Origin of the sequence: Streptomyces scabiei 87.22 (genome assembly GCF_000091305.1) — a bacterium.
GTDB classification, from domain to species: domain Bacteria; phylum Actinomycetota; class Actinomycetes; order Streptomycetales; family Streptomycetaceae; genus Streptomyces; species Streptomyces scabiei.
In genome coordinates this window covers 10017066-10131274 of sequence record NC_013929.1, presented here as the reverse complement: position 1 = coordinate 10131274, position 114209 = coordinate 10017066, and the positions used below count along the sequence as shown (strand labels likewise).

Genomic DNA, 114209 nt, shown 5'->3' with positions numbered 1-114209 from the left:
ATCTCAGCGCGGGCAGTGGTCCGGTCGGGCCAGCGGCGGGTGCCGATCTCCGCTTTCAGCAGCGCGAAGAAGCTCTCGGCGGCGGCATTGTCGTAGCACGAGCCGGTTCGGCCCATGCTCTGCCGCAGGCCCAACCTGCTTATTTCCCGGCGGAGTTCGTCAGAGGTGTACTCGGCTCCGCGGTCCGAGTGCACGATGCAGCCGGTCTGTAGCCGACCACGTCCGGCGGCCATCGTCAGTGCGTCGACCACCAGAGAGGCGCGGTGGTGGTCGGCCATCGAGTAGCCGACGATCTCGCGGGTGGCCAGGTCCAGCCAGGTCGCGAGATAGAGCCAGCCCTCGTCGGTGGGGATGTAGGTGATGTCACCGACCAGTTTCCGCCCCGGGTCGGCGGCCGTGAAGTCACGGCCGATCAGGTCGTGAGCGGGCACCGCCTTCCTCGCTGGACGGGTCAGCGACCGGCGCTTGCGCCGGGTGACCCCGGTGATGTCGCACTCACGCATGATCCGCTCCACTCGCTTGCGGTTGACCCGCCGGTCCATCCTGCGCAACTCGGCATGGATACGCGGCACTCCGTAGGTGCACCGGGAGGCTATGTGCAACACGGTGATCTCGTGGGCCAGGGCGTCGTCGGCGGCCCGGCGGGCGGCGCGGGCCGGCTCGCCGGCCAGCCAGGCGTAGAAGGAGGACCGGGCCACCTTCAGCAGCCGGCACAGCAGAGCAACGTTGTGGGTGGTCTTCTCCGCCTCGATGAACGCGTACACCTCGCTCATCGATCGCTCTCCTTCGCGAAGAAGACCGCCGCTTTTCGCAGCACCTCGATCGTCTCGGCCTGCTCACGGTTCTGCCTCCGCAGCCGACGCAGCTCTTCCCGCTCCGCGCTCGTCAGCTCACCCGGCGACCCCTGCCCGCGGTCGATCGTGTCCTGCTTGACCCAGTTCCGCAGCCCCTCGGAGCTGACCCCGATCTCCCGAGCCACCTCGGTGACGGTCTTGCCGGAGGACCGGACCAGCGCGACCGCGTCGCGCTTGAACTCCTCCGAGTACCGCCTGCTGCGGTTGCTCTTACTTCCCACCTGGCACTACTTCCTCTGGAACCTCATGTCCCAGTCTCCAGGTGTCCAACATCAAGGGGAAGCTTCACTCGGGGAGCTGCCCTGGGATGGCGCGCGGTGGTACGGGGTGGTGCGGGGCGCTGGTGGCGTTTCGTTTCGGGCGCTGTGTGTGATTGAGGAGTACAGTTCGCGCCGCTGCCGTCTTGGGGGCCTGGGGTGGTGAGGCTGAAGCGGGTCGGGGTGTCTCGTCCGTTTCGGTGGGCGATGACCGTCGTATCAGCGGTCGTGTGCATCATGCACCACCGACCGCGGCAGCGAATACACGAGTGATGAATTCCGCACCGAGATACGCAGGTTGCGCATGCGACAGTCGATGGGACGTGCCGACTCTTGTTACGGTAACGCTGCTGCGGAAAGCTGGTTCGCTGTCCTCAAAGCGGAGATCGGAACCACCGTCCGGGAGACCCTCGAGGCCGCCCGGCCGACGTCTTCCGCTACATCGAGATCGAGTGCAACCGCAGCCGACTCCGCAGACACCCCGAGTATGGGTACGTCACCCCACTCGAAACGAGAACCTTGCTCAGGCAAGGGCCCGGGTGGGGAACGTCAAGGCGCTGGCCGCGGAGGTGGCGGGCGCAACACCGGGCTCGCCGCGTTTCAGCTCTGCGCGGCGGCGGGGGTGACTCTCGGGGACCTGGTGGCGGCGAAGGCCCGCGACGAGGCGCTGGCCGTGTTGCGGGGGGCGCCGGTCGCGATCGATGTCATCTGCATCGACCGGGCGGGCACGATCGTTGCCGCAGCACGATCCGCCACCGACTTCGCCGGCGTGGTGTCGTAGCTCCCGGTCGCCGCCCCGACCAGGGGCCGGTCGGACCTGGTGGGGCAACGGGGAGCCGGGCACGTACCGCAGCAGTGCGGTACATGCCCGGAGGTCGGTTACGGTACGAGAACTATGGAGTTGATCGGCGTCATGTTGTACGGGGCGTATTCACCGGTCGCACGGGATACGGTCGAACAGTTGCCACCGTTGTACTCGTAGCAGACCTTGAAGCCCGCGCCACCGGTCTGGCTGTTGACGATCACGCGATCGCCGGTGACGTTCGACAGATTGTGGGCGCGATAGCTGTAGAAGATGTTCCTGCTCAGGATGCTGCCGTTCGTCTCACGGATGCAGACTGCTCCGGACGGGCAGGGAGTTGCCGCACTGGCGCTGGGCGCCATGACGAGCCCGCCTCCTACAGCCAGGGCCAGTGCTGCGATGGTCGTCGCGATCTTGCGCATGTCTACTTCCCCCTAGTCGTGGCACCCGCTACAGGGCGCGCCACAAGAGTCCCCAGGATGCACCTGTGCCGCCAACGAAACATTCGGCCATTCTCATCCTTCGTATCAATTCACGTGATACGCGGGCCCGGCCACCATGCCGCGACTCCGCACGGCCCGTAGCCGTCCACGAGTCACGGTGGTCCACTGAACGTCGTGTCCCTTACGGACGAGCAGCGGGGAACCCTGACAGAGGCTGCGTACATGGATCAGCAAACGTGCCGGTCCCGTTCCGGCGAGTACAGGTGGCTGTCCCGGAACTCCCGCGCACCAAGCATTCGGCCGACCATGATCACAGCCGTGCGCAGCGCACCCGCCTCCCTTCACCCGCTCGGCGATCTCACCCAGCCTGCCCCGGATGATCAGTTCCTCGGGCCGGGACGCGTACGCGACGACCGCCGCGGGGCAGGCCGCGCCGCAGTGCGGGAGGAACTCCTCGACGACACGGCTCACGTACCGCGCGGCGAGGTGCAGCACGATCAGCGCACCACTGCGGCCGAGCGTGGCGAGATCCTCGCCCTCCGGCATGGCCATGGCCTGCTGCGCGACCGCCGTGAGGATGACGGTCTGCCCGACCGTCGGCACAGTCAGCGAGTCGACGCAGGTCCGCAGTCAGCCGGTAGTGGCCCGAGGGGAGGTGGTACGCGGCCGATCCAGCGGCGTGGCCGAGGAAGCGTACGCCGTCCACCCGTGCCAGCCGGATGTGTCCCTCGCGCACTGTGTCCGCCGAAACCGTCGGCAGACACAGTGAAGGAGGAGGCCCTGATCAAACAGTTCCCGTTGGCCATAGCGGGTCCCGGAGACGTGGCTCGCGAGCGCGAGGTGAGCTCACGCCTTGAACACCGAGCCGTTCTCCACCACATAGTGCGAACGTTCTTCGCCTGAGCTCAGGAACCGCCAGTCTTCCCACTCTGGGCGCCCTGCCGGGAACACCTCCAAGAACATGCCGGAGGAGAGCATCAGCTGAAGGTCGAACTCGTCGCCGATGCGCACGTGGTCGACGACGGGAGCATCTGCCGCGATGAGCTGCGTGACGGTTTCGACGCGGTCGTCGAACCGGCTCGTCCCGATGTCGCCCCCAGCCTCGAATCCAGCTCCGGCCCGCGCGCCCGGAACATAGAGATCACCCTCCTGGACCATCGCAGAGACGCCGTTGAGCAGCCGCCATCGGCACTGCAAGTGCAGCGACATCTCCGGGCGGACGGTGTGCTCGCCATGGTGGTCCACCCATGACACGTCGTCACCGAACGTGAGCCAGACAAGCGTCGCGGCCCGGCCGATGGCCGTGAACGGCTGTCCCTCCAGCTCGCGCAACGCGGCGCGAGTGGCCTCAAGACCGGTCACAGTGAGTCTCACCCCTCCCCCAGCGCCGACGAACCCGAGTGCCGGCCGAAGGGCGGCATCGGAATCACAGGATACGGAGGCAAGGTCGGGGACCTGGGGAATTACGTGACCACGGCACAGGGGGAACTTCGTGACCGTCCACACCGCCCGCCCACCCGGCGGTGACGGGCGGGCCGGCGGTGACGGGCACGTCGTCAGAAGCGTGGAGCACGGTACCCCGTCGCCGTCAGGATGAACTGGGCGTAGGAGTCGGCGTTCATCAGGGCGCGCTGTCCCATGGCGTACCAGTTCGGCTGGCGGTTGGAGCCGTCGTTCGCGCCGCTGTACGTGGAGGGGTCCCGAAGGGCGCGCTTGCCGAGCATGTCCCCCTCGCGCGCCGCCGCCGACTCGGGCACGAGGGTGGCCAGTTCGGCGTTGCGGTCCTCCTCCTCCATCTCCATGTCGCGCGCGCTGTACTGGTAGTCGAGCGTGCCCGCGAACCGGTGGGTCGCCTCGTGGATGATGTACCAGGCGTTCTGGCCCTCGTCGGTGAGGTTGATCGGTCCGCTCCGGCCCGCGTCCATGGTCGGAAGGTCTTCGCTCTTCTGCTGGTTGGGGTTGAACACGCGGTTGTACAGGTCGGTCGCGCTGGGGGCGACCCAGCCCGCGACCCCGGGCGGGGCTCCGCCGTCGCCCACCAGGGCGATCTCCGCGCCCTCGGCGTTCAGGCCGGCCTGGATGCGCCGTACGACCTCGATGATCCGCGGCAGGAAGGTGGCGATCTGCGCGGGCGTCGCGGCCCGGAACGCGGGGAAGCCCGACTGGAGGCCGGTCAGCAGTTGGCCCCCGGGGGCGTTTCCGGCTCCGGCCAGCAGGGCGAGCACCGTCGAGATGGCCTGCTTTGCCTCGACCAGGGCCTTGCGGGTCTGTGTCTCGCGCTGCGGGTACTTGTGGTCCGGGATGGAACCGTTCTTCGAGAACTTCGCGTTCGCGCTGCTGTGCACCTGCCGGGTCGCGTCGTCGTAGATGTCGCCGTGCCGCGGTGTGCTCCGGCCATGGATGCCCAGCTGGGTGGCGGTGCGGATCTCGTCCCGGTTGCCCTGGTTGCGCCAGCGGGTCTCCTGGCCGGCACGGGGGTCGTTGAAGCTGGCGGCCTGGTCGTACTCCCAGACCACGCGCTGTACCGCCGTACCGCCGTGGAGTTCGGTGTGCGGCCCCTCGGCCGTACTGGCGGCCGGAGCCCGCTGGGCGACGGCCGACGGCGCGGTAGCCGCTCCCGCCGCGAAGGCGGCGCCGTCGGCGGCGGCCGCGCGCTCCGAGTCCTGCCCGGGGTCGGTCACCGTGACGCCGGCGCCGTTGTCGTTGCCGGTCTCGCGGATACCCCGGAGGTTCTTGTCGAGGTGGCTGGTCTCGTGGGCGAGGGTCTCGGTGTCACCGACGGCCGAGGCGCCGAGGAAGATGTGGCTGCCGATCGTGACGGCCTGCGCGCCTAGCGCAGCGGTGGCGCGCTGGGCGGTCGCATTGTCGTGGACGCGGCCCGCGGAGAGAGCGTCGTTGCCGTAGAAGGCCTTCGCTTTGGTGAGGAACGCGCCCGGCAGCGGGCTGCTCGGCGTCGCCATCGCGGCGTCGATGAGGCTGCGATGGTCCGTCAGGACCGTCTCCCCCGCGGCCTCCTGCGCCTGCTGGTGCTGGTGCTCCGAGGTCTCCCGGCGCTGGACGGCCGGGTCCGCGTGCTCGCATCCCGGACCGTGCTGGTGCCGCTCCTGCTCGACCATGCGGGCCACCGCGGCGTTCCCCGCGGTCCGCTGGAGGTCCAGCATGCGCTGAACCATCGGGTTCGGCCCGCTCACGCGGTGCGAGGCAGTGTCTCGCTCGTCCGACGACCGGTTCCTCTTTCCCCGCGCGTGCATGACCTTCCCTCCGACACCCCGTACGACTGACCATTCACCTCTACCGGAGAGCAAGCGCCGCCCACAGGGCCAGGAGGGCAGTACTCGGGGCAGAGGTGAGGGGGGCGTGCGGAACCGCCGGAGATGGCGGGGCGGCGTCTCGGCCGGAGGTGTACGCCCTGGATCACTGGGATGGCACTTCCCCTACAGGTGATGTACGGCAAGTACCAGCTGGTTTCCACATGAAGTTCGGTGTGCAGCTTGGCCGGGATAACACCGTTGACCATCCAGGGCCGTCGCAGAGGGGTGGAAGCCACCTCGCGCAGAACTCATGGTGCGAGGCGTCGATGGCGATGACCCAGCCGTGCGGCCGGCGCCCGAGGCGCTCGTAGCTGCGGCATGGTCAGTGCGAGTCGCTGCCGGGGTGGCGCGGGCCGCAGTCGGCGGCGTCCGTCCACAGCGGCAGGACCGCCGAAGTAGCCGTCTCCTGAGTGGAGGAAGGGGGGCGGCGGTCACTGCTGCAGCTCCTCTTACCCGTCAGCCTCTGACTCTCCGAGGCGACACTTCAGCACAACCGCGTCCTGTTCCTGTGCGTCCTACTCCTGAGCGCCGGTAGCCGGCTACCCCAGGGGATCGGGACGTGAGTCATGCGGAAGTACGCGATCGTCCAGTACATCACGCGGTTCTTCTGGCCCCCGCGTGGTGCAAGACGGCAGCCGCCCCGTTCGTCCGGCAATTGGTGGGGCTCTGGCTGTTCGCGCTTGCCTTCGCGGCCGCGCTCACCGCGATCGGCTGGGACGCGGAGTTCGGCATGGCACTGCTGCTCATCTTCTACGGCGACATCATCGACGGGGTGCGGTACCGCTGGACGGCCATACTGGCCGCGCTGACAGTCCTGTCGGGTGCCAGTCGGCTCACAGAAGCCGTCCTGCCCGGCTCCTTCGACGATGCCTGGGCGCAGAGCGTCGGCTCCGCTGTCGGTGTCACGCTCGGGTTGGCAGTGAGCGCCGCGATCACACGGCTTCCGGAACGCCGACCACATCGGCCCGCCGGGAAACACGACTCCGGGGTCAGCGGTCAAGACTCTCCATTGAGGGAGAGGGGCCGCCGACCTCGGTGACAACAAGCCCGTCTTTGTGACACCTCGCAGTCTGAACCGTTCCGGGTTCCGTAGAGAGCTCAAATATTGGGTGTGACCTGGGGTTTCGTGGTGCTGAGGTAGTGGTTTGCTTCGTACTCGACGGGCGGGATGTGCCCTATCTCACCGTGCAGTCGACTGTGGTTGTACCAGTCGACCCACTCGGCGGTGGCGAGCTCGACCTGGGAGAGCGTTCGCCACGGCCGCTGAGGCTTGATCAACTCGGTTTTGTAGAGCCCGATCGTCGATTCCATCAGGGCGTTGTCCAGGGCGTCCCCGACCGAGCCGATGCTCGCCGCGATGCCGGCGGCATCCAGATGGTCGGCCAGCTTGAACGACGTGTACTGCGACCCGGCGTCCGAGTGATGTATCAACTCGCCTCGAATGTGGGGGCGTTGGTCGCGGTCGCGTTGCCACAAGGCCATCTCCAGCGCGTCCAGGACGAGCCGGGTCTCCTTCGTGGTGGCGGCCGACCAGCCGACGATGCGGCGCGAGAAGGTGTCCACGACGTGGGCGACATAGACGACGCCGGTCCAGGTCGCCACGTGGGTGAAGTCTGCGACCCAGCAGCGGTTCGGTGCGTCGGCGACGAAGTCGCGGTCGACCAGGTCCGGTGCCCTGGGTGCGATGGGGTCGGGGATCGTGGTGATCACCTTCTTGCCGCGGACGGCGCCGGTGATGCCGAGTTCGCGCATGAGGCGTTCGACGGTGCAGCGGGCCACGAAATGGCCTTGTCGGTTCAGGTGGCGCCAGATCTTTCTGGCACCGTAGACACGGTAGTTGGTGTCGTACGCCTCCTCGATCAGGGGCTTCAGTTCGGTGTCGCGGACGGTGCGGGCCGCGGGGGCGTCCTGGCGTTTGCGGTGTGCGTAGTAGGTGGAGGGGGCGATCTTGCAGTCGTGGTCGGTGAGGACCCGGCAGATCGGCTCGACGCCGCCGAAGCGGCCCTTGTGCTCGTCGATGAACGCTACGAGCGTGTGTGTGGCCGGTCGAGCTCGGCCGCGAAGAAAGACGCTGCTGCCTTGAGGATGTCGTTCGCCCTCTTCAGCTCAGCGTTCTCCTTCTTCAGCCGCTTCAGTTCCGCCGACTCATCCGTCGTCGTGCCCGGCCGGGTGCCGGCGTCGATCTGGTCCTGCCGCACCCACTTACGCAGCGTCTCGGTCGTGCCGATGCCGAGTTTCGACGCGACGGCCTTCATCGCGGACCACTCGGTGTCGTACTCCGGCCGCACCTCGGCGACCATGCGGACAGCTCGTTTGCGCAGCTCAAGCGGGTACTGGGAAGGGCGTGCCATGACTCGATCCTCTCAAATGATCGAGTCCCTACCGAACCCGGAACGGTTCAGTCGGAGAGGACCGCCAGCGGGTACAGGCCCGGAGCTTGGCCATGTTGAGTATCTGGCCGTGCATGTTGACTTGGGCCTTGAGGAGGCCTCGCGCCTGCGGATGCCATGGACGAAGGAGTGCATGGGCGCGCACGGGCTGGTTTTGGCAGGGGGCGTCACCTGGGGTGTACCCGTGAGGCGGGTGTCGACGCCGATGACGCCCGGGTGATCATTGCGCTGTACGTACAGGCGCAGCAGGCTGTGGCCCAGGAGCAGGAACCCGATCACCCGTGAAGCCGCAGTCGACCTCCGCCGCCCCTGGGAGAAGCCTGCCGAGCCCTCCCGGCTCACCTCGGCCCGCGTCCGCCGAGGATTCAGACACATCCGCCCTCACCTGCACCGCCCGGCCCGTGCGCCCAAACCGTCAACACCCTTCCCAAGACGCACACTTGGCTCCAGGAACCGGCGGCCCGCCACCCGCTATGACGTAGGCAAAACGACCAGGTGGCCCGAGAACATCGCTGAACGTAATCAGCTCAAAGCTCTCAAGCCAACCTGCGCGAGGCCGAGCTGACGTCGCAGTACTTGACACCTGCCGAAGCCGCGTCACTCCGCAGCGAATACGTCGGATGCGTCATGTGACTACGCCGAAGCCCAGGCTTGTGGCTTCGTGCGCGGCTTGCCGAATGGCTCTGATGGTGTATTCGGAACGTCTGCGCCGCAACCAGGCGAGGGCGGATGCGGAGGGGATGAGGTCGACCACGTCGACGTATCTGATGCCCGGGCGTGGAAAGTATTCACGGGCGGCCGCCGGGAGAAAGCACATCGCTTCTCCGGCGGCCACTGTGTGCAGCAGCGATTCCATGTCGGTGACTACCGGCCCATAGTGAACGCGGCTGCCGTCGGGGCGGGGGTCGACCGCCCAGAAGTCCCACCACATCCGCGGAACTTGCCGAGGCATGTCGACCACCGGGACGCCGGCGAGCTGAGCCAGGGTGAGTCGGGGCAGGATCGCCAAGGGATGGTCGGCGGAGAGGCAGGCCACGCGCGGCTCGGTGGCCAGGTGGTGCAGTTCGATGTCGTCCGTCACTGGAGGGCGGAGGAAGACCACGTCGGCCTCTTGCTGTGCCAGCGCGGCCATGTGATCACCGAAGCCGAGGTTGACCAGTTGCACGGTTGTCCCGGGGTGACGGTCTTGCAGCCGGCTGAGTACGGCGCGGGTGTGCGCCATAGCTGCCTCGGCTCCCATGGTTCCCACGACGAGCCGTCCGGAGACCTGCCGCATCTGTGCGTCGGCGACGCGCCGCAGCCGGTCCACAGCCTCAACCGCCGCTCGTGCTTCGGGGAGCAGTGCCTGCCCTGCCTCGGTCAGAGTGATCGTCCGGCTCGTGCGCTCCACCACGCGCACACCCAAGCGTTTCTCCAGCTCTCTGATCTGCTGACTCAGTGCGTTGTGGCTAACCGGATTTCGTTCGAGGTGTGCGGCGCGGGTGATCATCTGGACGGAGGTTCGGGTGCGGTCGCGGGCATGAGAGAACGGGCCCCTTGGTAGTGACGCGGTTACGACACCAGCACGACCAAGGAAGCCCGTTGCCCGATCAGTTGAGCAGCATCTCTGTGCCTGCGTCCACCGCGGTCACCCCTGGGTGTGACTGCTACGTGCACCGGTTCGGTTCGCTCGCTCCGGGACGGCGGGCAGCCTGCTATCCCAGTGACATGACGGATGCGGAGTGGGCCGAGGTCCGCGCCGCGATGCCGGTGCCGGCCTGGCTCCTGAAGCGGGGCGGGCGCCCCGAGGCGTACTGCCACCGGACAATGCTCGACGCGGTGCGCTACCTGGTCGACAACGGCGTGAAGTGGACGGCTCTGCCGGTCGATTTTCCGTACTGGCGGGCGGTCTACGACTTCTTCCGCCGCTGGCGGGCCTACGACTATGCGCGTGAGCTGTACGAACGCCTGCGACGTTCGGCGAGGGAACGCTCAGGCCGCAACGCCGAGCCCAGTGCCGGGATCATCGACAGTCAGTCGGTGGACGCCTCCGAGACCGTCGGCGAGGACAGTCGCGGATACGACGGCGGCAAGTCACGTGACGGCCGCAAGCGTCACATCCTGACCGACACCGAGGGTCTGCTCCTGGAAGTGACCGTGACCACGGCCGATGTGCACGACTCCAAGGCCGCCCCCGCACTGCTGGAGACGTTCATGCAGCAGCCGGGACGGCTGCTGCAACTGGTGTGGGTCGACAGTGCCTACCAGGGTCCGGCGCTGGCGAGGGCGTTCGCCCGTCACGGAGTCCGGACCGAGGTCGTGCGCCGCTGCGACGGGCAACGCGGATTTGTCGTACTGGCCCGCAGGTGGGTCGTGGAGCGGACGCTGAGCTGGCTGGCCCGCTCACGCCGCCTCAACCGCGACCACGAACGCCGCCCCGACCACCACGCCCAGATGGTGTGGTGGGCCGCCGTGATCAGACTGTCCCGGCGCCTGGCCGCAGACGCTCCGCGCTGGCCGGAGAAGCGTCCCGGCCGACTGCCCCGGGCGCGGGCATGAACCGTCCGTCGTTCGCCCGCACCAGCCAGCCCCGCTTCTCCAGCACGTAGGCACGGTGCCGGATCTTCTCCACCTCGTTCTTGATCTCCGCTTCCCGGCCCACCGCCCGCGTCAGTTCCACCCCGTTCACCGGCCCCGAAGCGGCCACCATCGCGGCGAACACCTCCCGATACAGGCCGCTGAGCACCTCCTCGCCCATGCCCGACCGCCACACCGGCGGCCGCTCACCATGCCCCACGCCGGAGCCGCTCGACCCCAGGGCAGCAGCCATCTCGCCACCAGACGGCACCAGAACCGGCGTATTCACCGGGCTCTCCCCAGCCAGCACCGACACAAGTTCCTCACGCCCCACCCGGGCCCGCTCGACCCGCTCCCGCGCGGCATCCACCTCCGCCTGAGCCTGCTCCAGGACCTCCGTCCAGGACTCCAGATCCTGCCTCGCCCGCGCCTCACGCTGTTCCATCAACCTCAGCACCGACGGCATCGCACCCTCCTCGATCCACAACAAGCCGTCCGCTGCCTGCCCCTACCCCGCCGCGATCATGCCCCGCACACGACGAAGCCCCTGCTCACCGAACAGGGACTCCCTTTGCCACAACGCACTCAGTGCCGGCTGCGTGATGAATAGGCGCGCGGCAGCACGTCCGAAATGGAGTTCCTCGCTCAGCGTGAGATAGAGCCGAAGCTGATGAATGCTCGGCTCCTTCGATATGGACGCCCCCACGGAGAAGACCTTTCCGCTACCCAACCTGCTGCCATAATGCACACGTTATCAATCACCAGACATCATGTTCCCCTGGTTCGCTGACATCCCTGTGTCGGACATGTGATGGTCAACGGGCCGTCACTTGATCAGTCTGACGGCCACACCCTGGAAACAGCGCTCTGTCATCAAGTCGGCGGCGGTTGCCGAAGCAACACCGGTTCCCCGTGATCAGAGGAGGAGGCAGTGCGCAAGGCCGTACTCGGCTTGTTTGTGGCAGTGGCGGCTGTGCTCGCGGTAGCACCGCTCGCCGGCGCCAACCAGACCCAGACCGTCGCCTGCTGCGGTAGGCCACCTGGCCAGCCGTAAAGGGCCTTCGCCAGCGGAAGAGAGGACCGAGGACATGAGAAGGCCTGTCACCACTGTGATCAGTCTGCTCGGCATAGCCGCCGTCACGGCGGTGTCGTCGCCGTACGCGTCCGCCGCCCAGGCCACGGACGTCAGCGTCCTGGGCATCGGGCGCGCCACGTCGGTGCGTATCACGAGCGACATGAAGCCCATCCCGGGAACCGACGCTCCCAACACCGGGCTCGCCCGTCCCGGCGACAACATCGCCGCCATATGCTTCATTCCAGACAACAATCGCGTGCAGTGGGTGCTCACCCTCAACCGGAACGGGCGCGCCGGCCAGCAGTACGCCAACACCACGGGATTCATCCGCAAGGACAACCTGACCCTCGACAGCGGGACGTTGATGGTCAACTGCGACTTCGTCGCGGAGACGTACCTGACCCATACCGCGGCCGGCATCGTGCAGGCCGACATGAAGCCGATCCCGGGAACCGACGCCCCCAACACCGGACTCGCCCGGGCGGGCGATACGCTGCGCGTCTACTGCACTCTCACGGACAGCAACAACCAGCCCTGGCGACTCCTGATCAACACCAACGGGCATGCCGGCGGGCAGTACGCGAACACGGTCGGTTTCCTGCCGCTCAGCGCCTTGGAGGCACAGTCCTACAGTCCGCACTGCGGCGCCACCTGACCACTCACCTCCGTGCCTCCGGGGCGCCGGGGCCGGCGCCGATGGTCGGCGGAGCGGTTGACCACGTCCACGAACGGCTGGCGATCCTCGCCAGCCGAAGACACGGGCTGTGGGGTCGCAACCGGACCACCGTTCACCTACGGGTGGTTCACCCAGCTCCGGCCCTACCCCTCACCGGACCCCCACGCAGCTGTGGGTGATGGCGCTGCTCACGGGTCTGGCCAGCCAATGGGTTTTCCATGACTTTCGTAGCCGGTGATCGCTGGGTTTGGCGGAGCGTCAGCTGAGCAGGATGCGCCGGCGGAGGAGCGGGAAGCCGGCCCGGCTGGGCGAGTTGACCGGGCCGTCCGAGCACAGCACCGCGTCGGTGAGCTCGAAGAGCGCATCCGCCCTGCTGTAGAGGCAGTCGTAGAACTGGACACGAAAGTGGGACAGCACGCCCAATGCGGCGTCAGCGGACTGTTCAGCGGCGAGACTCTTCACCAGCGGCCGTTCCTTCACGCGACGTTGCTCGACACCTCGAAGCGTGAAGAACGGCGGCCCTGCTGTCCTGGAAACGAACCAAGATCAGCGGGTCAGGTGAACGGCCGAGGTTAAACACCAAGCTGCGAAGCTGTGCCTGAGCCCTGCATGACAATTTGGGGATGGCCCTTTGGTGCAGGTCGGCGGCTGCGTCCTGGTCCTGCGCGGCGAAGAATTGCGCAAGCACCGTGACATGCCGTTCGACACGATCTCCGAGCGCCTCGGCTGTCTCCCGCAACCGAGCCTGATCTAGTGAATTACCTGCGAAATTAGCTAGGTTGCCGTCACCTGACTTGACGTTTACAAGGGAGCGGCAGCCATGAGTCGACAGCAGAAGACCTTCCGGGCTATCGAGGTCGGCGACGGAAGCGACGGGAGATGGGCCGGCCATACACAGGCACTGTGGCCGCTCGCGGAGGGATGGATGACCGAGGAGAGCCGGACCTTGGAGGGAGCGGGCCGTGCTCGGAAACTGTTCGAGGCGCACATGCCGGAGCTGGTTCCCGTCCTCGACCGCCTCGCCGGTCAGCTCGACCGGCCCGAAGGGGAAACCTTCCTCACCCTTGCGGCGCTGCGACCGTTCTTCTCGGGCTGTACCCAGATCGGCGGCAGTGGCACCCTGCTGCGCAACTACGACTTCAGCCCCGACGAGTGTGAGGGCACCATTGTCTCCTCCCGCTTTCTCCGGCCGGTGATCGGAATGCAGGATGCCGCCTGGGGCTTGCTGGACGGGATGAACGACGCCGGGCTCGCTGTGTCACTCACCTTCGGTGGGCGATTCGTCCATGGCCCCGGCTTCGCCATTCTTATCGTCCTGCGCTACCTGTTGGAGACGTGTAACACCGTTGACGAGGCTGTCGGCAGGCTGCGGTCCATACCGATCGCGATCCCGCAGAATGTCACCCTTGTCGACTCCGAGCAGGCAGTGACGGTGTTCGTGGGACCGGACATGTCAATGACTGGGGCAGCGGATGCCTGCGCTGCCAACCACCAGCACTTGCCCGTGCCTGACGAGCAGGAGCAGTTCTCCCGGACCCAAGAGCGGCTGAGGGCTGTTCGTGCAGCGGGTACGGACGTGGCGGCGATGCTGAAGCCGCCGCTGTACCAATCCGCGTACGACGAGGGATTGGGAACGGTCTACACCGCCCGTTACCGGCCGTCCGAGGGCCGTGTGACCTACTACTGGCCGGACGAGTCCTGGGAACAGTCCTTCGACGGTTTCGCTCCGGGATCCCGGACCGTGACCATCGGCCGAGCAGGCTGAGAGGTGGGCCGCCCGCCTCCCCCGTCACCGCGATCGACGACCCCGCGCTGCCCGAGGTCCTGGGCCGAACTGGCGGCAGCGCGGGCGGTCTAGATGCACGCCGACACCGTCAACCGCGAACTGTCCATCGCACGCAAGGCGATCGGCTGGTGGCAGCGACAGGGCTGGATCGTCGGCGCCCCGACGATCAGCATCGAGCGATGAACAGACCACCGCGCCATCAGCGTCGCAGGAGGCTGACTACTCTCCAGCTCTGGCGAGGGGGCAAGATCATCTCCATGACCGCTGAACGAAGATTCGCCGACGCCGAAACCCTGGCCCCGGTGATGCGGGAGGTCTTCGGCACAGACCGCCGCATCACCGCCGTCGACCGCCTGCTCAACGGCACGAAGAAGGGCGTCTACCGCATTACGTTGGACGACACCACGAGCACGATCGTCTATGTATGGAACGCCGACGAGGACTACTGGGACGGGCTGCTTCCCGGCGGTCACGACGACCCGTCGAACCCGTTCGCTCACGCCTCCGGCATCGAGTTCTTCCAGGGAGCAACTCGTCGTCTGGAAGCGGTCGGAGCTCGTTCACCGGGGCTGTTGCTCGCCGACCGCAGCCGGACTCTGTACCCGGCCGACATCGCCGTCGCGGAGGACGTCCGAGGCGGAACACTGGAGACGCTGCTGGAACATGATCCGGACGCCGGCCGACGAACGCTCGCACAGCTCTCAGACATGCTGCAGCGCATGCACGCCTACCGTGCGCCGGCGTTCGGGCGGGTGGCGTGGATCGATGGTGGAGGCGCCCCGCCGGACATGACCTGCGAGCAGGCCTACCTGGAGCGCTCGCTGATGCACATTGCCACTGCCGTGCCCCGTGACGTTCGCGCGGCCGAAGGCGAGGCGATGCTGAAGGAGAAGCTCCGCACCCTGCATGCCGCACTCGAACCGCGCGCAGAGCTGGGCGTGGTCCACGGCGAGCTCTGCGCGGAACACACCCTCGTCGGGCCGGACGGGGAGCCCGTGCTCATCGACATCGAGGGCCTGATGTACACCGACATCGAAGTGGACCACTGCTGGATGCGGATGCGTTTCGGCCCGCACTACGAGGCATTGCGCAACCCGGACCTCGATCCGCGGCGCGTCAGGTACTACCAGTACGTCATGCACCTGGACCTGGTCGGCGGCCCGCTTCGCATCGCCGAGGGCGACTTCCCGAACCGAAAGTGGATGCTCGACGTCGCAGACTTCCATCTGCAAAAGGCACTCACCTACGAGACGTGACCCCGCCGTAGGTCTTCGGCCTAGGACCCTGCCGTGTGGTCCGAAGGTCCTGTTCCGGCACCGCTGGGGCTTCTGTGGGTGATGTGCAGTGGGCAGGGAGCCTGCGGCTCGCGCTGGAGGTGGGTGCGGAGCTGATGAGGCGTGTCCTCGCCGAGAATTCCGGGCGGGCGTTCGTCGTCGAGTGGTGCTGGGCGCGAGAGCGGGGCGTGTCAGCGGCAGAGACTGTCCAGGTCGTCGGAGAAGGTCGGGAACTCGGCCTGTGCCTCGGTGATGATGTCCCGGGCGGGTCGGCGTGCCGTGGTGGCGTGGCGCTCGGCGAGTTCGGTCAGTGCCGGGTTCGGTCGCGCTTCGCGCTGCTCGTACTCGACGACCTCCATCGGGCCGAGGCCGTCGGCCAGCAGCCACAGGAAGTCGGACAGGTTTACGGCCACGACGCCACGCTCGCCCTCCGAGCCCATGAACACCACGGGCTGTTCGGCGAGAGGCCGGCCCGGGCGCACACGCCACAGGGCGACGAGGCCGCCGGTGCCGTCCTGTCCGAAGACCCGGTAGGCGTCGCCGTCCAGTTCGTGGTTGCCGGTCCAGTTGCGGATCCAGTCGGTGGTCTCCTCGGCGGAGTCGAAGGCGTCGTAGGGCTCGAAGTCCACGCCCTCGCCGTTGTCATAGTCAAACTCCACCTGGGCGACGGCGGCCAGGGCGGGCAGGAAACGGCGGTCGTCGCCGGTCGTCTCGATCATGTCCGCAGGCTAGCCGCCGTCACTGACAACGGCCCTGGCCGACGGCTGTGTCCGAGGTGAGCACGGTGTCCTTGGCGAACCGCTTGCGGCCCGAAGCCGGCCAGGTGTCAGCTCCGTGCGGAGCGTGCGGTATGTGTGGGCCGCCCGGCTGCCGCGTGCCAGACCAGGGCCGCACAGATGAAGCCCGTCGCCGCGGAGGTCAGGGACCTGGTGAGGGTGTCGTCCCGGGCGCCGGAGACAAGGGCGATGGCCATGGCCAGTGTCAGGGTGATGGCGGGCAGCGCACGGGGGCTGCGTGTGGCGTCCGGTGGCAGCAGCCAGGTGGCGAGGCCGTACCAGGCGCAGGCCAGCAGTGTGGCTCCCAGCACCTCGCTGGGCCGGTGGCCGCCCATGGTCGCGCTGGCGGCGGCGATGCAGGCCAGCCACAGCACACCGGTCGTGGCGACGTAGGGGCGGATGCGGGGGGAAACCACGAGGGCGGCGGCGAGAGTCAGCGCGGCCGGGATGACGGTGTGCCCGCTGGGGAAACCCTGGTCGAGGAGGTTCTCGGGGGCACCCACCAGGTCCGGGCGGGGCAGGGTCGATTTGAGGAGCTCCTTGCCTCCGGTCGCGAGAATGACGACGCCGAGCGCCGCGCATCCCTGCCGCCAGCACCGTCGCAGCAGGGTGAGGACCACGATGACGGCCAGGCCCACCATCAGGGTGGGCTTGGCGCTGAGTTCCATCGGCGGCAGGGGCGTCGAGCCGTAGTCCGCTCCCGAGAGGGGGTAGATCCATGCTTGTTCGCTGCCCTGTTCACCGAGACGGAACAGGGCGTTCTCGGCTCGTTGCCCCCACGGGGTGCAGATGGCCAGCAGGTAGAGCGTCACGAACCCCAGGGTGTACAGCAGAGCCGGTATCCACGGCCGTTCCCTACCCGACCGGCTGGGAGTGTCGGGGGCGTCGGGGGTCTGCCTCGGGGCCCTGGGGCTGTGCGCGGGCAGGGTCGGATATTCGTGCTGGGTCATCGTGGTGTTTCTTCCGTCGAGGGAGAGGTGGGGTCGCGCACGTCTTGCGGCACGACGTGGGCCCGCCGGACTCGGCCGGCCCGATCGGGGGTCCGCTCCTATTCGGCGAGTGCCTGCCGCTGTTGGCGGTGGGCGGTGATCGCCAGGGCGGGCAGGGGCGCGATCAGGAGGATGAGGACGACCAGGTCCGGAAAGGACTGCATGAACGCGTCCGGACGGTCGACGATCGCCTGCGTGCGGACGACCGCGACCGCCGCGACGGGGATCAGCCAGCGGTGGTCACCGGTGGCGGCCGTCGCCGCCCACGCGCCGAGCAGCGCGGCGGCTTCGAGGACGAACAGACCGCGCTGGAACGTAGGGCTGACGGAGATGATGTGCAGGCCCCCGGCCACGGCCATGGCGAGCACGACAGGGACCAGCCAGCGGTAGGAGCGGCGTCGCAGACGGCGGGGACGGCAGAGCGCCAGCACGGCGCACGCCGCGCACAGCACCCCCGACAGCACCAGGTCACGGGCCGTCAGCGGGGCACCCAGACCGTAGTAGCTCAAGCCCGCCTTGCCCTCGTCCCCGAAGACGGTGCGGCCGTTGAACGTGGCGCCGGCCCAGATCATGGCTGCGGCGGCCGGCAGCGCGATCCACGCTCTGCCGCGCAGCAGAGCGATCAGGCAGCCCAGCGGGAGCAGCCCGTAGGGCAGCAGCCGTGTCCGCGTGGGGCCTGCGGCCCACGGGTACCAGCCGGAGAAGTGGAAGGCGATGGCGTGCTGTCCGGGGTCGATGCGCAGGGCCCAGTGCCACACGTCCTGCAGGTACGGGACCAGCGCCAGCGCGGCGAGGGCCAGGGCGGCCAGGTGGATGCCGTCCAGCCACCAGGGGCGGGCGGTGTCGTCGACGACGGCACGGGCACGGGCCTGTACTCCGGCTCGGGCGAGGGCGGCAATCTCCCGTGGCGGGGGCCAGGAACGGCCGGGGTAGGCCTCGGCGAGGCAGGCCAGTACCTCTTCTCCCTGCCGGGAGCGGTAGGAGTCAGGATAGACCGCGAGCAGGAGACGGTTCATGCCGGGGCTGCTCCGGCATCCCGCGAGCGTTTGATGACGACGGCCGCCGCCTGCTGCATCCGCAGCGCCTCCCTGCCGAGCGCCTCGCTGCCGTCCTCGGTGAGCCGGTAGTAGCGCCGCGCCCGCCCGTCCACGACTTCCTCATGGCCGGCGGCCACCCACCCGGCCCGCTCCATCCGCTCCAGCGCGCCGTAGAGGGTGCCGACAGCGATCCGCAACCGCCCCTCGGTGGCCCGCTCTGCCGCCTTGATGATGCCGTAACCGTGCAACGGGCCGTCCATGAGTGCGGCGAGGATGAAGTACTGCGGTTCCGTCAGAGGCGGATTCTGTCTGGTCATACACCCAGCATATATCGAGCTACGAAATATATCTGCCGGTGTTGGGTGATCGGTGGCTGCGCCTCCACGCCCGGAGAAGGCAACGAGCGGCCCGCACGGTGTCAGCGGGCCCCGCCCCGTCCCGGCGGCACGGGCGGCGTGGCAGCGGCCTCCTCCTCGGCACCCCGCGGCGGTGACGGATCCTCACCGCGGCCCGGTCCGGGCCGAGTGGAACGTCATTCCTGCCGGGTGGCGCCGGAACCGTCTCACCTCCGTCGCATCTTCCCGGTCCCGGGACCCGGCTCTGTCCGCCGGACCGGCCGGGGAATCGCGGCCTGGCCAGGGGAAAGCCCTACGGGGCCACATCAAGCCCCAGAAGAGCGGACCAGATTGCCGTCACTTCTGCACCGATCAGGCCGGCCGGCAAACAGGGCTCGGGGGGATCAGCCGGGTGCAGCGCGAAAGAGCACCCCAGAGCACCCCTCCACACCACCGTCACGGTGTCGGGGGCAACGACGTGGCAGCCAGGGCCCGTAGCGCTGCGACCGGCTTGCGCAATCCGTAGGCGACCGCCGTCGACGTTCCGTCGCCATGGCTCCAGGTCAGCAGTGCGCGTCCGTCGGCCACGCCGCCCTGTACCGTGGTCGGTTCGCCGGGGAGCGGCAGACGGCCGACGATCTTGACGGTGAGACCGGCGACCTCGGTCCAGAAGTAGTCGGCCTGCGCGGATCCCGGCAGCGGAAGACCGAGTACCGAAGCCGCCGCGGTCCTGGCCTGGGCGACGGCGTTGGACCAGAAGGGCGCACGCCGGTCGGGGCGTGTGCCGTCGCCGCGGAGGTAGGTGACGTCACCGGCGGCGAACACGCCGGGCGCGGTGGTGGCACAGGCATCGTCGATGCCGACGCCGAGGCGGCCGGCGAGGCCCGTCCCTTCCAGCCAGCCGACGCACGGTACTTCACCGGCGCAGGTGACCACCAGGTCAGCGGTGAGCCGGGTGCCGTCCGGGAGTGCCACGCCGCTCACGGGGTCGCCGGTCAGGGTGGCGAAGCCGGTCGCCTGGACGAAGCGGATGCCGTGTGCTGCGGCGCGTGCGGTGATCTCGGCGGACAGGTAGTCACCGAGGATGCGCTGAAGCGGGCGGTCGGTGTCCACGACGGTCACCGGGATGCCGCGGGCGGCGCAGGCGCTGGCCACCTCCATGCCGAGGAAGCCGGCGCCGATCACGATCGCCGACTCGGCGTCCGCCAGCCGGGCGCGGAGCAGGCGGGCGTCCTTCAGAGTGCGCAGGACGAGTTCGCCGCGCTGTCCGGGGGCGGCGAGTCGGCGGGCGTCCGCACCGGTGGCGATGATCAGCGCGTCGTAGGCGATCCGGCGGCCGTCGGCGGTTGTGACGGTGCGCCGGCGGGTGTCGGCGGCGACGGCGGGCGAGCGGATGACGTCGGCGTCGAGGCCGTCGAGGGTCAGGCCCAGGGTCTGGTCCGCGGACGGGTCTTTCAGGACGGCCTTGGACAGGGGCGGGCGGGAGTACGCGCCCTGCTCCTCGGCACCGATGAGGGTGAGCGGTCCGGTGTGGCCGAGGGTGCGCAGGTGGCGGGCGGCGGTGGTGCCGGCGAGGGACTCGCCGACGATGAGCACCGAGCGCGGAGCGGTCACGGCAGGACTCGCAGGGCGGCGACCGGGCAGGCGTTGACGGCCGCGCGGGCGGCGGGCCGGTGCTCGTCGGGGACCTCGGTGCCCTCGAAGCGGTAGGTCAGTTCGGCGTCGTCGTCCAGACCGAAGACGTCGGGGGCCTGGTCGGCGCACAGGCCGTGGCCTTCGCAGCGCGGGTGGTCGACGGAGATCTTCATGATGCTGTCCTCAGCTGTCCTCGAACGGGCGAGCGGCGGGTTCAGGCGGGGATGAGTTCGAGCGGCAGGCGCCCGAGGCGGTGGATGACGTTGTTCAGGGCCCACTCGGGCGGCCCGGTCACCTCGATGCGGTCGACGCGTTCGATCAGGGCGCGCAGGATCGCGGAGGTCTCCATGCGCGCCAGGCCCTGCCCGGCGCAGCCGTGGGTGCCCTGCCCGAAGCCGAGCTGGCGGGCGGCGTCACGGCGGATGTCGAAGGTGTCCGGGTCGTCCCACTCCAGCGGGTCGCGGTTGGCGGAGCCGTAGAGGACCAGCACCCGGGAGCCCTTACGGAGAGGGATGCCGGCGACTTCCGTGTCACGGGCGGCGGTCCGGGAGAAGGCCCGGATCGGGGATTCGTAGCGGACGACCTCGTTGACCGCTTTCGGGGCGAGGTCCGGGTCCGCCTTCAGCAGGCGCCACTGCTCGGGGTGAACGGCGAACAGATACAAGGCACTTGAGATGGCGCTGATGGTGGTGTCCAGGGAGGGCGCCAGGTAGTCGATCATCATCGTGGCGCACTCCGCGGGCATGATCCGGCCCTCGTCGGCGGCGAGCAGCAGGTCGTGGCCCATGCTGCCGTCCAGTACGGACCGGTCGCGCACGACGGCGCGCGCGTAGCGCAGCATGCCGAGGGACGCGGGAAGCGTGCGCGCCGCCTGGCAGTTGAGCGGGCCCAGGGCGTCGAAGGTGGCGCCGGCCCAGCGCAGCAGGTGTTCACGGCCCTGGCGGGGCCAGCCGACCAGGTCGGGGACGACGGACATCGGCAGCGCCGTGGCGATCTCCACGGCATCGACCGTCCGGCGGGCCACGGCGTCCTCGACGACGGCGGCAGCCTGCTGGTCGACGGTGTCCTTCATGGTGCGCAGCGCCCGGGGAGTAAGGCGGTGCCCGAGCAGAGAGCGGCGGCGAGCGTGGTCCTCGCCGTCGCTGAACAGCGTGGTGCCCTGACCCACACGGTTGGCGACCGGGTTGAGGGCGACGCCATGGGAGGAGATGAAGGTGTCGTCGTCCAGCAGTACTTGCTTGCACTCGGCGTAGCGCGGCAGCGCGTGGACGTTGTGCTTGCTCAGGTGGACCACGGGGCCGAGTGCGCGCAGCGCGGCGTAGTGCGGATAGGTGTCGCGGATGGCCGAGGCCGCATACAGATCGGGGTGGTAGACGGGGATCTCTGTACGCATGGGCATGAGGAGCCCTCCTGAAGGAGCTGTGAGGGAGCGGAGACAGGGCGGTGCGCGTGGGAGCGGCGGCAGGACGGTGGGCGTGGAAGCAGAGGCAGGACGGTGGACGTGGGGGCGGGCGGGCGGGTCCATGGGCGGCCGGCGGGAGCGCAGCGTGGGTGGTGCTCGCTGCCCGCTCCTCATCCGCTGCGCGCATACGGGCCGCGTCAGCGCACCAGCACCGCGACGACGGTGACTCGTGAGCCCTCGGGCCTCGCCCGCCCCCGCTCGATACCGCCTGCACACTCCGGGATGTCAGCCGGCGGCGACGGCAGCCCCGGCGTATGCCATCGCCGTCAGGGCCAGTACGGCCGCGGGAAGAGCTCGCGCGGGCGGGTCACCGTGGCGCAGGTGGACCACGGCGGCAGCCGTCATGAGCAGAGCCAGCCCGGCAGCGGCGGCCACGCCGAGCGGGGCCGAGGCCAGGCCGAGCAGCAGACCGGCGGCTCCGGCGATCTCCAGGGCACCGATCACCCGGTAGAGGGTCAGTGACAGGCCCAGGTGCGCAGCTGCCTGACGCATGAACGGAACGGCGGCGATCTTCGCCGTTCCGAAGGAGAAGAAGATCAGTGACAGTGCGACGGCGAGGGTGAGGTGTGCGGTGGTCATGCCGATCGGTCCCGGTGCTCGGCGCCCAGGCGGGCGTAGTGGTCGATGAGGTGGGGGGCGTCCACGGCGGCCAGGTCGACGACCTGCTCGACCGGGGCACCCTGGAGGATGCGCTTGACGGGGACCTCGAGCTTCTTGCCGGTGCGGGTGTGCGGGATCCCGGGCACTTCGAGGATCTCGTCGGGGACGTGCCGGGGTGAGGCGCCACTGCGGATGGCTTCCCTGATGCGGTCGCGCAGAGTGTCGTTCAGTTCGGTTCCGGCGGCCGGCACCACGAACAGCGGCATCCAGTAGCCGCCGTCGGGTTCCTCCGCGCCGATGACGAGGGCCTCGGCGATCTCCGGAAGGCGTTCGACGACGTCGTGGATGTCGGCGCTGCCGAGCCGGACGCCGTTGCGGTTGAGCGTGCTGTCGGAGCGGCCGTGGACGATGACCGAGCCGTGTGCGGTGACCGTGATCCAGTCGCCGTGCCGCCACACGCCGGGATAGTAGGAGAAGTAGGCGTCGCGGTAGCGGGTGCCGTCGGGGTCGTTCCAGAAGGACAGCGGCATCGACGGCATCGGGCGGGTGACCACCAGTTCGCCGACCTGGCCCACCACCGGAAAGCCCTCGCTGTCGTACGCGGCCAGCGCCACTCCCAGGTGCGGCGCGGACAACTCCCCAGCCCACACGGAGGTGTTGGGCGCGCTGCCCGCGAAGCCGGAGACGATGTCCGTGCCGCCGCTGACGGAGGCCAGCAGCACGCGGGCGCCGACGTGCTTGCGGACCCAGGGGTAGGCGGAAGCCGGCAGGGCGGAGCCGGTGCAGCCGACCACGCGGATCGACGACAGGTCGTGCACCGAGGGGTCGATGCCGAACTTGGCCATGCCCAGCAGGTACTGGGGGCTGGTGCCGAAGACGGTCACCCGGTGGCGGGCGGCCAGCTTCCACAGGATGTCGGGCTGGGCCAGGGGCGCCGGGCTGCCGTCGTAGGTGCAGGTCGTGGCGCCGGTCAGGAGGGTGGAAACGACCAGGTTCCACATCATCCAATGGGTGGTGGTGTACCACAGGAGCCGTTCGCCGGGGCCGAGGTCGCAGTGCAGGCCGAGGGTCTTGAGGTGCTCCAGCAGGACACCGCCGTGGCCGTGGACGATGCCCTTGGGCAGGCCGGTGGTGCCGGAGGAGAACACCACCCACAGCGGGTGGTCGAACGGCACCGGTACGCAGGTGAGTTCCTCGGAGCGGGTCGAGGCGTCCTCCCAGGGGACGACGAGCGACGGATACGCTCTCGACGGCCACGGCAGGCCCACGTGGTCCACCAGCAGGGTCGCCTTCAACGTCGGCAGCTGTCCGGCGAGTTCGAGGGTGGCGTCGCGGCGGTCGTGGGTGGTGCCGTTGAACAGGTAGCCGTCGGCGGCGATCAGCACGGTGGGTTCGAGCTGTGCGAACCGGTCGGCGGCGGCCCTGGGGGCGTAGTCCTGTCCGCACACCGACCACACCGCGCCCAGGCTCGCGGCGGCGAGGAACGCGACGATCGCGTGCGGGGTGTTGGGCAGGTACCCCACCACGCGGTCCCCCGTGCCGACACCCAGATCGCGCAGGGTCGCGGCGACGGACGCGACCTGGGCGCGCAGGCGGCTCGCGGTCACCTCGTAGCAGGAGCCAGTCTCGTCGAGGGCGACGATCGCCACGGCGTCGTCGGCGAGGTTGCGCAGGGCGTGGTGGGCGTAGTTGAGGGTGGCGCCGGGGAACCAGCGGGCGCCGGGCATCCGCTCCTCCGCCAGGACCCGCTCGTGGGGAGTGTTCGCGTCGATGTCGAAGTACTCCCACACCGCCCCCCAGAAGCCCTCCAGGTCGGTGACCGACCACCGGTGCAGGGCTGCGTAGTCGGAGCCGGCCATCCCGGCGTGACGGGCGAAGTCCATGATGGTGCTGTCCGCGACGGCCTGCGGATCAGGCGTCATGAAAGGGCTGGGCACGGTCATCGTGTGGCGCTCCTCAGCGGGCTCGTGCCGGCGCTCCGCCGGAGAGGGTGGGGACTGCGGGTGGTGTACAGGAGGGGTGCCCAGGCGGCGGTGCCGGTGAAGGCGGAGCCCCCGGCGGGAACGACGTCCAGGACGACACGGTCGGGTCTCAGGAGTACGGCTTCCGCCCGGCCGGCGCGCAGCCAGGCGGCGAGGGTGCCGGCGTCGCCGGCGTCGGCCACGGTGATCGTCCGCACACCGAGGGCGTGGGTGAGCGCGCTCAGCGAGGGCCAGGGATCCGCGGCGGTCACCATGGCGAAGGAATCACCGAGCACCTCGTCGAGACGGCCGCGTCGACCTGCGACGCTCACCCACGGTTGCGGGCAGTGGGTGCCCACGAGGCCCCGGCGGGCCGTGCGCCGCACCAGGGGCCCGGCGGTCAGGGGCGGGCTGAGACCGCGGCCCGCCACCGTGGTGAGCCCCGGTATGCGACAGGCCGCGGCCAGGAGCCTGCGGCGCACCGCGGCGGCACCGTCCTGGCCGCCGGTCATGGCCCAGCCCATGGCGACCGCCAGCCGGATCACATGCCGGGCATGCGGCTTCCGCTCGCTCTCGTACGTGTCCAACAGCCCTTCGTCCCCGCCCTGTTGCAGGACACGGGCCAGCTTCCAGGTGAGGTTGTAGGCGTCCCGTAGTCCCGTGCACAGGCCCTGCCCGACGAACGGCGGGGTGAGGTGGGCCGCGTCGCCGAGGAGGAAGACCCGGCCGCTGCGCCACCGGTCGGCGATCCGCGCCCGGAAGGTGTACCGCGTGTCACGGACGACCTCGACGTCCCCGTCGTACGACGGTGGCAGCCACGGGGCGATCAGCTCGCGCACCGGCACCTCGGTGTCCCCGAGGCGGAACTCCCAGCGGTAGCGGTCCTCGCCGACGCGCATGAAGGTCGCCGGGCGGCGCGGGTCGCAGACCTGCTCGACGCCCTCCCAACAGCGCACATCGGCCTTGGTCCGGACGTCGATGACCCTCCAGCGTTCCTCGAAGCGCAGGTCCTCCCATACGGCGCCGACGGCCTCGCGGGTGAGGCTGCCCGCGCCGTCGCAGCCCAGCACCGCCGCGGCCCACACCTCGTGCTCGCCGCCGTCGCGGTAGGTCACCCGCACGGGGCCCGTGGTGTCCGGGCCGACGCCGGTGACCTCCACACCGCCGCGCAGTTCGCACTCCGGGTGCCGGGCGAGGGCGGCGCGCAGCAGCCGTTCCAGTTCGGGCTGGTCGAACATGCTGGTCTGGGGGTAGCCGTGGTGGCCGTCCCCGGAACGGCGGAACTCGGCCATCACCCGGTGCCGGGCATCCAGCAGCCGCAGCCCGTTCGCCGGGCGGGCGATCGCGGTGAACTCCTCCCCCACGCCCGCCGCCTGGAGGATCCTGCACACCTCGTCGTCGGTGGCCACCGCACGCGGGAGGGGGTAGACGTCCCTGTGGCGTTCCAGGACGACGGTACGGACTCCGCGTCCGGCGAGGAGGAGTGCGGCGGTCACGCCCACCGGTCCGGCGCCGATGATCACCACAGGCAGGTCGTACGCGTTGTGTTCGGGGGTCATGTGCGGCTCACTTCGGGTCTTGTCGCTGGTCGCTTCGGGACGCGTCGCCGGTCGCTTCGGGACTCATCGCGGGTCGGCGACGGGGGTGCGCTGCTCACCCAGGTCGATCCGGCCGTCCGGGGTGGCGATCGTCGCCGTGATCACGTCACCGGAGTGCAGATAACGCGGGTTCCTGGCCTGCGTCTTGAAGAACGACTTCCACTTCAGGGCCGGCGGGAGCAGTGCGCCGATCTTCTCGACGGGTTTGGGCGGAGCCTTGAGGGCCGTGCCGCCGGGGGTGCCGGTGAGCAGCAGGTCGCCGGGGTCGAGGGTCTGGAAGCGGGCCAGCAGCGTGAGGGCCTGCGCAGGGCGGACGATCATGTCGGCGAGGGTGCGGTCCTGGCGCAGCTCTCCGTTGACGGAGAGCTTCAGCCGCAGGTCGAGGAGATGGGCGAAGTCCTCCGGTTCCAGCAGGGCCAGGTGGGGCCCGGTCGGCGTGAAGGTCGGGTAGGACTTGCTCTCGTAGAACTGCGTCCTGGTCAGCTGGATCTCGCGGGCGCTGACGTCGTTGGTGATCACCAGCCCGGCGACGTACGCCGGCAGGTCCCGTTCCTCGACCACGGTGCCGACGGGCAGCGGCGCCCCCATGACCAGGCCGAGTTCGATCTCGTAGTCCAGGAACCTCACATGGGAGGGGCGGACGACGGCCTCGCCCGGGCCGCTGACCGAGCCGGACGCCTTGCGGAAGAAGGCGGGCGGGATATCCCCGGTGAAGCCCGAATCCCGCGCGTGACTGCGGTAGTTGACCATCTGGGCCACCACCCGGCAGGGGGTGGTGACCGGTGAGAGGACTGCGAGGTCGGCGACGGGCGTGCCCGCGTCGGCCGACCGTGCCGCCTCCCGTACGGCGTCACGGTCGGCGATGAGTTCAGCGGTGGTCACGGCCTTGGTGTCGACCTGGACGGCCCGGTCGCCGCAGAGGACCCACCAGCCGTCGGGGGTGCGCAGGACATTGGTGCTCATGGCAGTACCTTCGTGAGGGGGTTGAGGCTCAGGACGTGGTGGCCCTGAGCAGGCCCAGCAGGCGCGCGGGGTCCATCTCGTTGTCACCGCGCAGGGCCTCGACGACGTCCCGGATCCGCTGCGGGGAGGGGCTCGCGCCGAGGAAGTCGCGGGTGGCGGGCGGGCCCCACTGGGCCAGGCCGCTGGTCGACATGGGTGCCCAGCCCGGCTCGACGTCACAGGTGAACAGGTCGCCGTCGGCGAAGTGCTCCAGCATGAAGTCGTCGGGGTCGCGCCAGTAGTCGAAGAGCTGGCTGCCCTGGACGTGCCGGCCGATGCCCCAACTACGTCGGTAGCCGCGCTCCTTGAGGTACTCACCGCCCGCCGCGATCGCGTCCAGGTCGGTCACCTGGTAGGCGGAGTGGACGTATCCCGTTCCCGGCCCCAGGTGCATCGCCAGCGTGTGGTGGTCGGCCGGCACGCCGCCCAGGTCGCAGCGTATGAACGCCATCGTCGGACCCCGGTCGCGCTGTCCGTCCAGGAACAGGAAGTCCGACACGATCATCCCGAGAGTGTCCAGATACCACTGAAGGGCCCGCGCGAACACCCGAGTCTCCAGCACCACATGACCCAGCCGCTGGATCCTGGACGGTTCGCGTGGCGGACGCTGGACGGCATCGACACGACGGTGAGCGGTGCCGAAGTTGAGGAGCAGCGGCTGCTGCCCCGGCAGTGCGGGGAGCAGTTCGGCGCGGTGCACGACCCGCACCGGGAAGCCGGACGGGTCGAGCAGGCCCACCACCTTGCCGCCGCCGGGCACGTCCGCGTCCCGTACGGCCGACCCGGTCGCCCGTGCCAGCCGGTCCAGGTCGGCCCGCTCGGCCGCACGGAACACCGGGCCGACGAAGCGGGACGTACGGCCGCGCCGGATCACCATGCAGGGCGGGCCGGCGAAGGTGCCGCGCAGCCACAGTTCCCCCTCGGTGCGAGCGGCGATCCCGAACCCGAAGTCCCGCGCGAAGACCTCGGCGCGGTCCAGGTCGGGCTTCTCGAACTCCAGCCACGCCAGGTCCGCCACTTTGATCACGGGGTTCCGGGAACGGCCCGGGCGCTCGCCGCGCAGGGCGCCCTGTTCGCTGTGCAAGGCCTGGTGGGCGGTCTTGACATCGGCCCCGAGCGTGCGGGTTTCAGACATGGCGCCCTCCGACGACATCCTCATAATGAGGAAATCATCAACCTTGACGAGATCGTCGTCAAGGGTCCGCCTCGAGTAAATGATGAAAGCATCAAAGATGCAGTCGTCATCGATCACGCGGATAGACTCTGTGCATGCCCAGCCCAGCCCCCTCCAGCAATCGGTTCGAGCGACGCCGCGCCGAGACCCGTCGCGCGCTCATCCACGCGGCCCGGCAGATACTCGCCGAGAGCGGCGACACAAGCGCCAGCATCCAGGCGATCGCCGAACGCGCGGACGTCGGCTTCGGCTCCTTCTACAACCACTTCGACTCCAAGACGGAGCTGTTCGAGGCGGCGGTGGTGGACGCCATGGAAGAGTTCGGCCAGAACTTCGACGAGCACCTGACCGGGATCGACGATCCCGCGGAACTCGTCGCGTCCGGCTTCCGCCTCAGCGCCCGCATGGCCGACTCCCAGCCGGAGCTCATGCAGGTCCTGCGCCGCCGCGGTCTCGGCCACATCCACTCGGACAACGGCCTGGCCCGCCGGGCCCTGCGCGACCTCGAGGCCGGCCTGGCGTCCGGCCGCTTCACCCCGGTCGACCCGGCGGTCGCCCTGACCGCACTCGGCGGAACCCTGCTCTCCCTGGCGGAGCTGCGCTTCGCCCGCCCCGACCTGGACGGCGACCAGGCCGCGACCGACCTCGCCGAGATGGTCCTGCGCATGTTGGGCGTACCCCCCGACGACGCCCATGAGGTCGCCCGGCGCCCCCTCCCCGACACCGCCGCACAGGCCGGCCCCACCAGGTAACCGGACCAGGGGTGTCGGCATTCTCTGCGCCGCCGTGGCCCGTCCCGCGAAGTGGCGGGGCCGCAGCCCGCCCTGCTCTCAGACCGCGCGGAGCGCGGCGGACTGCACAGGTGCGTCCGTCTTCGCGCGGAGCTCCTCCAGGGTGACGCCGGGGGCCCTCTCGACGACCGTGAAACCCCCGGGGGTGACGTCGAGGACTCCCAGGTCGGTGATGACGCGGTGGACACACGCCTGGCCGGTCAGGGGCAGGGTGCACTCGGTGAGGAGCTTCGGGCTGCCGTCCCTGGCGGTGTGCTCCATCAGGACGATCACCCGGCGGGCACCGTGGACCAGATCCATCGCGCCGCCCATGCCCTTGACCATCTTGCCGGGGATCATCCAGTTGGCCAGGTCACCGCGCTGCGACACCTGCATGGCGCCCAGCACCGCGGTGTCGATGTGGCCGCCGCGGATCATGCCGAAGGACAGGGCCGAGTCGAAGAAGGACGCGCCGGGCAGCACCGTGACGGTCTCCTTCCCGGCGTTGATGAGGTCGGGGTCGACCTCGTCCTCGCGGGGGTAGGGGCCCGTGCCGAGGATGCCGTTCTCGGAGTGCAGCACCACGTGCACGCCGGGCGGGAGGTGGCCGGGGACGAGGGTGGGCAGGCCGATTCCGAGGTTGACGTAGGAGCCGTCGGTGAGTTCGGCGGCGGCTCGGGCGGCCATCTGGTCGCGGGTCCAGCTCATGCGCGTACGGTCCTCTTCTCGATCTGCTTGTCGGCGGCCTGCTCCGGGGTCAGGGGCACCACCCGCTGGACGAAGACGCCCGGCAGATGGATCTCGCCCGGGTCCAGCTCGCCCGGGTCCACGAGCTGCTCCACCTCGGCGACGGTGATCCGGCCCGCCATCGCGGCGAGCGGGTTGAAGTTGGCGGACGCCTTGCGGAAGACCAGATTGCCGTGGCGGTCGCCGCGCCAGGCCCTCACCAAGGCGAAGTCGGTGGTGATGGCGTGCTCCAGCACGTGCGGCCGGCCGCGGAAGTCGCGGGTCTCCTTGGGCGGTGAGGCCACGGCGACCGAGCCGTCCGCCGCGTACCGCCACGGCAGGCCGCCGTCCGCCACCTGTGTGCCGACACCGGCAGGGGTGTAGAAGGCGGGGATGCCCGCGCCGCCCGCGCGCAGCCGCTCGGCCAGCGTGCCCTGCGGCACCAGCTCCACCTCCAGCTCGCCCGACAGGTAACGGCGGGCGAACTCCTTGTTCTCGCCGACGTAGCTGCCCGTCACGCGGGCGATGCGGCCGGCGGCGAGCAGGATGCCCAGGCCGCGGTCGTCCACACCGCAGTTGTTCGAGACGACCTCGAGGCCGGTGGCGCCCTGCTCGTGCAGGGCCCGGATCACGGTCTCGGGGATGCCGCTGAGGCCGAAGCCGCCGACGGCCAGGGACGCGCCGTCACAGATGTCGGCGACCGCCTCTTCGGCGGACGCGCTCACCTTGTTCATGAGGAGGGAGCCCTTTCGGTCTTTGCGCTGCGGAGGTCCGGCGCCGCAGGCGAACTCATGGCGTCCGCGATGGACTTGGCACCGCCGTGTGCGGTGAGGCCGCCGTCGACCGGGATCTCGGCGCCCGTGATGAACGAGGACTCGTCGGACAGAAGGAAGACGACGAGCGGGGTGATCTCGTCGACCGTGCCGGTGCGGCCGAGGGGGGTCTCCCGGATGTTCGCTTCGCGGAAGACGGGCGCCGCGGAGGCGGTCATCTCGGTCTCGATGAAACCGGGATGGATCGTGTTGACGCGGATGCCGCGCGGGCCGAGCTCCGTGGCGGCTGCCCTCGACAGTCCGCGCAGCGCCCATTTGCTGGTCGTGTAGGCGACCGGGTAATGACCGGTGAGCGCGGCGGTCGAGCCCACGTTGACGATGGACGCCCCGGGCGGCATCAGCGGCGTCAGGTGCTGGATGCCCAGGAGCGGGCCGGTGACGTTGACGGCGTGGACGCGGGCGAGGTCGTCGGGCGTGACGTCGCCGAGCCGAGCGCGCCAGGTGATGCCCGCGTTGTTGACCAGGCCGTGCACCTTCCCGTAGGAGTCGTGCAGTTCCGCGGCGAGATCGGCCCACTGCCCGCCGTCGGTGACGTCGAGGAGGCGGCAGCCGGGCGCCTCGGTCACGTCGGTGGCGATGACGTGGGCGCCCTCGTGCCTCAGTGCCTCGGCCTCGGCGGCGCCCTGGCCGCGCGCGGCGCCGGTGACGACGACGACCCTGCCGCGCAGTCTCGTGGGATGCGGGACGTTCACGGCCGCTCCCGGGTGCGGCGACGGGCCCTCGGCAGCGGCACCGGGGCGCTGCCGGCGACGACGGTGTTGGAGACGGTACCGATGCCCTCCACCGTGAGCGTGACCGTGTCGCCGGGCTTCAGGGGAGGCGGCGACTGCTCACCCCGCACACCCCACAGCTCGGCGAGACAGCCGCCGTTGCCGCAGGTCCCCGAGCCGAGGACGTCACCGGGGCGCACGACGGTGCCGCGGGAGGCGTAGGCAGCCATCTCCTCGAAGGTCCAGCTCATGTTGGACAGCAGGTCCTTGCCGACGACCTCGCCGTTGACGGCGGCGGTGAGCCCGAGGCGCAGGAATCCGTCGGCGTCGCGGTACGGCTCCAGTTCGTCGGCGGTCACCAGGTACGGGCCGAGGGTGGCGGCGGTGTCCTTGCCCTTGCACGGGCCGAGGCGGACCTGCATCTCACGGGACTGCAGGTCGCGGGCCGACCAGTCGTTGAAGACGGTGTAGCCGATGATGTGGTCGCGTGCCTGCCGGGGACTGAGGTTCCGCCCTTCCCGGCCGATGACGGCGGCGACCTCCAGTTCGAAGTCGAGGGCGCTGCTGCCGGGCGGTACGGGGACGTCGTCGTGGGCGCCGATCAGCGCGTAGGGGTTGGTGAAGTAGAAGGTCGGGGCGTCGTACCAGGCTTCGGGCACGCCACCGACACCGTCCACGGACCGTCGTACGCCCTCGACGTGCTCCTCGAAGGTGACGAAGTCCCGGATGGTGGGCGGCTGGAGCGGGGGCAGGAGCCGTACCTCGGAGACGTGGGGGCCGGCCGGCAGGTCGAGCGTGGCGTTGCCCTCTTCCAGCAGCGCGGGCAGGCCGCCGCCCCGGGCCAGCAGGTTGGTCAGGGAGCCGACCCCGGGGAGAGGGAAGAGCGTGCCGTCCTCCTCGACGACGGCCACGTGGCGTCGGTTGCGGTACTCGTACGCGGCGAAACGCATGGCGGTTTCCTGTCGGCTTTCGGCGTTGGGGGCGGGCGCGAAGGCCGGGGGCGCGGCGTGGGAGTCAGGGCCTGACAGGGCCACCGCGCCCCCGGGGACCGGAGGGCTTCGCCGATCAGACCGGCGGGGCGACGAACACGCCGCGGTCGACGTCGTTGAAGGATTCCTTGGTGACCAGTTCGTTCATGGGGTTGGCGGTGCCCCACTGGTCGGTGACCTCGGGCTCGGAGAAGTCGTAGACGTGCGGGTGCCAGGTGTCCTCGTCCAGCAGCTCCAACTCCGTCGTGTACTCGACGGTGTTGCCGTGCGGGTCGAGGAAGTAGGTGAAGGTGTTGTCGCCCGCCATGTGCCGGCCCGGCCCCCAGATCTTGCGGGCGCCGGAACGGATGACACGGCCGGAGCCGCGCATGTACTCGTCGATTCCGCGCATCTCGAAGGAGATGTGGTGCAGCGAGGTGTGCGGTCCCCTGGCGATGGCCATGGAGTGGTGCTGGTTGCTGATCCGCATGAAGTGCATGACGTCGCCGATATGCGGATGGCCGAGCGTGTCGGACAGCCGGAAGCCGAGGTGCTCCTCGTACCAGGCCTTGGTCTTGTCCAGGTCCGGGGAGTTGAGCACGACGTGCGACAGCTTGACCGGGATGGACTCCTTCTCCTCGATCTTGCGGTGCTGCCGTACCTCGACGTCGGCCGAGACCTCGATGGTGCGCCCGTCGACGTCGAAGAAGCGGAAGCCGTAGCCGCCGCCGGGAGTGTCGGCCTTGCCCGGCTGGGTGACCAGCTCAACACCTCCGGCGAGGAGTTGAGCTGCGAGCGTGTCCACGTCGGCCGGGCTCGCGGCACCGTAGGACACGAGGTCGAGGCGCTTCTCCTCGGCCTTGCGCAGCCGTACGACGTACTGCTCCGGGCTGCCCTCGGCGGCCAGGAAGGAGATGCCGGAGTCCTCGGCGACCTTGGTCAGGCCCCAGACACCGGCGTAGAAGTCGAGTTGCCTGTCGTAGTCGGGCACGGCGAGGTCGACGTGCCGGAGGTGGGTGAGCAGGCGGTTGTTCATGGGGGGAAGCTCCTCACACGAGGTTGAGCAGAGCGGCGGCGTTTGCGCCGCGGACGGAGTGGAAGTCGGTGTCGGGCAGGTCCGCGGCGCGCAGCGCGCCGAGCGGGTCCTCGGTGCCCATGTCGAAGGGGAAGTCGGAGCCGAGCAGGACGCGGTCGGCGCCGGCGACGTGGATCAGCTCCCGTAGGGTGCGCGGGTCGTGGACCAGGGAGTCGAACCAGATCCGCCGGAGGTAGCTGCTCGGCGGATGGGCGCAGCCGGCTTGCGCGTCGGGGCGGGCGGACCAGGCGTGGTCGGAGCGGCCGATGTGGGTGGGCAGGTAGCCGCCGCCGTGTGCGGCGATCAGCTTCAGCCGTGGGTGCCGGTCGAGTACGCCGGAGAAGATGAAGTGGGACAGGGCGACCGCGTTCTCCGTGGGCTGCCCGACGGTGTTGGAGAGGTACCACTGGTCGAGGCGTTCGTCGAGTGTGCAGCCGAAGGGGTGCAGGAAGAGGATCGCGCCCGTCTCCTCGGCACACGTCCAGAAGGGTTCGTACGCCGGGTCCGAGAGTTCGCGGCCCGGTGCGTGCGAGGACAGCTCGACGCCCAGCAGGCCGATTCCCATGGCGTGTTCGAGCGCTCGCACCGCCAGGTCGGGGTGTTGCAGCGGGACGAGCCCGAGGCCGTGCAGCCGGCCGGGCGCCTGCGCGCAGTGCGCGGCCGTCGCCTCGTTCGCGAGCAGGCACAGCTTCTCGGCCGTGTCCTGGTCCGCCCAGTAGTGGTAGTGCGAGGGGGAAGGGCTGACCAGCTGGACGTCCACGCCCTGCGCGTCCATCGCGGCGATGCGTACGGCGGCGTCGGTCAGGTGCGGGATGCGCTCGCGCACCATGGGGCCGTTGACGGTGAGGGCTGCCTGTCCGTTGCGGCGGGCGTCCAGGGCCCGGGCTTCGGCGAGGCCGGGTCTGTCGGCCACCAGGGCCTCGACCTCGGGCAGCAGGACGTGTGCGTGGACGTCGACGGTCGGGGCGGAGCGGGTGCCGGCGTCGGGGCGGTGGGCCGTCACGGCAGCTCCCTGAGGGTGGCCATGATGGGACCGGTCAGCCCGGGCACGTCACCGCGGACACCGTCGAGCTGCCACTGCCCGATCTGCACGGACGCGTCGACGACCGTCCGTACGCGATCGATCCGCCGCTCGTAGTAGCGCGTGAGTGTGTCCGTGCCCCATGGGGACCCGTCGGTCAGCAGTTGGGCCAGCACCCAGGCGTCCTCCAGGGCCATGGCCGCGCCCAGCGCCATGGTGGGCGGACAGCAGTGCGCGGCGTCACCGACGAGGACGACCCTGCCGCGGTGCCAGGAGCCCTTCACCAGCAGCCGGTCGAACCAGGTGTAGTTGACCTGCGCAGGGTCGGTGATCGACGCGCGGATCTCCTCCCAGACACCGCCGTAGCCCTCGGCGAGACGGCGCATCTCCTGCGCGTAGGTCTCGGGTGGGATCGTGGCGCGGTCCCGGGAGCGCTCCACCAGGATGGCGTAGATCGTGTTCTCGCTGGTGGGGGTGTAGCCGGCGATGAGGCAGGGGCCTCCGAAGGAGAGGTCGCTGCGTCGCACTCCGGCCGGGCGGGGCGCCGGGGTGCGCCAGATGGCCATGCCGGTCGGCTCGGGCTTGTCGTCGATGCCGATGGCGGCGCGGGTCGTGGAGTTGAGGCCGTCGGCGGCGACGACGAGGTCGTAGCGGCCCTCGGTGCCGTCGCTGAAGCGGGCGGTCACCGAGGTGTCGTCCTGGGTGACGATCTCGGTGCTGGTGCCGAGGCGGACGTGTGCGCCGGAGGCCCGGACGGCTTCGATGAGGATGCGCTGGAGCACCGGGCGCTGCATGCCGAGAGTGGCGGGCAGGTCGTCGCCGCCGGTGCGGGCGACCTCGCCCACGTGGAGCACGGTGCCGTCGGGCGCCGTCATGCCCAGGGTGTCGTAACCGAAGCCGTGCTCGCGGACCTCGTCCCAGACGCCGATCTCGCGCAGCACGCGCAGGGCGTTGCCCTGCAGGGTGATGCCGGAGCCGCGTACGTTCCAGTCCGGCTTGATCTCGACGAGGTCGACGTCGATTCCGGCCCGGCGCAGCATCACGGTCAGGACGTTGCCCGACGTGCCCCCTCCGATGACCAGGACTCTCTTCTTTTCCTTGTTCTCCATGGCCAACTCCTTCGTTGGGCTGGTCATTTGACGGCGACCGGGTTGACGGGGGAGCCGACGGCTCCGGTGATGGGCAGGGGTGCGGCGGTGAGCCAGAACTCGTACACGCCGTCGGCCGCGCAGTCGTCGGCGAGGGTGTCGGGGTCCCACATCTCGCCGATCAGCAGGCCGATGTGGGGGATGGCGATCTGGTGCAGCGGCTGGAAGGCGTCGTCGAACTCGTTCGGCCGTACCTCGAAGCCCCAGGTGTCGGTGGCGATCGCGGCGATCTCGCTCGTGTGCAGCCAGCCGGCCGTGGTGAAGGACAGTCCGGGTGAGTCACCGCCCGCGTAGTCGCCCCAGCCCTCGCGGCGGGCGCGCGCCAGCCGTCCGGTCCGGACGACGACGATGTCACCCCGGCCGACGGCCACGCCGTGCGCCCGGGCCGTCGCGGTCAGATGGTCCTCGGTGATCGCGTATCCGTCGGGAAGCTCTCCGCGAGCGTCGCCGATCACCCGGCCGACGTCGAGCAGGACGCCGCGTCCGGCGACGTACGGGGCCATGTGCTCGATGCCGGTGACCAGATCGCCGTCCGAGGTGACGGTCTTCGCAGCGTCCCGTCCGTTCCACGCCTTGCCGTGGTCGAAGATGTGCCCGAGCCCGTCCCACTGGGTGGAGCACTGCAGGGGCATCGCGATCACGTCGTCGGCTCCGCCGATGCCGTGCGGGAAGCCCTGGTTGCCGAGGGCGGCGTCGGTGCCCGTGTCGAGCATGGTGTGGACGGGGTTGGTGCGGCGGCGCCAGCCCTTCTGCGGGCCGTTCATGTCGAACGACTGCGACAGCGAGAAGCTCACGCCCCGGCGGACCAGTGCGGCACCCTCGCGCCGCTTGGCGTCGTCGAGGAAGTTCAGGGTGCCGAGCACGTCGTCCTCGCCCCAACGCCCCCAGTTGGAGCAGCGCTTGGCCGCCTCGGCGATCGCGCCCTCGGGATCGCGCCGGTCGGGACTCATGCCGGGCCCTGCGCCACACAGCGGGTGCGCTGCGCGCCGAGTCCGGTGATGGAGCCCTCCATGACGTCACCCTCGCGCAGCAGCCGTCCCCAGTGGATGCCGTTGCCGGCCGGGCTGCCGGTGAGCACCAGATCGCCCGGCAGGAGCCGGGAGGTCCGGGAGATGTACGACACCAGTCGCGCGATGCCGAAGAGCATGTCCTTGGTGGACTCGTCCTGCATGGTGTCGCCGTTGAGCTTCAGGGTGACCCGCAGGTCACCCGGGTCGGTGATCGACTCGGCGGGCACGATCCACGGCCCGAGCGGCGTGAAACCCGGCGCGTTCTTGCAGCGCAGCCAGTCCGTGCCGATGGCCTTCATGTCCCGGCGGAAGACGGTGGCGCGGTCGGTGAGGTCGTTGGCGATGGTGTATCCGGCGACGGCCTCCAGAGCCTCCTCGACGGACAGCCGGTAGGCGGGCCTGCCGATGACGGCCGCCAACTCCAGTTCCCAGTCGGGCTGTTCGGCCCAGTCCGGGAGTACGACATCGTCGTAGGGGCCCGCGATCGTGGTCGGCAGGCCGATGAACACGTACGGCAGGTCCTCGGTGGCCCGCCGGTCCATGACCGCGGCGATCTCCGCCCGCGCCTCCTCGACGGTGCGCGGGTCGTCCGGGGCGCGGTGGGCGACCTCCAGGTCGATCACGTGCTGGCGGTAGTTGGCGCCGGACTGGAAGATCTGGCGCGGCTCGACGGGTGCGTGCACCCGCAGGCCCTTCAGAGGCTGCCACGCGGCCGACTCGTCCGACGCGAGGTCGCGTAGGCGCGGGAGCAGCTCCTCCCAGCGCTCGAAGACCTGCCGGCTGGTCAGCGCGGGTTCTTCGAAGGCGTCGCGCAGGTCCAGCACACGGTCTCCGGGTACGACCAGGCCGGGATACACGGACTGGTCAGGGCCAGAGAGGGTGCCGAGGGCGAAGGGTCCGGAGAAGGGCTGGGAAGCGGCTGCGGGTTTCACGGGAATGTCCTCCAGATTGCGATGACAACAATGTGGCGCCCGCGTCGTAATCTGGGAAATAGATTGTTTAGATGTTGATCATCCATCCTGTAGATGCTGCGGTGTCCGGCAGCCACGCTCTGGAGGCGTCGTGTCCCTCTCCGGCCTCGATCTCAATCTCGTCCTGTCCCTGCGGGCCCTGCTGGAGGAACGCAACGTCACCCGTGCCGGCCAGCGCGTCGGGCTCAGCCAGCCGGCGATGAGCGCGGCCCTGGCCCGCCTGCGCCGGCACTTCGACGACGATCTCCTCTCCCGCGTCGGCAGACAGTACGAACTGACCGCCCTCGGCCGCGCTCTGCTGGACCGCACCACCACCGCCTGCGACCTGCTGGACCGCGTCTTCAGCAGCAGGGCCGACTTCGCCCCGGGCAGCGAGGAGCACGAGTTCACCCTGCTCACCTCCGACTACGCCCTCACCGTGTTCGGCGCCGAACTCGCCCGGACCGTGCACGCCGAGGCCCCGGGGGTACGGCTGCGCTTCCAGCGCACGCCCGCCGACGTCACGGAGGACACGGAACCCCTGCTCAGCACGGCCGACGGACTCCTGATGCCGCGCGGCGTCATCAGCGGCTTCCCCGCCGTCGACCTGTTCACCGACCGCTGGGCTTTCCTCGTCGCCGAGGCCAACGACGAGGTCGGCGACGAGCTCACCATGGACGACCTCGCGCGGCTGCCGTGGGTCGTCTATCAGCGCGCCTACGACGCCCCGGCCGCCCGGCAGCTCAGCATGCTCGGCGTCGATCCCCGCGTGGAGATCTCCGTCGACAGCTTCCAGGCACTGCCCTTCCTGGTCGCCGGCACCCGTCGGATCGCGCTGGTGCAACAGCGCCTGGCCGAGCTGCTGAGCGGCGTGGCACCGGTACGTCTCATGGAGCCCCCCTATGCGGCGGTTCCGCTCCAGGAGGCACTGTGGTGGCACCCGGTGCACACCCACGACGCGGCCCACATCTGGCTGCGCGAGGTCACAGCGCGCGTCGGAGCGAAGCTCGCCGTGTCGGAGCCCCGCCGCATTGCCGGAATGCCATCGAGGTGACGGGCGGGTACAGGTGCTCAGCATCCAGGTCTTGGATGATCCACATCTTCGATCCCGATCGGACGAGGGCTAGGCAGGGCCTGCCCGCTGGCCCATAGTCGTCTCAACCCGGCGCCGGAGCCGCGCCACCGTCCCCTGCCGGGAGTGCGCGGGGCGCCGGCTGGTCGTCCGCGCGCTCCGAACGTCTTCCACGGGTGCCGGACGGTCCGACCGTGACGGCCGCACCACCCGTACCCTCCCGACACGCCACGTGGAGTTCCCGCATGCCCGCACCCCTGCCTCCGCTTCCCAGCCCGCCGTCCGACCCCGTGGCGGACGCACCGTCCGAGCAGGTCGTGTCCGGCCCGGGCCACCGGCTTCGCCTCACGCTGCTGATGGCCGGTGCCTGTCTGCCCATCCTGGGCGCCGTGCTCATCGCCCCGGTCCTGCCGAAGATGCACGACCACTTCGCCCACGTGCCGGGGGTCGACGCACTCGTCCCCATGGCCCTGACGATCCCCGCTCTGTCGCTGGCGCTGCTGGCCCCGTTCGCCGGCGTCGTCGTCGACCGGCTCGGCCGCAAGCGGCTGCTCATCGTCTCGACGGTGGTGTACGCGCTGTTCGGCACCGCGCCCCTCTGGCTGGACTCCCTCGGCGCCATCGTCGCCAGCCGCGCCCTCGTGGGCGTCACCGAAGCCGCCATCATGACGTGCTGCACCACGCTGATCGGCGACTACTACACCGGCCGGCAGCGCGACCGCTACCTCGCGATGCAGACGATGTGCGCCGCGATCTCCGCGACGGCCTTCCTTCTCGTGGGCGGCGCGGCCGGGTCGGCCGGCTGGCGCGTACCGTTCTGGGCCTACGCCGTGAGCCTGCTGCTCGCCCCCGCCATGGCGGCCTTCCTGGCCCAGCCCCGACCCGACGACCGTGCCAAGGCCCTCTCCCCCACGGTCCCGGACGTCATGGGCAAGCGGCCCTTCCCCTGGCGTCCGCTGGCCGGCACCTGTGCGCTGACGGTCTTCGGCGCCGTCCTGTTCTACACCCTCCAGGTGGAGATGTCGTTCCTCCTGGACGACATGGGCGTGACCGAGACCAGCATGATCGGACTGGCCACCGCCATCACCAGTGCCGCGATCGTGGTCGGCTCCGTCGTGTTCACCAGGACCGGCCGTGCCCCGCAAGCCTGGCTGCCGACCGCCTTCGGCCTGTGCGCCGCCGGCTTCGCCGTCGTGTGGCTCGCTCCCAACCCCGTCGTGCTGACCATCGGTGCCGTGATCAACTGCCTCGGTGGCGGCATCATGCTGCCGAGCCTGCTCACCCTCGCCATGTCCAAGCTGGAGTTCGCCGACCGCGGTCGTGGCATCGGCCTGTGGACGGGGTCCTTCTTCCTCGGTCAGTTCCTGTGCCCGCTGATGGTGCTCGCGCTGACCTCGGTCGTCGGCTCCACCGCGGCATCCATGGGCGTACTGGCTCTCTCCGGGGCCGTCGCGAGCGCCGCACTCGGCCTCGCCGCACGTCGGCGCCGTGCGGGGGCAGTCCCCGCGCCGATCCAGCAGATCGCGGGCTGATCCGGCGCCGCCCCGGGTCACGTCCACGGCCTGACCGTCTGGAAACCCCACTCGTCGAGATCGGCATCGCGGACATCCCGCGATGCCGATCGCACCCCGTCCCACGGAGCCACAGGATGCTGACCCTGATCGCCGCCGTCCGCCGCAAGCCGGGCATGACGCACCTGGCGTTCGTGCACCACCTCCACCATGTGCACGGCCCGCTGGCCGCCGCGAAGCCTCTCGGGGTGCGGCGATACGTCCAGAACCATGTCTTCGACGCGTCCTTCGGTGCCGAGGGCGATGCGGCCCACCTGGCCGAGTTCGGCCGGGACGCCGTCACCGAACTGCAGTTTGACGACCAGGACGCGTTGGCCGTCACGATGTCCGACCCGTACACGCGCGAGGTGATCGGCCCCGACGGCGCACACTTCAACGACATGCCCTCGGCCGTGGCCCTGCTGGCGAGGCCCTCGGCGAACACGTCACCGCCGCCGTCGCCTCCCGAGGCCGACGGACGGGTCAAGGTGCTGCACTTCCTGAGCAGGGCGCAGGGCGTGAGCCTGGACAACTTCACCGAACGGGCGCTCGGCGCCCACGAGGCCGCCCTCTCCCGTGACGAGCCCCACACCAAGGCGGTGCGCGCGCACGTCCACCACGTGCGGGTACCGGGAGCAGAGCAGGCCCTGCGCCACTTCGGCGGTCAGGATCGGCATGCCTACGAGGCGGTCACCGCCCTGTACTACGACTCCGCGGACGAGGCCCTGACCCACTTCCCGGCGTACGAGCGGTCGCTGCGCGAGCCGTCAGCGGGAAGCGGCCGCTTCTACGACCCGTCCCGCTCGTTCGTTCTGTACTGCCGCGAGGTGACGATCTTCGAACAGCCGTGATCGGAAGCGCGTCCCTCAACTCCCGTTCCCGCGCGGACGGTCACCGAGTGAGCGTCGTATCCACCGAATGCGGCGTGCCCGGCCGGAAGCCGTTCGATCATGATGGGGCGAGTTCGACGACCGGCGGCCGGTCGTACTGCTGTCGGAGAGTGACGCGTCCGGGTTCCGGGTGATGCAGGTCGTGCTCCGGCGGGCACCGACATCAGTGGTCTGGGCGTCGAAGTGGTGGTTGAACAGCGCCTGCCGCCATCCCTCACGCCAAGACCGGCGCCACCGTTCCACCGACCGCACACTGACCCGGAGCCGTTTGGCTATCACCACGTTCTTCTCGTCCCGCGCAAAGCAGTCGGCGGCGAGCATACGCACCTGCTCACGCGCGGCCTGCCCTTGCGGAGTGAGACCACCACCCTGGGCATACCTCATGGCCACGAGCTACCGCAGGGATCAAGCGATGTCACCCCCGACAACTCAACGGAAAGGTCAGTAACAGGTCATGTTCTTCATCGGCAGCCTGCCGGTGGTCAGGTAGGCGGTGGCCGTCTTGTCGGCGCAGGTGCCCAGGCCGTAGACACCGTGCCCGACACCTCCGGCGACCGTGACCATCTTCGCCCCCTTCATGGCACGGCGCAGACCCCGGCCGCTGGTCAGTGGTGTCTGGAAATCCCACTCGTACTGCAGGATCAGTGCGCGGACCTTGTTGTCGACCCTGGTGGCGGGCTCACTGCCTTGCTTCTTCCAGAAGGCGCACGGCTTGATGTTGGACACGAAGTCGCCGTACACCGGGTACGCGGCCTTGTCCCGGATCGCGTCGCTGCGGTACTGCTCCGGATCACGCGGCCAGTCGCGGGTGTCGGCGCAGGCGATGGACCAGAAGGCGGCCCCTTCGTTGTCCGAGGGCACGGCACGGCCGAACGACGACTGAGCCTGCGGGGGCGCCTTGAGGTCCTGGCCGGAGGACGGAGACCTGCCACCTGCAGCCTTCTTCACCTTGGCGATCCACTTGGCGGCGTCGCTCAGGTAGAAGAACTTGACACGGCTCTCGGAGCGGATGTCGGCACCGGCCAGTGAGGTGCCCTCGTAGCGGATCGGCTCGCGGTCCGCCCGGGCGACCAGGTCGTAGAACGTCTTGCGGACCGCCTCGGGGGTGCTGCCCAGCCTGTACGTGGGGTTCCGGCGGGCAGTCCACTCGGTCCACCTGGCGAAGGCGGGCTCGGCACCCTGCGCCCAGTCCTGGAAGACGCCGCGCCAGATCCGGGCCGGGTCGGCGGCGCTGTCCAGCACGAAGCGGTCGGTGTGCTCGGGGAACATCTGTGTGTAGACCGCGCCGAGGTAGGTGCCGTACGAGACCCCGAGGTAGGAGATCTTCTTCTCGCCGAGCACGGCACGGATCACGTCCATGTCCCGGGCGGTGTTGCGGGTGGTGATGTGCCGCAGCTTGTCGCCCTGCTTGGCATAGCACTTCTCGGCGACGGTCCGGGCCCACGTGACGTCCTTGGTAAATGTCTCGGGCTTGTAGGGCCGCTCCCGGTTCTGTTCCTTGGACGTCAGACCACAACTGACGGGGGAGCTTTCACCGATGCCCCGCGGGTCGAAGCCGACGAGGTCGTACTTCCTCGTCACGGACTTCGGCAGGATGTTCGCCTCGTCCATCGGCATGGTGACGCCCTCACCGCCCGGGCCGCCCGGGTTGAGCAGGAGCACACCTCGACGCTCGTTCTTGGTGCTTGTCTTCATTCTCGATATCGCGAGGTCGAGCGTCCTGCCGTCCGGGCGGCTGTAGTCGAGCGGCACCTTGATCCTGGCGCACTGGTAGGTGGCCGGCAGTCGCTTGGCGCAACGGTGCCACGACGGCTCCTGCTGGAGGTACGGGCCGAGCGGATCGCCCGCGGCGGATGCCATGGAGGGGGCCAGCACAGGAATCAGAGCGGGAACCAGGGTGGCGACGACACCGGCCGCCAGGAGGGACGCCATTCGACTTCTTCGCACAGGGAGGACCTCGGGATCAGTGGGGTGGTACGCGCTGACCCTGCCGTGAAAGGGAGTTGGACGCATCCATCGCACGACCAAAGGCTTCTCCGCCCACAGACGGAGGGGAAGGCGCCACAGATGGTCCCTGAGTCGCACAACCGCGACCGGCCCCGCGACGTCTTCCCCAAGTGGCCACGATATGTGGGCGTTGGACGGCCCGAGCCTGCGGCTCCGACGGCCACAGCGTCGCTGCCGGGCTGCCCCTCGTGGTCACCGCCGACGGACGCATGAGCGGCTTCTGCGGCACCGACCGTCTCGCCGACTCGGGCGCACGTCCCCTCGGCGCCTGACGGCTCCGGCGACCACGCGACCGGGACCGGTGCGCACCTGCGTTCCGGACCGACAGGTCTGCCCTTGACCTCCGCCGTGAAACAGCGATGTGGCGGACAGTCCGTTCGCCAGATGTTCCCCAAGGTGTCGATACCGAACCCAGGTACTCGCCACCTGTCACTCGTGCGCGCCGCACGCGTACGCCGTCGTCCCGTCGTGCCGTTGGGGCGAGAGCGAGTGAGCAGAAACGGGAACCTGCGTCAGCCATATGCGGACAAGTGATGTGGAACTCGATCCTCCGGGGTTGTCTGCGGTGGCCGAGGGGGCCTGCCAAACAACTTCCGGGTTGTGAGCGTCGGTCGAGACACCGCCGCACGTCCACCAGTCCGGAGCACACCTTGCCCGTCAGCGTCCTCGCCACGATCGCCTTGTCCGTTCTTCTCGGACTCCTGGTGATCGTCCTGCACTGGGCGGACAGCCATGGGCCGGACTCGACGGCGGCGGATCTGAAGACGACCAACACCTAGGCAGCCGCCGGCACGAAGCACATCGACTTCCCGCAGGCCCGCTGGAACATCCACCGCGGCTCAGGCGCCTGATCACAGAAAACCCGGGGGACGCCGCACATGCGCATCGCCTTCCTGCTGCACAACGCCTACGCGATGGGCGGCACCGTACGCACGACCATGACACTCGCCGACACACTCGCCCGTCGACACGAGGTGGAACTCGTGTCGGTCTTCCGGCACCGGGAGAAGCCACGGCTGGGACGGTCGCCGGAGGTGCCGCTGCGGGCCCTGGTGGACCGCCGCCCGAAGTCCATGGACGCCTCGGACCCTCTGGCCCGACGAGGCGGAGAGTTCTTCCCCCAGGGGGACAGCCGCTCGAACCAGTACCACCGGCTCGCCGAGCAACGGGTCATCGACTGGCTGCGGGAGACGGACGCCGACGTCGTCGTGAGCACCAGGGCCGGGCTCAACGCGCTGCTGGCCCGGTTCGGGCAACGCACCGTACGCATCGGCCAGGAACATCTCACCCACGACAGCCACTCCCACCGACTGCGGACGGAACTCCAGCGCTGGTACGGCGGGCTCGACGCGCTGGTCACCATGACCGAGGCCGACGCGCGCGACCACCGGCGCGGCATGCGGCTGACGCGCACCCAGGTGGTGGCCATCCCCAACAGCGTCCCCGAACCCCTGGTGCCACCGGCCGACCCGGCGGCCAGGGTCGTCGTCGCGGCAGGACGGCTGGCCCGCGTCAAGCGGTACGAGATGCTGGTCGACGCGTTCGCCCTGGTCGGCGCGGCCTGCCCCGACTGGTCCCTGCGCATCTACGGGGACGGTGCGGAGCGCGGCCGGATAGCCGACCGGATCACTCGGCACGGTTTGGGGGACCGGGTCTTCCTGATGGGTTCGGCCACTCCCCTCGAGGCCGAGTTGGTCAAGGGCTCCATCGCCGCGGTGACCTCCGCGCACGAGTCCTTCGGCATGACGATCGTGGAGGCCATGCGGTGCGGCCTGCCCGTGGTGAGCACCGACTGCCCCCACGGGCCCGGCGAGATCATCCGCCACGGGGAGAACGGCCTTCTCGTTCCGCGCGACAGCACCCGGGGCATGGCCGACGCGCTGCTGGCGCTGATGCTGGACGACGCACGGCGTGGGGAGATGGGCAAGGCAGCCCGGGCAGGCGCAGCGAAGCGATTCGCCCCGGACGACGTCGCCGAGCGGTACGAGCGCCTGTTCAGCACGCTGCTGGAGGAGCGGGTCGGCCGGCCCGCTCCTCCACCGCCCGGCCCGGCCGACTGGCATGGCCGTGCCACCGTCCTCGCCGCCACGGCAGGCATCCTCGCCCGCGGAGCCGTGCGTCGTGGGCGGCGCGAGATGGGCTGGGTCGGATGAACACGGTTCGCTCCGCGGCCTCGGCCCGGCGGAAGCTGTTGATCGTGGCCGCCGGGTTCTGTCTGCTGTCGGCCGTTCTCGTACCGCTGACACTGCCGCTCGGCTGGGACGAGATCGTGTACGCCAGCCGCTTCGGACCGTACGGCCCCGAGACGCCGTTCAGCGCCCCGCGTACCCGCGGGGTTCCCCTGCTGCTCGCTCCGATCGCCTCCTGGAGCGACTCGACGGTACTGCTCAGGGTATGGCTGCTCCTGCTGGCCACTGGTGCGCTCTGGCTGGGATTCCGGCCCTGGCTGCAGATCCTGCACCGCCCTGCGGCGGTGTGGGTGGGGGCCGGGCTGTACGGCAGTCTGTGGATCACCCTGTTCTACGCCGGTTCCGCGATGCCCAACCACTACACCGCGATGGGGGCCACCGCCGCGGTGGGCTGTTTCCTCGCGCCGCGCCCCCGGTACGCCGGTGTCGCGGCGGGCCTGGCGGTGGTGACCCTGATGCGGCCCAACGACGGTGTGGCCGTCGCCGTACCGCTGCTCCTGGCCGCCGTGCTGGTGCCGACACTGCGAGGCCACGGCTGCCTCCGGGGACGTCTGGCAGCCGTGGCGGCCGGATTCGCGGCTGGTGTGCTGCCCTGGATCGTCGAGGCCGAGGTGCGGTTCGGCGGAGTGCGCAGCCGACTTGCCGAGGCCGACGAGGTCCAGGGCGGCCTGATGGCCGTCTTCTCCCTGCGTGCCCATCTCACCGCACTGGACGGCCCACTGCTGTGCCGTCCCTGTACCGGCGACGGCGTAGTGCTGCCCGTGACGGAGTGGTGGGTCCTGCTGCCCCTGTTGGTCGGCCTGGGGCTGTGGGCGCAGCGCCGGGAGCGCCGGTCCGCTGCATCGCTGTGGCTGGCGGTGGCCGTTGCGGTGGCCACGGCGGCACCGTATCTCTTCCTCGTCCCCTACGCCGCGCCGCGGTTCCTGCTGCCGGCCTACGCCCTGCTGGCACTCCCTGCCGCTGTCGGGCTCCTCGCCGTCGTCCACCGTGCCCGCACCCGCCGTTCGCTGCCGACAGCGGTCGTGCTCGCCCTGGCGCTCGTCGGGCACTGGGGCATCCAGGCCGCTCTCGTCCACACGCATGCGGGCATCCAGCAGCGGGCCCGCGGGGACTGGGACCGGATCGCCTCCGTGCTCCGCGAGCGCGGGGTGCACCCGCCCTGTGCCCTCGCGGGGAACAGTTCGGCGATCCCCATCGCCCACACCATGGGCTGCACGGTCACGGAGCTGGATTCCCCGGCGCTCCTCAGTGCGATCGTCCTTCGCGAGCGGAAGCCACCGCACTGGGCACGGGACTGGGAACGATTCCCGGTGCCGGACACCTACAACCCCGGCTGGACTGTCGCCGTGCGCCCCTGACGGCAGGCTGTGCGCCCCAGGGTTGATGGGCGATGCGACCCTGAGACTACGACTGCGCGGACGAGGCCCTGACCCACTTCCCGGCGTACGAGCGGGCGTTGCGCGAGCCGTCGGCGGAATCTCCGTGCGGACGGTCACCGAGTGAGCGTCCTACGCACCGGATGCGGCATGCCCGGCCGGAAACCGCGCTCATCACCCGGGCCGGTTCCGGCCTGGTCGCGCGGACAGTGTCCTCCTCGGCTCCGCTCACCATCCCGGCGGCCGGGGAGCTGACGGTCAGCAGCCCTTTCCGGGATACGTCAGTCCCGGATGAGGGCCAGTTGTTTCTGGATCTCGCGAGGGTTCGTGTCGCCTGCGACCTTCTGCAGCAGCGGAGTGTGGTCGAAGACGAAGTCACGTATCGGCCGCAGCGGTGCCGGCGCGTGGTGGAAGACCTTGCCGAGCATCCATGCCTGCTGGACCTGCCGGGCGGTGTGGGGCTTGCGCGGGTCCTCGTAGCTTTGCAGCGCACTCTGTACGGCGGCGAGGTCGGTGAGGTCGACGCCGCGCAGGGCCCGGCCGAGGAAGTAGCCGTCCTCGATGGACATGCCCGCACCGTAGGCGGCGTAGGGCGAGGTCGGGTGTGCGGCGTCGCCCACGAGGGTGGCCCGTCCCTTGGACCACTGCTGCAGGCGGGGCCGGTCGCGCAGCACCCAGCGTTGGACGTCGTCCGGCTCTGTCCGGGCGATCAGCCCGGGCAGCGGCGCCGGGAACTTCGCGGCCAACGCGGTGGCCGCGGCCCTGAGGTCGGACGGCGCGGGGGCGTCGGGGTCGGTGGCGGTGAGGACCCACCACTGGAACCCGTCCCGGCCCTTGTGCCGGATCGATGTCCAGCTTCCCTGCACCGTCCGGCCGTGCGTCAGGACGCACATGTTCGGTTCGGTGCCCGGGACGTCGGTGAAGGTGAATCCGCCGAAGATGTGCAGCCGGTGCTCGCGCTTGGACGTGTCCCCCCACAGCGTGCGCCGTACCAGCGAGTCGATCCCGTCGGCGCCGACCAGTACGTCGTGCTCGGCCGTGGTGCCGTCGGCGAAGTGCAGCGTGACCGCCCGGTCGTCCTGCTCGATCCGGGTCACCTGCTGGTTGAACCGGAGAGCGCCGGGCGGGATGGCGGCGAGCATCCGCTCGTACAGTTCGGGCCGCAGCAGTCCGATGAACCCGCCGCCGTAGGCGCGCTTGGTCTCCGGGTCCAGCTTGACGCGCACGCGCACGCGGCCCCGGAGGTTGCGGAACTCGGAATCCGTGGGGGAACCGAGGTCTTCGGTGTCCACTCCGAGCGCACGCAGCGCCTTCAGGGGCGGCGGCCACAGGTTGAGGATGTTGCCGGCCGGCCGCGCCTCGCGGTAGCGCTCATAGAGGGTGACCTCGTGACCGGCCTGGGCTATGGACAGGGCCGCGGCCATACCGGCGGGACCGGCGCCGAGGACGGCGACACGGCCGCCGGAGTCGTTCGGCACGGGCATGGAGCACCTCGCTTCATCGGGAGGAAAACAGTAGCGAGAGCTACTGTTAGCCGCAGACTGTAGTATCGACTACGTTTCAGTCAAGACCTGTGCACGCACCCGGGAAACGAAAGGCTGAGGTCATGGGCGAGGCCCGAGCAGCGCAGGCGGCCGACCTGGAGATCCGGCCGCCCAAGCAGCGGCGCAGCCGCGAGGCGTGGAACCGGGTGCTCGATGCCGGAGTGTCGATCCTGGAGGACGGCGGGTACGAGGCGTTCACCATCGCCGCCGTGTGCGAGCGGGCCCAGGTCGCGCCGCCGGCGATCTACGCCCGCACCACCAGCAAGGACGCTCTCTTCCTCGCCGTCTATGAACGCGCCATGCAGGGCCTGCGCGCGGAGCAGCAGGTCTTCTCCGACGACAGCCGATGGGCAAACCTGGACGCGGCCGAACTCGTCCGCGCAGCAGTGGCCGAAACGGTCGGCATGTTCCTGCGCCATGAACGGTTCCTGCGGGCGGTCGTCCTGACCTCGGCGTCACATCCCGAGATCCGCCGCCGGGGTTCCCACTACAGCCAGGAGCTCGGGAGCGGATTCGCCAAGGTGGTCCTTCGCGCGGCGGACTCCATCACCCTTCCCGACGTCGAGCCCGCGGTCCGCTCCTGCTTCAGCACCGTCTTCGCCGCGTCGGTCATCCGGGTTGCCTACGGTCCGGGATTCGCCAGGCCGGTACCCGTGAAGGACGAGGTGTTCATCGCAGATCTGGCGGAGACAGCGGTGCGCTATCTGCTCTCCGGCTGACGGTGTTTGACACACCTCTGGCAGCTACGGCACCGCTGTACGTCACCACACAGCGACGGGATCACGCGCTAACACTCGGTCTCGTGGTCGAGGGGGCGGATCAGCTGCCGCCACTCACAGGCCCGCCCCATGCAGGAAGGCGGGCCGGATCATCTGAACCGGCCCGCTCGGGAGGGTCCTGCTGTGTCACCGCCACCGCCCCTGTTCCCTCTTCGTGCGTCTCTGTCCCGTCAGGAGTGTGCGGCGAAGTACCGGGCGATGCCCGCGATTCCCTCGCCCACGGCTCGCTCGACGATGGGTGCCAGGGTCTCCGGGAGGATCTCCTGGCTGTAGACCACGCGTGAGCCGCTCGCGTCGGGAAGCACGTCGATGGTGCCCAGATGGAAGTCGATGGGCTGGGGCATGCCCTCGACGAACCGGTACTGGAAGCGGCGCAGGGCGTCGTCCTTCGTCACCACGAGGGATTTCAGGGTGCCCTCGGCTGTGGTCAGCCGGCGGTGCGTGCCGTCGAAGTGGGCCTCCTGCACTGCGGGGAACCACTGCGGAATCATGCTGACGTCGGTCAGCACGGCCCAGACGCGGTCGGGGTCCTGTGCGACTCGGGTGTCGAAACGGAACGTTGCCATGAGTACTCCCTGGTCGGGGTGACGACGGCTTCGGGCAGGGTGCTGTACGCCGTCAGGGTCAGAAGGGATAGCGGGAGTGCTCGGTGGCGAAGGTGACCCAGCGGGTGTTCGAGAAGGACTCGATGCCCCAGCGGCCGCCGAAGCGGCCGTACCCGGAGTCCGCGAACCCGCCGAAGGGGGCCTGCGGTTCGTCCCCCACCGACTGGTCGTTCACGTGCACGATGCCGGTACGGATACGGCGTGCCACCTTCAGGCCGTGGGTGCCGTTCTCGGTGAGGATGCCGCAACTGAGGCCGTGTTCGGTGTCGTTGGCCAGGGCCACCGCCTCGTCGTCGTCCGCGAAGGCCCTGAGGGTGACGACGGGTCCGAAGGCCTCGGTGTGGTGCAGTTCCGCGCTCTCGGGCAGGCCGGTCAGCACGGTCGCCGGATACAGGGCTCCTTGCGGCCTCCCACCGCCGGTCACCACGCGCGCGCCCTTGCCGACCGCGTCCGTGACCAGGGCGGCGACCCGCGCTGCGGCCGCCCGGTCGACCAGCGGGCCGATGACGGTGCCGGGCAGGCGGGGGTCGCCGCTCGGCAGTTCGGCGACCTTGGCGGCGAACCGCCGGGTGAACTCGTCGACGAGTGAGGCGTGCACCAGGACGCGGTCGGCGCACATGCAGATCTGGCCGGAGTTCATGAACGCGGCGAACGCGGCGGCGTCCACGGCGTGGTCGAGGTCGGCGTCCTCCAGCACGATCACGGAGTTCTTGCCGCCGAGTTCGAGTACGGCCGGCTTGAGGTGCTCGGCGGCGAGGGTGCCGATGATCCGCCCGACGCCGGTCGAGCCGGTGAAGTTGACGGCGCGGACCCGCACATCCTCGATCAGGGTCCGCGCGATGCCCGCGGCGTCCGCCTTGTCGTTGGTGATGACGTTGAGGACACCGTCGGGCAGGCCCGCGTCGCGCAGCACGTCGGCGACGAACAGGCCGCAGGCGATCGGGGCGTCCTCGCTCGCCTTGACCACGACGGTGTTGCCCGCCGCGAGCGGGGCGGCAACCGCTCGGGTGCCGAGGATGACCGGGGCGTTCCACGGTGCGAACGCCGCCACGACACCGAGGGGTTCGCGCACGGCCAGGCTCAGTCCGCCCGGTTTCCGGGTGGTGAGCACGTCCCCGCGCGGTGCGGTGATCGCCGCGGCGGCCTCGCGCAGCATGCCGGCGGCCACCTCGACGTTGAACAGCGCCCAGCCCCGGGTCCCGCCCACTTCGCGGGCCATCAACTCCACGACCTGCCCGCCGCGTTCCTCCATGAGGTCCGCCGCGCGCAGGAAGATGTTCCGACGGGCGAAGGGCTCCAGCGCCGCCCACCCGGTGAAGGCGGCGTCCGCCGCGTCCACTGCGGCGTGGACGTCCTCGGGGCCGGCTGCGGCGACCCTCGCGTAGGGCTCGCCGGTCCAGGGGCTGATGTCGGCGGTGGTCCGCCCGGAGGCGGCCGGGATCTCCTTGCCGCCGATCAGCAGGTCACGGTCAGGTGGCACGAGGGCGTCTCCTCTTGTTGCTCGGGTCGGTGCGCATCGTGTGGGTCAGGCGCCGATCATGTTGAAGCCGCCGTCGGCGTTGAGGTAGGCGCCGGTGATGTGGGCGGCGTCGTCGGTGGCGAGGAAGAGGGCGGTGCCCGCGAGTTCGGCGGGGCCCGGGATCCGGCCCATCGGGGTCTTGGCGATCATGTCCTCGCGGCGGCCGGCCTTCCAGTCCGCGCGGCTGAGGAGCATCTCCGTCTCGATGAATCCGGGGGCGAAGGTGTTGACCCGCACGGTGGGGGCGAACGCCTGTGCGTAGGACTTGGTGATGCCGAGGATGCCGTACTTCGCGGCGGCGTACTGCGGGGCGCGGGCGCTGCCGCGGACGATCACGGTGGAGCCGATGTTGACGATCGCGCCGTGGCCCTGCTCCAGCATCCGGGAGCCGAACTCGTGAACGCACAGCATCGTTCCCTTGATGTCCACCGCGAGCACATGGTCGACGGACTCCTCGGTGAGATCCCGCCAGGACATCTGGTCACCCGCCACGTCACCGACGTTGTTGACCAGGACGTCCAGGCCGCCGAAGCGGCCGAACACCTCGTCGGCCATGCGGACGACGTCCGCGTGGACGGCGATGTCGGCCTGCACCGTGAACGCCTCGCCGCCGGCCTCCCTGATGCGAGCCACCGTCTTCTCCGCTCCCGCCGCGGAGCTGCGGTAATGGACGGCGACCCGGGCGGCGCCCTCCTGTGCGGCGCGGACGGCGATCTCGGCGCCGTAGCCGGTGCCGGCTCCGGTGACCAGGACCGAGCGGCCTTCGAAGCGGCGGGGAATGCTCTGTTCTGTCATGGGGCGTCCCTTCAGGGGTGTACGGCCGTGAAGCGCTGGCGGATCTCGCCGATGCCTTCGATACGGCTGACGAGTTCGTCGCTCGCGGTGAGGTAGCGCGGTGGGTCCATCCGGTTGCCGACCCCGGCCGGGGTTCCGGTGAAGACCAGGTCGCCCGGGAAGAGCGGCACGACGGACGACAGGCGGGCGACGAGTTCCGGCACCGGGAAGATCATGGACTTGGTGCGGTCGTGCTGGACGGGCTCCCCGTTGAGCAGTCCGGTGATCTCCAGATCGTCCGGGTCGTCGAGCTCGTCGGGGGTGACCAGGAAGGGACCTGTGGGGCCGAAGCCCGGAAAGGACTTGCCGAGGCTGAACTGGGCGGGTCGGCCCTGGAGTTGGGTGACACGTTCGGAGAGATCCTGGCCGACCGTCAGACCGGCGACGGCCTCCCAGGCCCGGTCCTCGCTCACCCGGTACGTGTCCCGTCCGATGACGGCGACGAGTTCGACCTCCCAGTCCACCTTGCCCTGCGGAAGGGCGACCGTGGTGTTCGGGCCGGTGATGGAGGCTGGGAACTTGGTGAAGACGAGGGGTTCGCCGGGCAGGGTGAAGCCGGCTTCGGCGGCGTGCGGCGGGTAGTTGAGGGCGATGGCGAACACCTGCCGGGGGCGCGGTACCGGTGCGCCGAGTGCGTTGGGGTCGACGGGGATGTCGTAGGCCCCGTCGGACAGTCCGGCCGCCCATGCGCGTAGCCGGGGCCACTCGGCCAGCAGGAGCATCGGGTCGACGGGCAACCGTCCTTTCGAGGCCCATCGGACGTCCGCGGCCCGGTCACCGCGGACCACGACGGCCCGACCGTCGAGGACGCCGAGTCTCACCAGTCCACCTTCTTCGGTACGGGTGTGCCGTGGCCCTGTTCCCAGCTGACGATGGGGTTGCGCAGCACCCCGAGGCGTTCGACCTCGGCCTCGACGACGTCGCCGGGCTTGAGGTACATGTCGGGATCGCCGCTGAAGCCGGCCACGTCCTGCACCGTGCCGGTGGTGATCAGGTCACCGGCGCTGTAGCCCTGCGGGGAGTGGTAGGCGACCAGGTGCGGGATGGACACCGACATGCGGTTGGTGTTCGACTTCTGCCGCACCACCCCGTTGACCCGCAGCTCCATGTCGAGGTTCTGCGCGTCGGGGATCTCGTCGGCGGTCACGATGTAGGGGCCGACGGGGCAGAAGGTGTCGATGGCCTTGCAGAAGGAGAAGACGCCGGACTCCATTTCGCGACGCTGGATGTCGCGCGCGGTGATGTCGTTGAAGACGACGTACCCGGCGATGTGGTCGGGCGCGTCGTCCACGCCGAAGAACTTGCCGGGTTTGCCGATGACGACGGCGATCTCCAGCTCGTAGTCGAGTTCGCTCGTCAGGTGCTCCGGGTGGATCACCGGTTCGTCGGGGCCGACGATGGCGTCGACGTTCTGGAAGAAGACGATGCCCTTGTGCATGGGGTGCGACCAGTCGACGTTCTTAGACTCGTCCTCGTGCTCACGGAAGTTGCCGGAGGTGTGGAAAAACTTCTTCGGCACGATCGGTGCGCGCAGCGTCACGCCGTCGAGGTCGAGGCGCTCCCCTGTCTCCGTCACCCGGCCGTCACGCTCGAAGTACTCCCGCGTACTGGCCACTTCCAGTGGAAGCACCAGCCGCTCTTCGAGTTCGAGCCTTGCCACGCGTCCGTCGTCGAACGTGATCAGTTTCATGGTGTCCCGCTTTCGGTCTGGGGTGGGTCGCAGGGGTCTTCGGGTCCTTCTCCCGCGAAGACGCGCAATTGCAGGGCGAGCAGGGCGTAGTAGCCGACCAGGGCCGTGAGCTCGAACAGTCCTCGCTCTCCCCACTCGGCCACCGCGTGGTGGTACTTCTGGTCGTCGAGGACACCGGTTCGGACCAGCGCGAGCGTTGCGCGCAGGGCGGCGCGTTCGGCCGGGTCCGCGAGGGCAGGCAGTTCGCCCGCGCGCAGTGCGTCCAGTTCGGAGTCGGTGAGGCCACAGGTACGGCCGACCGCCTCGTGGGCCTCCCGCTCGAAGGTGCTGTTCCAGTGGGCGGCGACGAGCAGGATCGCCATCTCGCGCACCCGGTCGGTCAGGACCGACGCGTAGCGCACCGCCGCTCCCACCTCCTGTACGGCCATTCCGACGGGAGGGCTGAGCAGCATCGCGTTGAAGGGACCGCGCAGTCGGCCCTCCTGGTCGGTGAGGGGGAACACCTGCGGCCCTGTGGCCCGGGCACCGCCCGTGATGGCGCGATACACCTCTGCCTGCTGCTCGTCGAGTTCACCGGGCAGGCGGCCGGCGATGCGTGCGGGCATCCGCACTCCTTCCGGGGATCGGCCGAAGCGGACTGGGGGTCACACGAGCGTGCGTCCACCGTCCACGTAGAGCACCTGCCCGGTGACGTACGAGGCGCGGGCGGAGGCGAGGAACAGGGCGGCTCCGACCACGTCCTGCGGTTGTCCCAGGCGCCCGGCGGGGACCAGACCGGTCATTTCCTCCCGCATGCCGGGCTTTGCCAGGTAGGCGTGGGTCAGCTCGGTCTCCGTGTAGCCCGGGGCAACGGCGTTGACGTTGATGCCGTCGGCGGCCCATTCCCGCGCCATGACCTTCACCAGCTGGTCCAGGCCGCCCTTCGAGGCGGCGTACGGGCCGTGATGGCGGTGGGCGAGCAGGGAGGAGACGGAGGAGAAGAACACCATGCTGCCGTGTCCGGCCTCGCGCATCAGCCGACCCGCGGCGCGTCCCGTCCAGAAGGCGGTGGACAGGTTCAGGGTCAGGATGCGGTCCCACACCTCGTCGGGCGTGTCCACCACGGGACGCCGGTCGTTCGTGCCCACGGCGTGCACCAGCACATCCAGGCCACCGAGCTCGCGGGCCGCCGTGGCGACCGCCCGCTCGCACGCCTCGGAGGAGGTCAGGTCCGCGGTGAGGGTCCGTACGAGGGCGGCCGCGCAGGCCGGATCGTCGCGCAGGGCCTGGAGGCGGGCCTCGTCCGCGTCGACGACCGTCAGCCGCGCTCCGGCTTCCGCCAGGCCCCGGACGCAGGCAGTGCCCAGTCCGCCGGCTCCGATGACGAGCGCGCCGCGCCCCTCAAGGCCCAGCCACCCGACGGGCGGGCTCTGTTGCCGTGTCGATCCGGTCATCACGTGAGCTCGATTCCGGCCGCGGCCGCCACCCGCTGATAATCGGCCCCGATGTCCTGCAGGCACACCCGCAGCATGTGGTCCGCCAGCGCGTTCCCGCTGTCGCTCAGCCCGCCGTCGTGGATGGACACAGCGTTGCGGGGCTTGATCTCGCGGGCGTAGTCGATGACTTCGCCCGTCCTGGACCACGGGCCGTGTACGGGCAGCAGCAGCGTGTCCACCGGCCGCGCGGGCACGGTGAAGGCGTCGCCCGGGTGGAAGACGGTGGTGTCCCCGTCCTCCACGAGGAAGCCGACGTTGGTGACCCGCGGCAGGTCGGGGTGGACCACGGCGTGCAGTTCTCCGTACACCTCGACGCGCACGCCGTCGAGGTCGATGGTGTCCCCGTCGCCGACCACCGTGACCCGGCCGCCGCCGAGCCCGGTGAGCTGGTCCGCCACGGCTCGGTCGGCCCAGATCCGCAGGCCGGGGTCGGCTTCGGCCGCCGCGCGCAGGAGCGGCTCGGCGAAGTGGTCCACGTGCTCGTGGGTCACGAGCACCGCGTGGGCACCGTCGAGCGCGTGCGGGTCGGAGTAACTGCCGGGGTCGATGACGATGACGACGCCGTCCTGCTCCAGCCGGACGCAGGCGTGGCCGCACCTGGTGAGTCGCATGACGTGCTCACTTTCCCAGTTCGTCGGCGGGCACCCAGGTGCCGTGGAAGCCGTACCGGAGCCGGAAGGGGATTTTTATGGTGGCGATCGGGCCGGCGGCGATGTCGAGGGCGTCCAGGACGACCAGGTCGTGCCGCATCTGGTCGCGCCGGCCGACCAACGCCAGCAGATAGCCCTCGCCCTCGGCGGCGTCCGCCGACTTGGGTATGAACACCGGCTCCTCGGGCGCGGCGTGCTCGCCGGGGGTCCAGAAGGCCGTCGCGCCGGTGCTGTCGTCGCGGTGGATGAGGGAGTTGAACGGCGGGCCCATGGGTCCGATCGCGGCCATCGGCACATCGGGGTGCATGCCGCCGACCCAGGAGTGCCGGTTCTTCTCCATCAGCACGCGGGGGTCGACCCGGGGCATGTCACCGGGCGAGGCGAGGAGTTGCTCGCTGCGGTAGGTATCGGTGGCGTCGTCCCAGTGGGCGGCGCCCTGGGTGAGGTCGAACGTCCACCGGTGCAGGAACGGCGGCTGTTCGGGCAGGTAGCCCGCGGTCGTCTTCGGGAACTGGGAGAACCAGCCGGACTTGGTGGTGAAGTGGTCGCCGACGAGGGTGTCGCCGTCCGTCCAGGCGTTCAGGGTGTGGGTCTCCAGGAGCCGCTCGCTGCGGAACCACTTGATGCCGCTCACGCCCTCGGCGCGGGGGATGATCGCGACGTGGGTCTCCCGGTTCGGGTCCCAGACGAAGTACTGCTCCTCCCGCTTCAGCTGCTCCGGGTCGGCGACCATGGGCGAGATGGTGAAGACCAGGTGGTCCCGGGTGACCAGCCAGTCGTGCACCATCGACGAGTACGGCACCTCGAAGGTCTGGGTCCGGGTGACCTTGCCGTCCGCGGCGATCTCGTAGAGGTGGATCTGCTTGTCCGGCAGACCGCTCGCGTTGTAGGCGAAGGCCATCAGCTCGCCGGTGCGCGGGTCGTGCTTGGGGTGCACGGTGAAGGTACGGCCGGGGATCTGGCCGGAGAAGTCGTAGATGCCCTTGGTCTCCAGCGTGGCCGGGTCCAGCTCGTACGGGAGGGCCGCCTCCTTGAGTGCGAGGAGCTTGCCCGCGTGCCAGATGATCGCGGTGTTGGCGTTGCTGTCGTCGATGCCGGCGACGGACGGGTCGTCGGTGTAGGGGTTGCGGTAGGCACCGAACAGGGCCTGGCGTGCCTGGCGTTCCAGCTGGAAGCGCTGGGTGCGGACGTAGCGGGTCTTCAGATCCGCGTGGCCGTTGTCGAACCGCACCATGTGGATCATGCCGTCGCCGTTGATGTACACGTCGTTCGGGAACCGCGGCGGGTACTGGGTGTCCGCGGCGGCGCGGTAGAAGGCGCCGTTCAGCTCGGGGGGTATACGACCCTCGACCTCCAGGTCGTACACGTCCGCCTCGATCCGCGACGGGGCGAAGAATCCCTGGAAGTGCCGCGTGTCCGGGAACTGCATGGTGTCCGGGGGTGGCTGGGTGCTCACGGGCTGCTGCCCGGGTGTCCCGTCGGGCTGCGTCATTGCAGTGGCCATGGCTCTCTCCCTTGTGGCAAGGTCGGATCAAGCGAAGAATGTGATTGATTACCTCTGGATGACCGCACAGAGGATTCCGGCGAAGGCGATGCGACGAGCTTGTGCTGCCCATCATGTCGACGCGACGGCTGCGGCGTCCAACACTGAAACACGCACGAAATGATCGGAGAATGCGATGGATCTTCGGCAAATGGAGTACGCGGTGGCCATCGCCGACGAGCTCAACTTCACCCGGGCCGCGGCGCGCTGCCGCATCGGGCAGTCCGGACTCAGCCACCAGATCACCCAGCTCGAACGGGAGGTCGGAACCCGGCTCTTCGAGCGGACGAGTCGCAGCGTCCGCGTGACCCAGGCCGGGCAGATCTTCGTCGCCTGCGCGCGGCGGGTGCTGAAGGCGGTCCAGGAGATGCACGCCGAGATCTCCTCGCTCGACGGGCCCGTGCGAGGGCGGCTGCGGATCGGCTCGGTGACGCTCACGGCAGGGAACATCGACCAGCTCGGTCTGCTGCGGGAGTTCCAGGAGGCCTATCCCGCGGTCGAGGTCACTCTCTTCGACTCCGACGGCGTGCAGGCCACCTCCCAGCTCCTCACCGGTGAACTGGAGGTCGCCGTCGTCGCCCTGCACGAGCACCAGTTGCCGCCGGGCATCGCCTACCACCTGCTGAGCGTGGTGCCGCTGGTGGCGGTCGTGGGCCGTCGGCACCGGCTGCGCGGGGCCGGCGTCACCGGCCTGGGCGAGCTGGCCGGCGAACGCTTCCTCGAATGTGTTCCCGACACGGGCCTGCGCGCACAGGTGGATGCCGCGTTCGACCGCGCGCGGGCCCGTCGCCGGGGTGTCTGCGCGTTGCGCAGCGCGGGTGACCTCGCCTCGCTGGCGTTCGAGGACATCGGGGTGACCGTCGTGCCCCGTCCGGCGGCCGACGCGATCGTCCCGGCCGATCACGCCGACTGCGTCCTGCGCATCGACGACCCGCAGGCGCTTCAGCCCCTGGCCCTGGCCCACCGCGACCCGGCGCCGGCCTCTCCGGCCGCGCAGGCGTTCCTGCGTCTCGCGCTCACCCGCCTGCCCGGGCCGGGAGCACCCGGGTTGGAGGAGGCGCCGGCTCCGACCGGGTCCGGCGAGGGGTAGCGGGCCGCTGTCCGAGCGGTCCCACACGTTCCTTGAGCGGCGCGGTCACATCAACAGTGGTGATCTGAACTGCCCTGTGCTCACGACCCGTCAAGGAGCGGAGGCGAGCTGCCGGAGTTTGCGGACCGGCATCGTGTGGTTCACGGTCGCTGCCGCGCCGGCCGACCAGCGCAGGACCATGGAGCTGCCGTCGACGTCGACCAGGTCCGGTTCTCCGAGTCCGGCCGGTTCCCCGGCGACTTTGATGTCGACGCCGAACTGGTTGGTCCAGAAGTACGCGGGAAGCGACGTCTTGCTCACGTCCTCCCCCAGCAGTGCGTCCGCCGCAACTCGCGCCTGCTCCACCGCGTTGGTCCAATGCGGACGGCGGCATGCACCGCGGACCACCGCCGCATCCCCCGCCGCGACGATGCCGTCCGCGACGCGGCCGCGGGAGTCGGTGACCACGCCACGGTCGAGCGTCAGGCCGGAACCGGTGAGCCAGTCGACAGCGGGTACGTCCCCGACCGCCGACACGATCACGTCGGCGGTGAGCAGGTCTCCGTCGGCGTCGACGCCCTCCAGCGTGCGGGATCCGACCAGCCGGACGCCGGCGGGCACCGTCCTGAGCGACACTCCGTGCTCACGCGCGGCATCCGTGACCACCTCGGCGAGGCGCGGCCCGAGCACCCGGCGCAGTGCCGGATCCCGGTCGACCACGGTGACCTGGAGACCGCGGGTCCGGCACGTCGATGCGATCTCCATGCCCAGCAGTCCCGCTCCGACGACCAGGACGCTGCGGGCGCGGGTCAGGTCCTCGCGCAGTGCCACGCAGTCGGCGAGCGTGCGCAGCACCCGTTCTCCCGTCATGCCGGGAGGGCTCAGCCGTCGGGCCCGTCCTCCGGTGGCGATCACCAGGCCGTCGTAGGGCACCGGGTCGCCGTTGTCGATGATCACCCTGCGTGCCCGGGTGTCCAGTGAGACCGCCCGGGTCCCGAGCCGCACCACGACGCTGTCGTCGAGGGGCGGCAGCGCGGTGGAGGCGTCCGTCGCCTCACCGGACAGCACGGTCTTGGACAGGGGAACGCGGGTGTAGGGCTGTTCCGTCTCGGCGCTCAGGAGGGTGAGCGTCCCGTCGAACCCCCGCACGCGCAGCCAGCTCGCGGCGGTCACCGCCGCGATCGAGCCGCCCACGACGACGATGCGCCTCACGACGTGGCCCGCAGGGCCGCGACCGGGCAGGAACGCGCCGCCGCGAGGGCCGTCGCGGCGGCGTGGTCGCCGCCGGGGACCAATTGCACCATCCCGTCGTCGTCCACGCGGAACACCTCCGGTGCGATGGCCTCGCACACCGCGTGTCCCTCACAACGGCCGGGAATGAGTTCGATGCTCACGGTCACACCTTTCTGGTGGTCACGGTGACCGGCAGGCTGTCCAGCCCGCGGATCACATTGTTCAGATGCCGGCGTGGCGGGCCGGCGAGTTCGATGGAGTCGACGCGGTCGAGCAGGGCGGAGAAGACCGCCTGCGCCTCCATGCGCGCCAGGCCCTGGCCGGCGCAGCCGTGGACGCCGTATCCGAAGCCGACGTGGCCCGTCGGCGCCCGGTCGACCCGGAAACGGTCGGGATCGGTCCACTCGCGGGGGTCCCGGTTCGCCGAGCCGAACAGCAGGCTCACCTGTGCCTGCTCCGGGATCACGACGTCCCCGTACCTGACGGGGCAGGTGGTCCTGCGGAAGAACATCTGCACGGGCGATTCGTAGCGCAGGATCTCCTCGAACACCGAGGGCACGAGACTGCGGTCCTCTCGCAGCGACCGCCATGCCCCGGGTCTCTGCGCGAGGAGCCACAGACCGCTGCCGATCGCGTTGATGGTGGTGTCCATGCTCGCCACGAGGTAGGCCCGCAGCAGCGGTACGACCTGGTGCTCGCCGATCACGCCCCGGTCGGCGGCGCGGTGGACGGCCTGGCCCCAGCCGCCCGGTTCGAGGTTGTCCCGGCTCATCATGGCGGTGAGTTCGTCGAACAGCGTCTCGGCGACCGGCAGGGACTGTCTGGTGCGGTCGTTGAGCGGGCCGAAGGTGTTGAAGAAGGCGTCGGCGAACCGCAGGACCTCCTCCCGTGCCGCCAGGGGCATGCCGATCAGGTCGGCGACGACGCTCACGGGGAAGACGCGGGCCAAGTCGCGGACCACGTCGAAGGTTCGGCGCTCCACGAGCGGGGCGACGAGCTCTTCGGCCCGGCGGCCGATGTCCGTCCGCAGTGTGGCGAGGGCGCGCGGCGCCAGGCTCTCCGACAGGACACCGCGCAGCACGTCGTGTTCGGGTGGGTCCGACGCGAGCACACCACCGCGGCGCCGCTCGTTCAGAGCCGGGTCGAGGCCGACGCTGTCGACCGAGGAGAACCGTCCGTGATCGCCCAACGCCGCGCGCACCTGCGCATACCGCGGCAGCACCCAGCAGCCGTGGCGCGACAGGTGGACCGCAGCCCCGAGATCGCGCAGCTCTTCGTACACGGGGTACGGGTCGTCGAGCACCTCGTCGGCGAAGAGGTCCACATCGGAGACGGGTGTGGTGGTAGAGATCATCCTTGCTTCCTGTCCGCTGTGTGGTCAGCGCGGCCGGCGGAGGGCCGGCCCACGAGGCCGGCCCTCCGCCGAACCGTCAGAAGGGGTAGGAGGCGTGCTGGGTGGCCAGCGTGATCCACCGCGTGTTGCTGAAGGCCTCGATGCCCCAGCGGCCTCCGAAGCGGCCGTAGCCGGAGGATCCCACTCCACCGAACGGCGCCTGGGGATCGTCGGCGACGGACTGGTCGTTGATGTGGACCATGCCCGTGCGCAGCCTTCGGGCCACGCGCAGGCCGTGCGTGCCGTTCTCGGTGATGATGCCGGTGGTCAGCCCCTGGTCGGTGTCGTTGGCCATCGCGACGGCCTCGTCGTCGGTGGCGAAGGTGTCGACGACGCAGAGCGGCCCGAACGTCTCCGCGCCGTGCAGGTCGGCGTGGGCGGGGACCGCGCTCAGGACGGTCGCCGGGTGAGAGGCGTCCTCGATCTCGCCGCCGACGAGTACGGTGGCGCCCTTGGCGACCGCGTCCTCGACCAGGGCGGCGATGCGGCGTGCCGCGAAGAGTCCGCACCGCTGGTCGGGGTCCGTGTTGACCAGCGGGCCGATCACCGTGGCCGGATCGGCGGGATCACCGAACGGCAGTGCGGTGACCTTGGCCGTGAACTTGGTGATGAACTCCTCGGCGAGCGACTCGTGTACGAGGATCCGGTCGGCGGACATGCAGATCTGCCCGGAGTTCATGAACGCCGCGAAGGCGGCGGCGTCCACCGCGTAGTCCACATCGGCGTCGTCCAGGACGATGACCGCGTTCTTGCCGCCCAACTCCAGCAGCGCGGGCTTGAGATGGCCTGCGGCATGGGCACCGATGATCCGTCCGACGTGGGTCGAGCCGGTGAAGTTCACCGCGCGTACCGCGGGATCGGCGATGAGGGCTTCGGCGGTTTCCGCGGCGTCGGCGGGGTCGTTCGTGATCACGTTGAGGACCCCGTCGGGCAGTCCGGCTTCACTCAGCAGGTCCGCAATGAGAAGTCCGGCGGACTGAGGAGCCACTTCGCTCGGTTTCAGCACGACCGTGTTACCGGCGGCGAGAGCGGCGGCAACCGCGCGGGTCCCGAGAATGACGGGGGCGTTCCACGGGGAGAACGCGGCCACCACGCCCAGGGGTTCACGCACCGCGAGGCTGAGGGCGCCGTCGTGCTGGGTGGCGAGCACTTCGCCCTGCGGGGCGGTGATCAGAGCGGCTGTCTCGCGCAGCAGCGCGGCGGCCAGGGTCACGTTGAACGAGGCCCACAACCGCGTGGCGCCCACCTCACCGGCCATCAGGTCCACGATGTGTTCGCGCCGCTGCTCCATCAGGTCGGCGGCCTTGACGAAGATCGCCCGACGAGCGTACGGGTCCAGCCTCGCCCAGTCCTCGAACGCGGCCCGGGCGGCGTCGACGGCGCTGCTGACGTCCTCGACGCCGGCCGCGGCCACGGTGGCGTACATCTGTCCGGTGGCGGGGTTGATGACGGCCGTGGTGCGCCCGGATCGCGCACCCTTCTCCTTGCCGTCGATCAGCAGTTCACGGGTGATGACCATGAGGGCGACTCCATTGTCGGGAAGGTCTGTGCGCGGGCACGGTCCACGCAGGCGGGCCCAGGTGGGGGTGACGTGACCATCCGCGAGGAGGGCTCCGGCGCCGCGGACCGTTCGCGACGCGGACCGCTTGGGACGCGGATGCCTTGGTCGGGGATGGATGGCCGGAGACTGCGGGCGGGGCCACCGGAGCGGTCGATGGCCCTCGTCCGTCTTCGAGCGTCAGCGGTACTCGACATCCATGAGGAATGAGGCGAGGTACCGCGCTCCACAGATCTCGCGGGCCGTCTGCCCGTTGCTGATGTCCTTCGCTGATGATGCTGCTCAGCGGGCTCCGGAGTCCAACACGGATGCCGGGACACAGCCATCGGAAATGGCGATTGTGCCCTGTGAATCGAAACCTTCGATCGGTGCGTGCGCAAGTCGTTGTTGGACCCCGGCCCGTGCCGATGGGCAGGATCGATGGAACAGCGAGCGCCGTGTGAAGCGGCCCGTGTGAAGCGGCCGGCGTTCTCGTGCCGCCACACTCGTGGGTGAGGCCGGTGTGAGGACCGGCTGGTGGACCGCCGGGCCGAAGATGACGCGGACCTCTGGACAAGAGCACCGCGCTCGCAGCGGATGCACACCGTGACAGCCGCGCCGGCTGACACGGCGACCGTCGACCTCGGAGCCCATGATGCCTTCAACGACCCTGCCCTCAAGCGACGTCGACCTTTTCGCCACGGACACGCTTCTCGATCCCCATCCGGTGTATGCGCGCCTTCGGGATGCGGGACCGGTGGTCCGGCTCAGCCGGTTCGACGCGTGGGCGTTGCCGCGCTACGAGCAGGTCGGTGCCGCGTTGCGTGATCACGAGACGTTCAGCTCCGCGTCCGGCGTGGGCTTCGCTGCCGGGATGAACGAGCTGATGGCCGGCGGCGTGCTGGCCTCCGACCCCCCGCACCACACCACCCTGCGCGTCATCCTCTCCCGCATGCTGATGCCCCGGGCGCTGCGGGACCTCGGCCCATCGGTGACCGCCGCCGCAGAGGACATCGTCGACCGCTTGGCGACCGGTGCGGAGTTCGACGCGGTGTCCGATCTCGCGGAGGCATTCACTCCGCGATTCGTCGCCGATCTCATCGGTCTTCCCGAGGAAGGCCGCGACCAGCTCCTCGAGTTCGGCGCCTCCACCTTCGAGGGCCTGGGTCCCGTGGGAGAGCGGACACCTGCCGCGATGCGACAGCAGCAGGCCCTGCTGCAGTACGTCACCACCACCGCCGCCAAGGACCGGCTCGCCGAGGGCGGTCTCGGCGCCCGCGTCTGGGAGGCGGTCGACGCGGGCGAGATCGACGAGGCCGCCGCGGTCACCCTCATGATGGCGTTCCTCGCCACGGGCATGGACACCACGATCCTCTCCCTGGCGGCCGCCGTCCGGCTGTTCGCCCAGCACCCCGACCAGTGGGACGCGCTGCGGGCCGACCCGTCGCTCGTGCCCGCCGCCTACCTCGAGGTTCTGCGCATCGCGTCTCCGGTCACCGTTTTCAGCAGGGTGACCACCAGGGCTTGGGAGTGCGACGGCGTCACCATCCCCGCGGGCGATCGTGTCGCCGTCATGTACGCCTCCGCCAACCGCGACGAACGCAAGTGGGACGACCCGGAGCTGTTCGACATCACGCGGAAGCCTTCCGATCACCTGACCTTCGGCGTCGGCATCCACGCCTGTGTCGGTCAGAACCTGGCCAAGCTGGAGGCGCACGCCCTGCTCACAGCACTGCTGGCACGGGTGCGCCGGTTCGAGATCGGCAAGCCGGAGTTCATCGTGAACAACACCCTGCACGGGCTGAGCAGCCTTCCGTGCCGGATCGTCACCTGAGCGAGCCGCGCGGGCGAACGCCTCGGGCGACAGCCGGGCCGAGCCACCGGCCGACATGGCCTTCATGGCGGCGGGTGGGCGGCGGGGGTCGCGAGCTGTCACGTGCCCGGGGCCCGCTGCGTGTCAGGGAGCGTCGGGAACTGCCGGCTGTCGTCAGGCCAAGTCGTAGACGGTGACGGGCACCCCGCGCCGGGTCAACGTATCCACGACGAGCGGCTCGACCAGTTCCCACCGGCCGCCGGCAAGTCCGCAACCGATCCGAGGCATGTGCACCGAGGCCCGAAGGTGCAGCGCACGGTCGGCGACGGTGGCGAGGGCGGCACCGATGGCTTCGTACCTGACGGGTGGGGTGCTGCTGGGACGGTAGCCGTGCTGGCCGATCATGTTGGCGACGAGGAGGTCTGCCTCGGCCGGCACGAACTGCACCGCGCCGAGCGCGAAACCGCTGGTGTCCCGGTCGCGTTACCAGGTCTTGTACGCCGTCCTGGTCTGCGGCCAACGTCGGGCGAGCGGCAGCACGAAGCCCTTGCCCCAGCCGCCCGCGTCGTTGCAGACGTGCGCGATGATCTTCGGGCCTTCGCCCTGGGGCGCGGTGGCATCGCCGACGACGTAACTGATCTCCTGAGTCACGACGCGACTCTAGCCAGCGGGTTTGCCAGGCAACCACGAGATTCTTTCGGTTCTCGCTCAGCAGGGCGGGGTCGGCAGTCGCCATCCCCTGGCCTTCGTCCTGGCGCAGGTCGCGTACGCGGTTCCCACCGGCGCGAAGTCCCTGGCCGCAATCACAGGGGGTATCCGACGCGCCGCCGACCGCGCTCACCTCGCTCGGCGCGCCCGTGCGCGACCGGCGGGGCCGGTCGCCCCGGCCGGGACCAGGATGCGCCGCCTCCTGCAACGCGTGGACGGCAAGACCGTCCGCGGCGCCCGCCGACGAGACGGCACCCAGGTTCACCTCCTCGCCGCCATGACCGCGGGCCGCCAGGTCATCGCCCGACGCGAGGTCCTCCCCCGATGCGAGGTCTGCCACAAGACGAACGAGACGAGCTTGACCGCGATGAGATCAGAGTTGATACTTTCATCAATATAACCTTGCGGTCAGCTTCCCGCCGACCCCGGCACCGACTGAGGCTCCATGATCACCACCCCCCGCAGGGACACAGCGCCACTCGTCGCCACCGGCCGTGCCGGAACCCGCGGCGTGCTGTTCGCGATGTGCCTGTCCCTCGTCCTGGTCGTCGCGTCCGTCTCCGCCCTCAACCTGGCCCTTCCCGAACTGGCCATCGACCTGTCGGCCTCCAACGGGGCACTGACCTGGATCGCCGACGCCTACACCGTCGCACTGGCCGCGCTCGTCCTGCCGCTCGGCGCGATCGGCGACCGCCTGGGCCGCCGCAACGTGCTCATCGTCGGCACGGTCGTCTTCGGCGCCGCATCCCTCGCCGCCTCGTTCGCGGACTCCACGACCACGCTGATCGTCTGGCGTGCCGTCATGGGCCTGGGCGCCGCGATGATCATGCCGGGAACCCTGTCGACGATCACCGCGGCCTTCCCGCCCGAGCGGCGCGCCAAGGGCGTGGCCACCTGGTCGGGCTTCGCGGCCGCCGGAGCGATCATCGGCATGCTCGCCGCCGGAGCCCTGCTGGAGTGGTTCTCCTGGCGCTCGATCTTCGTCGCCGGCGCCGCCGTCGCCGTGGCCGCCGCGCTCGCCGCCCTCCTGCTGGCCCCCAACACCAAGGACGGCCACCCTCACCGCCCTGACGTAGCCGGCGCGATCACCACCGCCGTGGCCATCGGCACCCTGGTCTTCGCCATCATCGAGGGCAACGAGCGAGGCTGGACCGAGCCTGTGGTGATCGGCGCCTTCGTCGTCACGGCCGCCGCCTTCGCCGCCTACGCCTACCTCGGCCTGCGCACCGAACATCCTCTGCTCGACCCCGCCCTGTTCGGCATCCGAGGCTTCCGGGCCGGCGCCGTCACCGTCCTGGTGCAGTTCATGGCCGTCTTCGGGTTCTTCTTCGTCGGCCTGCAGTACCTGCAACTCATCCTGGACTACAGCCCGTTGAAGGCCGCCGTCGCGCTGGTCCCGGTCGCGCTGGCGGTGCTGCCCACCTCCGCGGCCACCCCGCACCTGGTCCACCGTTTCGGCATGAAGGCAGTGATGTCGGTCGGCTTGCTCCTGCTCGCCGTCGGCCTGTACGCCATCTCCTTCCTCGGTGTCGGCTCCGGCTACCTGCCCTTCCTGGGCGGTCTGCTCCTGGCGGGCTTCGGCATCGGCTTGAGCGGCGCCGTCGGCACGGCGGCCATCACCGGCTCCCTCGGCCGGGGGCAGCAGGGCGTCGCCTCCGCCATGAACGACACCACCCGCGAGGTCGGTTCGGCGATCGGCATCGCCCTCATGGGCTCGATCTACGGAAGCCACTACCGCTCCTCCCTGCCCGACTCGGTCGACCGACTCCCCGCCGACGCGGCCGAATCCGTACGCCACTCGGCGGCCGCCGGCCTCCACGTGGCCGACCAGCTCGGAACCCGGGGCGCGCCCCTCGCCGACGGCGTCAAGAGCGCGTTCATGGACGGCCTGTCCGCTTCCCTGATCGCCGTGAGTGTCGTCGTGGTCGCCGCCGCGATCGGCGCCCTGCTGCGTGCGCCGAAGGCACCGCCGACGGCCGACTGATCTCCCATGACGGAGGGTCGGCGAGGAGCCGGTACGTACCCGCTCCTCGCCGACCTCGGAATGACCTCGCCGCCGACCGGAGTGACGTGGCGACCCCCTCCGACAAGCCACCGTGACGCTCACCAGCAGCACAGCGGACCGACCACTCCCCCGGACAAGACCGCTCACCCTCGACGCTCCGGGGTTCGCACTTGACACGACCGCTTATCGGTAACAGTGTAGCCATTATGAGTACCTGGTCTGAGCCGCAGCCCGACTCCCGGTTCGTCGCGGTGGACGGTCTGCGCATCCACTACAAACGCGCCGGGCACGGTCCGGCTCTCGTGCTGCTGCACGGCAGCGGTTCGTCACTGCAGCACTTCGACCGTGCGGCGGCCCTGCTGTCCGAAGCGTTCGAAGTCATCCGCCCCGACCTGCCGGCGTTCGGCCTGACCGGCCCTCGAAGGGACCGCGACTACCGCGTCTCCACGTACGCCGCGACGGTGGCGGCCTTCGTGGCGGCGCTGGAGGTGGAGCACTACGCGGTGGCCGGCAATTCGCTGGGCGGCAACATCGCCTGGAACCTCGCGCTGGACCACCCCGAGCGGCTGACCGGCCTGGTGCTGGTCAATGCCACCGGATACCCGGAGAAGGAGATGCCCGCGGGCATGCGCCTGACCCGCAACCCCCTGCTGCGGCCCGTACTGCGCCGTGTGATGCCGCGTGGCGCCATCGAGCGCAACCTGCGCGCGAACGTCGGCCCCCGCTCGACGATCGTGGACGACGCCATGGTGACCCGGGCCCATCAGCTCATGAACCGGCCCGGTAACCGCTCGGCCTTCGTCGACCTCTGCAACACCGACCAGTCCGACCGCAGCGCGCAGATCCCCCGCATCACCGTGCCCACGCTCGCGCTGCGCAGCCCGGGCATCGACGGCCAGCACTTCGCCCGCGACATCCCCTGCGCCCAGGAACTGACCCATCCCCACGGCGGACACCTGCTGCCGGAGGAGGAACCGCAGTGGGTCGCCGACGCGATCACAAAGTTCCTCACTCCTCTCACCGACACCCCCACGCACTGAGGCCAGGAGGCCCGTTCCCATGAAGTACTTCGTCGCAGCAGGCGAGGACCGGCAGCTTAACCCCGACGCACGGCAGGATCTGTCCGGCAGTTTCATCGAACTGTCCGACGGCTTCACCCACTACGAACTGGCCGGCCCCGAGGACGGCGACCTGGTCGTGATGGCGGGCGGACTGACCATCCCGCTGTTCTACTGGGACAGCCTCGCCACCGAGCTTCACAGCCGCGGGCTGCGGACCCTGACCTGCAGCGCGTACGGCCGCGGCTACTCGGACCGGGTACGGGCGCGCTACGACGAGACGCTGTTCGCGCGGCAACTGATCGAGCTGACGCAACGGCTCGACCTGACGGGGCGGCCACTGCACCTCGTCGGCACGTCCATGGGCGCGCTGGTCGCCATGACCTACGCCGCCCGGTACCCCTCGTCGGTGTCCACCCTCACCATCGTCGGACCCGCCGGTCTCGCGAAACCCCGGCCGACATCCCCGCACCGGCTGCTCCGCAGCGACCTGCTGGCCGGCCTCGTCGCCCGGCAGCGTGGCCGTCGGATACTCCAGGGGCACCTCGGACACAACGTCCGCGACCCCGAACTGGGCGCGGAACTCACCGAGATGGTCCTCGACGCGTTCCGCTTCGAAGGGTCGCTGTACGCGGTCTTCGACACGCTGCAGCATCTGCCGGCCACCGGCCGCGACGACCTCTTCCGGCAGACGGGTGCCCTGGACATCCCGACGTTGCTGCTGTGGGGCGAACAGGACGAGGTCACGCCCCTGGCCCACCTCGACACGGCACGCCGGTTGCTGAAGCCCCGGCGCCATCACGTCATTCCCGAATGCGGCCACATGGCCCCCTTCGAACGGCCCCGCGACGTCGCCGATCAGATCGCCCCGTTCGTGGCCGCTCGCGGCGAAAGGCTCCACTCGTGAACGACGCACAGGTCATCGACGTCCTGGTCGTCGGCGCGGGCCCTTCGGGCTCCGCCGTGGCGATCGATCTCGTACGGCGAGGACTCGTCGTACGGATCATCGACAGGTCTCCCCATGCCTTCGACGGCTCCCGTGCCAAAGGCGTCCAGCCCCGCAGTCTCGAAGTCCTGGAAGACCTCGGTGCCTTGAAAGACGTGCTGGCCGGCGGCAGCGTCTACCCCCGGCTCGGGATCCATGCGGGACCTCTCGCCGTGCCGTGGAAGATGTTCCCGGACAAGGAAGCGACACCGGACGTTCCCTATCCGAATACCTGGTTGATCCCTCAGTTCCGCACGGACCGCGCCCTGCATGCCCGGCTCGGCGAGCTCGGGTGCGAGGTCGAGTTCGGTCGTGAACTGACCGAGCTGACCCAGGACGAGGACACCGTGGTCGCCAAGGTGGCGGGTGCGGACGGCACGCACGAGATCGTCGCCCGCTATGTCGTGGGCACCGACGGTGGTTCCAGTGCGGTGCGCAAGCAGCTCGGTGTCGGTTTCGTCGGGACGACGGACGAGAGCGACCGGATGCTCATCGTCGACGCCTCGGTGACAGGGCTGGCCCGTGACCGGTGGCATATGTGGCCTGGCCTGGGCGGCAAGTTCATCGGAGCCTGCCCGCTGCCCGACAGCGACATGTTCCAGTGGATGATCCGCCTCACGCCGGACGAGGAACCACCCTCGGAGAAGCACGACATCATCCGACGGATCCACGACCACACCCGCGACCGGCGCATCCGCCTGCACGGCATCCGCTGGACGTCGGTGTTCCGGCCCAACATCCGCCTGGCGGAGAGCTACGGCCGCGGACGGGTCTTCCTCGCCGGTGACGCCGCGCACGTGCATACCCCGGCCGGTGCCCAGGGCCTGAACACCGGCATGCAGGACGGTTACAACCTCGGCTGGAAGATCGCACAGGTCCTCGCCGGAGCGGACCCGGCGCTGCTGGACACCTACGAGGCCGAGCGGCAGCCGATCGCCGCCGGTGTCCTGGGCCTGTCCACGGCGAAGTGGGGAGGCATCGCCAAGCTGGATCCGTCGAGCATGAAGCGGGGCAAGGACGAGCAGCAACTCGCCCTGACCTACTACGGCGGCCCGCTCGCCCCCGCCGACGGCATGCGCACCGAGACCCTGCGCGCGGGCGACCGCGCCCCGGACGCCGAACTGCGCGGCGCCGACGGCGCCGCGATCCGGCTCTTCGACGTCCTCCGCGGGCCGCACTTCACCGCTCTCGCCTACGGCCCCCGCGCCGTCCGCGACCTCGAACACATCGCCTGGCCCACGGCGGGCGCACCGCTCAAGCGACTCGCCGTAGGTCCAGCCGCCGCCGACGGCCTCGGCTTCGGCGACTCTGCGAAGAGCCTGCGACGCGCCTACGGCCTGACCGGCGACACCCTGCTGCTGATCCGCCCCGACGGCTACATCGGGCACATCGCCACGTCGGGCTTCCTCGCCACCACACAATCCGCCGCACGCGCCATGACGCCGTAGCCAAGGAGCCGCACCATGTCTCAGCCGAGCCACAGCACCCCCGTCCGGGGAGCCACCGCATGAGCCGCGTCCTGCTGCGCGGAGCGCGGGTCATCACGATGGTGCCGGATCGACCCGACGCCGAGCATGTCGACATCCTCGTCGACGGGGACCGCATCGCGGCCGTCGGAGAGAGCGTCGAGGCACCCGACGCCGAAGTCGTCGATTTCTCCGGCCGGATCGTCATCCCAGGGCTGGTCAACGCCCATCTGCACACCTGGCAGACGGCACTGCGCTCCGCAGGCGCCGACTGGACCCTGGTGCAGTACCTCACCCACCTCCACGGCGAGTGCGTCGGGCATTACTCCCCTGCCGACATGCACATCAGCAATCTCGTCGGCGCGCTGAACCAGATCAACTGCGGAACGACCACCGTCGGCGACTGGTGTCACAACGTGCTGTCACCCGAGCACGCCGACGCGGCCGTCGAGGGCCTGGCGCAGGCCGGTATCCGGGCCGTCTTCCTGCACGGCACGCCCTACCGGTCGCCGGACGTCCCCCACCCCCTCGCCGAGATCGACCGGTTGCTCGAAGGACCCGTGCGCGATCACGCCCTCCTCACCCTGGGCATGGCGCTGCAAGGGCCTCAGTACTCCTCGCCCGACACCGCCGTGGCCGATTTCCGTGCCGGCGCGGAACGCGGTCTCGTCGTCTCGATGCACCAGAGCGGCGGAGAACCCTCGTCCGGCTGGGAGGCCGTGCGCGACGCCGGGCTCTTCAGTCCCCTGACCAACGTCGCACACGGGATCGACCTGCCCGACGACTGGATCAAGAGGCTCGTCGAGGCGGGCGTCACCTTCACCACCACGCCGGAGAACGAACTGGGCCAGGGACACGGCACCCCCATCACCGGCGCCCTGCTGCGCCAGGGCGCGGCCCCCTCGCTCGGCACGGACATCGACACGGCCGTGTCCGGCGATCTTCTCACCGCCGCCCGCATCGCCCTGGCCCATCAGCGCGCCCTGGACCACGCCCAGCACCGGCAGGCGACCGGCATGCACGCCGGCACCGCTTCGATCACCGCCAGGCAGGCACTGGCCTGGGCCACGGTCGAAGGGGCCAGGGCACTGGGCCTTGCCGACCGGGTGGGCCGCATCGAGGCGGGCATGCAGGCCGATCTGGTCGCCGTCGACGCCCGTGCGCTCAACCTGTGGCCGGCGCACGACCCCGTCGCCACGGCTCTGCATGCCGGCATCGCCAACATCGAGGCCGTGATGGTTGCCGGCAGCTGGCGCAAACGCGATCACGCCCTGCTCGCCACCGGCCTCGACGACCTCAAACACCGACTCCGCGAGTCCGGCGAACGCCTGCTGCGCCATGTCCGACCCACGGCCTCCTCCGCCTGACAGCAGAAGGTGACGTGAACAGCTCCCTGGAGCGGTGACACCGGAGAATGCCGTACCGCTGCGCTGGTCGCGCCACGCGCGGCGGATCGGGTCGGGCTCGTGGCTCGGTCAGGCCTCGCGCAGGTGGGCAAGCCCGCCGAGGAGAAGTTCGAGGCCGAAGGAGAACTCCTCCTCGATCGGGACCGGCATCACCGCGGCCACGGTGACGGTGGCCGGGAACAGGTCCGGATCGATGCTCTGGAACGCGGCCGCGAGTTGTGTGTCGCCGGGTTGCCCTGTGCCGCCATGTCCGTTGACCTGTATGGCGAAGCCGAGCACGTAGCGGGCCAGGGTCGCGTACGCGTACGCGGCTGTGCGCGGCGCGAAACCGCTGTCGAGCAACACCGCGACGCAACGCTCCCGCAGTGCCATGGCGTTCGGCCCCAGCGGAACCTGCTCGACCAGCAGGCGGGCCGCGTTCCGGTGCCGGGCCAGGGCGTCGAACATGGCATGCGCACCCGTTCGCAGCGCCTGCTGCCAGCCCAGCGAGGACAACTCGTCGCCGTTGAACGCCACGGCGCCGAACATGCGGTCCACGACATGGGCGACCAGGGCGGCCCGGTTGTCGAAGTGCCGGTACAGCGTCGCCGTGCCCGATCCCAGGCGCAGGGCCAATGTCCGCATCGAGAGCGCGTCGGCGCCCTCCTCGTCCACGATCTGCAGTGCGGTCGCGACGATGCGCTCCAACGGGACGGGTGGCCGCCCCGGAGAACGCCGAGCCGATGCCGCACCCGCTTTGGCAAGATCAGGTTCTGCCACGGAAAGACCCACCTCCTCAGCCAGCACCATAACAGCAACGCCGTAGCCGATACGGGGCTCGCCGATCGGGGTCGAGCCCTGTCACACCGTGCGATGCCCTCGTGGAAGCGGAGGAAAGAATCTCTGGCGGCCGAAGCGGCTGCGGGAGCGGTCGCACAGTGCGCCGCAGACCGTACGGGTGATCAGGGCGCCGATCGTTCTCATCGGCCGGCTCCCGGGTCGGACGAGAGCCGTTCCCGCTGCCGCAGCCCCCTGGCTTCGGCGACGGGGAGGATCCGGCGCATCAGCCGGGGGAAGACTCCGGCGATCCGCTGGACACGGCCTGCGAGCGGCGGGAAGACGACCTCGACGGGTTTGGTGGCGAGGGCGTCGAGGACCGCCCGGGCGATCTGCTGCGGTGCGTAGGACTTCTCCGCGAAGGCGATGGCGCAGGACGGGTCGGCCATCTCCTGTTCGAGCATCGCGGTCCGGGTGGACGGCGGATGGACGATGGTGAAGTCCAGCGGTCCGTCGCGCTCTTCGATGGCGACGCTGTGGTGGAAGGCCCGCAGACCGTACTTCGAGGCGCAGTAGGTCGCGTATCCGGGCAGGGGCAGGAACGAGGTCATGCTGCAGACGTTGACGATGTGGCCGTGGCCCTGGGCGGTCATCCGCTCCAGCGCCGTACAGACCCCGGTGATGGTGCCGAGCAGGTTCACCTCGACGATGTCACGGTGTTGCTGCTGACGGAGGTCGCGTGCCACTCCGGTGTGGGTGATGCCCGCGTTGTTGACGAGTACGTCGACTCCGCCGAAGGCCGATTCCGCCGCCTCGAAGGCCCTGGTCCATTCCGCGGAACTGCGGATGTCCAGCGCGCAGGCGGCGGCTCTGGGACCCAGGCCGCGGGCGCGGCTGACGACAGCTGCTTCGTCGACGTCGGTCAGCATCACGCGATGGCCGCGTGCGACGGCGAGTTCCGCGATGGCAGCGCCAATGCCGTTGGCGGCGCCGGTCACCAGGACGGTCTGCTCCTGCTCAGCTTTCCGGCCCATGGCCACACACTCCCTCGTACATGTCGTTTCGGCGCCCGTCGTCCGTCATCAGGTGCGTCACAGCCGCACCATCTCGATACGGCCGCCGTTCAGGGCTGCGGCGCGGACGGGATCGTCCGTGGGGACGGTGGCGGCGAAGAGGGTGCGTCCGTCATGGCCCGCCACCAGGCAACTGAGGGTCTGCTGGCTCGTCGCCACTCGATCGAGGATCCGGCCGCCCTCCGCCACGCGCACGCATTCGCCGCGCAGGGCGTTCGCCACCCAGACCGTCTCGCCGTCGGTGTCCCAGGCGATGCCGTCCGGTGCGACCGGTGACGCGGAATGCTTGGCTACGGCGGGACGGTCGAGGAGGGCGGAGATCCTTCGGGTGATGCGTCCGGGCAGTCCCGGATGGTTCAGGAGGCGCCACAGGAGCGGTGAGATCAGAGCGGCCCAGGGCTGCGGGCCTTCGAGCGTGCCGTCGCCGTCGCCGTTGACGGGGAGGCGGGTGAGTCGCATGGCGAGTGTTTCGGCCACCACGAGAGCCGAACCGTCGGCCGTGAGAAGCATGCCGTTGGGAAACAGCAACGGCTCCGACAGCCCGATCACACGTCCGTCCGGGGCGAGGCGGGCGACCGGTGTTCGCGGAGGGCCGGGCGGCGCGTAGAGCAGAGAGTTCGGGTGCTTGCGCGTGAAGGCGTGGTAGTCGAAACCGAAGTTGCCGACGTACGCCCGCCCTTGCGGGTCGACCAGCATGTCGTTGACCGGCCCACCGACGATGTGGCGCAGGTCGGTGTGCTCGACCAGGTCGCCGCCCGGTTCACGCCGGTACACCCGGCCCTCGTCCATGGACACGACCAGCAGGCGACCGTCGGGGAGCCAGCCGAGCCCGCCGGCCCGGCCCGGCACCCTCAGGACCGTCTCCGGCGCCCCGCTGCCGTCCCAGCGATGCACCGTGCCGTGCGCCAGATCGGAGAACCACAGCGCCCCCTCGTGCCAGCGCAGGCATTCCGGAACACCGAGGCCGCTCAAGGCGAGCGCTGCCGTCGTTTTCATTCAGCCACTCCTCGGGCGACCGGCTGACAGGGCTCGCACCACCGCAACCAGAAGTAGGACACTTGTACTGGACAGTTGACTTGTACGGGTGACCGTCTCATTCCGAGTGAACCGAAGTCAACGTTCCGGCGGGAGTCTTCGTGGCTGAGGTGCGAGCCCTCGGAGCAGGCGACGCTCCGGCGGGCGCAGGCGGGTTGGGGCGGCATGCCCGGACGCGTGCGGAGTTCTTCGCGCGGGGCCGCCGGTGGCCGACGTCGGAGCTGTCGCGACAAGTGACACGCGACGGCTTCGGCCGGCGAAAACCGAACCAGTGGGGCCCCGACCGAGGCCGCAGCGCGGACCGGAACGCGCCGCCACCGAGAACTCCGGGCCGGCAGCTAGTCCTTGCTCTCGGCGAGGGTCAGAAGATGCTCGCCGGTCAGACGCAGCACCGCACGGCTGTCCTCGCCCTTGCGGTCGACCAGCCAGCACAGGATGAGACCGTCCAGCACCGCGTTGAGGTAGCGGGCAAGAACCGGTACAGGAGCGGTCCAACGGATCCCCTCGGCCTCAGCGGCCTCCACGAGGAGCCCCTGGTGGACGTCCAGGTAACTCTGATACTGCCGACGAGCCAGTTCCTCGAACCCGGCCTGCCGCAAGGCATGGTGCGTGAGTTCATAGGTCACCTGGTGCTCTCCCGGGCCGCGTTCCACACCGTCCCAGAACGCGCTCAGGCTCTTGGAGATCCTCGCACCGAGGTCGCCACCCTCCTGAAGGGCGTTCCGCGCCGCGTCGGCACTCCGGGCGGTGAAGCGGGTGAGGACCTCCTGCAGGAGTTCTTCCCGGGAGCTGAAGCAGTAGTGGAAAACACCCAACGGCATCTTCGCTTCGTTGACGATCGCGCGCGTTGTCGCCTTCGTCACTCCGTCGCGGACCATCACCCGGAACGCCGCCGCAATCAGCTCTTCCCGTCGGTCCTTCGCCGCCATGCGAGCCATGCAGTCCGCTTTCCCCTGTGAGATCGAAACGCCTGTTCACACGCATGGTAGCGCAGCGTCTTGGACGAGCGACCAACATGTGGTTGTCGGCCCAGGAGTTGTCCTTGACGTTGATCCACAGCGGGCGCGAGCCGACGGTCTCGCCGAGCGGGGCGTAGTACCGGTCGTCGTCGGTGGCCACCTGGGACAGATAGACCTCCGGCAGGGCGTCGGGCTTCACCGAGTCGGCGATCGGCTTGAGGCCCTTCCAGAATTCCGACCTGGCTTCGTCTGGCATGGTGCGGCTCCTTTTCGTGCAGGTGGCCGACAGTGAACCCCCGGAGCCGGGTCGAGGTCTTTCCCGAAGGAGACATGGCGGATTGCCTGTTCGGAACATTCCCCGCGCCACACGCGTGGACCGCAGCGCCCCCGGTGAGGGGGGGCGGTGAGATGGGCGCACGGCAGCGCACCGGCTCGTGGGCCGCGTTCTCACGGGGGACCGACGGCATCGCCCGTGAGCACGTCATCGGCGCCGGTGCCGAGCGGACCGGCCCCACCGGCGAACGGGCCGTACACGGCATCGACAGCAGCGCGACCTCATCGGCCCCTTGTCGCACCCGTCGCGAGCAGTCCGTTGACCACGAGCGTCGCCAGCGCCTCCGCAGTGCCCGTCAGCTGCTGGGACGAGGCGGGCTCGGGCCTGCCCAGGCGCCGAGCCAGAGGGCCGTCCACCATTCCCGAGACGGGCGGAACGACGGCGAAGAACAGCACGTCCATCGGGACGGGCGCCATGCGCCCGGAGGCGACGAGCCGCTCGATGCCGGGTGCCATGAGCCGCAGAGTCGGAACGATGTGCCGCTCGTACAGGTAGTCCAACCGTTCGGTGTCCCGGGACGACTCGTCGACGAGGATGCGTCCGATCAAGGGAGTGTCCGCCGCGGCACGGTAGAAGCCGGCGATGATCCGCCGCAGCCGATCGGCGTCGTCGCCCCCGGAGTCCTGCTGCGGCGGGCCCTCCGACTGCGGACCCAGGGCGTGGTCCATCACCGCCCGCCAGAAGGCTGCCTTCGACCCGTACCGGTCGTTGATGAAGTTGTGGCTGACGCCCAGACGGCGGGCCAGTTCACGTGCGGAGGCGCGGTCGTAGCCGAGCTCCGCGAAGGCCTCCAGGCCCCGCTGGAGGACGCTCTCCCGCCCGGGCACCGCCGGGGTGCCGGCGCCGGGGCGCCCGGGCCGCCTGACGGACTCGGTCCGTACTCCCATCACTGCCTCCATGACTGCTGGTTCGTACCTGCGCAGCGTGCACCGCACAGGCATGGGCCGACGGTGAGTCCTCGCCCTCCTCTCGAAGCGTCCTGCCACGAGATCACCTTACTTGACACCCGTCAGATTGCAGCTAATCTGACGGGTGTCAGAGAGTGTCTGTGACGGACCTCCCCACCTCCCCGACCGGCTCGGGGAGCCGCGTGCGTCCGACACTCCGGGTCGCGCCTTCTCGGAAATGAGAGTCACATGACCGCGCACCACACCCCCCACACCGCCGCCGAACAAGCGAGCGCTCCTGAAGCGGTGGGCCGTAGGCCCTCCCTGGAGGCGGAGCGCATGGCGTCGCTGCTCACCGCCGGGGATCCGCTCGCCGACGCCGTCATCGCAGAACTGGATGCCTGCGGCCCCAGGACACGGCAGGCGCTCGATGCCGGTCTGAGGAAAGGGCTGGCAGGTCTCGACGAGCAGCCCCCGGAAGCCGTTGCCGCACTGCTGGAGCAGGTGGAGACGCCCCCGTCCTGGGCCGACCCCTTGATGCTCCACCGCGGCGATGTGGTGAGCCTGTCCGTCCCGCCCATGTGGTTCGGGCTCTGCGCGATCACCGGCGCGCTCGTCCACACCTACGCCTCCCCGGCCGCCGCGCGACTGCTGATCCGCACCGACAGGCCGGCTCAGAGCGCTCCGCGGCGGCTCGTGGAGGCCGGGGTGTGGGCACGGCAGGCCATCCGGCCGGGTGGGCTGCTGCGCGGACGGCCCGGGCACGTGGCCACCGTGGAGGCCCGGCTGCGCCATGCCCGCTTGCGGGCCACAGCCCTCATGGACCGGGACAGGGGCGTCGTCCCGGGCCTGCCGATCGGCCGGCTCGACATGGCACGCACCTGGCTCGGTTTCACCCTCGTCGCCCACCAGGCCCTGGCCGCCGTCGGTATCGACGTCACCGGCGAGGAGGAGCGCCGGCTCTACCGGTACTGGGCGTACGTCGCCCATCTTCTGGGGGTGGACCAGAGCCTGTACGAAGCCGTCGCCGACCACGCCGGCGCCCGCCGCCTGCAGGACATGCTGGACGCCATGACGCCCTCCCCCGACGACACGTCACGCACCGCCACGGCTGCCGTGATCGGCGCGCAGGCCCACGCTACGGCGCAGGCACCGGGCGCGGTCCTGTCCGAGGAGCGGCTGCGCGACCTCATCCACTGGGTGCTCCGACGGGCCCTCGGAGACCCGGCGGCCGATCGGCTGGGCATCCCCGACGACCCGGCCGTAACCGATCTCATGCCGTTGATCAGCACGTTGAACCGTCAAGCCCGGCACTGGCAGACCTTCTCCCCCGCCTCGGCCCAGGCAGCTCGCCGGCAGGCCGCCGACGAGCCCGGGCCCGGAACGGACCCGATCGCGGCCGTTCTCGCCCTTGGTGTCACGTCCCGGCGTCGCGCTGAAGTCCGTCGCTCGGGTACGCCGGCGGCCTGACAGCCACCCGATCACCGACCGCACCACGTGACGAGCTCCAACGAAGCAGCCGTCCGCATCGCCTCACCGCACCTTCCTGCTCCTTCATCATGTCTCTGGAGACTTCGTCATGTCTGGAACCTCCCTCGGCGCACCGGCCACGGCCGGCGTGTCCCCGCTTCCTTCCTCCGGCACACCACCTCGCCATCGCTGGTGGATTCTCACCGTCATCGGCGTGGCCCAGCTCATGGTGGTGCTCGACTCGACGATCGTGAACATCGCCCTGCCCTCGGCCCAGAAGGACCTAGGCTTCTCCGACGGCGACCGGCAGTGGGTCGTCACCGCCTACGCCCTCGCCTTCGGCAGCCTGCTGCTGCTCGGCGGACGCATAGCCGACCTGTTCGGCCGCAAGATCACGTTCCTGGTCGGACTGGTCGGCTTCGCCGGTGCCTCCGCCCTGGGCGGGGCCGCGAACAGCTTCGAGATGCTGGTCGCCGCGCGCGTCGGCCAGGGCCTGTTCGGGGCCCTGCTCGCCCCGGCCGCGATGTCGCTGCTGACCACGACGTTCACCGACCCCAAGGAACGCGCCAGGGCCTTCGGTGTCTACGGCGCCATCGCCGGCGCCGGCGGTGCCGTGGGCCTGCTGCTCGGCGGTGTGCTCACCGAGCACCTCGACTGGCGCTGGACGCTCTACGTCAACCTTGTCTTCGCCGGTGCGGCGCTCCTCGGAGGTGCCCTCCTTCTGCGCCGTAGCACCCGCGACGAGACCACCAGCCTGGACATCCCCGGCGCCGTCCTCGTCGGCGGCGGCCTGTTCAGCCTGGTCTACGGCTTCGCCAACGCCGAGAGCCATGACTGGAGTTCGCCTCAGACATGGGGTTGGCTGGCCGTCGGAGCCGTCCTGCTCGCCGCCTTCACCGTGTGGCAGACCAGGTCCTCCCACCCCCTGCTGCCCCTGCGCGTCCTGCTCGACCGCAACCGCGGCGCCTCCTTCATCTCCGTGCTGATCAGCGGAGCCGGCATGTTCGGGGTCTTCCTCTTCCTCACCTACTACCTGCAGCAGAGCCTCGGCTACACGCCCATCGAGACCGGGCTGGCCTTCCTGCCCATGACCGGCGCACTCATGATCACTTCCGCCCTCGCCACCAGCGTGCTGCTCCCCCGCATCGGCCCCAAGCCGGTGGTCCCGCTCGGCATGGGCCTGGCCGCCGCCGGCATGGTCTGGATGACCGGCCTCGACCTCCACAGCTCGTACGGCACGGACATCCTGCCGACTCTGGTCGTGACGGGCCTCGGGCTCGGCCTGGTGATGCCCCCTGCCATGAGCCTGGCCGTCACAGGTGTGGACGCCGAGCACTCCGGGGTCGCCTCCGCCACCGTCAACGCCATGCTGCAGGTCGGCGGCTCGATCGGCACCGCTCTGCTCAACACCCTCGCCACCGGCGCCGCAACCGACTACCTGACCGGCAAGGACCCCAGGGATCCCGTCGTGCAGGCCCATGCGGGTCTGGAGGCCTATTCCACCGCCTACTGGTGGTCGGCCGTCTTCTTCACCGTCGGCCTGGCCGTCAGCGTCATCCTCTACCGTCGCGGTGTACCGGAGCAGGATCCCGACGCGGCACCCGTCGTCCACATGTGACGCCGGGCAACGGCCACTCGCCGGGGCCCCCGTCGAGATTCGACCGGGGCCCCGGCGGGGTCACCGCGTCAGCGGATCATGACAGCGGCGGGTAGGCGTTCTGCATCAACTGCTGGAACTGGGCGGAGAACCATTTTCCGGCGAGCGGTGCGTTCGGCAGTGCGCCGGTGGGGTTGTTGCCGTTGCGCGCGTTGCCGCCGTAGGTCGGATCGCACATGCGGTCGAAGCCCTTGCCCTCGTCGTTCGGGATGGCGGCGCTGTTGCCGTCGGACTCACCCGGCGGCTTGACCCACACGTAGGCATCGACGCCGGTGGCGGGGGCGGCGGTGGGTCGCAGACCGATTCCGGCACCACTCTGGTTGCACCAGTTGCCCGCGTGGATGCGCCGGTCGATGCGGCCGCCGTCGACGTAGGCGTCCACGGAGGTCAGCGGACCGGGGCCGGCGGGCCGGGCGGATCCGCCCCAGCCGTTGCGCGAGGTGTCGATCAGCATGCCGAGACCGGAGTCGAACCCGGCCGCCACCAGCTTGTCCCGCAGCCCGAGGGCGAACGACTGCTCATCCGCGTACTGGTTCCAGTCCAGCCACTTCGCCTGCCGTATCGTCTGCCCGTTCACCATGTCGGTGACCTTGAGATGGGGCTCCTTGACGGGGCTGTAGTTGGCGGTGTTGACGATGAACCCGGCCACATCGCCCACCCTCGCCCCGTTGGTCGTGGCGACCTTGTAGAACTCCTGCACCGACGGGCCCAGGTTGCTGTCCCAGCCCAGCCACCCGTGGTGACCGGCGTCGATGTAGTTGTAGACGTTCGCGAGGGCGCCGAGCTTGTCGAGCGCGTAGGAGACGCCCTTCTCGTAATTGCCGTTGCTCTTCATGGTCACGCACGCGTCGGTGGTGGTGCTGGTACCACCGGCGTTGGTGATCAGGTTGGGCAGCGAGTCGGGCTCGATGACGGTGGCGATCCGCAGGCCGGCGTACTTCGACTCGGAGAGGATCGCGGTGATCGGGTCGATGTACTGGCTCTTGTACTTGTCGAGGTCGTTCGGCCCCAGTTCGCCGTTGGAGGCGAGAGCGGCGCAGTCGCGGCCCGGCAGGTCGTAGATCACCAGCTGGATGACGAGTTCACCGCTGCCCTTCTGCTTCAGCGCCTCGTCCAGGTGGGCGCGCAGGCCCATGCCGCCGTTCACGCCGTTGATGGCGGCGATCCGGTCCAGCCACACGGCGGTGGGCTGGTCGGAGATGCGGCTGCCGCCCGGTTCGGCGGCCGCCTTCGCGGACCACTCCGGGTTCACGTAGGCCTTGGCACCGACATAGGGGTTGGCGGCCTTCGGCCCACCCGGGCCGGGATCGGTCGGTCCCGGGTCCGTCGGCCCGGGATCCGTCGGCCCGGGATCCGTCGGCCCGCCATCCACGTTGCAGGTCACTCCGTCGAGCGTGAACGTGGCCGGAATCGCGTTGGTTCCGCTGTAGGACGCCTGGAAGCCGAAGCCGACCGAACCTCCGGTGGGAAGCGTGCCGTTGTAGTTCTCGTTGGCGGCCGTCACGGACGAACCGCTCTGGCTGACCTTCGCGTTCCAGCCATTGCTGATCTTCTGGTTTCCCGCGTACGACCATTTCAGCGACCAACTCGACTTGGCCGGGCCGTTGTTGGTGATGGTCACCGTGGTGGTGAAGCCGGTGTCCCACTGGTTCACCTTGTAGTCCACGGTGCAGGGCGCGGCCGCGGCGGCGCCGGCCGGTGCCGCGACGAGTGCGGCCGCCGAGGTCCCGCTGAGCAGCGCGAGCGCTGCGAGCAGTGAGGTTGTGGTGCGACTCATGATGACGGGGTTCCTTCCGGTTGGAGGATTTCTCCGCTGTTGGAGCACGCGCAGGTGATCGCGCACCTTGATCCGTACTGGGTAGGGCGTGCCGTCCCGACCGAAGCGCAGGGACGATGTGGGGCAGGGGTCATCCACGACCGGTGCTCCGGATACGGCGCACGCCGGGGACTCGTTCTGGGAGCGCTCCCGATTCGACGTCCAACGGGCCGGGTCTGCCGCCGTTCCTGTGTTCGAGCATCGTCGGAGGGGTGACGGCACCCACTCAAGGGCTGGGAGGCCGAGCCGACCCTCGCGTCGGTCGGCTCGCCCCGTTCTCATTCGGTGCGCAGCCATCGGCCAGAACCGACGGCGGGCCGCCAACTACCCTCTTTGAGCTGGGAATTACTCGTCGGCACGGATCCGTTGAGCCGTGATCCCTCTGTCCGGCACCGACGCTTTCCGCCTTACGGCGGAGCGCTGCTCCCGGAGGCCGGATCATGGGAACCACCACTTTGGCGACGAGCGTCTCGGCGCGTGCGGTGACGAGGGGAAATGAAGGTGGGGGGTGTCGCATGAGCGACTCCTCTCAGCGTGGCGCGCCGTGTCCGGCGCGTCGACTGTCGGGAACCGCTCCCACTGGTGCGAAGGAAGGTAGCGCCAAGTGGCGCCGTTGCCCAGAGGTACGGCTGAACTTCCCCTGAACTCAACCCTTTCGCGTGTACGACTCTTCAAGCTCCTTGACCGCTGCCGCCCCCATCCCCATCATGGGAGCGCTCCCACTGGCCAAGACTTGTGCTTCCCCGTGCTTCGACCGCTTGGAGGAACCAGTTCATGGATCCCGGACGCACACGCAGAACTCTTCGGCGGGCGTTGACCGCCACGGCCACCGCCCTGGCCCTGCCCCTGTCGATGCTGGCCACGGGCGCGACGACCGCGCGTGCGGCGGGCGTTCAGTGCAGCGTGGACTACAAGACGAACGACTGGGGCTCCGGCTTCACCACGGACGTGACCATCACCAACCGAGGTACGGACACCGTCGACGGCTGGACGCTGACGTACGCCTACTCGGGCGACCAGAAGCTGATGAACGGCTGGAACGGCAGCTGGGCCCAGTCCGGCCGGAACATCAGCGTCAAGGACGCCGGCTGGAACGGCAAGATCGCCGCGGGCGCCGCCGTCTCCGCCGGCGCGCAGTTCACGTACAGCGGCACCAACGCGGCGCCCACGTCCTTCTCGGTCAACGGCACTGCCTGCAACGGGGCCCACCAGCCGCCGATCACCGTGCTGACCAGCCCGGCCGCGGGCGCGGTCTACACCCAGGGCGAGGCGGTCCCGCTCGCGGCCACCGCCGCGGCCGCGGACGACGCGACCATCAGCAAGGTGGAGTTCTACGACGACACCAAGCTGCTGGGCACCGACACGACAGCTCCGTACACGCTCTCCGCCTCAAGCATGACCGTGGGCAGTCATTCGCTGCTGGCGAAGGCCTACGACAGCCTGGGCGCCTCCGCAGAGTCCACGCCCGTCGGCATCACGGTCGCCTCGGGCCCCTCCGTGGTCGCCACACCCCCGCAACTGGGCGTCCAGCAGGGCAAGTCGGGCGCGTACGAGGTGAAACTCTCGAAGCAGCCGAGCGCGAACGTCACGGTGACGACAACGCGCGCGAGCGGCAACTCGGGCCTGGCGGTGACCGGTGGCGCCTCGCTCACCTTCACGCCGTCGAACTGGAACACCGCCCAGAAGGTGACCGTCACGGCCGACTCCTCCGGCACCGGCGCGGCGGTCTTCGAGTCGACGGCCACCGGCCACGCCAAGGCTTCGGTCACCGTGACCCAGCTGGGAGCGACGAAGGCGTACGACGCCCGTTTCCTGGAGTTGTACGGCAAGATCACCAACCCGGCGAACGGCTACTTCTCCCCCGAGGGCATCCCGTACCACTCGGTGGAGACGCTGATCGTCGAGGCGCCGGACCACGGCCATGAGACCACATCGGAGGCATACGGCTACCTCCTGTGGCTGCAGGCCATGTACGGCAAGGTGACGGGCGACTGGTCCAAGTTCAACGGCGCCTGGGAGATCATGGAGAAGTACATGATCCCCACCAAGGCCGACCAGCCGACCAACTCCTTCTACAACGCCTCCAAGCCGGCCACCTACGCACCCGAGCTGGACACTCCCGACGAGTACCCGGCGAAACTCGACTCGTCGGTCGCTTCCGGTGCGGACCCGATCGCCGGTGAGCTGAAGTCGGCGTACGGCACGGACGACATCTACGGTATGCACTGGCTGGAGGATGTCGACAACGTCTACGGCTTCGGCAACGCGCCGGGCAAGTGCGAGGCGGGGCCCGCGGACACCGGGCCGTCGTACATCAATACTTTCCAGCGCGGTGTGCAGGAGTCGGTGTGGGAGACGGTGCCGCAGCCGACGTGTGACGCCTTCAAGTACGGCGGTAAGAACGGGTACCTGGACCTGTTCACCCGTGACGCCTCCTACGCCAAGCAGTGGAAGTTCACCAACGCCCCGGACGCCGACGCGCGCGCCGTGCAGGCCGCGTACTGGGCGGACGTCTGGGCCAAGCAGCAGGGCAAGGGCGGTGACGTCTCCGCGACCGTCGGCAAGGCCGCGAAGATGGGCGACTACCTCCGCTACGCGATGTACGACAAGTACTTCAAGAAGATCGGCAACTGTGTCGGCCCGTCCGCCTGTCCGGCCGGCACCGGCAAGGACTCCTCGATGTATCTGCTGTCCTGGTACTACGCCTGGGGCGGTGCCACCGACACCAACGCCGGCTGGGCCTGGCGCATCGGCTCCAGCCACACCCACGGCGGCTACCAGAACCCACTGGCCGCGTACGCGCTGGCCAACTACGCCCCGCTGAAGCCGAAGTCGGCGACCGGGCAGGCGGACTGGGCCAAGTCCCTCGACCGGCAGATCGAGTTCTACCGCTGGCTCCAGTCCGACGAGGGCGCCATCGCGGGCGGCGCCACCAACAGCTGGGCGGGGCGGTACGCCACTCCCCCGGCCGGGACGCCGACCTTCTACGGCATGTACTACGACGAGAAGCCCGTGTACCACGACCCGCCGTCCAACCAGTGGTTCGGCTTCCAGACGTGGTCCATGGAGCGCGTCGCCGAGTACTACCAGCAGACGGGCAACGCACAGGCCAAGTCGGTCCTCGACAAGTGGGTCAAGTGGGCGCTGTCCAAGACCACGATCAACCCCGACGGCACCTACCGGATCCCCTCCACCCTGCAGTGGTCCGGCGCCCCGAACACCTGGAACGCGTCCAGCCCCGGCTCCAACAGCGGGCTGCACGTCACCGTCGCCGACTACACCAACGACGTCGGCGTGGCCGCCGCGTACGCCAAGACCCTGAGCTACTACGCCGCCAGGTCGGGCGACAGCGCGGCGAAGACGACGGCGAAGGCCCTCCTGGACGGCATGTGGAACAACTACCAGGACAGCCTGGGCATCGCGGTGCCGGAGGACCGGGCCGACTACAACCGGTTCGACGACCCGGTGTACATCCCGAGCGGATGGACCGGAACCATGCCCAACGGTGACGCGATCAACTCCTCCTCGACCTTCGAGTCCATGCGGTCCTTCTACAAGAGCGACCCGGCCTGGTCGAAGATCGAGTCCTACCTGAAGGGCGGCGCGGTGCCGTCGTTCACCTACCACCGGTTCTGGGCCCAGGCGGACATCGCCCTGGCCATGGGATCGTACGCGGAACTCCTCGAATAGCCCCCGCTGAGGCCGCGTACGGACCCCGTCACCCGGCGACGGGGTCACCGGCCGGGCGGCCCCGTCCCCTTGGGGCCGCCCGGCGCCCGGGTCCCGACATCTGCCGAGCCCGGTTCGGCCCCGCACCACCAGCCTCTTCGGGGAGCGCCTCGAGCCACCGGAACCGCCACCCTTGTCAGGAACATGATCCTCTCCTACAGTCCCGGCGAGATCACTCTTGGGAGCGCTCCCAATCCCATGCAGAAGCCCTCGCCCCACACCACTCGCGGAGGACACGCATGCAACCCTCACGCCACCAGGTCCGCAGGACGCGCGCGCTCTGCGGTGCCCTGCTGACCACGTTCGTCGCCCTGGCCGCGCTGCTGACCGGCGCGACGGCCTCCCAGGCCGACACGACGATCTGCGAAGAGTTCGGCAGCACCACGATCCAGGGCCGTTACGTCGTGCAGAACAACCGCTGGGGCACCAGTACCACCCAGTGCATCTCCGTCACGGACTCGGGCTTCAGGGTCACCCGGGCCGACGGCTCGGTCCCCACGAACGGGGCCCCGAAGTCGTACCCGTCCGTGTACAACGGCTGCCACTACACCAACTGCTCACCCGGCACGAACCTCCCGGCCCGGCTCAGCTCCATCGCGAGCGCGCCCACGAGTATCTCCTACAGCTATGCGAGCGGTGCGGCCTATGACGCCGCCTACGACATCTGGCTGGACCCGGCCCCCCGTACCGACGGCGTCAACCGCACCGAGATCATGATCTGGTTCGACCGGGTGGGGTCCGTGCAGCCGGTGGGCTCGCCCGTCGGTTCCGCCACGGTGGCCGGACGCCAGTGGCAGGTATGGTCCGGCAACAACGGCGGCAACGACGTCCTGTCCTTCGTCGCGCCGTCGGCGATCGACAGTTGGAACTTCGACGTGATGGACTTCGTCCGCCAGACCGTCTCGCGCGGACTCGCCCAGGACAGCTGGTACCTGACGAGTATTCAGGCGGGCTTCGAGCCCTGGCAGAACGGCGCGGGCCTGGCCGTGAACTCGTTCTCCTCCACGGTGAACCTCGGCGGCGGCACCCCCGGCGGCCCCGGCTCGCCCGGCGGCCCCGCCGCGTGCAAGGTGAGCTACGGCACGAGCGTCTGGCAGGACGGCTTCACCGCCGGCGTCACGGTGAGCAACACGGGCTCCTCCCCGGTCGACGGCTGGAAGGTCGGGTTCGCACTGCCGTCGGGGCAGCGGATCACCCATTCCTGGAATGCCAACGTCTCCCCGGCGTCGGGGTCCGTGACGGCCGACAACGCCGTGCACAACGCGTCCATCGCGCCAGGCGGCCAGGTCTCCTTCGGGTTCCAGGGCACCTACAGCGGCACCTTCACCAAGCCGGCCTCCTTCAGCCTCAACGGAACGTCCTGCACCACCGCGTAGCCCGCAGGAGGATTCTTCCGTCCGGGGCTCGCCCGACCGCCCCCATGCCGACAGGGCGAGCCCCGCCACCCTCCTCATGGAGCTTCTCGCCGAATCCGACCAAAAGGCGCTAAGCACCCACTCCGCACCAGCCGGCACCCCACCTCCCCTTGGCCGACACTGCACGGGTTCCGCGCGCAAGGCGTGTGCCCGGTTCTTTCGGCCCGTAAGATCGGCTGTCTCATGGGGGAGGTGGTCATGGGCACGCGACGCCCCGGCACGCCGACGCTGGAAGAGGTGGCCGCGCACGCCGGGGTGGGGCGGGGCACGGTCTCCCGCGTCATCAACAACGCGGCAGGCGTGAAGGAATCCACGCGCCGAGCCGTGCAGCAGGCCATCGAGGAGCTGGGGTACGTCCCGAATCTCGCGGCCCGTTCGCTGGCCGGCCAGCGAAGCAATGCCGTCGCTCTCGTCCTGACCGAGCCCGACTGGAGAGTGTTCGCGGAGCCCTTCTTCTCAGAGGTCGTCCGCTCCCTGGGCGACGCGCTGGCAGACATCGGGATGCAGCTGATGCTGACCCTGGTCCGCTCGGACGCGGACCGGAAGCGCTTCTTGGAGTACGCCCGCGGCAGCCGGGTCGACGGAGTTCTGCTGCTGTCCGTGCGCGCCGGGGACCGGCTGCCGGACATGCTCGCCGAGGCGCGGCTGCCGACCGTGATGCTGGGTCGCCGCTCGGGCGACGAGTACGTCAGTTACGTGGACGCGGACAACCTGGGGGGTGCCCGCAGCGCGGTCTCCCACCTCGTGTCGCGCGGCCGCAGGACCATCGCCACCATCACGGGGCCACTGGACATGGACGCCGCCCAGTGCCGACTGCGCGGCTATCAGGACGCTCTGGCACTGGCCGGCCTGGACGGCGTGAAGTCGTTGGTGGCCGAAAGTGATTTCTCGCAGGACAGCGGACGCCGCGCCATGACCGAACTGCTCGAACGGCACCCGGACATCGACGGTGTTCTCGCCGCGTCGGACACCACGGCTGCGGGGGCTCTGCAGGCCCTGCGCGCGGCGGGGCGGCGCGTGCCGCACGACGTCGCCGTGATCGGCTTCGACGACTTCCCCCTGGCCCAGCGCACGAAGCCGCAGCTCACCACGGTGCGTCAACCGCTGGAGGAGATGGGCCGGGCCATGATCCGGCTGCTCCTGGAGGACATGGAGGAGCCGTCGGTGGCCTACCGTCACGTCATCCTCCGTACCGCGCTGGTCGTCCGCGAGTCGGCCTGAGAAACGCCGGCTACTTGCACCGGAGTTGACCGTCCGGCTTTTTGGGAGCGCTCCCAGTCTTCAGACCCGTCCTGCGCCTGACAGACGCCCCTGGGCCGCGCAAAGTCGGCGGCAACCTTTTCGCCGTGGGCGGGCACTGACCAGTGCACCATCGGCACCATCCTGAACGGACAGGTAATCATGACAACGAGGCAGGTCGCGCGGCAGCGCAGGCGCAGACGCAGACTCGTACTGGGCTCCACGGTGGCCCTGACCGCCGCGAGCGTTCTCGCCTACCTGGTCACGGCGTTGCTCCCCGGCCACAAGGTCGATGCCGGGCCGGCCGCGGCCACGCCCCTCGTCACCACGCAACCGAAAGCCGCCCGCACCGCCGGCACGGCATCTCCCAGCGCGACGCCGAGCCCGTCGTCGAGCCCTAGTCCGAGCAGCTCCACCAGCCCCAAGGCCAAGAAACCCCCCAAGGCGGCGAAGGCCTCGTCCAAGGACGCCCCGAAGACCTCACGCACGTCCACCACGCCCCCGTCGGCAGGGCGGATCCGGCCCAACACCTCGTATCAGGGCGTCGCCACCGCCTACGAGGCCGGTGTCGGGGACGGGGCCTGTCTGTTCGGTCCGAGCCCGGACATGATGATCGCGGCGATGAACACCACCGACTACGAGACCTCCCGGGCCTGCGGCGCGTACGTTCTCGTCCGCACGGGCAACGGCAAGTCGATCACGGTGCGGATCACCAACGAATGCCCTCTGCCCTGCGCACCCGGGCAGATCGACCTCAGCCAGCAGGCCTTCGCCAAGCTCGCCGACCTCAAGGTCGGCAGGCTCCCCATCACCTGGAGCCTGGTGAGTCCCAGCTCCATCGGCACGATGTCCATCAGGTACAAGACCGGCTCCAGCGTCTACTGGTGCGGCATCCAGGTGATCGGTCATCGCAACCCGGTCGCGCGGCTGGAGGTCAGCACCGGGGGCGGCTGGCGGCAGCTCTCCCGCACCAGCTTCAACTACTTCGTCTCCGCCGACGGCAGTGGCTGTGGCAAGGCGATCAGAGTCACCGACATCTACGGGGAGCAGCTGACCGTCAGCGGACTCGCGGTGCGCCCGAATGTCGTCCAACCGACGCAGGTTCAGTTCGCCCGGCACTGACCCGTGAGGAACCGGACGCCGGTGTCATCAGTGATCCCGTCCCCGGCAGTTCGCATGCCGGGGACGGGCCGATGGTCGTGATCGGCTGCGGCGACTTCACCCACGTTCGCGGTCACGGTTCGCCGCCGGGGCGGTGATCGTCGTGGGTTTTTCCGTCGCTCCACAGCGCGGCCGATGAGTTTGTGGCTCCCCGCCGGTCCAAGCTCATGACACCCCAGGAAAGGACACCGCCATGTCGGAGCTTCTCGTCGACTTCATCACCTCCCTCGACGGCTACGCGTCGGGAGAGGGATGGCCCGGCTTCTGGGGCCTCGAGGGCCCTGAGTACCTCGCATGGCTCGGCGAGCAGCCCGAGGCCACCTACCTGATGGGAGCCAACACCTACCGCCTGATGTCGGGCTTCGCCGCGGGCGAGGTCCCCGCCGGCCAGGACGAGTTCAGGCCCGAGGAGGAGGCGTCCGTCGACGCGCTCACGCAAGCGTCCAAGGTGGTGTTCTCCTCCTCGCTCGAGGAGCCACTGACGTGGGCCAACTCCAGGCTCGTGCGGGACGACGCCGTCGAGGCGGTCCGCACCATGAAGTCGAACGGCTCGGGGCTCCTCAGCACGATCGGCAGTCTCAGCCTGTGCCGGTCCCTGATGCAGGCCGGACTCGTCGACCGCTTCCGGGTCGTGATGTTCCCGGTGATCACCGGGGCCACGGGCGAGGAACGCATCTACGACGGCTATCCGGACGTCGCCCTCGAAATGATCGACCACCGCACCTTCGACGGCCGCACCCAGCTGGTCGAGTACAAGCCCCGCGTACTGGAGCACCCTCCGCTCGGTACCCCGGCCTGACGTCGCCTGCAGAGGGGCGAGTGCCGCGTCGACCGCCCCCTCAGCGACGCTCCACGCCGCGCGCACATCAGTCCGCCTTGAGGGCGGTGAGGACGTTCAGGCGGGCCGCCCGGCGGGCGGGCCACAGTCCCGCCACCACGCCGACGAGTGCGGCGCCGGCGAGAGCCGCGGCGATGCGGCCCCAGGGGATGACCGTCTCGTATCCCTGGATGCTGCCGGAGGCGAGTCTGCCGGCGGCCCAGCCGAGGAACAGGCCCGCGCCGATGCCCAGCAGGGCACCGAACAGCGAGATGAGGACGGACTCCAGGTGGATCATCCGCTTGGTCTGCTCGGGCTGGAGCCCCACCGCGCGCAGCATCCCGATCTCACGAGTGCGCTCGGCCACGGACATCGCAAGGGTGTTGACGACCCCCAGAACAGCGATCACCACGGCCATGGCCAGCAGCCCGTAGAGGAGGTCGAGGAGCAGGCTGATGTCCCCGCCACCGGCGGACGCGGCCAGGTCGTCGGTGTTCCGCAGCCGGATGAGGGGGTTCTGGTCGAGGGCGCGCTGCAGGGCTCGCCGTGGCGTCTCGCCGTCGCCGCCCTGGGTGTGCACCAGTACCGAGGCGTCCTCCGTCTTCTTCAGATGGGGCTGGAGCGTGGTGAGCGGCATCATGGTGGCCGGCAGGAACTCGTCGGCGCGGTAGATGCCGCCGATCCGCAGGGTGTCCCGGCTGCCGTCGCCGTAGACCACCGGAACCCGCCGGCCCAGGGTCCACCCGTACAGGTCGGCCGTGGCGGTGTCGATCAGCAGGTTCTTTCCGCCGCCCGTGCCCAGGGCGGCCGGTGACCCCGAGGTGAAGCTCGGGTCGAGGAGATCGGCGATGCTCCGGGCGTCCACACCGGTCAGGTTCACCTCCTCGCCGCCGAGCCGGACCGCGCTCTGGCGCTGCGGGCTCGAGGAGGTCACGGCCGTGGACTTCGCCAGGGTGTCGTGGACCGACGCGGGCAGGTAGCCGCCTCTCCTCGACGTGATCTCGAAGTCGGCCGTGACGGTGCTCTCGGCCCGCCGGGCCAGTGCTGTCGTGGCGGACACCGCGACCACCGTGAGGCCGGTGACCATGGACAGGCCGATCATCAGGGCCGAGGCCGTGGAGGCGGTGCGCCGCGGATTGCGCCGGGCGTTGCGCGCGGCCAGCGTGCCCGGGACACCGAAGCGTCGCAGGAGGGGCCCGGCCAGGGCGATCGCCGGGCCGGAGAGCGCCGGGGTCACCACGATGAGGCCGATGAGCAGCAGGGCGGACGGGACGAGGACGATGGTGCGGCCCTGCTCTCCGCTGGACGCCGCGCTCACCACGCCGAGCACACCGAGCACGATGAGGACGACACCGAGGGTGTTGCGCCTGCGGAGGCTGCGGACCGGCGGGGGTGTGTGAAGTGCGGACATGGCGGCCACGGGCGGCACGGCGGCGGCGCGACGGGCCGGCAGATAGGCGGCGACCATGGTGACGACGACGCCCACCACGAAGGAGACCAGCACGGTGCCCGGGGCGACGACCAACGGCCCGTCGGGGACGCCGGATCCGGTGGACGCGAACAGCTGCCGCAGGGTCAGGGCCACGCCGATCCCGAGGAGGAACCCCGCGGCCTCCGCGCACAGCCCCAGCAGGGCGGCCTCGACGAGCACGGACCGGGTCACCTGGCGGCGTCCGGCGCCGACGGCCCGCAGCAGGGCCGTCTCCTGCGAACGCTGGGTGGCCAGCATGGTGAAGGTGTTGCCGATGACGAAGACGCCGACGAACAGGGCGATGGCCGCGAAGGCGAGCAGCACCTGGCTGAGCCCTTCCGCCCCCTCGGCGGCCTCGGCCCGCCGCTGCTCGCGCAGCTGCGCCCCCGTGCTGATCTCGGATTCCTCGGGCAGCAGACCGCGCGCCGCGGCCGCGAGCCGCTGCTCCGAGGCGCCGGCCTCGGCATCGAGCGAGACACCGTCGTACTGTCCCGGCCTCAGAAGCAGTTTCTGTGCGGTGGCGTCGTCGAAGAACACCGAGGTGCCGCCCGAGCCGGAGGCAGCGTCGATGCGGACGATGCCGACGAGTTTCTTGTGCAGCACCGGTCCGTCGATCGCCAGCCGGACGGTGTCGCCCACCTCGTAGCCACCCTGGTCGGCGGTGCTGGTGTCCATCAGCACCTCGTCGGGTCCGGCGGGGGCGCGTCCGGTGGTCAGCGGATGGCGGTCGTCCTTTCCGTCGGCCTGGGGGAAGTAGTTGCCCGCCCTGGCCACATGGCCCTCGCCGAGGGGGCGGCCGTCCTTCGCGGCCACGGCGGCGAACCCTTCGACGGAGCCGGTCACGGACGCCACGCCGGGCAGCCTTCGCAGGCGCCGCAGCGTGTCCATCCCCACGGTTCCGGGCTCGCCGGACGTCTCGTCGAACGGCGGTGTGACCTGGACCGAGACATCGCGCAGGGTGCTGAGGTAGCGCTGTTTGTAGGCGTTGCCGACGGTGTCGGTGAAGACGAGGGTGCCGGCGACGAAGGCGACGCCGAGCAGAACGGCGAGCATGGTCATCAGCAGGCGGGCTTTGTGCACGAGGACATTGCGCAAGGCGGTGCGGAACACGGGGCGGCCTTCCGGAGGTGCAGGGTGAGGGGTTTTCGAAGGGGGCAGACGCGCGTCAGACGCGGGTGCGCGCGTCAGACGCAAGCAGGACTCACGTCAGACGCAGGAAGTACGCGCGTCAGGCCCGGGACGTACGCCCGTGGATGCGCGGCATACCCGCACCGGGCGCGCAGGGTGCGGACGACGGGCGTACGTAGGCGTCAGGCCTGGTGCGCGGGTGTCAGGCGTCCCATACGCTCCAGGACGGCCTCGGCGGTGGGCGCGTGGAGTTCGTCGACGATGCGTCCGTCGGCGAGGAAGACGACGCGGTCGGCGTAGGAGGCGGCGGCGGGATCGTGCGTGACCATGACGACGGTCTGGCCCAGCGCGCTCGTGGAGCCGCGCAGGAACTGGAGGATCTCGGCCCCGCTGCGGGAGTCCAGATTGCCGGTGGGCTCGTCCGCGAAGACGATGTCGGGCCGCCCGGCCAGCGCACGGGCGACGGCGACGCGCTGCTGCTGGCCGCCGGAGAGCTGGCCGGGCCGGTGGTCGAGCCGGTCGGCCAGGCCGACGGTCTCGATGATGCCCTCGAGCCATTTCCGTTCCGGCCCGCGGCCCGCGATGTCCAAGGGAAGGGTGATGTTCTCCAGGGCGGTGAGGGTGGGCAGCAGGTTGAACGCCTGGAAGACGAAGCCGAGGCGGTCGCGGCGCAGCCGGGTGAGCTGACGGTCGTTCAGGGAGCCGATCTCCGTGTCGCCGAGCCGGACCGACCCGAAGGACGGCGAGTCGAGACCTGCCATGCAGTGCATCAGGGTGGACTTCCCCGATCCGGAAGGGCCCATGATCGCGGTGAACTGGCCCCGGACGAAGCCGACCGTGACCGCGTCGAGGGCCACCACACGGGTGTCACCTGTGCCGTACACCTTCGTCAGGTCGGTGGCGCAGGCCGCGTAACTCGCCTTGGCGGTAGGGGGCAGGGAGGGGTGCATGCCGGTCCTCGGTGGAAGGTCGATGGATTGCCCCCTCGTGGCACAGGGGGTCGCAGCTGAAAGGCGACGTACATGAGCCTCCCGCCCGGCCACCCGTCGGCGGATCCCCCGAACATCCGGCGCCGCATCCCCCGATCGGGGGAGATCGTCACCGGAGCGCCGCTCCGGTCCGGTCCGGCAGCGACAACCTCCGGACCGACTGTTACGGCCGGACCGTCTGATGCGGCCGGACCGACTTGACCGCCCGAACGCCCGTCGACCGAGGCGCTGTTCCGACCGGACTGCTGTTGCGGCGGACCACTCTTCGCGACGCGATGGCCCTTCGCGACGCGATCGCTATTCGGCGCGTCCGGAGCGGAACGCCCAGACCGCGACCTCGACCCTGTTGCGCAGGCCCAGCTTCGCCTGGACCGACCCCACTTCCTGTCGAACACCGGGTCGAAGACGATTCGGCCCCGCATGTCCTCGTACACGGAGAAGAGAAACAACAGCGCCAGCGCCGAGTTCAGGATCCGCCCCGGCCGACTTCGGTATCCGGCACGCCGACCGGACGACACAGCTATTCGCACCGGCGCCACCCTACGCACCCACAGCGGCAATTACCGCCCGCCGCCCACACGCGGGCCGTCAACATGGAGGACCCGAACGACGTGACGTCCGCGATGACCGTGGTCTTGCCGACGGCGTCCTTCGCGCCGGAAAGCTCCCATGCCTTGCAGTCGTTGCGGTTGCCGGGCAGGGGCTGACCGACCGCGACGACGAGTCGGGTGTCAGCGTCGATGACGACCTGGTGGTTGGTCGAGTAACGGTAGTTCTTCGACTGCTCGGCGATGGTGTGATCGCGGGTTGGCACCAGGGTGCCGTCCACGATCAGCACGGTGTCCTTGCGGAACCGCTTGCGCTGTTGCAGAGCCAGCGAGGGCCTGAGGTGGTCGATGATGCGATCCGCTGCCGACTTCGAGATGCCGAAGAGCGGGGCGAGCTGCCGCAATGTCAGGTTCGTCCGCCAGTACGCGGCGACCAGCAGGACCCGGTCCTCCAGCGGCAGGCGCCATGGCCGTCTTTTGCGGACGGGGTCTACGCCCTCGCGTCGTAACGCGGTGATCAGCTTGCCGAACTGCCGCGGGCTCAGGCCGCTGAACGGGGCTATCCAGGAAGGTTCCGACGCCGTGATCACACCACTCACTGCGCGATCATTCCATTGCTTCAGGTGCTCCCTGCTCGAACGCGAGGCGGCAGCGTTCAACCTGCTCGGCCACCTGCTCCATGAACCAGCGCATGATCTCGTAGGGGATGACGTGCTCGTCGTGGCTGTGGATGTGAACGGTCGGCTCCAGACTCGGGTCCTCGTCAGGTATCACCGCCACCACGAACGCAGTTCCTGGCAGGTGCGTCTCTGCATTGGGAATGTCAGCCCACGAAGCCGGCGCCGGGACGGCCTCGCTCAGCTCCACACACCAGGCGTCGTCCGGCAAGGCGTAGTGGAACTGGACGGCGTAGTGGCGGCCTGCATGAACGCGCAGCTCTGGCATGTCCGCAGGCTGCCACAGCTGCCACGTCGGAGTCTCGCGAGTATCCGCTCACCACCTGGCGCCACGCCCCACCGACCCTTTGCGGGACAGCTCCTAGCGTTGCCATGGAGTCTGCCCTTTCTTCCCGTCGGGATTTCCCTTCTTCCCGTCGGAAATGCCCTTCCTCACCTCGATCATTCCTTGCATCACCCTCGGCCCTCGCCTCCCCGACGGGCGCCGCACCGTCGTCCTGGTCTCCGACGACGAGGACTCCGCCTGGACAAGCGGGTTACGGTTCCCGGCTCGGTCAGTTGGGTGTGAGCGTGGGTCTGCGGCTGCTGTTCGTGGTGAGGGTTTCGGGGTGCAGGATGTTCTGGAGCTGGTCGGTGGTGAGCAGCTTCTGTGCCAGGACCACGTCGGTCACCGGCAGGTTCTTGTCCAGCGCTTCCTGTGCGGCGGCACTCGCCTGTGTGTAGCCGATGACGGGGGTGAGCGCGGTGACGATGGCGATGGTGTTGTGCGCGACCGTGCGCAGGTGTTCGCGGTTGGCGGTGATGCCTCTCACGCAGCGGTCGGCCAGCGTCAGGCATCCGCTTTCCAGCTGTCCCAGGCTTTCGAACAGGCAGAGGGCGATGACTGGTTCGAAGGCGTTGAGCTGCAACTGCCCGGATTCGGCGGCCATGGTGATGGTGATGTCGTTGCCGACGGTCCTGAAGGCGATCTGGTTGACGACTTCGGGGATCACGGGGTTGACCTTGCCGGGCATGATGCTGGAACCCGCCTGAACCGCGGGGAGGTTGATCTCGCCGAGGCCGGCGCGCGGGCCCGAGGACAGCAGGCGCAGGTCGTTGCAGGTCTTGGAGAGCTTGACGGCGATGCGTTTGAGTACTCCGGAGAGCTGGACGAACGCTCCGGTGTCCTGGGTCGCCTCGACGAGGTCGGCGGCGGTGGTCAGAGGCACACCGGTGATGGTGCTCAGGTGCGCGCAGGCCAGTGCCGCGTAGCCGGGGTGGGTGTTGAGACCGGTTCCGATGGCCGTGCCACCGAGGTTGATCTCCCGCAGGAGAGCGGCGGCCTCGGCCAGACGCTGTTCGTCCTCGGCCAGCATCACCGCGTATGCGCCGAACTCCTGGCCGATGGTCATGGGCACGGCGTCCTGGAGTTGGGTGCGGCCGGTCTTGACGATGTCGGCGAACTCGTCGGCCTTGGTCCGGAAGGCTCGCCGCAGGGTGGCCATGGCCTGCCCGAGACGGTCGGCGCCTTCCTGCAGGGCCACCTTGAGCGCCGTCGGGTAGGCGTCGTTGGTGCTCTGCCCGGCGTTGACGTCGTCGAGGGGGTGCAGATGCCGGTAGTCGCCGCGGTCGTGACCGAGGAGTTCGAGGGCCCGGTTGGCGATGACCTCGTTGGCGTTCATGTTGGTGGACGTGCCCGCGCCGCCCTGCATGACGTCCACGACGAACTGGTCGTGCAGCTTGCCGGAGCGGATCTCCTCGCAGGCGGTGACGATGGCCTCGGCCTTGTCGGCATCGAGGAGCCCCAGGTCGCGGTTGGCCAGTGCCGCGGCCTGCTTGACGGCCGCCAGCCCGTTGACCAGGTCACGGTGGGTGGAGATACGGGAGCCGGTGATGGGGAAGTTGTGTACCGCCCGCAGGGTGTGGATGCCGAAGTAGGCGTATCGGGGCACCGGAAGGTCGCCGAGGAGGTCGTGTTCGAAGCGGAACTCGTCGTGCATGAAGGGGTGTACTCCTGATCTGGGCGGATCACCGTGAGTCTGCCGGCTGTGCCGGGCCCCGTCCCGTGTCGCCGGTGGCCCGGGCCGGTGTCAGAGCGGTGTGGGGAGGGCGTCGTCCATGGGGAGGGGACGGGGTGTGCCGGTGCCCTTGCCGGGTTCACGCGCGGCCTTTCTGCCGCGGCTGATCCGCCGCTGCAGCCAGTGTGCCAGCGCGTCGAGGGCCGTGTTGATCGCGATGAAGATCGTCGCGACGAGCAGTGCGGCGGGGATGACGTTGGAGAAGTTGGCGGCGATGCCGTTCAGGCCCCGGTCGACGAGTTCGTCGTAGCCGACGATGAAGCCCAGGGCGGAGTCCTTCAGCAGGACGACGAACTGGCTGACGATGGCCGGCATCATGGCGACGATCGCCTGGGGCATCAGGACCAGCGCCATCGTCTGGCTCTTGGGCATGCCGAGGGCCCGTGCGGCCTCTGCCTGTCCTTTGGGGAGGCTGTTCACTCCGGCGCGGAGCGTTTCCGCGATCACCGATCCGTTGTAGAGCGTGAGTCCGAGGACCACGGCGGTGAACGGGGAGACGGTCTGTCCGGTGAGTGCGAAGGAGCCGAAGAACGCGCAGAAGATGAGCAGCAGAAGGGGCACGGCCCGGAAGAACTCCACGACCGCTGCGGCGGGCACACGGATCCAGGTGTGTTCGGACATCCGTGCGGTCGCGAAGAGCAGCCCGAAGGAGCCGGCGAGCACGATCCCCAGTCCTGCGGCCTCGAGGGTGCCTCGCAGGCCGGGGAGGATGAACGTGGTCCAGACGTCCGCCCGCAGCAGGGGCTGCCATTTCTCGGCCGCCCACTGGTCACGCTCGTCGAACCGTGCGTAGATCAGGTATCCGAGCCAGCCGAGGGCGACGGTGATCACGGCTGCCAGTACACGGTTGCGGAGGACGCCCCGGCGGCCGGGGACCTCGTACAGGTTCGCGTGCGCGGTCATCGGGCCACCGCCAGGCGGCGAGCGAGCCGGCCGAACAGCAGGCCGGTCGGCAGGCACAGCACCACGAAGCCCGCCGCGAAGCCGAGGAAGATCTGGATGACCTGGTCACCGTAGATCTCGATCATCTCCCGCATCCGGACGGAGGCCTCCGCGACTCCTGCCACGAGGGCGACCGTGGTGTTCTTGGTCAGGGCGATCAGAATGCTTCCCAGGGGCGGGATCACCGCGCGGAACGCCTGGGGCAGCACCACGAAGCCCAGGGTCTGGCCGAACCCGAGCCCCACGGCCCGGGCTGCCTCCGCCTGCCCGACGGGGACGGTGTTGATGCCCGAGCGCAGGGCCTCGCACACGAACGCCGAGGTGTACGCGGTCAGGCCGAGGACGGCGAGCCAGTAGTTGTTGACGCTGATCTGCGAGGAGAACTCCACGCCCAGATTGGCGCCCACGCCCAGGCTGGTGAACAGCAGGACCAGGGTGAGCGGGGTGTTGCGCGCCACCGTGACGTAGACCTGGGAGGCGGTGCGCAGCACCGGGAGGGGGCAGACGCGCATCCCTGTCAGTACGGTGCCCAGGACGAGTGAGCCGAGTGCGCTGACAGCGGTGAGCCGCAGGGTCATCCAGAACGCGGCGAGGATCGTTGCTCGCTCGGTGAACAGTGCGTCCATCAGTACCTTCGATCGGGGCGGTGCGGGGCCGGGCGGCGCGGTCGAGTGCGCTGCCCGGCGGCCCGCGGTGCGGACGTGGGTGTCAGTACCGCTCGATGCGGGGAACGGGGAATCCGGAGGCGGAGAGATTGGCCTTGAGCGCGGCGCTCCAGGAGCCGTCGGACATCATCTTGGCCAGCGCGTCGTTGACCGCCTCGCGGCCCTTCTTGTCGTCCTTCTTCAGCCCGATGCCGTAGTTCTCCTGGCTGAAGGGCGAGTCGAGCACCTTCAGCTTGCCGGGGTGCTGGGCGGCGTAGCCGTAGAGAATGGAGTTGTCGGTGGTGACCGCGTCCAACTGGCCGCTGAGTACCCGGTCCACGCAGGCGGAGTAGGTCCGTTCCTCCTGGAGTTGTGCGTCCTCGGCATACTTCTCCTTGATCAGTTGCGCGGAGGTCGAGCCGGCGACCGAGCACAGCTTCTTGCCGTTGAGCGACTCGGGACCCGTGATGTCCTTGTTGTCCTTTCGGACCAGCAGGTCCTGGCCGGCGACGAGGTAGGGGCCGGCGAAGGAGACCTTCTCCTTGCGGGCGTCGTTGATGGAGTAGGTGGCGACGACCATGTCGACCTGCCCCTGCTGGAGGAACGCCTCCCTGTTCGCCGAGACGGCCTCCTTGAAGGTGATGTCCTTCTTGTCGACTCCCAGCTCCTTGGCGACGTAGGTGGCGACGTCGATGTCGAAACCGGTGAAGGTGCCTTCGGGGGTGCGCAGGCCGAGCCCGGGCTGATCGGCCTTCACGCCGATGACGAGCTTGTCGCGCTTGGCGGCGTCGAGGACGGACGAGCCGGTGTCGTCGCTGCTGGTGCAGGCGCTCGCGCTCAGTACGACGATCGCCGAGGTGAGAGCGGCGCTGATCAGTCTCTTGGACATGCGGGGTCCTTTGCTGGCGGAAGGAGAGGGGGAAAGGCGATGGAGGTGCGGTGCGGGTGCGGACGGCTGTCGGCCGGTCGGCGCCTGCGGATGTCAGTGGGTGAGGATCTTGGCCAGGAACGACCGGGCGCGCTCGCTGCGCGGGTTGTCGAAGAACTCGACGGGGGTGTTCTCCTCGACGATCTGGCCGTCGGCCATGAACACGACGCGATCGGCGGCGCGGCGGGCGAAGCCCATCTCGTGCGTCACCACGACCATGGTCATGCCGTCCCGGGCGAGGGCCGTCATCACGTCCAGTACCTCGTTGACCATCTCGGGGTCGAGGGCCGAGGTCGGCTCGTCGAAGAGGATCACCTTCGGGTCCATGGCCAGGGCGCGGGCGATGGCCACCCGCTGCTGCTGTCCTCCGGACAACTGGGCGGGATACTTGTGGGCCTGGGCTCCGATACCGACCCGGTCCAGGAGTTCGTGGGCGCGCTGTTCGGCGGCCGTCCGCCTGTGCTTCAGCACCTTGACCGGGGCGAGGGTGACGTTGTCCAGGACGGTCTTGTGGGCGAAGAGGTTGAAGTTCTGGAAGACCATGCCTACTTCGGCGCGCAGCCGTGCGAGCTGTCGGCCTTCGGCGGGCAACGGCGTCGCGTCGACGGTGATGGTGCCGGAGTCGATCGTCTCGAGCCGGTTGACGGTACGGCAGAGCGTGGACTTGCCGGACCCGGAAGGGCCGATCAGCACGACGACCTCACCGCGGCCGACGGTCAGGTCGACGTCCTTCAGCACGTGCAGTGGCCCGTAGTGCTTGTTGACCCTGTCGAGCACCACCAGGGGGGTGCTCGGCGCCGGCCGCGAGTGCGTCGCGGACATAACCTCGGTCATGGGAACACGTCCCTCCTTCCTCGGATTTCGCCGGCCGAAGTGCCGTTTCTCGGCGGCGATGGCGTCACCGTAGGAGGAGCGCGGTTCCGTGGAAGGCTTGTGCGCGTTGTGCTCAGCGGGACGGTGCGGAAGGGGAGGCCGAGGAGGGGGACAGGGCGGGCTTGGCCGTCTTCGCGGACACGTGCATCACGTCGATGGTGTCCCCGAACGCCTTGTCCCACCGGCCGTCGCGGACGTACTGCCGGATCAGACCGTTGAGGTAGTCGCGCAGGCCGGTGTCGCCCCGGCGCACACCGATGGCGTACGGCTCCCTGCCGAACGGTTTGCCGACGAGCCGGACCGTGTCCGGTTGCCGGCTCATCAGGCCCAGCAGGATGGACTCGTCCGTGCTGATCGCGTCGATCCGCCCGTCGACCAGCGCCGCCATGCACTCGCTGTAGGTGTCGACGATCACCAGCCGGGCGCGCGAGACCTCACCCCGAAGCCGCTGCGCGGACGTGGAGCCCGCGGCCGTGCACACGTCCCGGCCCGCCAGGTCGGCGAGGTCACGGATGCCGCGCTCGTCGCTGCGGACCAGCACGTCCTGCCTGGAGTAGTAGTACGGATCGGTGAAGTCCACCAGTTTGCGGCGTTCTTCGCTGATCGAGTACGTCGCCACCACGATGTCCACGACACCCCGGCGCAGAAAGTCCTCGCGGTTGCGTGGCATGGTCTCGATGAACCGGATGTTGCGTTCGCTGCCGGTGAGGTCCTTGGCCACCATGCGGGCGATCTCCGCGTCGAATCCGGTGATCCGGCCGGTGGAGGGCTCCTTGTAGCCGAAGAGCGGATGGTCGAACTTGATGCCGACGGTGAACACGCCCCGCTCCGCGACGCGGGCCATGGTCGAACCTTCGGGAAAGCGTGACCCCGGGCCCTCCTCCCCCGGCAGACCGCAGCTGCCGAGCACCAGACACGTCAACGCGGCCAGGACCGAGCGGCGGCCCGTCATGACTCGCAGAAGCGGTAGCGGTGCTGCGGCCGCCCCGACAACCCGTAGCGCAGGCTCGCCACGACCTCCCCACGGTCGGCGAGGTGCTCGAGATACCTCCTGGCGGTGGCCCTGCTGATGCCGACCGCCTCGGCGGTCTCGTGGGCCGACAGATCCCGTCCCGCGGCGGCGAGAGCGTCGAGGACCACCTGCTCGGTCGCGGGTGAGATGCCGGTGGGACGGACGACGGCGTCCAGGTGCAGGGAACGGAAGACACGGTCGATCGCGCGCTGCTCCACCATCGACGCACCGGCCGACAGATGTGCCGACGCCGCCGCGTAGCGCAGAAGGGTCTGCTCCACGGTGCCGGTCCGGGCGGGCTTGATCAGGTAGTGCAGAGCGCCGCGCTGCATCGCCGCCCGTACGGCGGTGGATTCCCGGCTGCCCGAGATCACGATGACGTCCGTGGGCGGATAGTCGGGACGCCTGAGCTGGTGGGCCACGTCCAGGCCCGGTATGTCGGGCAGATGCAGATCAAGGAGCACCAGGTTCGGCGCGAACCGGCGCGTGGCGGCCAGGGCCTCGCGTCCGGTGTGGGCGATGGCCACGACCCTGAACCCGGATATGCGGTTGACCTGCGCCCGCAGGGCAGTGGTGACGACCGGGTCGTCGTCCACGATCAGAAGGGTTATCTCCTTCGACGCCATCGCCACGCTCCTCGTTCCGGCGACCGTCCAGACGACCCCATAGGTTGTCAATCGACGCGGTGTCCCCTCGGCATTCTGTGCATTCTGCTCACTGCAAATGTCCCTTTCAACCGCTCGACCTACTATTTTTCCTTCCAGCAACCACTCTGTACCGCGGCGGCATCTAGATGACTCGCCTGTTCCCCTGGAGGTGAGCGCGTTGGGAGGGCGAATCTCCTGGAGCGGACGACGTCCGCGGCTGTCCCCGCGCCGAGGCGACGGCGACCGGGGATGGCTGTGCGCGGTGGCCGTGCTGTGGGTCCTGCTGGGCCTGCTGCCGCTGGGGCTGCTGACCTCATCGAGTGTGTCGCTGTCCGATCGGGCCGTCCGCAGCGAGGTACGGGACCGGGTGGAGACGACCGCGGCGGTGAGCCGGGTGGTCGTGGAGCAGCAGATGGGGACCCTCGAGCAGCTTGTCAGCGCCTACGCCCAGCGGCCCCGGATACGCTCCCTGGTCACCTCGGGCGACCACCGGGCGGCCGCGTCGGGTCTGACCGACGCGCTGGCGGAGCTGGCCCGGATGCGGCCGGGGATCAGCGGAGTGATCGTGGCCGCGCCCGATGGCCGGCTGATCGACGCCCGGCCCTCGCTCAAGCTGTTCCAGGACGTCAGCACGACGGACTGGTACCGCGCGGTGCGCAACGACATGCAGCCGTACGTGTCGCAGGCGTACACGCCCACCATGCAGGGAGTCTCCCGTGCCGTGGCCGTCGCGGCGCCGATCCCGGACGAGGACGGCAGGCGACTGCTGGGGGTCCTGACCGCCGTCTACAGCCTCGACGCGATCCAGGCCTACGCTTCCGAGGCCGCCACGGCTCAGGGGATCCAGCTGCTGATCACGGACCGGGCCGGGGTTCTGGTGGCGGACCCGGCCGGCCGGCTGTTCGCGCTCACCTCCCTGCGGGAGGACGCGCGGGTGGACGCGGCGCTGGCCGGCCGCAGGGTTTTCACCAGCTGGCGCGGCGCCGAGGGGCCTGTGCTCTCGGCCTCCGAGCCCATCCCGGGCATCGGCTGGACGGTCACCGCCGAGGTGCCCGCCGCCCAGGCACTGGCCTCCGCGACGCATCTGCGCAACCGCGTACTGTTCATAGCCGCCCTGCTCGCCGCCCTGATCCTGGCCGGGCTCGGCTTCCAGATCCACACCAGCCGCAGCCGCCGGCGGGCGCAGCGGACCCTGGCACGGTACGCGGACGCGCTCGCCACGGCGCGGGACGAGGCGGTGGGGGCCTCGGCCGCCAAGTCCGAGTTCCTGGCCAAGGTCAGCCACGAGATCCGCACGCCGATCAATGGCGTTCTCGGCATGAACGCCCTCCTCCTCGACACCCGCATGGACGGCGAGCAGCGGCATTACGCCAGCACGGTCCAGGAGTCGGCGCAGAACCTGCTCCGCCTGCTGGACGACTTCCTCGATCTGTCCAAGGTCGAGGCGGGCCGTCTGAAGATCGAGAAAGTGGCCTTCGACCTGCCCCGGCTGTGTGACGAGGTCGTCGCCCTGTTCGCCCCGCACGCCTACCGGCAGGGTCTGTGGCTGGCGCTCCACCTGGCCGAGGATCTCCCCCAGCATGTGGCCGGTGATCCCGTCCGGCTGCGGCAGGTGCTGACCAACATCCTCGGCAACGCCCTGAAATTCACCGACCAGGGCGGAATCGACCTGGAGGTCACGCTGGAGCCCCACCGCGAACAGGGCGTCCCGTCCACCGCCGACCGGGCGACCTTGCGGTTCACCGTCCGCGACACGGGCATCGGTGTCGGCCCAGAGGACCGGGACCGGGTCTTCGAGACCTTCCACCGCCTCGACTCGCCCATCACCCGCCGCACCGGCGGCAGCGGGCTGGGGCTCGCCATCAGCCGGCAGCTGGTCGAACTCATGGGCGGCAGGATCGGGCTGGACAGCGTGAAGGGCGTGGGCAGCCGCTTCTGGGTGACCCTGCCCCTGGACGTCCTCGCCCGGACCGCCCCCGCCCACGGGGAACTGAACGGCCGCCGCGTCCTGATCGCCGACGGGAACGACGACAACCGGGACCGGGCGGGCCGCATCCTGTCCGGTGCCGGTCTGGTGGTGGAGGAGGCGAGGAACGCCGTCACGGCCATGGCCGCCCTGCGGGCCGCGGCAGCGGGCCGGTCGCCGTTCGACCTGGCCGTCATCGACCTGCACATGGCGCTCGCCGGAAACGGCACGTCCACGCCCGGGCCGGACGATGCCGAGGAGTCGCTCGCCGACGCCGTCCTCGCCGATCCCCGCCTCCACGCGACCGGCGTCATCGTGCTGATCACCCCGGGACGCACCGGTGTCGCGTGGCCGGCCGCCTCCCGCACCAAGGACCGGATCGTCCAGCCGGTGACCCTGCCCCTGAGTCGGCGCCTGCTGCTGACGGCCGCCCAGAACGCGCTCGGCACGCCCCAGGCCCCCACCCCCCAGGCGCTCCTCCCTCGCCCGTACGACGGCGGAGCACAAGATCACCCGGGCGTCGGGGCACGCCCGCTGCGTGTCCTCGTCGTCGAGGACGACGACGTCAGTGCGCAGGTCGCACGGCTCGTCCTGCAGAAGGCGGGCCACCACGTGGACGTGGCCGACGACGGCGAACGCGCCGTGCGGGCCGTGCTCCGCGAGCAGTACGACCTCGTCCTCATGGACTGCCAGCTTCCGGGGCTCGACGGCCTCGCCGCGACGGCCGAGATCAGGCGGCGCCAGGCCGCCTCCGCGCGCGTCCCGATCATCGCGATGACGGCGGCGGCCATGCCGGACGACCGGATCAGGTGCATCGAGGCGGGCATGGACGACCACCTCACCAAACCGGTGGACTGGACGCAGGTACTCGCCCGCATCGCCGTCTGGGCGACAGAACCGCCCATCTGGTCCGCCCCGGCGAACACCTCGGATGCACCGGATGCACCGGACGCACCGGGCGCACCGGGCGCACCGGCGGAACTCGACGGCCTGTCGGCCGAGGACATCGCGGACATCGCCAACGCGTTCGCGGCCTCGACCCCCGAGGTCCTCCGCCGGCTGCGCTCGTGCCTGGAGGCCGGGGACTTCGACGCGGCACGCCTTCTGGCACACCGCCTCAAGGGCAGTTGCGCGACCGTGGGCGCCACGCGCGCGGCAGAACTCTGCCAGGAGGTCGAAGCCGCTGCCGCCGCGCGGCGGCAGGGGGCGGCTGGTGATGACGTTCCGCTCGCCGCGGTCCTGACACGGCTGGAGGAGGAGATGCGCCGGGCCACACGGGAGCTGCACAGCCGGTGCTGAGGCTCGTTTTCCCGTCCATGGAACTCGGCTACCGGGACAGCGAACCACTGTTGCAGGTGTTAACCGAGCGTGGGGAGCGGGCTTGCATGGCCATCGCCTCCAACGAACCGGTCGGAGCCCGGACGGGGACGTTCACCGTTTTCGGGCTCTGCGCGGCGATCGTGGACTCAGCGCACCGGCCTACCCCAGTGGGAAGGAAGCCCGCTGCCGCCACCGTGTGCCATCGTGGACCAGCAAGTCGACCGTGGAAACCCACGCCACGACTGGGAGACCGGCGAGCAGAACGGCCTCGATCTTCTCCACGACAGCTTCGTCCTGGCCCTGGGCGACGGTCAGATGCGGGACGGCATCGTCGAACTGCCCGCCGAAGGGCGGGTGTTCCGGCCACCGCTCCACGATCGCCCCGGTGAGACACCTGAAGCCTGCGTCCGGCTCAGGGGCGAGATACACCGACCACCGGGCTCTCCTCTCTGCGCGGTCTCCGCTGCGGCTGAAAGACGGTCCTTGATCTCTTGCGCTCCCAGATCAACAATGCGCATGTCAATCACAGGTGGCCGGAAGGTCTCCGGCCGCCTTCTCGTCCGAGGAGACCCCCCACGTGAGAAAGCCCCTCGCCGCCGCGATCGTCGCCTGGGCCGTCGCCGGAGCGGCCACGACGCCCGCGGCCGCGGCCATGGCGGCCGAGCCGACGCTCAAGACCGTCAGCCTCGCCGGCACGGTGCAGCTCAGCAACTGCTCCGGCTCGATCATCCGCTTCCCGGACTCCCTGGACACCGACCCAGCGCTGGTGCTCTCGAACGGCCACTGCAGCAGCCTCCTGGACCCGGGGGTCGTCATCACCGACCGGTCGGCCAACAGGCCGTTCGGCCTGCTCGACTCATCAGGCGCCCAGGTCGCCACTCTCAAGGCCGAGAAGCTCTCGTACGGGACGATGACCGACACGGACGTGGCGATCTACCAGACCACCACCACCTACGCGGCGATCAAGAGCTCGTACGGCGTGACGGCACTGACCCTGCGGGACACGCAGCCGACCGCCGGCACCGCTGTCACCGTGGCGTCCAGCGCCTGGAAGAAGCTTTTGGACTGCAACATCGACGGGTTCGTGCACCGGCTCAAGGAGGGCAAGTGGACCTGGAAGGACTCGGTCCGCTACACCTCTGCCTGCCAGACCGTCGGCGGCACCTCCGGCTCTCCGGTGATCGACCAGTCCACCGGTGAGGTCGTCGCCGTACACAACACCGGCAACGAGAACGGCGCCTCCTGCACGTTGAACAATCCCTGCGAGGTGGACCCGAGGGGCAACGTCACCGTTCGCAAGGGCATCAACTACGGCCAGCAGACCTACCAGATCCCGGCCTGCTTCACGACCGGCAACCAGCTGGACCTGAACTCCGCCGGGTGCACCCTGCCGAAACCGTAGGGCCGATGCAGGGTCAGCACGATTCCGATCCTTGAGCGGCATCGTCCGCACCGCAGAGCCTGTCCGGCCCGCCTCCGGTCCGGACGGCCCTCCGTCGTCGTACGAGGCCGTCCGGCGGGGGCGCGGGGGATTCGTCTGAGAGCCGTGCGGCGCCGGTCCGCCCAGCCGCCCGCCCTGGCCCTCCCGGGGGGGGCCGAACAGGACTCGGTCCGCGCGGTGCTCGGGGCAGGGACTCGCCGCGAGGGCCGGGCGGTCCCTGGTGTCCCTGAGCGACGAGGCGCACCAGACAGTCGAGAGAGAGCTGCCTGAGGTGTACGAGCGCGGGGCGATGCTCGGGCGGGAGCTGGGCGAGGCCCAGTCGGCAGCGGCGTTCTTCGGCTTGATCTGGCCAGTGGCGAGCGTGGTCCAGATGCGGGCGAGGTCAGCACCACGTCGCGGGTGTCGCTGTCCAGGTCGTCGAGCAGGCTGGGGATACCCGCCACGCTCGCCCTGACCAGGTCGGCCTGCGGAACCGGGTCGAGGACCTCCGCGGGGCCCGAGCCAGTGAGGGGTGGTCGCCGGACAGCGCCATGGCGATCAGCAGGGCCAGGTCGGGCATCGGCTCCGCTGAGGGACCTTCCCGGCCTCGTACTCCGCACGCAGCCACGCGCCGTAGAGGAAGTCGCCGGTCGGCGGGTACCGCCACGGCCGGCCCTCGGACTGAGGCGAAGCCAAAACCGCCGCACGGACTCAGCCATCCTCGAAGCCGCGGTACGTGCCCGATGCGTCGGTGGCGTCGGCGAACTCCGAGAAGTCCATGTTGGCGATGGTCAGGTTGTTGGAGACATCGGCGTACCAACGGGGCGGAACTCGGAACGTCCGCCCCGGTTCGTCATACAGGTCGACGGCCAGGAGCGGATGCTCCTCGCCGGTCATGGTGGTCGCGTCAGCGAGGAACACGTAACACAGCTTGCTCTCGTCATCAGCGGCGGCATCCGCGTCGACCAGCGCTTGAACGCTGACATCGGTGAAGGAGGAGTCACTCACGAAGGTCGCGTCGCGGTGATCGCCCGAACTGTCGATCGCCGCTTGCACCGTCTCCCAGGCCGTCTCGCTGCTGAAGTCGGTGCGCAGGACCAGCGAGGTCAGATCATCTGGCTGAGGCAGGTGCATGCACGTCATCCTTCCACCCGGGACCAGGCGCTTCTCAGACGGCTCCAGAATGACAGGCCCCAGGCCGGAGGACAGATGGCGCACGGCTGCCGAGACTGCGTCCTCCACCTTGATCGTGTCGACAAGGATCTCGCCCATGAAGCCGGCACTGAGGGTGTAGCGGCTGTCCCGATGCGCGTCCATGCACACCGGAAGGTCCATGAGGCGAGGGCGGCTACTGGTGGACAACGCAGCGTCCAGTGGCTCCTGAAGGGGTAGAGCCCCCGCAGTGCCGGTTCGGCGTATGCCGCCTCCACGAGCGCGCGGTACTCGGGCCAATCCACCTCGCCGGCCTCCGTGAGCAGGTGCTGCCACTCGGACTCGGCCAGTCGCACCGGTTCATGGCCGGCCACCTCGAAGCGGCCGGTGAGGTGCACGAACGATGCGGCTCGGGCGATGTCGGTCAGCGCTGCACCGTCGTGCCAGGCATGCGCCGCCCGGGCGACCTCGGCCTCTCGCAGCCGCAGATCGACCACCGCCGTTCGGCTACCCACGCGGTGATCTCCAAGGCCGTCCGGTGCGGAACACTGCTCGCGACGGCGGCATGGCACAGTGGGGCGGATTCCGACGCGGAGAACGGGACCGAGAAGCCGTCCTGGATTGCGGCGGCTCGGAGCGCCGCGGCGAGGCTCCCTGCCTTAGCAATGTCGGGATACAGAGCAGTGGAATCGGTCGACATGCCCATGGATCTGATTCTGCCTCAGCGATCATCCCGTGGGCGTCGCGAACCAGGCACACGCACCACTCTTTGACCCGGGCACGGCCCCGAATGGGCGGTCATCACGAGTATCCCGTTGCAGAACGACCTGTCCAGGCGTGCCGCTGCAGACCTGGCCCCAATGAGACCGGGCGGCAGCCAACCCGTGGTCCGGACAGTCGTCGCGGCGCCACTCAGTCGGTGTGTGCCGGGGTGTGCAGGACCCGGTCGTGGCCAGCCCTGCGGACCGGGCCGGTGAGGCGGAGCGTGCCGGTGAGACGGATGTCGGTGCTGGAGGCGCCGAGCATGACGGTGATGTCGCCGGGTTCGACGATGCGGTGCAGGTCGGGACCGGTGTACGCGAGACGGTCGGTGTGGAGACGGAAGGTGACCCTGCGCTGCTCGCCGGGGTCGAGCCGGACCCGGGTGAATCCGGTCAACTGCGTGACGGGGCGTGGGAGCCGGGCGATCGGGTCGGCGGTGTAGAGCTGGACGACCTCCGTGCCGGGGCGGTCGCCGGTGTTGCGGACGAGGCAGCTGATGTCGACCGCTCCGTCGGTGGGGACGGTGCCGGCGCTCAGGGTGAGAGCGTCGTACGCGAAGCTCGTGTACGAGAGTCCGTGGCCGAACGGGTAGGCGGGTGTCGGGTCGAGGTTGCTGACCCCCTGGGTGTTGCCCCCCAGCGGCGCGTGCAGGTAGGTGCCGGGCTGGCCGCCCGGGGTGCGCGGGACCTGGACGGGCAGCTTTCCCGACGGCACGACACGTCCGGCGAGGATGCCGGCCAGGGCGGGGCCGCCCTCCTCACCGGGGAAGAACGCCTGGACGATCGCAGCCGCGCGGTCGGTGTACGCGCCGAGGGCGTAGGGGCGTCCCGAGACGACGAGCAGGACGACGGGGGTGCCGGTGGCCAGCAGCGCCTCGACCAGTTCGTCCTGCACTCCGGGCAGGGAGAGGTCCTCGGCGTCGCAGCCCTCGCCGGAGGTGCCGAGCCCGAAGAGGCCCGCCCGGTCGCCGACGACGGCGATACAGACATCGGCGTTCCGGGCCGCCACCACGGCCGCGTCGATGCCGTCGCGGTCGGCGTCCTTGACGGGGCAGCCCTGTTCGTGGGCGATCAGAGTCCCGGGCAGCTCCGTGGTCAGGGCGTCCAGCAGGGAGCGGGCCTCGACGCCGTTGTCGTGGCCGGGGTGGTGGGGCAGGACGTGGTTGGGGAAGGAGTAGCAGCCGAAGAAGGCGTTCGGGTCGTCGGCGCAGGGGCCGACGAGGGCGAGGGAGGCGGTGTCGGCGGCCAGGGGGAGGATGCCGGCGCGGTTGTCGAGCAGGACGACGCTCTGCTCGGCGAGGGCGCGGGCCAGGGCGCGGTGCTCGGGCGGGTCGAGGTCGATCGGTTCGGTGGAGCCGGCAGTGGTGGCTTCCGGGTCGAAGGCGGCGTCGAGGAGGCCCAGTTCGACCTTCTGACGCAGTACGCGGCGTACGGCGCGGTCGACCAGGTCCTCCGGGACGGTGCCTTCGCGGACGAGTTCGGCGAGGGGTTCGCCGTAGCAGAGGGTGTCGGGGAGTTCGACGTCGATGCCGGCTTCGAGGGCGCGGGCGCCGGCCTCGCCGTACGTCTCGCCGATGCGGTGCATCGTGCGGAGGAAGGCGACCGACCAGTAGTCGGAGACGACCGTCCCCTCGAAGCCCCACTCCTCGCGCAGGAGCCGGGTGAGCAGTCCGGCGTCCGCGCCCGCCGGTACGCCGTCCACGTCGGCGTAGGAGTTCATGACCGAGCGGGCGCCGCCGTCCCGTAGGGCCGCCTCGAACGGAGGCAGGATCACGTCGGCGAGCTCCCGCGGGCCCATGGAGACGGGTGCGTGGTTGCGGGCACCCTTGGAGGCGGAGTACCCCGCGAAGTGCTTGAGGGTGGCGATGATCCCGGCGTTCTCCAGGCCGCGCACATAGGCGGTGCCGTTGGCCGCGACGAGGTAGGGGTCCTCGCCGAGGGTCTCCTCGACCCGGCCCCAGCGGTAGTCACGGACGACGTCCAGGACCGGTGAGAGCCCCTGGTGGACGCCGACCCGGCGCATGCTCGTGCCGATGGCGCCCGCCATGCGTTCGACGAGTCCGGGGTGGAAGGCGGCGGCCCAGGCGAGGGCGGTGGGGAAGACCGTCGCGTGGTGCGCGGTGAACCCGGTCAGGCACTCCTCGTGGGCGATGGCGGGGATGCCCAGCCGGGTAGCATCCATCAACTCGCGCTGAATCGAAGCCAGTTGGGTTGCCCCCGTCGACGGGTCGACCGGCTTGGTGCCGAACGGGCGGGTGAGATGGCCCAGTCCGTCCTTGCTGGCCTGCTCGAACTCGGTGTGGCGGGCGAAGACGTCCTGCATGGGGGCCACGTTGCCGCTGACGTGTTCCACACCCGGCCAGGCGCTGCCGAGCTGGGCGATTTTCTCTTCCAGGGTCATCTGGGCGAGCAGGGCCTCGACCCTGTCGTCACGGGGGCAGGCCGGATCGGCCCAAGGCGTGGTCATGGCATGTCCTCGGGGTGGAGTGGGCGGTGGTCGCCGGGGGGCTGTCTAGGAGGAAGGGGGCGGCGGGGCGGTGGAGGAGCGGACGACGAGCTGGGTGGCCAGCTCCACCCGGTGGCTGTCCAGGGGCTCTCCCGCCGTGAGCCGGAGCAGGGTGCGCAGCGCGGCGCGGCCGATCTCGACGAAGGGCTGACGGACGGTGGTCAGAGGTGGGGCCGAGGTGCTGGCCGCGCCGGTGTCGTCGAAACCGACGACGCTGAGGTCCTCGGGCACCCGCAGGCCGTGCCGGCGAGCGGCCTCGATGACGCCGAACGCCGACTGGTCGTTGCCGGCGAAGACCGCGGTCGGCGGGTCGTCGAGGGCGAAGAGTTCCAGGGCCGCCCGGTGCGCGGGCTCGAAACGGAAGTCGCCCTGCTTGATGAGCCGTGTGTCGGGGGTGATGCCGGCGCCGGTGAGCGCGGCCTGGTAGCCGTGCAGACGGGCGGTGTTGCATACGGCGTCGTGCCGGCCCTCGATCATCGCGATCCGCCGGTGGCCGAGTTTCAGCAGGTGCTCGGTCGCGGTCATGCCGCCGGTGAAGTTGGTCGCGCCGATGCTCGGCACGCTCTCGTCCGGCACGTTCGTCGGGTCGATCAGCACCACCGGGATGTCGGCCTGCGCGAACTGGGCGCGCTGCCGTGCGCTCAGCTCGGAGGTCACCAGGATGACGCCCTCCCGGCCGGCGTTGGTGATCTTCCGGGCCCAGGCCGCACCCAGTGGGTCGTCGGGAGCCGTGCCGAGGACGACGTCGACGCCCGCCTCGCCCGCCGCCTGGATCACCCCCTGCGCGATGACCAGGTTGTTGGGGTTGACCAGCGCGTCGAAGGTCAGGTCGATCGTGCGCACCGGCGACTGCGCGCCGCCCGGGCCGCGGGCCACGTAGTCGTGCTCGACGAGCAGTTGCTCGACGCGCGCCCGGGTCTCGGGAGAGACGTCGCTGCGACCGTTGACCACCTTCGACACGGTGGCAACAGAGACCCCGGCCGCTTCGGCAACACCGGTCAGGGTGGTCCGGCTCCGCGTAACGGCTCTCTTCGCCATGCTGATCCTTTCGAACGTTTACGGGGACGGTAGCGCAAACCTTTCGGGCCGGTCCAGAGCGGAATTGCCTCGAAGAATAATCCGCGGACCGTCTTGACCACTTCGGACCGCGGACCTACCTTATCGGCCAGAAATCGCAGAGTTTTCGAAAATTTTCGAACCGGACTCTGCAGAGCGAAGGAGCTCCCGATGGTCCTGAGAACCCCGATCCGTGTCATGGTCACCGCCGCTGCGGCGGCACTCACCCTCACCGTGACCGCCTGCGGAAGCGGCGGGCGCAGCATCGACGGCGGAGCCGGTGGCGGCGCGCTGGTCTGGGCCCTGACCCAGGGGTCCGAGGCGACCTTCCGGGCCTCCGCCACCGAGTGGAACAAGCAGCACCCGGACAGCAAGGTCACCTACCAGTACTTCCAGAACGACCCCTACAAGCAGAAGCTGCGCACCGCCGTCGGCGCCGGCAACGGCCCGGTCCTCTTCGAGAACTGGGGCGGCGGCGGCCTCAAGAGCTATGTGGACGCCGGCAAGGTCGCCGATCTCACCGCCGACCTCGACGCCGCCCCGGAATGGAAGGACCGCATCTTCCCCTCCGTCCTGAAGTCGGCCACCTTCGACGGCAAGACCTACGGCGTGCCCGTCAACGGTGTGCAGCCCGTGGTCCTGTACTTCAACCAGGAGCTGTTCGAGAAGGCCGGCGCCGAGCCGCCGAAGACCTGGGACGACCTGCTCTCCCTGGTGAAGAAGTTCAAGGACGAGGGCATCGCGCCGATCTCCATGGGCGGCGCCTCCAAGTGGCCGGACCTGATGTGGCTGGAGTACCTCGTCGACCGCGTCGGCGGCCCCGGCACCTTCGCCGCCATCGCCGACGGCAAGAAGGGCGCCTGGTCCGACCCGGCCGTCCTGAAGGCCGCCCAGATGATCAGACAGCTCGTCGACGCGGGCGGCTTCGCCAAGGGCTTCACCTCCGTCTCCGCCGACACCGGCCAGGCCGAGGCCCAGCTCTACACCGGCAAAGCCGCGATGATCCTCCAGGGCAGCTGGGGGTACGGGACCATCGCCACCGCCGCACCCGAGTTCGTCTCCGCGGGGAAACTCGGCTGGTCCGGCTTCCCGGCCGTCACCGGCGGCAAGGGCAGCGGGAGCAACATCGTCGGCAACACCGCCAACTTCTTCTCCCTGTCCGCGCAGGCGAGCGCCAAGGAGAAGAAGACGGCCGTGTCGTACCTCAAGGACGGCGTCTACAACGACACGTACATCGACAACCTGCTCAAGAACGGCGACGTCCCGCCGGTGAAGGACCTGGACGCCAAGATCAAGGCGTCGGACAACGCGGACTGGTCGTCGTACGTCTACCACCTCACGCGCGACGCCGAGAACTTCCAGCTCTCCTGGGACCAGGCCCTCAGTCCCGAACTCGGCAACGATCTGCTCACCCGCCTCGACCAGCTGTTCCTCGGGCAGATCAGCCCGGAGCAGTTCTGCGCGCAGATGGACGAGGCGGCGGCGAAGTGAGCACCGCCAAGGTCGCCGCGTCACCCCGGCAGCAGGGCGGCCCGCCCTTCCTCATGGCCCTGCCCGCCCTGCTGCTCTTCGCCGTCTTCGCGCTGGTGCCGATGGGGATCGTCGTCTACCTCAGCTTCACCCGCTGGGACGGGCTGGGAAGTCCGGCGTGGGCCGGCGCCGACAACTGGCGCGAGGTGCTGACCGGTGACGTCACCCGGCACGCGCTCTGGCTCACCCTCAAGTTCATGCTGGTCTCCTGGCTGGTCCAGACCCCGATCAGCCTGCTGCTGGGGGTCTTCGTCGCCGGAAAGCAGCGTTACCGAACCCTTCTCGCGGTCTTCTACTTCGTCCCGCTGCTGATCTCCACGGCGGCCGTCGCCATCATCTTCAAGAGCCTGCTCGACCCCAACTTCGGCCTGGGCGCCGGCCTCGACCTGCCCCTGCTGAACCAGAACTGGCTGGGCGATCCCGAACTCGCCTTCTACGCGATCGTGTTCGTCATCGCCTGGCAGTTCGTACCGTTCCACACCCTCCTCTACCAGGCGGGCACCCGGCAGATCCCGGGCTCCCTGTACGAGGCCGCAGCGATCGACGGGGCGGGCCGGCTCGCCCAGTTCTGGCACATCACCCTCCCCCAGCTGCGCTACACCGTCGTCACCTCGTCGATGCTGATGCTGGTCGG

At 69.7% G+C, this 114209-nt stretch carries 97 protein-coding genes and 8 pseudogenes (2 of these 105 cut by a window edge); 34 read left to right on the top strand and 71 right to left on the bottom strand.

Annotated features, from left to right (window positions below):
• Together SCAB_RS43475 and SCAB_RS43470 are read right to left on the bottom strand one after the other, a co-directional pair.
• Positions 1-773, bottom strand: partial view of an IS3 family transposase gene (locus tag SCAB_RS43475; RefSeq protein WP_012998008.1) — the 5' portion only. 121 nt of this gene lie to the left of the window's left edge; the window shows 773 of its 894 coding nt (coding positions 1-773); it begins with the start codon at positions 771-773; the stop codon falls past the left edge of the window.
• Entirely contained in the window at positions 770-1075 is a 306-nt protein-coding gene (locus SCAB_RS43470) for a transposase (RefSeq protein ID WP_013001075.1), read from the bottom strand. Before SCAB_RS43470 ends, SCAB_RS43475 begins: the two co-directional genes overlap by 4 nt.
• Positions 1076-1659: 584 nt before the next feature.
• Between SCAB_RS43470 and SCAB_RS47190 the strand changes: the two are divergent.
• A pseudogene (locus SCAB_RS47190) lies at positions 1660-1892 on the top strand (cobalt-precorrin-5B (C(1))-methyltransferase); the annotation flags it as partial.
• Between the two features lie 98 nt (positions 1893-1990).
• Here the strand turns inward: SCAB_RS47190 and SCAB_RS43465 are convergent.
• From SCAB_RS43465 to SCAB_RS46115, 4 genes and pseudogenes are all read right to left on the bottom strand, one after another.
• Positions 1991-2335, bottom strand: a complete 345-nt coding sequence (locus tag SCAB_RS43465; protein ID WP_013006452.1) for a hypothetical protein — start codon at positions 2333-2335, stop codon at positions 1991-1993.
• A 248-nt stretch (positions 2336-2583) separates the two neighbouring features.
• Positions 2584-2965 (bottom strand): annotated as a pseudogene (locus SCAB_RS43460) (precorrin-4 C(11)-methyltransferase); the annotation flags it as partial.
• 237 nt (positions 2966-3202) lie between these two features.
• On the bottom strand, positions 3203-3718 hold the full coding sequence (locus SCAB_RS43455) for a hypothetical protein (protein WP_013006450.1): 516 nt from the start codon (positions 3716-3718) through the stop codon (positions 3203-3205).
• 194 nt (positions 3719-3912) lie between these two features.
• Positions 3913-5517 (bottom strand): eCIS core domain-containing protein, encoded by a 1605-nt coding sequence (locus SCAB_RS46115; RefSeq protein ID WP_013006449.1) that lies wholly within the window; start codon positions 5515-5517, stop codon positions 3913-3915.
• An 808-nt stretch (positions 5518-6325) separates the two neighbouring features.
• Here SCAB_RS46115 and SCAB_RS43445 point away from each other — a divergent pair.
• On the top strand, positions 6326-6706 hold the full coding sequence (locus SCAB_RS43445) for a hypothetical protein (protein WP_013006448.1): 381 nt from the start codon (positions 6326-6328) through the stop codon (positions 6704-6706).
• Between the two features lie 59 nt (positions 6707-6765).
• On the opposite strand, the gene SCAB_RS43440 is transcribed toward SCAB_RS43445, so the two are convergent.
• Positions 6766-8018, bottom strand: a protein-coding gene (locus SCAB_RS43440) for an IS3 family transposase (RefSeq protein ID WP_408054978.1) whose coding sequence is annotated in 2 segments (ribosomal slippage) — positions 6766-7745 and positions 7745-8018 — 1254 coding nt in all. Because the reading frame shifts where the segments join, the coding sequence is not laid out codon by codon here.
• 313 nt (positions 8019-8331) lie between these two features.
• Here SCAB_RS43440 and SCAB_RS48905 point away from each other — a divergent pair.
• Positions 8332-8622: pseudogene (locus SCAB_RS48905) on the top strand (NF041680 family putative transposase); the annotation flags it as partial.
• Positions 8623-8682: 60 nt separating this feature from the next.
• Here the strand turns inward: SCAB_RS48905 and SCAB_RS43430 are convergent.
• Positions 8683-9546: a LysR family transcriptional regulator gene (locus SCAB_RS43430; protein WP_013006445.1), complete on the bottom strand. Its 864-nt coding sequence runs from the start codon at positions 9544-9546 to the stop codon at positions 8683-8685.
• Between the two features lie 218 nt (positions 9547-9764).
• Between SCAB_RS43430 and SCAB_RS43425 the strand changes: the two genes are divergently transcribed.
• Positions 9765-10595, top strand: a complete 831-nt coding sequence (locus tag SCAB_RS43425) for an IS5 family transposase (RefSeq protein WP_046773309.1) — start codon at positions 9765-9767, stop codon at positions 10593-10595.
• Here SCAB_RS43425 and SCAB_RS43420 read toward each other — a convergent pair.
• On the bottom strand, positions 10513-11079 hold the full coding sequence (locus tag SCAB_RS43420) for a BAR domain-containing protein (protein WP_041668749.1): 567 nt from the start codon (positions 11077-11079) through the stop codon (positions 10513-10515). The genes SCAB_RS43425 and SCAB_RS43420 overlap by 83 nt on opposite strands.
• A 117-nt stretch (positions 11080-11196) precedes the next feature.
• Positions 11197-11319, bottom strand: a pseudogene (locus SCAB_RS46800) (LysR family transcriptional regulator); the annotation flags it as partial.
• 382 nt (positions 11320-11701) lie between these two features.
• Here SCAB_RS46800 and SCAB_RS43410 point away from each other — a divergent pair.
• Complete coding sequence (locus tag SCAB_RS43410; protein WP_013006444.1) at positions 11702-12343, top strand: hypothetical protein; 642 nt, start codon at positions 11702-11704, stop codon at positions 12341-12343.
• Between the two features lie 279 nt (positions 12344-12622).
• Here SCAB_RS43410 and SCAB_RS43405 read toward each other — a convergent pair whose 3' ends face one another.
• A complete protein-coding gene (locus SCAB_RS43405) occupies positions 12623-12826 on the bottom strand; it encodes a hypothetical protein (protein ID WP_041670230.1) in 204 nt (67 codons plus the stop codon).
• Positions 12827-13184: 358 nt separating this feature from the next.
• Here SCAB_RS43405 and SCAB_RS43400 point away from each other — a divergent pair, with 358 nt between their 5' ends.
• On the top strand, positions 13185-14129 hold the full coding sequence (locus SCAB_RS43400) for a C45 family autoproteolytic acyltransferase/hydolase (protein WP_013006441.1): 945 nt from the start codon (positions 13185-13187) through the stop codon (positions 14127-14129).
• A gap of 278 nt (positions 14130-14407) precedes the next feature.
• Entirely contained in the window at positions 14408-15406 is a 999-nt protein-coding gene (locus SCAB_RS43390) for a phosphotransferase (RefSeq protein ID WP_013006440.1), read from the top strand.
• Between the two features lie 209 nt (positions 15407-15615).
• On the opposite strand, the gene SCAB_RS43385 is transcribed toward SCAB_RS43390, so the two are convergent.
• The 12 genes from SCAB_RS43385 to SCAB_RS43330 form a co-directional block, all read right to left on the bottom strand.
• Positions 15616-16143 (bottom strand): hypothetical protein, encoded by a 528-nt coding sequence (locus SCAB_RS43385; RefSeq protein ID WP_013006439.1) that lies wholly within the window; start codon positions 16141-16143, stop codon positions 15616-15618.
• Positions 16144-16250: 107 nt separating this feature from the next.
• The gene (locus SCAB_RS43380; RefSeq protein WP_013006438.1) at positions 16251-17150 is read right to left on the bottom strand and encodes a phosphatase PAP2 family protein; all 900 of its coding nucleotides are present in this window, start codon (positions 17148-17150) and stop codon (positions 16251-16253) included.
• A gap of 98 nt (positions 17151-17248) precedes the next feature.
• Complete coding sequence (locus tag SCAB_RS43375) at positions 17249-18205, bottom strand: hypothetical protein (RefSeq protein WP_013006437.1); 957 nt, start codon at positions 18203-18205, stop codon at positions 17249-17251.
• Positions 18202-18543: a PadR family transcriptional regulator gene (locus tag SCAB_RS43370; protein WP_013006436.1), complete on the bottom strand. Its 342-nt coding sequence runs from the start codon at positions 18541-18543 to the stop codon at positions 18202-18204. Before SCAB_RS43370 ends, SCAB_RS43375 begins: the two co-directional genes overlap by 4 nt.
• A 474-nt stretch (positions 18544-19017) precedes the next feature.
• The gene (locus SCAB_RS43365; RefSeq protein ID WP_013006435.1) at positions 19018-20175 is read right to left on the bottom strand and encodes an NAD(P)/FAD-dependent oxidoreductase; all 1158 of its coding nucleotides are present in this window, start codon (positions 20173-20175) and stop codon (positions 19018-19020) included.
• Complete coding sequence (locus tag SCAB_RS43360) at positions 20172-20369, bottom strand: ferredoxin (RefSeq protein ID WP_013006434.1); 198 nt, start codon at positions 20367-20369, stop codon at positions 20172-20174. The genes SCAB_RS43365 and SCAB_RS43360 overlap by 4 nt, the downstream gene beginning before the upstream one ends.
• A 41-nt stretch (positions 20370-20410) precedes the next feature.
• Positions 20411-21595, bottom strand: coding sequence for a cytochrome P450 (locus SCAB_RS43355; protein ID WP_013006433.1), 1185 nt, complete (start codon positions 21593-21595; stop codon positions 20411-20413).
• Between the two features lie 288 nt (positions 21596-21883).
• Positions 21884-22237, bottom strand: coding sequence for a DoxX family protein (locus SCAB_RS43350; protein ID WP_013006432.1), 354 nt, complete (start codon positions 22235-22237; stop codon positions 21884-21886).
• On the bottom strand, positions 22234-24201 hold the full coding sequence (locus tag SCAB_RS43345) for an acetoacetate--CoA ligase (protein ID WP_013006431.1): 1968 nt from the start codon (positions 24199-24201) through the stop codon (positions 22234-22236). The genes SCAB_RS43350 and SCAB_RS43345 overlap by 4 nt, the downstream gene beginning before the upstream one ends.
• Positions 24198-25778 carry a bifunctional 3-(3-hydroxy-phenyl)propionate/3-hydroxycinnamic acid hydroxylase MhpA gene (gene mhpA, locus SCAB_RS43340; protein ID WP_013006430.1) on the bottom strand — a complete coding sequence of 527 codons (1581 nt, stop codon included), beginning with the start codon at positions 25776-25778 and terminating at the stop codon, positions 24198-24200. Before mhpA ends, SCAB_RS43345 begins: the two co-directional genes overlap by 4 nt.
• Before the next feature lie 63 nt (positions 25779-25841).
• Complete coding sequence (locus SCAB_RS43335) at positions 25842-26780, bottom strand: fumarylacetoacetate hydrolase family protein (protein WP_013006429.1); 939 nt, start codon at positions 26778-26780, stop codon at positions 25842-25844.
• A gap of 28 nt (positions 26781-26808) precedes the next feature.
• Positions 26809-27954 (bottom strand): VOC family protein, encoded by a 1146-nt coding sequence (locus tag SCAB_RS43330; RefSeq protein WP_041670229.1) that lies wholly within the window; start codon positions 27952-27954, stop codon positions 26809-26811.
• A 134-nt stretch (positions 27955-28088) separates the two neighbouring features.
• Between SCAB_RS43330 and SCAB_RS43325 the strand changes: the two genes are divergently transcribed.
• Positions 28089-28745 (top strand): TetR/AcrR family transcriptional regulator, encoded by a 657-nt coding sequence (locus SCAB_RS43325; protein WP_013006427.1) that lies wholly within the window; start codon positions 28089-28091, stop codon positions 28743-28745.
• 78 nt (positions 28746-28823) lie between these two features.
• Here the strand turns inward: SCAB_RS43325 and SCAB_RS43320 are convergent, their stop codons facing one another.
• The 9 genes from SCAB_RS43320 to SCAB_RS43280 all read right to left on the bottom strand — a co-directional run bounded on the left by SCAB_RS43320 (position 28824) and on the right by SCAB_RS43280 (position 37186).
• A complete protein-coding gene (locus SCAB_RS43320) occupies positions 28824-29471 on the bottom strand; it encodes a CoA transferase subunit B (RefSeq protein WP_013006426.1) in 648 nt (215 codons plus the stop codon).
• Positions 29468-30223, bottom strand: coding sequence for a CoA transferase subunit A (locus tag SCAB_RS43315; RefSeq protein ID WP_013006425.1), 756 nt, complete (start codon positions 30221-30223; stop codon positions 29468-29470). Before SCAB_RS43315 ends, SCAB_RS43320 begins: the two co-directional genes overlap by 4 nt.
• Entirely contained in the window at positions 30220-31014 is a 795-nt protein-coding gene (locus SCAB_RS43310) for an SDR family NAD(P)-dependent oxidoreductase (RefSeq protein WP_013006424.1), read from the bottom strand. The genes SCAB_RS43315 and SCAB_RS43310 overlap by 4 nt, the downstream gene beginning before the upstream one ends.
• Positions 31011-31982, bottom strand: a complete 972-nt coding sequence (locus tag SCAB_RS43305) for a fumarylacetoacetate hydrolase family protein (protein ID WP_013006423.1) — start codon at positions 31980-31982, stop codon at positions 31011-31013. Before SCAB_RS43305 ends, SCAB_RS43310 begins: the two co-directional genes overlap by 4 nt.
• 115 nt (positions 31983-32097) lie before the next feature.
• A complete protein-coding gene (locus SCAB_RS43300; protein WP_013006422.1) occupies positions 32098-33036 on the bottom strand; it encodes a VOC family protein in 939 nt (312 codons plus the stop codon).
• Between the two features lie 13 nt (positions 33037-33049).
• Positions 33050-34078, bottom strand: a complete 1029-nt coding sequence (locus SCAB_RS43295; protein ID WP_013006421.1) for an amidohydrolase family protein — start codon at positions 34076-34078, stop codon at positions 33050-33052.
• Positions 34075-35205: an FAD-dependent oxidoreductase gene (locus tag SCAB_RS43290; protein ID WP_013006420.1), complete on the bottom strand. Its 1131-nt coding sequence runs from the start codon at positions 35203-35205 to the stop codon at positions 34075-34077. The genes SCAB_RS43295 and SCAB_RS43290 overlap by 4 nt, the downstream gene beginning before the upstream one ends.
• A gap of 23 nt (positions 35206-35228) precedes the next feature.
• On the bottom strand, positions 35229-36194 hold the full coding sequence (locus tag SCAB_RS43285) for a cyclase family protein (protein ID WP_013006419.1): 966 nt from the start codon (positions 36192-36194) through the stop codon (positions 35229-35231).
• Entirely contained in the window at positions 36191-37186 is a 996-nt protein-coding gene (locus SCAB_RS43280) for a fumarylacetoacetate hydrolase family protein (RefSeq protein ID WP_041670228.1), read from the bottom strand. Before SCAB_RS43280 ends, SCAB_RS43285 begins: the two co-directional genes overlap by 4 nt.
• A gap of 130 nt (positions 37187-37316) precedes the next feature.
• Between SCAB_RS43280 and SCAB_RS43275 the strand changes: the two genes are divergently transcribed.
• From SCAB_RS43275 to SCAB_RS43265, 3 genes are all read left to right on the top strand, one after another.
• A complete protein-coding gene (locus SCAB_RS43275) occupies positions 37317-38258 on the top strand; it encodes a LysR family transcriptional regulator (RefSeq protein WP_013006417.1) in 942 nt (313 codons plus the stop codon).
• Between the two features lie 263 nt (positions 38259-38521).
• A complete protein-coding gene (locus tag SCAB_RS43270) occupies positions 38522-39808 on the top strand; it encodes an MFS transporter (RefSeq protein WP_037729094.1) in 1287 nt (428 codons plus the stop codon).
• 116 nt (positions 39809-39924) lie between these two features.
• On the top strand, positions 39925-40677 hold the full coding sequence (locus SCAB_RS43265; RefSeq protein WP_013006415.1) for an EthD domain-containing protein: 753 nt from the start codon (positions 39925-39927) through the stop codon (positions 40675-40677).
• Positions 40678-40929: 252 nt separating this feature from the next.
• Here SCAB_RS43265 and SCAB_RS49575 read toward each other — a convergent pair.
• Positions 40930-41100 (bottom strand): annotated as a pseudogene (locus SCAB_RS49575) (helix-turn-helix domain-containing protein); the annotation flags it as partial.
• 57 nt (positions 41101-41157) lie between these two features.
• Positions 41158-42648 carry an alpha/beta hydrolase gene (locus SCAB_RS43260; RefSeq protein ID WP_013006413.1) on the bottom strand — a complete coding sequence of 497 codons (1491 nt, stop codon included), beginning with the start codon at positions 42646-42648 and terminating at the stop codon, positions 41158-41160.
• Positions 42649-42833: 185 nt separating this feature from the next.
• Here SCAB_RS43260 and SCAB_RS47495 point away from each other — a divergent pair, with 185 nt between their 5' ends.
• The 4 genes from SCAB_RS47495 (at position 42834) to SCAB_RS43250 (ending at position 46270) form a co-directional block, all read left to right on the top strand.
• Complete coding sequence (locus SCAB_RS47495) at positions 42834-42995, top strand: hypothetical protein (RefSeq protein WP_158512280.1); 162 nt, start codon at positions 42834-42836, stop codon at positions 42993-42995.
• Positions 42996-43373: 378 nt separating this feature from the next.
• Positions 43374-43502, top strand: a complete 129-nt coding sequence (locus SCAB_RS49170; RefSeq protein ID WP_013006412.1) for a hypothetical protein — start codon at positions 43374-43376, stop codon at positions 43500-43502.
• Positions 43503-43601: 99 nt separating this feature from the next.
• Positions 43602-44876, top strand: coding sequence for a glycosyltransferase family 4 protein (locus tag SCAB_RS43255; RefSeq protein ID WP_037729092.1), 1275 nt, complete (start codon positions 43602-43604; stop codon positions 44874-44876).
• Complete coding sequence (locus SCAB_RS43250; RefSeq protein WP_013006410.1) at positions 44873-46270, top strand: hypothetical protein; 1398 nt, start codon at positions 44873-44875, stop codon at positions 46268-46270. The genes SCAB_RS43255 and SCAB_RS43250 overlap by 4 nt, the downstream gene beginning before the upstream one ends.
• 299 nt (positions 46271-46569) lie before the next feature.
• On the opposite strand, the gene SCAB_RS43245 is transcribed toward SCAB_RS43250, so the two are convergent.
• Positions 46570-47772 (bottom strand): FAD-dependent oxidoreductase, encoded by a 1203-nt coding sequence (locus SCAB_RS43245; RefSeq protein WP_013006409.1) that lies wholly within the window; start codon positions 47770-47772, stop codon positions 46570-46572.
• Between the two features lie 122 nt (positions 47773-47894).
• Between SCAB_RS43245 and SCAB_RS43240 the strand changes: the two genes are divergently transcribed.
• Positions 47895-48551, top strand: coding sequence for a TetR/AcrR family transcriptional regulator (locus tag SCAB_RS43240; RefSeq protein WP_013006408.1), 657 nt, complete (start codon positions 47895-47897; stop codon positions 48549-48551).
• Positions 48552-48781: 230 nt separating this feature from the next.
• Here SCAB_RS43240 and SCAB_RS43235 read toward each other — a convergent pair whose 3' ends face one another.
• The 9 genes from SCAB_RS43235 to SCAB_RS43195 are packed head-to-tail and all read right to left on the bottom strand — an operon-like array spanning position 48782 to position 56888.
• The gene (locus SCAB_RS43235) at positions 48782-49177 is read right to left on the bottom strand and encodes an SRPBCC family protein (RefSeq protein WP_013006407.1); all 396 of its coding nucleotides are present in this window, start codon (positions 49175-49177) and stop codon (positions 48782-48784) included.
• A 58-nt stretch (positions 49178-49235) separates the two neighbouring features.
• Complete coding sequence (locus SCAB_RS43230) at positions 49236-50696, bottom strand: aldehyde dehydrogenase family protein (RefSeq protein ID WP_013006406.1); 1461 nt, start codon at positions 50694-50696, stop codon at positions 49236-49238.
• A 45-nt stretch (positions 50697-50741) separates the two neighbouring features.
• A complete protein-coding gene (locus SCAB_RS43225; RefSeq protein ID WP_013006405.1) occupies positions 50742-51530 on the bottom strand; it encodes an SDR family NAD(P)-dependent oxidoreductase in 789 nt (262 codons plus the stop codon).
• A gap of 11 nt (positions 51531-51541) precedes the next feature.
• Positions 51542-52390, bottom strand: a complete 849-nt coding sequence (locus SCAB_RS43220; RefSeq protein ID WP_013006404.1) for a fumarylacetoacetate hydrolase family protein — start codon at positions 52388-52390, stop codon at positions 51542-51544.
• Positions 52387-53259, bottom strand: coding sequence for a fumarylacetoacetate hydrolase family protein (locus tag SCAB_RS43215; protein WP_013006403.1), 873 nt, complete (start codon positions 53257-53259; stop codon positions 52387-52389). Before SCAB_RS43215 ends, SCAB_RS43220 begins: the two co-directional genes overlap by 4 nt.
• Positions 53256-53864 (bottom strand): carboxymuconolactone decarboxylase family protein, encoded by a 609-nt coding sequence (locus tag SCAB_RS43210; protein WP_013006402.1) that lies wholly within the window; start codon positions 53862-53864, stop codon positions 53256-53258. Before SCAB_RS43210 ends, SCAB_RS43215 begins: the two co-directional genes overlap by 4 nt.
• Before the next feature lie 39 nt (positions 53865-53903).
• Complete coding sequence (locus SCAB_RS43205; RefSeq protein WP_046773397.1) at positions 53904-54692, bottom strand: SDR family NAD(P)-dependent oxidoreductase; 789 nt, start codon at positions 54690-54692, stop codon at positions 53904-53906.
• Positions 54692-55345: an MBL fold metallo-hydrolase gene (locus tag SCAB_RS43200; RefSeq protein WP_013006400.1), complete on the bottom strand. Its 654-nt coding sequence runs from the start codon at positions 55343-55345 to the stop codon at positions 54692-54694. The genes SCAB_RS43205 and SCAB_RS43200 overlap by 1 nt, the downstream gene beginning before the upstream one ends.
• A 7-nt stretch (positions 55346-55352) precedes the next feature.
• Positions 55353-56888 carry a carotenoid oxygenase family protein gene (locus SCAB_RS43195; RefSeq protein ID WP_231885209.1) on the bottom strand — a complete coding sequence of 512 codons (1536 nt, stop codon included), beginning with the start codon at positions 56886-56888 and terminating at the stop codon, positions 55353-55355.
• 175 nt (positions 56889-57063) lie between these two features.
• Here SCAB_RS43195 and SCAB_RS43190 point away from each other — a divergent pair, with 175 nt between their 5' ends.
• Positions 57064-58017 (top strand): LysR family transcriptional regulator, encoded by a 954-nt coding sequence (locus SCAB_RS43190; RefSeq protein ID WP_037729081.1) that lies wholly within the window; start codon positions 57064-57066, stop codon positions 58015-58017.
• A 90-nt stretch (positions 58018-58107) separates the two neighbouring features.
• Here SCAB_RS43190 and SCAB_RS43185 read toward each other — a convergent pair whose 3' ends face one another.
• From SCAB_RS43185 to SCAB_RS43170, 4 genes are all read right to left on the bottom strand, one after another.
• Entirely contained in the window at positions 58108-59208 is a 1101-nt protein-coding gene (locus SCAB_RS43185) for an NAD(P)/FAD-dependent oxidoreductase (protein ID WP_013006397.1), read from the bottom strand.
• Positions 59205-59390, bottom strand: coding sequence for a ferredoxin (locus SCAB_RS43180; RefSeq protein ID WP_107285645.1), 186 nt, complete (start codon positions 59388-59390; stop codon positions 59205-59207). The genes SCAB_RS43185 and SCAB_RS43180 overlap by 4 nt, the downstream gene beginning before the upstream one ends.
• 2 nt (positions 59391-59392) lie before the next feature.
• Positions 59393-60583: a cytochrome P450 gene (locus tag SCAB_RS43175; RefSeq protein WP_013006395.1), complete on the bottom strand. Its 1191-nt coding sequence runs from the start codon at positions 60581-60583 to the stop codon at positions 59393-59395.
• Positions 60584-60659: 76 nt separating this feature from the next.
• Entirely contained in the window at positions 60660-62141 is a 1482-nt protein-coding gene (locus SCAB_RS43170; protein ID WP_013006394.1) for an aldehyde dehydrogenase family protein, read from the bottom strand.
• Between the two features lie 775 nt (positions 62142-62916).
• Here SCAB_RS43170 and SCAB_RS43165 point away from each other — a divergent pair.
• Positions 62917-63993: a cytochrome P450 gene (locus tag SCAB_RS43165; protein ID WP_231885208.1), complete on the top strand. Its 1077-nt coding sequence runs from the start codon at positions 62917-62919 to the stop codon at positions 63991-63993.
• 153 nt (positions 63994-64146) lie between these two features.
• Here SCAB_RS43165 and SCAB_RS43160 read toward each other — a convergent pair.
• A pseudogene (locus tag SCAB_RS43160) lies at positions 64147-64623 on the bottom strand (macro domain-containing protein).
• A gap of 502 nt (positions 64624-65125) precedes the next feature.
• On the opposite strand from SCAB_RS43160, the gene SCAB_RS43150 reads away from it, so the two are divergent.
• From SCAB_RS43150 to SCAB_RS43130, 5 genes are all read left to right on the top strand, one after another.
• Positions 65126-66664 carry an MFS transporter gene (locus tag SCAB_RS43150; protein ID WP_013006391.1) on the top strand — a complete coding sequence of 513 codons (1539 nt, stop codon included), beginning with the start codon at positions 65126-65128 and terminating at the stop codon, positions 66662-66664.
• Positions 66665-66891: 227 nt separating this feature from the next.
• The gene (locus tag SCAB_RS43145) at positions 66892-67725 is read left to right on the top strand and encodes an alpha/beta fold hydrolase (protein ID WP_013006390.1); all 834 of its coding nucleotides are present in this window, start codon (positions 66892-66894) and stop codon (positions 67723-67725) included.
• 19 nt (positions 67726-67744) lie between these two features.
• Positions 67745-68650, top strand: coding sequence for an alpha/beta fold hydrolase (locus SCAB_RS43140; RefSeq protein WP_013006389.1), 906 nt, complete (start codon positions 67745-67747; stop codon positions 68648-68650).
• Positions 68647-70176: an FAD-dependent oxidoreductase gene (locus tag SCAB_RS43135; protein WP_013006388.1), complete on the top strand. Its 1530-nt coding sequence runs from the start codon at positions 68647-68649 to the stop codon at positions 70174-70176. The genes SCAB_RS43140 and SCAB_RS43135 overlap by 4 nt, the downstream gene beginning before the upstream one ends.
• A 59-nt stretch (positions 70177-70235) precedes the next feature.
• Complete coding sequence (locus SCAB_RS43130) at positions 70236-71561, top strand: amidohydrolase family protein (RefSeq protein WP_013006387.1); 1326 nt, start codon at positions 70236-70238, stop codon at positions 71559-71561.
• A 108-nt stretch (positions 71562-71669) separates the two neighbouring features.
• On the opposite strand, the gene SCAB_RS43125 is transcribed toward SCAB_RS43130, so the two are convergent.
• The 5 genes from SCAB_RS43125 to SCAB_RS43105 all read right to left on the bottom strand — a co-directional run bounded on the left by SCAB_RS43125 (position 71670) and on the right by SCAB_RS43105 (position 76644).
• Entirely contained in the window at positions 71670-72287 is a 618-nt protein-coding gene (locus SCAB_RS43125; RefSeq protein ID WP_013006386.1) for a TetR/AcrR family transcriptional regulator, read from the bottom strand.
• A 272-nt stretch (positions 72288-72559) separates the two neighbouring features.
• Positions 72560-73390 carry an SDR family NAD(P)-dependent oxidoreductase gene (locus tag SCAB_RS43120; RefSeq protein ID WP_041670227.1) on the bottom strand — a complete coding sequence of 277 codons (831 nt, stop codon included), beginning with the start codon at positions 73388-73390 and terminating at the stop codon, positions 72560-72562.
• Between the two features lie 57 nt (positions 73391-73447).
• The gene (locus tag SCAB_RS43115) at positions 73448-74425 is read right to left on the bottom strand and encodes an SMP-30/gluconolactonase/LRE family protein (protein WP_013006383.1); all 978 of its coding nucleotides are present in this window, start codon (positions 74423-74425) and stop codon (positions 73448-73450) included.
• A gap of 377 nt (positions 74426-74802) precedes the next feature.
• Positions 74803-75393 (bottom strand): TetR/AcrR family transcriptional regulator, encoded by a 591-nt coding sequence (locus SCAB_RS43110; protein WP_013006382.1) that lies wholly within the window; start codon positions 75391-75393, stop codon positions 74803-74805.
• A gap of 585 nt (positions 75394-75978) precedes the next feature.
• Positions 75979-76644 (bottom strand): TetR/AcrR family transcriptional regulator, encoded by a 666-nt coding sequence (locus SCAB_RS43105; RefSeq protein ID WP_046773398.1) that lies wholly within the window; start codon positions 76642-76644, stop codon positions 75979-75981.
• A gap of 249 nt (positions 76645-76893) precedes the next feature.
• Here SCAB_RS43105 and SCAB_RS43100 point away from each other — a divergent pair, with 249 nt between their 5' ends.
• Entirely contained in the window at positions 76894-78114 is a 1221-nt protein-coding gene (locus SCAB_RS43100) for an oxygenase MpaB family protein (RefSeq protein ID WP_013006380.1), read from the top strand.
• 109 nt (positions 78115-78223) lie between these two features.
• Positions 78224-79732, top strand: coding sequence for an MFS transporter (locus tag SCAB_RS43095; RefSeq protein WP_013006379.1), 1509 nt, complete (start codon positions 78224-78226; stop codon positions 79730-79732).
• Between the two features lie 76 nt (positions 79733-79808).
• Here SCAB_RS43095 and SCAB_RS43090 read toward each other — a convergent pair whose 3' ends face one another.
• Positions 79809-81548 carry a glycoside hydrolase family 6 protein gene (locus tag SCAB_RS43090; RefSeq protein WP_013006378.1) on the bottom strand — a complete coding sequence of 580 codons (1740 nt, stop codon included), beginning with the start codon at positions 81546-81548 and terminating at the stop codon, positions 79809-79811.
• An 813-nt stretch (positions 81549-82361) separates the two neighbouring features.
• On the opposite strand from SCAB_RS43090, the gene SCAB_RS43085 reads away from it, so the two are divergent.
• From SCAB_RS43085 to SCAB_RS43065, 5 genes are all read left to right on the top strand, one after another.
• Entirely contained in the window at positions 82362-85277 is a 2916-nt protein-coding gene (locus SCAB_RS43085; protein ID WP_041670226.1) for a glycoside hydrolase family 48 protein, read from the top strand.
• Positions 85278-85555: 278 nt separating this feature from the next.
• Complete coding sequence (locus SCAB_RS43080; protein WP_013006376.1) at positions 85556-86692, top strand: GH12 family glycosyl hydrolase domain-containing protein; 1137 nt, start codon at positions 85556-85558, stop codon at positions 86690-86692.
• A 237-nt stretch (positions 86693-86929) separates the two neighbouring features.
• A complete protein-coding gene (locus SCAB_RS43075; RefSeq protein WP_037729070.1) occupies positions 86930-87952 on the top strand; it encodes a LacI family DNA-binding transcriptional regulator in 1023 nt (340 codons plus the stop codon).
• 180 nt (positions 87953-88132) lie between these two features.
• The gene (locus SCAB_RS43070) at positions 88133-89092 is read left to right on the top strand and encodes an expansin EXLX1 family cellulose-binding protein (protein ID WP_049875826.1); all 960 of its coding nucleotides are present in this window, start codon (positions 88133-88135) and stop codon (positions 89090-89092) included.
• Positions 89093-89324: 232 nt separating this feature from the next.
• Complete coding sequence (locus SCAB_RS43065) at positions 89325-89930, top strand: dihydrofolate reductase family protein (protein ID WP_013006373.1); 606 nt, start codon at positions 89325-89327, stop codon at positions 89928-89930.
• Between the two features lie 67 nt (positions 89931-89997).
• Here SCAB_RS43065 and SCAB_RS43060 read toward each other — a convergent pair whose 3' ends face one another.
• The 11 genes and pseudogenes from SCAB_RS43060 to SCAB_RS43010 form a co-directional block, all read right to left on the bottom strand.
• On the bottom strand, positions 89998-92499 hold the full coding sequence (locus tag SCAB_RS43060; protein WP_231885207.1) for an ABC transporter permease: 2502 nt from the start codon (positions 92497-92499) through the stop codon (positions 89998-90000).
• Positions 92500-92729: 230 nt separating this feature from the next.
• Positions 92730-93497, bottom strand: a complete 768-nt coding sequence (locus SCAB_RS43055) for an ABC transporter ATP-binding protein (RefSeq protein WP_013006371.1) — start codon at positions 93495-93497, stop codon at positions 92730-92732.
• 655 nt (positions 93498-94152) lie between these two features.
• Positions 94153-94683, bottom strand: a pseudogene (locus SCAB_RS43050) (transposase family protein); the annotation flags it as partial.
• Positions 94684-94690: 7 nt separating this feature from the next.
• A complete protein-coding gene (locus SCAB_RS43045; protein WP_037729065.1) occupies positions 94691-95029 on the bottom strand; it encodes a hypothetical protein in 339 nt (112 codons plus the stop codon).
• A gap of 286 nt (positions 95030-95315) precedes the next feature.
• On the bottom strand, positions 95316-96740 hold the full coding sequence (locus SCAB_RS43040) for an aspartate ammonia-lyase (RefSeq protein WP_013006368.1): 1425 nt from the start codon (positions 96738-96740) through the stop codon (positions 95316-95318).
• Positions 96741-96830: 90 nt separating this feature from the next.
• A complete protein-coding gene (locus tag SCAB_RS43035; RefSeq protein ID WP_013006367.1) occupies positions 96831-97721 on the bottom strand; it encodes an amino acid ABC transporter permease in 891 nt (296 codons plus the stop codon).
• Positions 97718-98386: an amino acid ABC transporter permease gene (locus SCAB_RS43030; RefSeq protein WP_013006366.1), complete on the bottom strand. Its 669-nt coding sequence runs from the start codon at positions 98384-98386 to the stop codon at positions 97718-97720. Before SCAB_RS43030 ends, SCAB_RS43035 begins: the two co-directional genes overlap by 4 nt.
• An 82-nt stretch (positions 98387-98468) precedes the next feature.
• On the bottom strand, positions 98469-99293 hold the full coding sequence (locus SCAB_RS43025; RefSeq protein WP_013006365.1) for a glutamate ABC transporter substrate-binding protein: 825 nt from the start codon (positions 99291-99293) through the stop codon (positions 98469-98471).
• Between the two features lie 93 nt (positions 99294-99386).
• Positions 99387-100166: an amino acid ABC transporter ATP-binding protein gene (locus SCAB_RS43020; protein ID WP_046773401.1), complete on the bottom strand. Its 780-nt coding sequence runs from the start codon at positions 100164-100166 to the stop codon at positions 99387-99389.
• A 112-nt stretch (positions 100167-100278) separates the two neighbouring features.
• Entirely contained in the window at positions 100279-101049 is a 771-nt protein-coding gene (locus SCAB_RS43015; RefSeq protein WP_197696220.1) for a glutamate ABC transporter substrate-binding protein, read from the bottom strand.
• Positions 101050-101153: 104 nt separating this feature from the next.
• Positions 101154-101843: a response regulator gene (locus SCAB_RS43010; RefSeq protein ID WP_037729058.1), complete on the bottom strand. Its 690-nt coding sequence runs from the start codon at positions 101841-101843 to the stop codon at positions 101154-101156.
• Between the two features lie 199 nt (positions 101844-102042).
• Here SCAB_RS43010 and SCAB_RS43005 point away from each other — a divergent pair, with 199 nt between their 5' ends.
• Positions 102043-105129, top strand: coding sequence for a hybrid sensor histidine kinase/response regulator (locus tag SCAB_RS43005; RefSeq protein WP_197696219.1), 3087 nt, complete (start codon positions 102043-102045; stop codon positions 105127-105129).
• Positions 105130-105309: 180 nt separating this feature from the next.
• Here SCAB_RS43005 and SCAB_RS43000 read toward each other — a convergent pair whose 3' ends face one another.
• Entirely contained in the window at positions 105310-105579 is a 270-nt protein-coding gene (locus tag SCAB_RS43000; RefSeq protein WP_049875825.1) for a 2'-5' RNA ligase family protein, read from the bottom strand.
• Between the two features lie 148 nt (positions 105580-105727).
• Here SCAB_RS43000 and SCAB_RS42995 point away from each other — a divergent pair, with 148 nt between their 5' ends.
• Positions 105728-106552: a S1 family peptidase gene (locus tag SCAB_RS42995; RefSeq protein ID WP_041670225.1), complete on the top strand. Its 825-nt coding sequence runs from the start codon at positions 105728-105730 to the stop codon at positions 106550-106552.
• A gap of 292 nt (positions 106553-106844) precedes the next feature.
• On the opposite strand, the pseudogene SCAB_RS45765 reads toward SCAB_RS42995, so the two are convergent.
• The 4 genes and pseudogenes from SCAB_RS45765 to SCAB_RS42975 form a co-directional block, all read right to left on the bottom strand.
• Positions 106845-107254, bottom strand: a pseudogene (locus SCAB_RS45765) (aminoglycoside adenylyltransferase domain-containing protein); the annotation flags it as partial.
• A 27-nt stretch (positions 107255-107281) separates the two neighbouring features.
• The gene (locus tag SCAB_RS48010) at positions 107282-107905 is read right to left on the bottom strand and encodes a DUF6924 domain-containing protein (RefSeq protein WP_013006359.1); all 624 of its coding nucleotides are present in this window, start codon (positions 107903-107905) and stop codon (positions 107282-107284) included.
• A gap of 729 nt (positions 107906-108634) precedes the next feature.
• Positions 108635-110950 carry a beta-xylosidase/alpha-l-arabinosidase gene (locus SCAB_RS42980; RefSeq protein WP_013006357.1) on the bottom strand — a complete coding sequence of 772 codons (2316 nt, stop codon included), beginning with the start codon at positions 110948-110950 and terminating at the stop codon, positions 108635-108637.
• A 45-nt stretch (positions 110951-110995) separates the two neighbouring features.
• Positions 110996-112027 (bottom strand): LacI family DNA-binding transcriptional regulator, encoded by a 1032-nt coding sequence (locus SCAB_RS42975; RefSeq protein ID WP_041670224.1) that lies wholly within the window; start codon positions 112025-112027, stop codon positions 110996-110998.
• 189 nt (positions 112028-112216) lie between these two features.
• Here SCAB_RS42975 and SCAB_RS42970 point away from each other — a divergent pair, with 189 nt between their 5' ends.
• Both SCAB_RS42970 and SCAB_RS42965 read left to right on the top strand, forming a co-directional pair.
• On the top strand, positions 112217-113536 hold the full coding sequence (locus SCAB_RS42970) for an extracellular solute-binding protein (protein ID WP_013006355.1): 1320 nt from the start codon (positions 112217-112219) through the stop codon (positions 113534-113536).
• A protein-coding gene (locus SCAB_RS42965) for a carbohydrate ABC transporter permease (protein ID WP_013006354.1) crosses the window boundary here: on the top strand, positions 113533-114209 show its 5' portion. The gene runs 226 nt beyond the window's last position; 677 of the gene's 903 nt are visible here — the first part of the coding sequence; the start codon lies at positions 113533-113535; its stop codon lies off the right edge, out of view. The genes SCAB_RS42970 and SCAB_RS42965 overlap by 4 nt, the downstream gene beginning before the upstream one ends.

Bases quoted from the DNA above. Each gene is read 5' to 3' on its own strand.
- SCAB_RS43200 (WP_013006400.1), bottom strand. From the start codon at position 55,345: ATGCGACTCACCAGGTGCGGCCACGCCTGCGTCCGGCTGGAGCAGGAC.
- SCAB_RS43350 (WP_013006432.1), bottom strand. From the start codon at position 22,237: ATGACCACCGCACACCTCACCCTCGCCGTCGCACTGTCACTGATCTTC.
- SCAB_RS43335 (WP_013006429.1), bottom strand. From the start codon at position 26,780: ATGAGCACCAATGTCCTGCGCACCCCCGACGGCTGGTGGGTCCTCTGC.
- SCAB_RS43070 (WP_049875826.1), top strand. From the start codon at position 88,133: ATGACAACGAGGCAGGTCGCGCGGCAGCGCAGGCGCAGACGCAGACTC.
- SCAB_RS43170 (WP_013006394.1), bottom strand. From the start codon at position 62,141: ATGGTCATCACCCGTGAACTGCTGATCGACGGCAAGGAGAAGGGTGCG.
- SCAB_RS43260 (WP_013006413.1), bottom strand. From the start codon at position 42,648: ATGGCGTCCCTCCTGGCGGCCGGTGTCGTCGCCACCCTGGTTCCCGCT.
- SCAB_RS43190 (WP_037729081.1), top strand. From the start codon at position 57,064: ATGGATCTTCGGCAAATGGAGTACGCGGTGGCCATCGCCGACGAGCTC.
- SCAB_RS43305 (WP_013006423.1), bottom strand. From the start codon at position 31,982: ATGCGTTTCGCCGCGTACGAGTACCGCAACCGACGCCACGTGGCCGTC.
- SCAB_RS43015 (WP_197696220.1), bottom strand. From the start codon at position 101,049: ATGGCCCGCGTCGCGGAGCGGGGCGTGTTCACCGTCGGCATCAAGTTC.
- SCAB_RS43080 (WP_013006376.1), top strand. From the start codon at position 85,556: ATGCAACCCTCACGCCACCAGGTCCGCAGGACGCGCGCGCTCTGCGGT.
- SCAB_RS43315 (WP_013006425.1), bottom strand. From the start codon at position 30,223: ATGAACAAGGTGAGCGCGTCCGCCGAAGAGGCGGTCGCCGACATCTGT.
- SCAB_RS43205 (WP_046773397.1), bottom strand. From the start codon at position 54,692: ATGACCGGATCGACACGGCAACAGAGCCCGCCCGTCGGGTGGCTGGGC.
- SCAB_RS43090 (WP_013006378.1), bottom strand. From the start codon at position 81,548: ATGAGTCGCACCACAACCTCACTGCTCGCAGCGCTCGCGCTGCTCAGC.
- SCAB_RS43085 (WP_041670226.1), top strand. From the start codon at position 82,362: ATGGATCCCGGACGCACACGCAGAACTCTTCGGCGGGCGTTGACCGCC.
- SCAB_RS43375 (WP_013006437.1), bottom strand. From the start codon at position 18,205: ATGAACCGTCTCCTGCTCGCGGTCTATCCTGACTCCTACCGCTCCCGG.
- SCAB_RS43110 (WP_013006382.1), bottom strand. From the start codon at position 75,393: ATGGCGGCGAAGGACCGACGGGAAGAGCTGATTGCGGCGGCGTTCCGG.
- SCAB_RS43370 (WP_013006436.1), bottom strand. From the start codon at position 18,543: ATGACCAGACAGAATCCGCCTCTGACGGAACCGCAGTACTTCATCCTC.
- SCAB_RS43115 (WP_013006383.1), bottom strand. From the start codon at position 74,425: ATGAAAACGACGGCAGCGCTCGCCTTGAGCGGCCTCGGTGTTCCGGAA.
- SCAB_RS43210 (WP_013006402.1), bottom strand. From the start codon at position 53,864: ATGCCCGCACGCATCGCCGGCCGCCTGCCCGGTGAACTCGACGAGCAG.
- mhpA (WP_013006430.1), bottom strand. From the start codon at position 25,778: ATGACCCCCGAACACAACGCGTACGACCTGCCTGTGGTGATCATCGGC.
- SCAB_RS43255 (WP_037729092.1), top strand. From the start codon at position 43,602: ATGCGCATCGCCTTCCTGCTGCACAACGCCTACGCGATGGGCGGCACC.
- SCAB_RS43235 (WP_013006407.1), bottom strand. From the start codon at position 49,177: ATGGCAACGTTCCGTTTCGACACCCGAGTCGCACAGGACCCCGACCGC.
- SCAB_RS43010 (WP_037729058.1), bottom strand. From the start codon at position 101,843: ATGGCGTCGAAGGAGATAACCCTTCTGATCGTGGACGACGACCCGGTC.
- SCAB_RS43290 (WP_013006420.1), bottom strand. From the start codon at position 35,205: ATGGAGAACAAGGAAAAGAAGAGAGTCCTGGTCATCGGAGGGGGCACG.
- SCAB_RS43380 (WP_013006438.1), bottom strand. From the start codon at position 17,150: ATGACCCAGCACGAATATCCGACCCTGCCCGCGCACAGCCCCAGGGCC.
- SCAB_RS43075 (WP_037729070.1), top strand. From the start codon at position 86,930: ATGGGCACGCGACGCCCCGGCACGCCGACGCTGGAAGAGGTGGCCGCG.
- SCAB_RS43265 (WP_013006415.1), top strand. From the start codon at position 39,925: ATGCTGACCCTGATCGCCGCCGTCCGCCGCAAGCCGGGCATGACGCAC.
- SCAB_RS43025 (WP_013006365.1), bottom strand. From the start codon at position 99,293: ATGTCCAAGAGACTGATCAGCGCCGCTCTCACCTCGGCGATCGTCGTA.
- SCAB_RS43245 (WP_013006409.1), bottom strand. From the start codon at position 47,772: ATGCCCGTGCCGAACGACTCCGGCGGCCGTGTCGCCGTCCTCGGCGCC.
- SCAB_RS43330 (WP_041670229.1), bottom strand. From the start codon at position 27,954: ATGTCTGAAACCCGCACGCTCGGGGCCGATGTCAAGACCGCCCACCAG.
- SCAB_RS43035 (WP_013006367.1), bottom strand. From the start codon at position 97,721: ATGACCGCGCACGCGAACCTGTACGAGGTCCCCGGCCGCCGGGGCGTC.
- SCAB_RS43465 (WP_013006452.1), bottom strand. From the start codon at position 2,335: ATGCGCAAGATCGCGACGACCATCGCAGCACTGGCCCTGGCTGTAGGA.
- SCAB_RS48010 (WP_013006359.1), bottom strand. From the start codon at position 107,905: ATGGACCTTCCGGTGTGCATGGACGCGCATCGGGACAGCCGCTACACC.
- SCAB_RS43140 (WP_013006389.1), top strand. From the start codon at position 67,745: ATGAAGTACTTCGTCGCAGCAGGCGAGGACCGGCAGCTTAACCCCGAC.
- SCAB_RS43215 (WP_013006403.1), bottom strand. From the start codon at position 53,259: ATGAAACTGATCACGTTCGACGACGGACGCGTGGCAAGGCTCGAACTC.
- SCAB_RS43285 (WP_013006419.1), bottom strand. From the start codon at position 36,194: ATGAGTCCCGACCGGCGCGATCCCGAGGGCGCGATCGCCGAGGCGGCC.
- SCAB_RS43175 (WP_013006395.1), bottom strand. From the start codon at position 60,583: ATGATCTCTACCACCACACCCGTCTCCGATGTGGACCTCTTCGCCGAC.
- SCAB_RS43040 (WP_013006368.1), bottom strand. From the start codon at position 96,740: ATGCACGACGAGTTCCGCTTCGAACACGACCTCCTCGGCGACCTTCCG.
- SCAB_RS43345 (WP_013006431.1), bottom strand. From the start codon at position 24,201: ATGACCGTGCCCAGCCCTTTCATGACGCCTGATCCGCAGGCCGTCGCG.
- SCAB_RS43120 (WP_041670227.1), bottom strand. From the start codon at position 73,390: ATGGGCCGGAAAGCTGAGCAGGAGCAGACCGTCCTGGTGACCGGCGCC.
- SCAB_RS46115 (WP_013006449.1), bottom strand. From the start codon at position 5,517: ATGCTGGACCTCCAGCGGACCGCGGGGAACGCCGCGGTGGCCCGCATG.
- SCAB_RS43030 (WP_013006366.1), bottom strand. From the start codon at position 98,386: ATGGACGCACTGTTCACCGAGCGAGCAACGATCCTCGCCGCGTTCTGG.
- SCAB_RS43410 (WP_013006444.1), top strand. From the start codon at position 11,702: ATGAGAAGGCCTGTCACCACTGTGATCAGTCTGCTCGGCATAGCCGCC.
- SCAB_RS43055 (WP_013006371.1), bottom strand. From the start codon at position 93,497: ATGCACCCCTCCCTGCCCCCTACCGCCAAGGCGAGTTACGCGGCCTGC.
- SCAB_RS43270 (WP_037729094.1), top strand. From the start codon at position 38,522: ATGCCCGCACCCCTGCCTCCGCTTCCCAGCCCGCCGTCCGACCCCGTG.
- SCAB_RS42980 (WP_013006357.1), bottom strand. From the start codon at position 110,950: ATGACCACGCCTTGGGCCGATCCGGCCTGCCCCCGTGACGACAGGGTC.
- SCAB_RS43105 (WP_046773398.1), bottom strand. From the start codon at position 76,644: ATGGGAGTACGGACCGAGTCCGTCAGGCGGCCCGGGCGCCCCGGCGCC.
- SCAB_RS43425 (WP_046773309.1), top strand. From the start codon at position 9,765: ATGACGGATGCGGAGTGGGCCGAGGTCCGCGCCGCGATGCCGGTGCCG.
- SCAB_RS43320 (WP_013006426.1), bottom strand. From the start codon at position 29,471: ATGAGCTGGACCCGCGACCAGATGGCCGCCCGAGCCGCCGCCGAACTC.
- SCAB_RS43045 (WP_037729065.1), bottom strand. From the start codon at position 95,029: ATGCCAGAGCTGCGCGTTCATGCAGGCCGCCACTACGCCGTCCAGTTC.
- SCAB_RS43095 (WP_013006379.1), top strand. From the start codon at position 78,224: ATGTCTGGAACCTCCCTCGGCGCACCGGCCACGGCCGGCGTGTCCCCG.
- SCAB_RS43020 (WP_046773401.1), bottom strand. From the start codon at position 100,166: ATGACCGAGGTTATGTCCGCGACGCACTCGCGGCCGGCGCCGAGCACC.
- SCAB_RS43355 (WP_013006433.1), bottom strand. From the start codon at position 21,595: ATGCCCATGCGTACAGAGATCCCCGTCTACCACCCCGATCTGTATGCG.
- SCAB_RS43430 (WP_013006445.1), bottom strand. From the start codon at position 9,546: ATGATCACCCGCGCCGCACACCTCGAACGAAATCCGGTTAGCCACAAC.
- SCAB_RS42975 (WP_041670224.1), bottom strand. From the start codon at position 112,027: ATGGCGAAGAGAGCCGTTACGCGGAGCCGGACCACCCTGACCGGTGTT.
- SCAB_RS43300 (WP_013006422.1), bottom strand. From the start codon at position 33,036: ATGAACAACCGCCTGCTCACCCACCTCCGGCACGTCGACCTCGCCGTG.
- SCAB_RS43390 (WP_013006440.1), top strand. From the start codon at position 14,408: ATGACCGCTGAACGAAGATTCGCCGACGCCGAAACCCTGGCCCCGGTG.
- SCAB_RS43195 (WP_231885209.1), bottom strand. From the start codon at position 56,888: ATGGCCACTGCAATGACGCAGCCCGACGGGACACCCGGGCAGCAGCCC.
- SCAB_RS43225 (WP_013006405.1), bottom strand. From the start codon at position 51,530: ATGACAGAACAGAGCATTCCCCGCCGCTTCGAAGGCCGCTCGGTCCTG.
- SCAB_RS43325 (WP_013006427.1), top strand. From the start codon at position 28,089: ATGCCCAGCCCAGCCCCCTCCAGCAATCGGTTCGAGCGACGCCGCGCC.
- SCAB_RS43240 (WP_013006408.1), top strand. From the start codon at position 47,895: ATGGGCGAGGCCCGAGCAGCGCAGGCGGCCGACCTGGAGATCCGGCCG.
- SCAB_RS43065 (WP_013006373.1), top strand. From the start codon at position 89,325: ATGTCGGAGCTTCTCGTCGACTTCATCACCTCCCTCGACGGCTACGCG.
- SCAB_RS43100 (WP_013006380.1), top strand. From the start codon at position 76,894: ATGACCGCGCACCACACCCCCCACACCGCCGCCGAACAAGCGAGCGCT.
- SCAB_RS43360 (WP_013006434.1), bottom strand. From the start codon at position 20,369: ATGAAGATCTCCGTCGACCACCCGCGCTGCGAAGGCCACGGCCTGTGC.
- SCAB_RS43150 (WP_013006391.1), top strand. From the start codon at position 65,126: ATGATCACCACCCCCCGCAGGGACACAGCGCCACTCGTCGCCACCGGC.
- SCAB_RS43250 (WP_013006410.1), top strand. From the start codon at position 44,873: ATGAACACGGTTCGCTCCGCGGCCTCGGCCCGGCGGAAGCTGTTGATC.
- SCAB_RS43420 (WP_041668749.1), bottom strand. From the start codon at position 11,079: ATGCCGTCGGTGCTGAGGTTGATGGAACAGCGTGAGGCGCGGGCGAGG.
- SCAB_RS42970 (WP_013006355.1), top strand. From the start codon at position 112,217: ATGGTCCTGAGAACCCCGATCCGTGTCATGGTCACCGCCGCTGCGGCG.
- SCAB_RS43400 (WP_013006441.1), top strand. From the start codon at position 13,185: ATGAGTCGACAGCAGAAGACCTTCCGGGCTATCGAGGTCGGCGACGGA.
- SCAB_RS43130 (WP_013006387.1), top strand. From the start codon at position 70,236: ATGAGCCGCGTCCTGCTGCGCGGAGCGCGGGTCATCACGATGGTGCCG.
- SCAB_RS43385 (WP_013006439.1), bottom strand. From the start codon at position 16,143: ATGATCGAGACGACCGGCGACGACCGCCGTTTCCTGCCCGCCCTGGCC.
- SCAB_RS43145 (WP_013006390.1), top strand. From the start codon at position 66,892: ATGAGTACCTGGTCTGAGCCGCAGCCCGACTCCCGGTTCGTCGCGGTG.